Origin of the sequence: Streptomyces sp. NPDC002055 (genome assembly GCF_040296705.1) — a bacterium.
Lineage (GTDB): Bacteria > Actinomycetota > Actinomycetes > Streptomycetales > Streptomycetaceae > Streptomyces.
This window is the reverse complement of the sequence record NZ_JBEOXS010000025.1, coordinates 1-82,754: the sequence shown is the minus strand read 5'-3', so window position 1 is coordinate 82,754 and position 82,754 is coordinate 1. Positions and strand designations below refer to the sequence as shown.

The 82,754-nt window shown below is 70.6% G+C and carries 65 protein-coding genes and 5 pseudogenes; 42 read left to right on the top strand and 28 right to left on the bottom strand.

Annotated features, from left to right (window positions below; translation table 11 throughout):
* The 3 genes from ABT112_RS17730 to ABT112_RS17720 form a co-directional block, all read left to right on the top strand.
* The coding region (locus ABT112_RS17730) for a hypothetical protein (RefSeq protein ID WP_351510535.1) at positions 1–1,609 on the top strand (1,609 nt) is incomplete at its 5' end.
* A gap of 283 nt (positions 1,610–1,892) precedes the next feature.
* Entirely contained in the window at positions 1,893–2,498 is a 606-nt protein-coding gene (locus tag ABT112_RS17725; RefSeq protein WP_351510533.1) for a TetR/AcrR family transcriptional regulator, read from the top strand.
* Positions 2,495–3,211 (top strand): GAP family protein, encoded by a 717-nt coding sequence (locus ABT112_RS17720; RefSeq protein ID WP_351510531.1) that lies wholly within the window; start codon positions 2,495–2,497, stop codon positions 3,209–3,211. The genes ABT112_RS17725 and ABT112_RS17720 overlap by 4 nt, the downstream gene beginning before the upstream one ends.
* A gap of 282 nt (positions 3,212–3,493) precedes the next feature.
* Here ABT112_RS17720 and ABT112_RS17715 read toward each other — a convergent pair whose 3' ends face one another.
* Positions 3,494–4,609: a UDP-N-acetylmuramate dehydrogenase gene (locus ABT112_RS17715; protein ID WP_351510529.1), complete on the bottom strand. Its 1,116-nt coding sequence runs from the start codon at positions 4,607–4,609 to the stop codon at positions 3,494–3,496.
* Positions 4,610–5,045: 436 nt separating this feature from the next.
* Here ABT112_RS17715 and ABT112_RS17710 point away from each other — a divergent pair, with 436 nt between their 5' ends.
* From ABT112_RS17710 to murJ, 3 genes are all read left to right on the top strand, one after another.
* A complete protein-coding gene (locus ABT112_RS17710) occupies positions 5,046–6,233 on the top strand; it encodes a DUF418 domain-containing protein (RefSeq protein ID WP_351510527.1) in 1,188 nt (395 codons plus the stop codon).
* Positions 6,234–6,656: 423 nt separating this feature from the next.
* Positions 6,657–7,154, top strand: a complete 498-nt coding sequence (locus ABT112_RS17705) for a hypothetical protein (protein ID WP_351510525.1) — start codon at positions 6,657–6,659, stop codon at positions 7,152–7,154.
* A gap of 174 nt (positions 7,155–7,328) precedes the next feature.
* Positions 7,329–9,011 (top strand): murein biosynthesis integral membrane protein MurJ, encoded by a 1,683-nt coding sequence (murJ, locus tag ABT112_RS17700; RefSeq protein ID WP_502975380.1) that lies wholly within the window; start codon positions 7,329–7,331, stop codon positions 9,009–9,011.
* Positions 9,012–9,066: 55 nt separating this feature from the next.
* On the opposite strand, the gene ABT112_RS17695 is transcribed toward murJ, so the two are convergent.
* Positions 9,067–11,166: an FUSC family protein gene (locus ABT112_RS17695; protein WP_351510523.1), complete on the bottom strand. Its 2,100-nt coding sequence runs from the start codon at positions 11,164–11,166 to the stop codon at positions 9,067–9,069.
* A gap of 373 nt (positions 11,167–11,539) precedes the next feature.
* On the opposite strand from ABT112_RS17695, the gene ABT112_RS17690 reads away from it, so the two are divergent.
* The gene (locus ABT112_RS17690; protein WP_351510521.1) at positions 11,540–12,004 is read left to right on the top strand and encodes a hypothetical protein; all 465 of its coding nucleotides are present in this window, start codon (positions 11,540–11,542) and stop codon (positions 12,002–12,004) included.
* Between the two features lie 183 nt (positions 12,005–12,187).
* Positions 12,188–12,466 carry an antibiotic biosynthesis monooxygenase family protein gene (locus ABT112_RS17685; protein ID WP_351510520.1) on the top strand — a complete coding sequence of 93 codons (279 nt, stop codon included), beginning with the start codon at positions 12,188–12,190 and terminating at the stop codon, positions 12,464–12,466.
* Positions 12,467–12,705: 239 nt separating this feature from the next.
* Here the strand turns inward: ABT112_RS17685 and ABT112_RS17680 are convergent, their stop codons facing one another.
* Positions 12,706–13,392: a LysE family transporter gene (locus tag ABT112_RS17680; RefSeq protein WP_351510518.1), complete on the bottom strand. Its 687-nt coding sequence runs from the start codon at positions 13,390–13,392 to the stop codon at positions 12,706–12,708.
* Between the two features lie 144 nt (positions 13,393–13,536).
* Between ABT112_RS17680 and ABT112_RS17675 the strand changes: the two genes are divergently transcribed.
* Positions 13,537–14,484, top strand: coding sequence for a LysR family transcriptional regulator (locus ABT112_RS17675; RefSeq protein ID WP_351510517.1), 948 nt, complete (start codon positions 13,537–13,539; stop codon positions 14,482–14,484).
* Positions 14,485–14,948: 464 nt separating this feature from the next.
* Positions 14,949–16,073: a hypothetical protein gene (locus ABT112_RS17670; protein WP_351510515.1), complete on the top strand. Its 1,125-nt coding sequence runs from the start codon at positions 14,949–14,951 to the stop codon at positions 16,071–16,073.
* A 181-nt stretch (positions 16,074–16,254) separates the two neighbouring features.
* Here the strand turns inward: ABT112_RS17670 and ABT112_RS17665 are convergent, their stop codons facing one another.
* From ABT112_RS17665 to ABT112_RS17630, 8 genes are all read right to left on the bottom strand, one after another.
* Complete coding sequence (locus tag ABT112_RS17665; protein WP_351510513.1) at positions 16,255–16,833, bottom strand: hypothetical protein; 579 nt, start codon at positions 16,831–16,833, stop codon at positions 16,255–16,257.
* Complete coding sequence (locus ABT112_RS17660; RefSeq protein ID WP_351510511.1) at positions 16,830–18,209, bottom strand: hypothetical protein; 1,380 nt, start codon at positions 18,207–18,209, stop codon at positions 16,830–16,832. The genes ABT112_RS17665 and ABT112_RS17660 overlap by 4 nt, the downstream gene beginning before the upstream one ends.
* Positions 18,206–19,015, bottom strand: a complete 810-nt coding sequence (locus ABT112_RS17655; RefSeq protein WP_351510509.1) for an ABC transporter ATP-binding protein — start codon at positions 19,013–19,015, stop codon at positions 18,206–18,208. The genes ABT112_RS17660 and ABT112_RS17655 overlap by 4 nt, the downstream gene beginning before the upstream one ends.
* Before the next feature lie 20 nt (positions 19,016–19,035).
* Positions 19,036–19,854 carry a zf-HC2 domain-containing protein gene (locus ABT112_RS17650; protein WP_351510507.1) on the bottom strand — a complete coding sequence of 273 codons (819 nt, stop codon included), beginning with the start codon at positions 19,852–19,854 and terminating at the stop codon, positions 19,036–19,038.
* Positions 19,851–20,402 (bottom strand): RNA polymerase sigma factor, encoded by a 552-nt coding sequence (locus ABT112_RS17645; RefSeq protein WP_351510505.1) that lies wholly within the window; start codon positions 20,400–20,402, stop codon positions 19,851–19,853. Before ABT112_RS17645 ends, ABT112_RS17650 begins: the two co-directional genes overlap by 4 nt.
* Before the next feature lie 154 nt (positions 20,403–20,556).
* Positions 20,557–21,042 (bottom strand): hypothetical protein, encoded by a 486-nt coding sequence (locus ABT112_RS17640; RefSeq protein WP_351510503.1) that lies wholly within the window; start codon positions 21,040–21,042, stop codon positions 20,557–20,559.
* A gap of 4 nt (positions 21,043–21,046) precedes the next feature.
* The gene (locus ABT112_RS17635; RefSeq protein ID WP_351510501.1) at positions 21,047–21,508 is read right to left on the bottom strand and encodes an HIT family protein; all 462 of its coding nucleotides are present in this window, start codon (positions 21,506–21,508) and stop codon (positions 21,047–21,049) included.
* A 306-nt stretch (positions 21,509–21,814) separates the two neighbouring features.
* The gene (locus tag ABT112_RS17630) at positions 21,815–22,852 is read right to left on the bottom strand and encodes a GlxA family transcriptional regulator (protein ID WP_351510499.1); all 1,038 of its coding nucleotides are present in this window, start codon (positions 22,850–22,852) and stop codon (positions 21,815–21,817) included.
* 53 nt (positions 22,853–22,905) lie between these two features.
* Between ABT112_RS17630 and ABT112_RS17625 the strand changes: the two genes are divergently transcribed.
* The gene (locus tag ABT112_RS17625; RefSeq protein ID WP_351510497.1) at positions 22,906–23,301 is read left to right on the top strand and encodes a cupin domain-containing protein; all 396 of its coding nucleotides are present in this window, start codon (positions 22,906–22,908) and stop codon (positions 23,299–23,301) included.
* 34 nt (positions 23,302–23,335) lie between these two features.
* Here ABT112_RS17625 and ABT112_RS17620 read toward each other — a convergent pair whose 3' ends face one another.
* Entirely contained in the window at positions 23,336–24,334 is a 999-nt protein-coding gene (locus tag ABT112_RS17620; protein ID WP_351510495.1) for an AF_0692 family protein, read from the bottom strand.
* 90 nt (positions 24,335–24,424) lie between these two features.
* On the opposite strand from ABT112_RS17620, the pseudogene ABT112_RS17615 reads away from it, so the two are divergent.
* The 3 genes and pseudogenes from ABT112_RS17615 to ABT112_RS17605 form a co-directional block, all read left to right on the top strand.
* Positions 24,425–24,538, top strand: a pseudogene (locus ABT112_RS17615) (IS21-like element helper ATPase IstB); the annotation flags it as partial.
* A gap of 67 nt (positions 24,539–24,605) precedes the next feature.
* A complete protein-coding gene (locus ABT112_RS17610; protein ID WP_351510493.1) occupies positions 24,606–25,247 on the top strand; it encodes a histidine phosphatase family protein in 642 nt (213 codons plus the stop codon).
* Positions 25,248–25,536: 289 nt separating this feature from the next.
* Positions 25,537–25,791 (top strand): hypothetical protein, encoded by a 255-nt coding sequence (locus tag ABT112_RS17605; RefSeq protein ID WP_351510491.1) that lies wholly within the window; start codon positions 25,537–25,539, stop codon positions 25,789–25,791.
* Between the two features lie 118 nt (positions 25,792–25,909).
* On the opposite strand, the gene ABT112_RS17600 is transcribed toward ABT112_RS17605, so the two are convergent.
* Complete coding sequence (locus ABT112_RS17600) at positions 25,910–26,881, bottom strand: AraC-like ligand-binding domain-containing protein (RefSeq protein WP_351510489.1); 972 nt, start codon at positions 26,879–26,881, stop codon at positions 25,910–25,912.
* Positions 26,882–27,312: 431 nt separating this feature from the next.
* On the opposite strand from ABT112_RS17600, the gene ABT112_RS17595 reads away from it, so the two are divergent.
* Positions 27,313–28,422, top strand: a complete 1,110-nt coding sequence (locus tag ABT112_RS17595) for a M20 family metallopeptidase (RefSeq protein ID WP_351510487.1) — start codon at positions 27,313–27,315, stop codon at positions 28,420–28,422.
* Between the two features lie 189 nt (positions 28,423–28,611).
* Here ABT112_RS17595 and ABT112_RS17590 read toward each other — a convergent pair.
* The 3 genes and pseudogenes from ABT112_RS17590 to ABT112_RS17580 all read right to left on the bottom strand — a co-directional run bounded on the left by ABT112_RS17590 (position 28,612) and on the right by ABT112_RS17580 (position 31,620).
* A pseudogene (locus tag ABT112_RS17590) lies at positions 28,612–29,480 on the bottom strand (heme ABC transporter ATP-binding protein).
* Positions 29,477–30,577, bottom strand: a complete 1,101-nt coding sequence (locus tag ABT112_RS17585; protein WP_502975379.1) for a FecCD family ABC transporter permease — start codon at positions 30,575–30,577, stop codon at positions 29,477–29,479. Before ABT112_RS17585 ends, ABT112_RS17590 begins: the two are co-directional and overlap by 4 nt.
* Positions 30,574–31,620 (bottom strand): heme/hemin ABC transporter substrate-binding protein, encoded by a 1,047-nt coding sequence (locus ABT112_RS17580; RefSeq protein WP_502975378.1) that lies wholly within the window; start codon positions 31,618–31,620, stop codon positions 30,574–30,576. The genes ABT112_RS17585 and ABT112_RS17580 overlap by 4 nt, the downstream gene beginning before the upstream one ends.
* A 90-nt stretch (positions 31,621–31,710) precedes the next feature.
* Between ABT112_RS17580 and ABT112_RS17575 the strand changes: the two genes are divergently transcribed.
* The 8 genes and pseudogenes from ABT112_RS17575 to ABT112_RS17540 all read left to right on the top strand — a co-directional run bounded on the left by ABT112_RS17575 (position 31,711) and on the right by ABT112_RS17540 (position 40,275).
* The gene (locus ABT112_RS17575; protein WP_351510582.1) at positions 31,711–33,135 is read left to right on the top strand and encodes an HtaA domain-containing protein; all 1,425 of its coding nucleotides are present in this window, start codon (positions 31,711–31,713) and stop codon (positions 33,133–33,135) included.
* A gap of 84 nt (positions 33,136–33,219) precedes the next feature.
* Positions 33,220–34,752, top strand: a complete 1,533-nt coding sequence (locus tag ABT112_RS17570; protein WP_351510485.1) for an HtaA domain-containing protein — start codon at positions 33,220–33,222, stop codon at positions 34,750–34,752.
* Positions 34,753–34,922: 170 nt separating this feature from the next.
* A complete protein-coding gene (locus tag ABT112_RS17565; protein WP_351510483.1) occupies positions 34,923–35,390 on the top strand; it encodes a hypothetical protein in 468 nt (155 codons plus the stop codon).
* A 651-nt stretch (positions 35,391–36,041) separates the two neighbouring features.
* Complete coding sequence (locus ABT112_RS17560) at positions 36,042–37,334, top strand: ricin-type beta-trefoil lectin domain protein (RefSeq protein ID WP_351510481.1); 1,293 nt, start codon at positions 36,042–36,044, stop codon at positions 37,332–37,334.
* A gap of 183 nt (positions 37,335–37,517) precedes the next feature.
* The gene (locus tag ABT112_RS17555) at positions 37,518–37,682 is read left to right on the top strand and encodes a putative leader peptide (RefSeq protein WP_351510479.1); all 165 of its coding nucleotides are present in this window, start codon (positions 37,518–37,520) and stop codon (positions 37,680–37,682) included.
* Positions 37,683–37,954: 272 nt separating this feature from the next.
* Positions 37,955–38,356 (top strand): type 2 periplasmic-binding domain-containing protein, encoded by a 402-nt coding sequence (locus ABT112_RS17550; RefSeq protein WP_351510477.1) that lies wholly within the window; start codon positions 37,955–37,957, stop codon positions 38,354–38,356.
* Positions 38,287–39,048: pseudogene (locus ABT112_RS17545) on the top strand (TauD/TfdA dioxygenase family protein); the annotation flags it as partial. The gene ABT112_RS17550 and the pseudogene ABT112_RS17545, both read left to right, overlap by 70 nt.
* Before the next feature lie 240 nt (positions 39,049–39,288).
* Positions 39,289–40,275, top strand: a complete 987-nt coding sequence (locus ABT112_RS17540) for an LLM class flavin-dependent oxidoreductase (protein WP_351510474.1) — start codon at positions 39,289–39,291, stop codon at positions 40,273–40,275.
* An 85-nt stretch (positions 40,276–40,360) separates the two neighbouring features.
* Here ABT112_RS17540 and ABT112_RS17535 read toward each other — a convergent pair.
* Together ABT112_RS17535 and ABT112_RS17530 are read right to left on the bottom strand one after the other, a co-directional pair.
* Positions 40,361–40,495, bottom strand: a pseudogene (locus ABT112_RS17535) (haloacid dehalogenase type II); the annotation flags it as partial.
* 173 nt (positions 40,496–40,668) lie between these two features.
* A complete protein-coding gene (locus tag ABT112_RS17530; protein ID WP_351510472.1) occupies positions 40,669–41,796 on the bottom strand; it encodes a diaminopropionate ammonia-lyase in 1,128 nt (375 codons plus the stop codon).
* A 624-nt stretch (positions 41,797–42,420) separates the two neighbouring features.
* Here ABT112_RS17530 and ABT112_RS17525 point away from each other — a divergent pair.
* The 9 genes and pseudogenes from ABT112_RS17525 to ABT112_RS17480 all read left to right on the top strand — a co-directional run bounded on the left by ABT112_RS17525 (position 42,421) and on the right by ABT112_RS17480 (position 51,908).
* The gene (locus ABT112_RS17525) at positions 42,421–42,837 is read left to right on the top strand and encodes a hypothetical protein (RefSeq protein ID WP_351510470.1); all 417 of its coding nucleotides are present in this window, start codon (positions 42,421–42,423) and stop codon (positions 42,835–42,837) included.
* 335 nt (positions 42,838–43,172) lie between these two features.
* Entirely contained in the window at positions 43,173–44,258 is a 1,086-nt protein-coding gene (locus ABT112_RS17520; RefSeq protein WP_351510468.1) for a serine hydrolase domain-containing protein, read from the top strand.
* A gap of 26 nt (positions 44,259–44,284) precedes the next feature.
* Positions 44,285–44,653, top strand: a complete 369-nt coding sequence (locus ABT112_RS17515; protein WP_351510466.1) for a hypothetical protein — start codon at positions 44,285–44,287, stop codon at positions 44,651–44,653.
* 923 nt (positions 44,654–45,576) lie between these two features.
* Entirely contained in the window at positions 45,577–45,762 is a 186-nt protein-coding gene (locus tag ABT112_RS17510; protein WP_351510463.1) for a hypothetical protein, read from the top strand.
* Between the two features lie 692 nt (positions 45,763–46,454).
* Positions 46,455–46,626, top strand: a pseudogene (locus ABT112_RS17500) (ATP-binding protein); the annotation flags it as partial.
* A gap of 720 nt (positions 46,627–47,346) precedes the next feature.
* Positions 47,347–49,047 carry a KAP family P-loop NTPase fold protein gene (locus ABT112_RS17495; protein ID WP_351510461.1) on the top strand — a complete coding sequence of 567 codons (1,701 nt, stop codon included), beginning with the start codon at positions 47,347–47,349 and terminating at the stop codon, positions 49,045–49,047.
* The gene (locus ABT112_RS17490) at positions 49,047–49,892 is read left to right on the top strand and encodes a hypothetical protein (protein ID WP_351510459.1); all 846 of its coding nucleotides are present in this window, start codon (positions 49,047–49,049) and stop codon (positions 49,890–49,892) included. Before ABT112_RS17495 ends, ABT112_RS17490 begins: the two co-directional genes overlap by 1 nt.
* Positions 49,889–51,160 carry an adenine nucleotide alpha hydrolase family protein gene (locus ABT112_RS17485; RefSeq protein ID WP_351510457.1) on the top strand — a complete coding sequence of 424 codons (1,272 nt, stop codon included), beginning with the start codon at positions 49,889–49,891 and terminating at the stop codon, positions 51,158–51,160. Before ABT112_RS17490 ends, ABT112_RS17485 begins: the two co-directional genes overlap by 4 nt.
* On the top strand, positions 51,144–51,908 hold the full coding sequence (locus tag ABT112_RS17480; protein WP_351510455.1) for a TatD family hydrolase: 765 nt from the start codon (positions 51,144–51,146) through the stop codon (positions 51,906–51,908). The genes ABT112_RS17485 and ABT112_RS17480 overlap by 17 nt, the downstream gene beginning before the upstream one ends.
* A gap of 60 nt (positions 51,909–51,968) precedes the next feature.
* Here the strand turns inward: ABT112_RS17480 and ABT112_RS17475 are convergent, their stop codons facing one another.
* The 5 genes from ABT112_RS17475 to ABT112_RS17455 all read right to left on the bottom strand — a co-directional run bounded on the left by ABT112_RS17475 (position 51,969) and on the right by ABT112_RS17455 (position 58,165).
* A complete protein-coding gene (locus tag ABT112_RS17475) occupies positions 51,969–52,799 on the bottom strand; it encodes a pentapeptide repeat-containing protein (protein ID WP_351510454.1) in 831 nt (276 codons plus the stop codon).
* A 148-nt stretch (positions 52,800–52,947) separates the two neighbouring features.
* Positions 52,948–54,018, bottom strand: coding sequence for an AAA family ATPase (locus tag ABT112_RS17470; RefSeq protein WP_351510451.1), 1,071 nt, complete (start codon positions 54,016–54,018; stop codon positions 52,948–52,950).
* Positions 54,015–56,117 carry a Mu transposase C-terminal domain-containing protein gene (locus tag ABT112_RS35375; RefSeq protein WP_502975383.1) on the bottom strand — a complete coding sequence of 701 codons (2,103 nt, stop codon included), beginning with the start codon at positions 56,115–56,117 and terminating at the stop codon, positions 54,015–54,017. The genes ABT112_RS17470 and ABT112_RS35375 overlap by 4 nt, the downstream gene beginning before the upstream one ends.
* Positions 56,118–56,253: 136 nt before the next feature.
* The gene (locus ABT112_RS17460) at positions 56,254–57,153 is read right to left on the bottom strand and encodes a hypothetical protein (protein ID WP_351510449.1); all 900 of its coding nucleotides are present in this window, start codon (positions 57,151–57,153) and stop codon (positions 56,254–56,256) included.
* A 49-nt stretch (positions 57,154–57,202) separates the two neighbouring features.
* Positions 57,203–58,165, bottom strand: coding sequence for a TniQ family protein (locus ABT112_RS17455; protein WP_351510447.1), 963 nt, complete (start codon positions 58,163–58,165; stop codon positions 57,203–57,205).
* A 194-nt stretch (positions 58,166–58,359) separates the two neighbouring features.
* Between ABT112_RS17455 and ABT112_RS17450 the strand changes: the two genes are divergently transcribed.
* The 5 genes from ABT112_RS17450 (at position 58,360) to ABT112_RS17430 (ending at position 70,970) form a co-directional block, all read left to right on the top strand.
* A complete protein-coding gene (locus ABT112_RS17450) occupies positions 58,360–60,774 on the top strand; it encodes a DEAD/DEAH box helicase (protein ID WP_351510444.1) in 2,415 nt (804 codons plus the stop codon).
* A 735-nt stretch (positions 60,775–61,509) separates the two neighbouring features.
* Positions 61,510–63,021 carry a DUF2397 family protein gene (locus ABT112_RS17445; RefSeq protein ID WP_351510442.1) on the top strand — a complete coding sequence of 504 codons (1,512 nt, stop codon included), beginning with the start codon at positions 61,510–61,512 and terminating at the stop codon, positions 63,019–63,021.
* On the top strand, positions 63,018–64,325 hold the full coding sequence (locus ABT112_RS17440; protein ID WP_351510440.1) for a DUF2398 family protein: 1,308 nt from the start codon (positions 63,018–63,020) through the stop codon (positions 64,323–64,325). Before ABT112_RS17445 ends, ABT112_RS17440 begins: the two co-directional genes overlap by 4 nt.
* Complete coding sequence (locus tag ABT112_RS17435; RefSeq protein WP_351510438.1) at positions 64,318–69,642, top strand: SbcC/MukB-like Walker B domain-containing protein; 5,325 nt, start codon at positions 64,318–64,320, stop codon at positions 69,640–69,642. Before ABT112_RS17440 ends, ABT112_RS17435 begins: the two co-directional genes overlap by 8 nt.
* Positions 69,642–70,970: a DUF2399 domain-containing protein gene (locus ABT112_RS17430; protein WP_351510436.1), complete on the top strand. Its 1,329-nt coding sequence runs from the start codon at positions 69,642–69,644 to the stop codon at positions 70,968–70,970. The genes ABT112_RS17435 and ABT112_RS17430 overlap by 1 nt, the downstream gene beginning before the upstream one ends.
* Positions 70,971–71,015: 45 nt before the next feature.
* Here the strand turns inward: ABT112_RS17430 and ABT112_RS17425 are convergent, their stop codons facing one another.
* A complete protein-coding gene (locus ABT112_RS17425; RefSeq protein WP_351510434.1) occupies positions 71,016–71,246 on the bottom strand; it encodes a hypothetical protein in 231 nt (76 codons plus the stop codon).
* 213 nt (positions 71,247–71,459) lie between these two features.
* Between ABT112_RS17425 and ABT112_RS17420 the strand changes: the two genes are divergently transcribed.
* Positions 71,460–73,871, top strand: a complete 2,412-nt coding sequence (locus ABT112_RS17420) for a DEAD/DEAH box helicase (RefSeq protein WP_351510432.1) — start codon at positions 71,460–71,462, stop codon at positions 73,869–73,871.
* 70 nt (positions 73,872–73,941) lie between these two features.
* On the opposite strand, the gene ABT112_RS17415 is transcribed toward ABT112_RS17420, so the two are convergent.
* On the bottom strand, positions 73,942–74,943 hold the full coding sequence (locus ABT112_RS17415; RefSeq protein WP_351510429.1) for a helix-turn-helix domain-containing protein: 1,002 nt from the start codon (positions 74,941–74,943) through the stop codon (positions 73,942–73,944).
* Positions 74,944–75,080: 137 nt separating this feature from the next.
* On the opposite strand from ABT112_RS17415, the gene ABT112_RS17410 reads away from it, so the two are divergent.
* A complete protein-coding gene (locus tag ABT112_RS17410; protein ID WP_351510427.1) occupies positions 75,081–75,257 on the top strand; it encodes a hypothetical protein in 177 nt (58 codons plus the stop codon).
* Between the two features lie 436 nt (positions 75,258–75,693).
* Positions 75,694–76,692 carry a DnaB-like helicase C-terminal domain-containing protein gene (locus ABT112_RS17405; protein WP_351510424.1) on the top strand — a complete coding sequence of 333 codons (999 nt, stop codon included), beginning with the start codon at positions 75,694–75,696 and terminating at the stop codon, positions 76,690–76,692.
* A gap of 107 nt (positions 76,693–76,799) precedes the next feature.
* On the opposite strand, the gene ABT112_RS17400 is transcribed toward ABT112_RS17405, so the two are convergent.
* Positions 76,800–77,762 carry a hypothetical protein gene (locus ABT112_RS17400; RefSeq protein WP_351510422.1) on the bottom strand — a complete coding sequence of 321 codons (963 nt, stop codon included), beginning with the start codon at positions 77,760–77,762 and terminating at the stop codon, positions 76,800–76,802.
* A gap of 54 nt (positions 77,763–77,816) precedes the next feature.
* Positions 77,817–78,953, bottom strand: a complete 1,137-nt coding sequence (locus tag ABT112_RS17395; protein WP_351510578.1) for a hypothetical protein — start codon at positions 78,951–78,953, stop codon at positions 77,817–77,819.
* 196 nt (positions 78,954–79,149) lie between these two features.
* Between ABT112_RS17395 and ABT112_RS17390 the strand changes: the two genes are divergently transcribed.
* Complete coding sequence (locus tag ABT112_RS17390) at positions 79,150–80,601, top strand: hypothetical protein (RefSeq protein WP_351510420.1); 1,452 nt, start codon at positions 79,150–79,152, stop codon at positions 80,599–80,601.
* A gap of 123 nt (positions 80,602–80,724) precedes the next feature.
* Here the strand turns inward: ABT112_RS17390 and ABT112_RS17385 are convergent, their stop codons facing one another.
* Positions 80,725–81,714 (bottom strand): amino acid adenylation domain-containing protein, encoded by a 990-nt coding sequence (locus ABT112_RS17385; RefSeq protein WP_351510418.1) that lies wholly within the window; start codon positions 81,712–81,714, stop codon positions 80,725–80,727.
* Positions 81,715–81,979: 265 nt separating this feature from the next.
* Here ABT112_RS17385 and ABT112_RS17380 point away from each other — a divergent pair, with 265 nt between their 5' ends.
* Positions 81,980–82,246: a hypothetical protein gene (locus ABT112_RS17380; RefSeq protein WP_030391044.1), complete on the top strand. Its 267-nt coding sequence runs from the start codon at positions 81,980–81,982 to the stop codon at positions 82,244–82,246.
* The last annotated feature ends 508 nt before the right edge of the window (positions 82,247–82,754 follow it).

The following is an 82,754-nucleotide window of genomic DNA, read 5'->3' as shown; positions in this document are numbered from 1 at the left end:
CGACGACGTGTGCCGCGAAGGCACCGGCGGACACCGGGAGCCGCGCGGCCGGACCGAGGGAAGAGCCGACCGGAGCGAGGGCGACGGTCACCGTCCTGACGGGAGCGCCGGGCGGGGCGACGTACCGCATGAAGAGGTGGACGACGAACTGGTCCCCTACTGGAGCCAGGACTGGTTATTGATCAGCCTCGGCATCGGCTGGCAGACCTCGGACGGTCTCTTCCTCTCCTGCCGGCCCGGCAGGGACTTCGGCCGCGTGGGCCAGTACTTCGACGAGACGGGTTCCTCCTTCACGCCGTGGCCCTCGCTGCGGCATCTGCTGGCCGACTACGCCGACGCTCTGGAGTGCGGCCGTCCGTTCGACGGGCGAGTCCCGGTCGCTGCCGGCGGTGTGCTGGTCTGGGAGGAGGAAAGGACCACCCTTCCCGCTCCCGTCTCCCCGCTGGCGCTGGCCGCCGCGGCCGCCGAACCGGACATCGCCGTGGAGACCGTCCAGGACAACGCCGACGGCCCGGACCGGGTACAGGGGCAGGCGCCCGCGGGGCATGTTTTCGGCTGGTACGCCACCATCACCGCCGACAGCTCCGAGCCCGCCGCCGAGGCGCCGTACGCCCACCCGGATACGGTCTTCGTGGCGGGCATCACCCCGGCCGAACTGCTGCGCCGCTTGGGAGCGATACCGGACACGGTCCGCGCCCGTACTCGGCGACAGGCCCGGGAGTCGGGCGCCGCGCTGTGGGCCGCAGCCCGGCCCTTGGTCCGTGCGGGTTCCATCGACGGGTGGGCCTATGCGACACAGGAAGCCGGCGCGGCCCAATTCGGCAGGCCCGAAGTGCTGCGGCGGCTCTCCCAGGGCACCAGGGCGGTCTCCCTGACGACGGAGCCTCCTGACGTCCGGGTCACCGTTCATCAGGACGGCGTGCCGCAGCCGCAGGACTTCCGCCACATCGCTGCGCCGTCGGACGAGGACTGCACGGTCGGGCCGGCGGCCGGCCGGACGCACAGGTTCGGCGCCGAGGTCCGGCCGGGGACGGCAGACGCGTATCTCCGGCTCCTGACCGGGCTGGAGGAGGACTTCGAGATCGTCCACGCCCCCGACCGCGACACGGACGAGGAGCTGACGAGTGCGCTGCTGCTTCCCCTGCTGGAAGGGATCGACGAGGAGAGGTGGCAACCCGCGCACTTCGAGCGGGACTTCGACTTGGCCGAACTCATCGAGCGCACGCCGCCGGACCAGCTGCGCGCGGCGGTCGCAGCCCAACTGGTCCGGCTGGCGGTGGAGTCCCGCATCGACATCCATGACGAGATACGGGACGCACTCGACCGGATCGTCCGGGGCGAGGAAGCGGACCTCACCGTCGACGGCGAACTGGATGTGCGCATACGGACTGTGGAAGCCGAGACGTGGGCTGCCCGGCACCTGTTGGAGACCGCACGGTGGGACTCCGAGGGAGCGGTCACCGAGGCCGACGTCGAGGCCTGGGAGGCGCGGCTGGCGGCCACTGCGCACTGCGTGCCTTCCTCCGGGCGCAGCTGCCCGCCGCGGCCGCGATGGTCCTGGCCGGGCGGATGTCCGCACACTGGCGCACTGAACTCGACGCCGACCTGACGGCGTCGACGGGGCGGAAGTGAGCGGCGTGTGCCGACAGCGCGTTCGCCGGGACGAGCACTCTGCACCCGGAATCCGGCCTCCGTAATCGTGCGGGGGCACTGCTGCCCGTACGGCGACGCCGCATGCCCGATACCGCTCCGCATCACCCCGTGCCAGGAGCTCACCGACGGCCGGGTCACTCCAGGCGGCGGTGTCGAGGTGTCTGCCGACCGGGGCGGGGTGGCCGTCGGTGACGCGGCTGTCAGATGACCCTAGAGAAATAATGTGGCACTATTTTTTCATGACGAGACATGCAGATGCCGACGTCCGCCGGAATCAGGTCGCCGCCGCGCTGGTGCGCGTCGTGGCCGAGCGCGGGCTGGCGAGGGCCACATTGGCGGACGTGGCGGAGGAGGCGGGGGTGTCGGTGGGGCTGGTGCAGCGCTACTTCCGCACCAAGGACGAGTTGTTGAGGTTCGGCGTCGAGTACGTCTACCGGCGTGCCGAGGAGCGGGTGCAGCAGGTCGCCGTCAGCCTCCCGGTGCGGGGGACCGTCGTGCGGCTGATGGAGACCTTCCTCCCGCTGGACCCGGAACGCCGCGATGAACTGCGGGTCTGGCTGAGCCTCATCCAGGCCTCGCTCAGCGATCCGCGGATGGCCGCCGTCCACCAGGGTGCGACACTGGCCATGGTGGACGGCGTCGCCGAAGCGTTGGCGGGCGCGCAACGGGCCGGAGAGCTCACGGACGCCGCCGATACCGCGACCGAAGCCGCCGCGCTGGTCGCGTTCGTGGACGGACTGTGTCTGCACCATGCGGCCACCGGCACGAGGTTCGAACCGACGGCCCTGCGGACAGCGCTGACACAGTACGTCGACCGGCTCTTCGACGGGGGTACGGCCCGATGAGCGGGGCGCTGACCGCGGCGCTGGTGGGCCTCGCCCTGCTGGACAGCGCCAGCTTCGGGACGCTTCTCATACCCGTCTGGTTATTGCTGACGCCCGGCAGGCTGCGCCCGGGCCGCATCGTGGCCTATCTGGCCACCGTGGCCGGGGCGTACTTCTGCATCGGGGTGCTGCTGACGCTCGGTGCCGACGCCGCCCTCGAGGCCGTACGGCGAGTCCTCGACGGGATACCGGCGACCCACCTGCGGCTCGGCCAGCTCGTCTGCGGCGTCCTCGTCATCGCCTGGAGCTACTGGCTGGAGGCCAGAGCCCGGCGCCAGGACGACACCCCGGGCCGGGTGCGCCGCTGGCGGGCCCGGGCCATGTCGGGGGACGGGGGTGTCGGTGGGCTGATGGGCCTGGCCATGACGGCCGTTGGGCTGGAGGCTGCCACGATGCTGCCCTACCTCGCGGCGGTGGGGCTGATCGCCGAAGCGGACATCACCGTGCCCCTCACCGGCGCCGTCCTCGCCGGCTACTGCGTGGTGATGACGCTCCCGGCGATCGTGCTGGCCGTGGCACGTTTCGCCGCCCACCACCGGGCCGATCCGGTGCTGCGCCGGGTCAATGACTGGCTGACGAGGAACAGCGCCCGCGCCCTGGGCTGGACCGTCGGCGGCATCGGCATCGGGGTCACGCTCAACGCCGTCGCCTCGTTGCTGTTCGACCAGTCATGACGCGGTTCGTTCCGCCCGGCGGGCGCCGGAGTCCGCTTCGCCCGCGCGGCTCGTCGGCCCGCTGATCCGTCCGGGGGCATGCCCGGCAGGCTCCCGCCGCCCCGGGTGTTGGAGCCCGTGCCCCCGCTCGCTCGCCGCCGAGGGCGCCGACACCGTCCGCCCGGATCCGGGAGCGCAGCGCGACCGTGGCGGTCGGCTCCTCGACGGAAATCACCGCATTCCGGCCGTTCCCGGGCCCAGCCGCCGAGTGCTCGGCGCCCTTCCGAGGCGCCGGTGTCCCCGTCAGCTCTCACCGGCGGTGGGAGCCGGGCCCCGCTCCCACCGCCGGAGTCGACGGAGCCGGTAAGGGGGCTCCCAGTCCCCGAGATAGTCGATCTCGGGGGAGAGGAGTACTCCGGTGCGCTCCAGGACGCGGCGCCGCACGATGTCGACGGCTCTGGCGAAGTCGGCGGCCGTGGCGCCGTCCCCGGCGACCAGCGTGGGGTGCAGTGCGGAGATCTGCACGCCGCGGACGACCGGACTGCCGAGCCCGAAGCCCGAGTCCCGGATGAGCCGGCTCGCACTCACCCGGGTCGAGCCGTCGGGGAAACGGTTCACCGGGGCGCCGGCCGCGCGTAGTTCGCCGGCCCGGGACGGCGGGATCGCCGGACTGAGGAACACGCTGCCGATCGAACGTTCATCGTGTAGCGACGAGCCCAGCACCATGCCCTTGGTGCGACGCACGGCGAGCACCGCGCGAGCCGCCTCGGCCAGGGGGACGCGGCTGCCCGGCGGAACACCGAGCATGTCGGCCACCTGACGGTACCGGACGGGCGTGCTCAGGGCGGAGCGCCGCAGCGAGAACACCAGGCTCAGCAGGAGCCGGCGCCGGGATCGTTTGAACACGCTGGTGCGGTGGCCGAGTTCGCACGCCGCCGCCGACAGGGTGACGTGCCGGTTCAGCCGCCAGTCCCACGCCCGCACCTCGACGAGGGTGTCGGACACCTCCTGGCCGTAGGCGCCGACGTTCTGGACCGGAGCGGCGCCGACCGTGCCGGGGATGCCGGTGAGCATCTCCATGCCGGTGAGGCCCTCGGCGACCGTGGCGGCGACCAGGTCCGCCAGCGGATGCCCTGCCTGGACCTCGACCTGAACCCGGTCCTCGTCCCGCGCCCCGGGCCGGCGGATGCCCCGGTTGGCCATCCGCAGGACCGGAGCGGAGCATCCGGCGTCGTTCACCAGGACGTTGCTGCCATGTCCGAGGGCGACCGGCGGGCCGTGGCGGTCCATCTCCTGCCGCGCGTACGTCACGATGTCGGGCAGGTCCGCGAGGTCCCGCAGTTCGACGAGGCCGGCGGCCGGGCCGCCGATCCCCAGGGTCGTCAGGGGAGCGAGGTCCGCTCCGTGAACGATGCGCATGGAAACGGCTGCTCCTGTGTCTCCGGCCGGAAGAGGCGGGCCTTCTCGGGAAGAGGGGGGTCTTCGTGCCGTGCGGGTGGCGGGTCCCTTCGCTAACGCCCCGAGAGGCGCATTAAGGGTGTGGTCACGCTAACGGGGCGTGGCGGGTCACGCAATGCGAACTCATCGGCGCTGCAAGGGGGGAGCGGCGCGGCAAGGCTTTCGGGCGGGCGGACAGAGCTCGGCAGCCCTGCCGCCGTGCTCCGCTGAGTCCCGAGTGCCCTGTGAACCGCAGAGGTCCGGAAGCGACGGACAGGCCTGCTGCCCGATGGCCGCGCGAAGCCCGTCCCTCCGACCGCAGAAGGAAGCCCCTCTCCCGCCGGATGCATCTTTCGATGTAGTGCGGTTCGTCTGTGCTCACGAGGAATGCCGGTCGGGGCGCGTCGACGATGAAGGCATGACCCAGACCCTGCGCCCACCGACTCATTCCCCCGGCACCGGTGGTGGCCGGCTTCCCCTGCTCGATGTCCTGCGCGGGACCGCGATTCTCGGCACGCTGATGACCAATGTATGGATCTTCGCCGGTCCCGGCGCCGAGTGGGGGATCCTGCAGAACGGCGCCGGGAACGCCGGCTACGGGTCCGTAGCGGCGGTGGCCGAGAGCCTGTTCCAGCTCGTGGCGAACGGGAAGTTCCTCTCGATGCTGACGATCCTGTTCGGCGTCGGCCTCGCGATCCAGTTCGACTCCGCCGCCCGGCGCGGACAACCCTGGCCGGGCCGCTACAAGTGGCGGGCGCTGTTCCTGTTCGCCGAGGGCACCGTGCACTTCGTGCTCGTCTTCGCCTGGGACGTCCTGATGGGGTACGCGGTCACCGCACTCCTCGTCGCCCGGCTGCTGGCCCGGTCGGAACGCACACGACGCCGCGTCATGTGGTGGGCGGGAGGGCTGCACCTGGCCTTGATGGGAGCGTTCACCGCGCTGCTGGTGGGGGCCGGTCAGGAGGAAGACGGCGGCGGAGGCGGCGTGTCCCAGCGGGTCGTCGACCTGTACGCGCACGGGAGCTACCCCGACCAGATCGCCTTCCGGCTGGAGAACGCCCTCGCGCTGCGCCTGGAGCCGGTGCTCTCCTTCGGGCTCCTGGTCCTGCTGTTCCTGCTCGGCGTACGGCTGTTCCGGGCGGGTGCGTTCGGGATGGACGAGACGGGCCGGCGGATCCGCGCCCGGATGCTCGGCTGGGGCCTGGGCCTCGGGGCACCGCTCACCGTGGCAACCGCCGTGGGCGGCCAGGACTTCTTCCTGCTGGGCCGGTACTGCGCCGCTCCACTGATGGCGGTCGGCTACATCGGTGTGATCGGTGCGCTGGTGAGCCGGGTGCGGCGCCCGGGCCCGCTCACCACGGGGCTCACCTCCGTCGGCCGGACGGCCCTCTCCTCCTACGTGCTGCAGAACCTGCTGTGCATGCTGCTCTGCTACGGCATCGGACTCGGCCTCGCCGACCGCTGGGGAGACGCCGGCCGCCCCTGGTGGGTGATGGGGCTGTGGGCCGGGGTGTGCGCCTTCCTCATGATCGGCTCCACACTGTGGCTGCGCCGGTTCTCCACCGGTCCGCTGGAGTCCGTGCAGAAGTGGGCACTACGGCGCTGAGTCGCCCCGCGCCCTGGCCGGAGGCCCTCCGCCCCGGAAGCCCTCCGGCTGCGGGGCGGTCCGCGGTGACGCGACACCGCGGTGACAGGGGATGGGGCGGGACGGTCACGGGGCTCGACGATCGCGGGGCAAGAAAGACATGTGGCGGGCCAGGCATGGGGCGGGCCGGTCACAGGTGCGGCGGTCACGGGGCGCGCCGACGGAACCCGCCGACGGAGCCCGCTGCGCCCGAGGGCCTGCGACGAGCGGACACCCTCGAACCCCTCCGCCTCGCCCGCGAACCGTTGTTCCCCACCTGTGGGGCGTGTGCGAGGCCGAGGCAGTGGGGAGGTCCGGTGCGTTCGGTGTGTCGGTGGGTACCGGGATACCGGCGCCCCCGGGTGGCGTACGCTCACCGCATCCACAGCACTCTGGGGGACACCCATGCGTTCTACCGCAGCAGCCCTGCTGCTCCTGCTCGCCGCCACGACCGTCACTGCATGCGGCGGCGGATCCGGCGACAACGGGGACGGCGGCTCGCACGCCGAGCCCGCCATCGGCAAGGAGGCGGCCGTACCCACGCCGAAGGCCGGCCACATGGCCGACGCCTGGGGCGAGAAGATCCGCAGCCTGAGCGGCACGCTGGACTGGAAGACCTGCAGCACCCCCACCACACAGGCGTGTGCCCGGACGATCGACACCACCATGGGCGTCGTCGGAAAGCTCTCCGGCCAGCTCCAGACGCTCGGCGGGGCCGAGGTCTACCCGACCGCCACGGCGAAGACCGAGGCCATGGACGGCGCACGCGTCACCTACCGGGTCGCCAAGTGCGCCAAGAACGGCGAGCCGAGCACCGAGTGCTCCCAGTCGGCCAAGGACGTCCGGACCAACCTCGCGGGACTGGCGGCGGCCCTGAAGGTCGACGAGGGCAAGGCCGGCTGAGGTCTGACTTCCTGAACGGTGCGCCCGCTCGTCCCGCAGCAAGGCAGGGGGCAAGTGCGGCAGACGCCTCGGCCGGGGTCCCGGAAAGGGCTCCGGCCGAGGCGTCGTTGCACGACCGCGGAGAACCGCAGGGTGCATGACGGCCGGGGGACCGCGGGGACGTAGGTTGGCGGCATGGTCGAGGGGGCGAACACCGCAGCGCAGACTGCTCCGTTGGAGCACCGGGAAAAGGGGCGGGACGCCGCCCCGGGGAACAAGGGCAACGGAGGGCCGGCGCGCGCGTCCCTCCTGATGGCCCTGGGCACGGTGGTGTCACGGGCGACGGGGCTGATCCGCCAGGTACTGCAGGCCGCGGCCCTGGGCACAGGACTGCTCGCCAGCACGTACAACACGGCGAACACGGTGCCCACGAGCCTGTACACGCTGCTGATCGGTGGCGCGCTCAACGCCGTGCTGGTGCCGCAGCTGGTGCGTGCCCGGGCGACGCAGCCCGATGGCGGGCGGGCGTACGAGCAGCGACTGGTGACGCTCGTGGTGTGTGTCCTGGCGGCGGGGACGGCCCTTGCCGTCTGGGCGGCGCCGGAGATCGTGGGCCTGTACATGCGGGACAGCCCGGAGCAGCACGAGGCCTTCGAACTGACGGTGACCTTCGCCCGGTTCCTGCTGCCGCAGATCTTCTTCTACGGCCTGTTCAGTATCTACGGACAGATCCTGAACGCCCGCGAGAGGTTCGGCGCGATGATGTGGACTCCGGTGCTGAACAATGTCGTGCTGGTCGGCATGTTCGCCGCCTATCTGGGGCTGATGACGGTCCCCGACCGGGTGGACGACATCACCGGTGCCCACGTGCGGCTGCTCGGGATCGGGACGACCGCGGGCATCGCCGTGCAGTCCCTCGCGCTCATCCCGTTCGCGCGGGCGGCGGGATTCCGGTTCCGGCCACGGTTCGACTGGCGCGGCACCGGCCTGGGGAAGAGCGTCCACGCGGCCAAGTGGACTCTGCTGTTCGTCCTGGCCAATCAGGTCGCCCTGACCGTGGTCACGAACTATGCCAACGCCGCCGACCAGGAGCTGCCCCGGGCCGGCGCGGGCTACACGGCCTACACCTACGCGCAGACCATTTGGATGCTGCCGCAGTCGATCGTGACCGTGTCCCTGGTGACGGCGCTGCTGCCCCGTATGAGCCGGGCCGCCGCCGAAGGACGCATACCGGATCTGCGCGCCGACCTGTCCCGGGCCCTGCGGATCAGCGGCGTCGTCATCGTGCCCGCCGCCTTCCTCTTCCTCGCCCTGGGGCCACTGATATCGGCGCTGCTGTTCGCCCATGGGGCGGCGGATGCCGCATCGGCCCGTCCGCTGGGCCAGATGCTCCAGGCGTTCGGGCTCGGTCTCATCCCGTTCTCCGCCCAGTATCTGATGCTGCGCGGCTTCTACGCCTTCGAGGACACACGCACGCCCTTCCTCATGGCCGCCTGGATCGCCGTGGTCAACATCGTGCTGGCCACGGCATGCCACCTCCTGCTGCCGGCACGCTGGGCCGTGGTCGGGATGGCCGGCGCCTATGCGCTCTCCCACCTCGCCGGACTCGTCCTCACCGCCCGCCTGCTGCGGAGGAGACTCGGCGGTCGCATCGACGACGGAGCGCTGCGGCGCACCTACGGGAAGCTGCTGTGCGCCGCCGGACCGGCCGCGGTGCTGGGCTGGGCCGCGGCCCGTGGGTGCACCGGGCTGGGAACCGGCACGGGGCCGACCATGGCCGCGTTGGCCGCCGGAGTGCTCACCACGGCGGCGGCGTACCTTCTTCTCGCTCGGCTGATGAAGGTCGGCGAACTGCGTCACCTGCCGGGGATGCGCTGACCACTTTGCCCAGGGCCCCGCCGGGCCCCGGCCCGCCTGCCCGGATGTTCCCCGCTCACTGCTCCCGGGACGACTCGACATCCCGTTCCAGCGGCGTTCTGGCGACCGCGGCCGCCAGCTCCTCCAGGGCGCCCAGCAGGAGTTCCGCCCCGCGCCGCACCACCGGATCGCCGCCGTCGCCGGTGCCTTCCCAGGCGTCGAGTGCGTCCTCGACCCGGCGCCAGTCGGGGTTGCGGCGCTCCCGAACGGCCCGCGCCGCCTGGGCGGTGTCCGCCTCCAGGGCATCGGCGAAGCGCGCGGCCTCGCGGACCGGGCGCGCCCCGTGTTCCGGCAGATGGGTCTCCAGCAGCATCGCGGCCCGCCCCATCGATTCGAGCGCCGCCTGGGCCTCCTCCGCCTCCCTGCGGTTCAGGCCCCGGTGCCGGACCGGTTCCTGCTTGGCCCGGCGCAGCGACTCGTCCCAGGTGGCGTTGGCCTCGCGGCTCGCCAGCAGTGTATGGCGCACGTCCGCGAGGCGCCGCTCGTCGGGCTCGGCGAAGCTGCGGACGACGGCCGCCGCATAGCGGCCGTTCGCGGTGAGATAGTCCGCCAGCCGGTCCAGCAACTGCGGTGTCTCCCAGGCCGGCAGCAGCACATACGCCAGCATCGCCAGCACCCCGCCGAGCAGGGTCAGCAGCAGCCGGTCCCGCACCGTCTGCTGCAACGCCTCGCCCGCCATGCCGAGCAGCAGGACCACATACGCCGCGGCGAAGGACTGCGAGGCCACGTATCCGGTGCGCATCAGCAGGTACATCAACGCGGCCGACACCACGGCCAGTCCGCCGGACACATAGGCGCCCGGGTGGGCCACCTGCACCACGGCCGTGGCCAGCCCGACACCCACCAGGGTCCCGGTGAACCGGGCCACGGCACGGGCGTACGTCTGGTGGAAGTCCGGCCGCATGACCATCACCGAAGTGACCGGTACCCAGTAGCCGTGACCCAGCGGAAGCGCCGTGCCGAGCAGATAGCCGAGCGTGGCCACCGCCGCGAGACGCACCGCGTGCCGCAGGACCCGCGAGTCACGGTGCAGTTCCCGGCGCACCGCGCCGAGCACGACCGGCACCAGACGGAACATGGTCGGCCGGATCAGCTGCGCTTCCCCGGCGAAGGCGGATTCGTGGTGGGACATGCCGCTGTCGGCGGTGTCCAGGACCTCGATGAGCAGGTCCGCCAGCGTGATCGCGGCCTGCCGCGCCGGCCCCGTCAGCACTTCGTCGCCCTCGTCGATCAGCAGCGCCGCCATGGCCTCGGCCGGTGCCTCGACCGGGGTGCCGTGCCGGATGGAACGGGCGGCGGCGTCCAGGACGTCCGCGGCGGCGTTCAGCAGCTCCCGCGCCCGGTCCCGTTCCGGGCCCTCCGCGGCGGCCCCGACGCGTGGGTCGGCGACGGCGGCGACCGCCGGACGAATGTGTTCCGCCAGGCCGCGGGGCCCGTGCAGAACGGACGGCCGGGTGCGTGCCTGGGACGGGGTGACGGCGGCCGCGCTGCGCGCCGTCATCATCGGTTCCGGACCGAAGGCGGCCGTGGGGTCGTGGCGCAGCCGCCGGGCGTAGTCCGACATCGCGGCGAGCGCGTCGGCGAGCGCGTCACGGTGCGCGCCCCACCGGCGGATGGGGAACAGCAGAATCAGCGTCGCCTGCACCAGGCCGCCGAAGGCGATGACCGCGGCGTGCTCCAGTGCCCCCTGAACGCTGGTGGGCAGGGTGACGGTCACCATCATGATGCCGACCGTCGTGGTGGCGACGATCCCGGCGGTCGAGCCGACCGCCCAGGCCATCCCGGCGAGAAACGCCCAGGCGGCGAGCAGCAGCAGAAACGTCGCGGTGTGCCCCGACGCGACGTAGCCGACGAACGTGCTGATCCCCAGACCGGCGCCCGCGGCCAGCGCGATCACTTTGCGCGGCCGCCAGCTGCGCTGGAATGTCGAGGAGCCCGCGGAGAACGCGCCGAACGCGGCCGACGCGGCGTACGCCGGAGAGTCGAGCCACAGCGCGAGCCCGATCACGATCGCCACGCCCGCCGCCGCACGCAGGGCGATCAGCGGCTCCAGCCGCGTCCGCTCGACCGTGAGCCCGGAACGCACGACCTCCCGCAGCGCTCGCAACCACGTCACGGAGCAGAGACTAGGCGGAGGACCGCACCGGTCGGCGGCAGCCGCACCGCGGACCCGGAGCCCGGGGCGATCGACGACGGCGGGTGCGGTGGCGGGTGGGCCCGCGGCGCCCGGGGCGTCGGACCGGGGAACGCCCTCCGGGGGCGTCGCACCGGGCGGCCGCCCCCGGATTCCAGCAGGAGCGCCTCGCCCATTTGGCGGAGCGGCAGGGCCCGGCTCCGCCCGAGGGCGGATTCTCCTACCGGAGCCGGGCGCCATCATCGTTCGGGAGGGGATGCACATCTTCCTCCGGGAGATGGTGCGGGCGACCGGCCGGTTCCACCGCGGCGCCGCCGCGCGGCCGTCTCCGGAGGGTGAACGGGAGGAATCGGCAATGCAGATCACCACGAGGGCCGTCCGGCTGGTGGCCGTCGCCGCCGCGGGGACAGCCGTCCTGGCAGGAGTTCCCGCGCAGGCCGCGACACCGCACGACGGAAGGACCGCGGCGCGCGCCGCGGTCGATCCGGAACCCGAGTACCGGGGCTGCTCGACACCGGAGAGTCCGTCGGGCGCGTCGGGTGGCGCGGTCATCCACAACTGGAGCGATCCCGGCCAGACCCTTTCCGTCCGCCTGGACGTGGCGGACATCCAGGCGGACGGGCGCCACGCGAGGGTCCGGTTCGTGATCGAGGACGTCAACGGGCGACGCACCTACGGCCGCTGGCGCAAGGCCGTCGGCGACGGGGTCTACAAGTCGTGGTGGACGAGCGCCACGTCCGATCGCGGCATCTTCGAGGCGGGAGTCCAGGCCGCCACCTTCAAGGGCAATCGCCTGAAGACCATCTGCACCGACATGTGACCGGATGCCGGAGCCCGACCCACGGGGGGCCGGGCTCCGTGCTCCACGGCAGGTCCGTGCGGCAGCGCAACGAGCTGCAGCAACGGCTGACCGAGCCGACCGCCGGTCCGTACAACGGCGGCGCATCGGCCCGGCGAGAAACGCACCAAGGGAAACACCATCGGGAAACACCAGGAGAAACAGATGAAGGTCGGCATGGTGGCGAGCCACTACCCGCACGCCGCTCACCGCGAGGAGTTCATCGCCCGCGTTCACCGGGTCGCCGAGGAATTCCGCCGGACACCGGGATGCCTGTCGGCGGACTGCTGGGTGTCCGAGGAAGCGGTGATCTCGATCGTGCAGTGGGAGTCCGAGGAGGACTGCGCCGCGTCGTTCGCCGCTGTGGTGGCCGCGGGGCTCGACATCGACTTCGACGAGCGCGAAGCCCGCCCCCGGGAGATCGCGCGGCTCGCGGCAGCCTGACCGGGGCTCTTTCACCGGCCGCGGCTGCGTCCGTTCCCACCCTCGTGGCCCTGGCCGGAGCCCGCTCATCCGAAGAGCCATGAGATCCCGGCGACTTCGGACGAACGGGCTCCGGCGTCCGCGCTCCCGTGGGGGCAGGCGGTGCGACTCACCGCACCGGGGGCGGTGGGATGCACCGCACCGGGAGGCAGGCGCCCGGCCCGAGAGGGCTGATCGCCGACGCCTCATCCACCGGGGCCTCATCCGCTGAACGCGACGCTCACGGACAGCCCTACGATCAGCAGCCCGGACACCATGGCCGTGACGAAGCGGCCACGGTCGTCCGTCAGGACCCCGCCCAGCAGTCTGCCGCTTCCTGCGAGGAGCAACTGCCAGCCGGCGGAGGCGAGGACCACACCGGTCAGATAGACGGCGGTCCGCCCGGGGTCCCCGACGCCCGGGGTCTGCCGGCCGAGCACCAGGGCGACGAAATAGACGGCCGGCCACGGATTGAGCGCGGTCAGGCCGAGGAAGAGGAGGCCGGCACGCCAGGGCGTCAGAGCTCTGGCGCGCTCCGGCGTCCGGTGGTTCGCTGCCGCACCCTGCCGTCGCGCTGCCAGGGCCCGCAGCACGATCCGTGCCGCGATGCAGACGAGGACGGCCGAGGCGAGCAGGCGCAACGGAGCGGCGACCGGGGCCACCGCCGACGCGAGCCCACGGCCGCCGAGCACCGCGGCCAGCGCGTAGCAGGCGTCGGCGGCGGCCGCGCCCATCGCCGCGGCGGCGCCGTGACGGAAGGAGGTCCGGGCCGTCATGGAGACCATCAGCACCGCGACGGCGCCCACCGGAACAGCGAGTCCGAAGCCCGCCCAGAGGCCCGCGAGCAGCGACCCCGTCATGCCGATGCCCGGGACGTGCGCATGGCCCTCCGGCGGTGAGCCGTGCACCCGCGTGGGTCCACACCGCGGGCGACGGCCTCCGTGTCGACGGCTCCGGCGAAGCGAGGGACGGCAAACGTCTGGTCGACGTGGCGAGAGATCGTCATGCTGCCAGTGTCAGCAGCCACATTGTTCTCAGTCCATCGAAGCTTTTTGCACGACATTGTTCGGGGGTCCCACATGATCGACGGCCGGTTGAAGACCTTGCGCGCCCTCAGCGCGACGGGCACCGTCACTGCCGCGGCAGAGACGCTGCACCTGACTCCGTCCACGGTCTCGCAGCAACTCCGCCAGTTGCAGGCCGACCTCGGAGTGACGCTGCTGGAGCCCGACGGGCGCAGGGTGCGACTCACCGCCGCCGCACACACCCTGCTCCGCCACAGCGATGTCCTCTTCGCCCACTGGGAACAGGCGGAAGCCGACCTGGAGGCGCACCGCGAGGAGCGGGCCGGAAGCATCAGGATCTCGGCTGTGGCCAGCGCGTTGTCCAGGCTCGTGGCGCCGGCCGCCGCGCTGCTGGGGCAGCAGTACCCGGCCCTCACCGTGGAGATCGGGGAGGACCCGGAGGAGGACCGGATCCGGCTGCTGCTCACCGGACGCGCGGACATCGTCGTCACCATTCCGGCCGCCGACGCGCCGTCCCCCGACGACGAAGCCGTCGAACAGCACGCCCTGCTCGAGGAACCGCAGGACCTGCTGGTTCCGGCCAAGCACCCCGCCGCCGGAGAGGAAGCCGTCGAGCTGGGCGCGTTCGCCGAAGAAAGCTGGCTGCGGGCGGGCGACCCCCGGGACCAGCACCAGCTGCTGCTCTCGGCGTGTTCCGCCGCCGGATTCGTGCCCCGGATCACGCACAACGCGGTCGACTGGTTCGCGGTGTCGGCCCTCGTCTCCCACGGCCTCGGAATCTGCCTGATTCCCCGTCTGGTGCCGGTCCCGGCCGGCCATGACGTCGTCCGCGTACCGCTGACCGGAGACGTCCGGCCCACCCGCCGGGTCGTCGCCTTCATCCGGCGCGGCAGCCATGAGCGCCGGACGGTGAACCGCTGCCTCACCGCACTGCGCTCGGCGGCCGGAGCCTGGTCCGCCGGGCACGAGGGCTGACCCGGCCTCTGCCCCGGCGGCCGTTCCGTCCCGGACGGGGGCCTCATCAGGTGGTGATCGGCAGTTCCGCCGGCTCGTCGGAGGAGCCGTAGCCGGAGCGCCGGCAGAGCGGGCTGCTCCGCTCCGACGGCCGGACGATGAGCGTGCTGACAGACGGACGACGAGCGTGCTGAATCCGGAGCTGCGGGAGCGCTGTTCGAGGGCATCCAGGGCATCCAGGGCATCGAGGAGAGCCTCGTCGATTCCCCTGTTCCGCTGCGGCGGCGTGACGATGAGGTTTTCACTACCGGCCGGAGCGCAGCGCACCAACTCATCGAGTAATTCCGGCCGATGTGACCGAATGCGGCCCGTCTATCGACGCGTACACCGGGGAATGTGTGGTTCCTGTGTCCTTCCGGTGTGTTCGCGAGGAGCATGCCTGCGGACGGAGCGCCCCTTCGGTGCTCCGCAGGAAGGAGACCACCATGCGAAGACCTGTCCGAGCCTGGGGCGCGGCCGCCGTGACGGCACTTCTCGCCCCGCTGCTGACGGCCGTTCCGGCGCAGGCGCGGGAGACGGAACGCGCCGCCGGGACATGCCGGCCCGCCATCCAGGTCCTGGGCACCCTGCCCGGTACCGCGAGCAGCGAGGCCGACCGGGTCAAGGGACTCGGGCCCGGCGGTACCGCCGTCGGCACCTCGCGCGGCCTCCCGGTGTACTGGACCGGCACCCGCGTGCACCGGGTGCCGCTTCCCGCCGGGTACACCGGTGGTGAGGTCGAGGCGGTCAACAGCGGGGGCCTGATGGTCGGCAGCCTCCGGAAGCCCGGCGGGTCCGCCGCGTTCAGCTACCGGGCCGGGGCACGGTCGGTCGCCCTGCTGCCCGGCGGCTCCCGGGCCGCGGACGTCAACGACCGTGGCCTCATCGTCGGCGAGGGCCCGAAGGGCGGCGCGCTCACCGGTGTCGTATGGACCGGCACCCGCGTACTGCGCAGGCCGGCCCTGCCGGCCGGCTACAGGCTGATCGAGGTCACCGGCATCAACGAGGCCGGCCGCATCGTCGGGTCCGGCGAAGCCTTCGCGAACGACGAGTCCTGGACGGCCGGGCTCCTCTGGCCCGCCCGCGGCAACGCCCCGGCCGTGCCGCTCAAACCCTACTGGCCGGCCGGAGTCCCGTACGACTTCTGGTCGCCCGAGGACATCGACGACAGCGGACGGATCGTGGGAACCCACGACTACTCACGGCTGGACATCCAGAGCCCCGTCCACTGGCTGCCGCCCTACGAGAGCGAGACCCGGCCGGGGCTCCTCGCGGGCCGGACCAGCGGCACGTTCGAGGCCGTCAGCCCCACCACGAACGTCAGTGTGGGCACGGCCCAGGACAGCAGTTTCGACGGGCCTTTCCCGCCGGAGTCGGCCCCGCCCGTGCAGGCCCAGATCTGGCCGGGCTCCGGTCCGCTGCTGGCGCTGCCGAGGCTCGCGCGCGACGGCGCCTCCGAGGCGTACGCCGTCAGCGACGACGGCCGTGTCGGCGGCTGGGCGGCCGACGCCCGCGGGGCATCCCGGCCCGTGATCTGGACGTGTGCCCTCGCGCAGGCGTACCAGCCCTGAGCCCGTCCGGCCCGGCGGCCGACGAAGCGAGGCGCGCCGGGGGAGGCCGCACCCCATGACACCTGCCGCACCGACCGGACGTGAGCGTCGGTCGGTGCGGCAGGCGCATCATTCTCCGGGGTGCGGTGTCCGGCCGCCGCGAGGCGCGGCGGAACTCACCGGCGTGGCGCGGCCGGCCGGGCTACCGCTTCGGTCCCGCGACGGCGTAGACCACCGTGCCGACGACGGCGAGGACCAGGGCCGTCCAGGTGCCCGCCGCCGTGCCGGGCGGCAGCACCGTCCAGGCCATCACCTGGAGCGGCACACTCGTCGGGGACGGGGCGAAGAAGGAGAACGACAGCCACGCGATCGGCAGCGTCCACGCGTACTGCGCCCCGCACACCGTCGCCCCGAGCGCGGCCAGCCCCATCAGCCCCGCACTGTCGCGGACGACGAACGCGGTGGTGGCCAGGTCGCCCCCGCCCACGGCCTGCACCGCCGACAGCACCGCGCCGACGACCGTGCCGATCAGCAGCACATGCACCGCCCTCCGGGGCACCCAGCGGACCGCGGCCGTCCGGTCCAGCGCGACATCCTGCCCGCCCAGTCCGACCGACGCCGCCGTCACCCCCGCCACGAGGACGAGGACGGGCACCTGCGGGTCACCGGGCACTCCGCCGCCGTCCCGGGCGAGCGTCCACACCGTCACCGCGCTGAGCACCACCACGGCGAGCGACGCGGGCACCTGCCGCGAACGCGCGTACAGCGTCAGCCACCTCACCGGGAACCGCCCTCGGCCAGCACCTGGAGCGGGTGGTCCTCGCAGGTCACCGCGGCGGCGTGCATCGCAGTGATCCGCGACTGCTGTTCGGCCCGCGGCAGCGCCCGGAGTTCCTTCCACACCGGACGGGCCAACGCGAGCTGGTCCCGCACCCGGTGCTCGGTTCCGCGGAGGGGCTCGAGGCCGCCGAGGACCCAGCCCGCCGCGACACCCTGCGCGGCGATCTCGTCGGGCATGCCGCCCTCGCGATCGCTGCGGGGGGCGCACGTCGGCGCCATGCCCAGGGCGACCAGGGCCCGGGTCAGTCGCTCGCCCTCGGCGTCGGCGACGATCCCGTCGTCGAAGTCGACGAGCACAGCCGTGCGGGACCGCTCCGGCGTCGCGCCCTGCGCCCGCAGGGCGGTGCTCTCCCGGATGGAGACCGGAGCCCGGTCGCCCAGGGCGTCGCGCAGCAGACGCAGCGCCTTCTTGCCGGGGCCCGCGATATCGGCGAGCCGCGCCTGGTGCGTCTTCGCCACGCACACCGGGCCGTCGCACACCATCGCCGCTGCGGCCTTGTCCACGACGTACGTCCGGCGCGCGTCGGCGGGGAGGACGAGCAGGGCGATCGCCGCACCCGCCAGCACGGGGGTGAGGGCGAGCAGCCGGGTGCGCGGGGTCGCGGCGACCAGCAGAGCGAAGCCCGTGGCGGCCATCCCGAGCAGCCAGACCGTCTGCCCGAGGTGCACCGGGACGGAGAGCGTGAGGAGCGTCTCCCGCACCTGCGCCACGGCCGGTGACAGCAGCGAGACCGGGTTCGGCACCCCCGCCTCCGGTACCGCCGGGCTGTCCGACACCCGCAGGAGGTTGGTGAACACGAAGGCCGCCACGGCCAGCGCGGGCGGAGTGAGGGGCGACGGCAGAGCCCGCCCGACGCCCATGCCCAGCAGCGCCCCCGCGACCAGGGACAGGGCCCCCACCAGCGAGACCGGCAGCCAGCCGAGGTGCGTGTACGCGGTGCCGGCGAGCACCTGGACCCCGCCCACGAGGACGAGGAGCGCGAACGCCGAGGCCAGCGTGAGCGCGGTCGCGCCCGCCGGCATGGCAGCGCGGTGCCGGGCGGGCCGCGGTGTGGTCGTCAGCAGTTCGGTCATCCCCGAACGGCTGTCGCGCAGCCCCTGGAGCGCCCCGAACCCCACGGCGAGCGGCCACAGGAGGATCAGCAGGGAGCGGGTCCACATGGCCAGGGACGTCCACTGGGCCGTCCACCGCGCGGTGCCGTTCCACCAGAGTCCGGGAATCAGATACAGGAACGCCAGCGCGGCCGCCAGGACGACGCCACCGGCCCACGGGGCGGCGGACCGCTTCAGTTCGATGCGCAGGACACGGGCGTTCACCAGGCATTCCTTCCCTGCTCGGGGCTGAGCAGCAGCGCCGAGTACCCGCGCTCCAGCGGGCTGTCGCCCACGTGCTCGGGGCCGCCCGCCGCGGCCAGCTCGTCCGGGGTGCCCTGGAAGACCAGCCGGCCCTCGGCGAAGAGCACCACGTCGGTGCAGGCGGCGGCGACGTCCTCCACCAGATGGGTGGAGACGACCACACAGGTGTCCCTGCCCAGCTCCTGCAACAGCTCGCGGAAGCGCAGCCGCTGTGCCGGATCCAGGCCGACGGTCGGTTCGTCCAGCAGCAGGACCGCCGGCTCGTTGACGATGGCCTGGGCGATGCCGACGCGCCGCACCATCCCGCCCGACAGGGCCTTCATCCGGTCGTCGGCGCGGTCCGCCAGGCCCACCCGCTCCACGGCGCGCTGCACCGCCGCGGGGATGTCCGCCGGGGGCACCTCCTTCAGCCAGGCCATGTACTCGACGAACTCGCGCACCGTGAAGCGCTTGTAGTAGCCGAACTCCTGCGGCAGATAGCCGATCCGGCGCCGCAGCGCACGGTGCTCGCCCGTGCCGGTCGCGGACTCGCCGAGCAGCTCCAGGGTGCCCTCGGCAGGGCGCAGCACCGTGGCCAGCGCCCGGATGAGGGTGGTCTTGCCCGCCCCGTTGGGGCCGAGGAGACCGTGCACACCGGTGCCCAGCGACAGGTCGAGCCCGTCGACGGCCATCCGTCTCCGGCCGGCTCTGACCTTCAGACCGATGGCCTGGATCTCCCGCGTATAGGTCGTCGGTGCGATGTCGGCCGCGCTGACCGTGCGCATCATGAGGTGTTCCTTCCCGATGGTCAACGATGGGCTCCCAGCACGGAGTACGCGCCCCTGCGGGCGATCACGACACCGGTACCGAGAGCGAGGATCAGCGCCCACACGGGCAGTCCGCCCGACTGCAGGGCGAACGTCGTACGGCTGGTGGCCAGGGTCGGCGCCACGATCACGGCGGCCCACACGGCCACCAGCGCGACAGCGGCACGGGTCACGCCGATGACCCCGCCGAGCGCCAGGGTCGCCGAGGTGAAGGCCAGGGAGGGCAGCAGCCACTGTCCCGCCGTCACCCCCGTCACCAGGCCGGCCACCAGCAGCGCGGGGACGACCACGGCCAGCACGGACACGGTGCGCCGCAGTACCAGATAGAGCCCGGCCCGGGGTGCCGACGCCGTCAGCTCGTATGCCGGGTCGAGGCCGTGCGACCAGGACGCCGCGACACCGAGCACCGGCAGGACCGGGGCGAGCAGCAGCATCAGCGACACCTCGCCGGGTCCGGTGCCGGCCAGGTCGAGCAGCAGCGCGGCCAGCGTCACGCTCACGACCATGGCCAGCCACGGCACCATCGTGGGCGTCAGCCACCTCGACAGCCGTGCCGGCCGGAGCCGTTGCCGCGGCATCGAGGGGGTGGTGTCCAGCTGCGGTTCGAGGCCGGACCACACGGTGCCGACCAGCGCCGCCACATCGGGCGCCTGTTCCGAGACGGCCGCCGACAGCCGGTCCCGGCACACCCGGCACGCCTCCAAGTGGGCTTCCAGGGCCCACACCTCGTCGGCGGCGATGTCCGTGTCGCCGCGCGCGTAACCGTCGATGATCCGCATCGACGCGTGTTCCCCGCTCATGTCAGCGCCCTCCGCATCGCGATCCGGGCCCGGCGGGCACGGGTCTTGACCGTGCCTTCGGGCAGTCCGAGCAGGACCGCGGTCTCCCGGACGGACAGCCCGTCGAGAACCATGGCCTGCAGTACCTGTCTGAGCTCCGGCGCGAGGCGCCGCAGCGCGTCCCCGACATCGCCGCCGACGGTGGCCGCGAGCGCCTCCTCCTCGGCGGCGGGCGCCATGGGCCGCGCGGCAGCCGCGGGCGGCGGCTCCGCGTGGTGGGCCCGGCGCCGGAACGCGTCGACGAGGCGGCGCGCCGCGATCGTCCACAGCCAGCCCACGGCCGTCCCCCCGGCCACGCTCCCGGCGAACGCGCCCGCGGCGCGCCACACCGCCAGATACGTCTCCTGCATGACCTCGGCGACGATCTGCTCGTCCGCGCACCGGCGGCGCAGCCGCACCGCCATCCACGGCGACGTCCGCCGGTACAGCTCCTCGAATGCGGCGCGGTCGCCCTTGGCCACCAGCCGGACGAGGCGCTCCTCGTCCTGCTCGTGCAGCGCTGCCCTCACTGTTTTCACACCTGCTAGACGCCCGGCCCGCACGGCGGGTTTTCCCTTTGATGTGACCCCTGTCACAAGACGTCTCCGGGTTCAAGGGCCGGCCGTACTGCGTCAGGCGCTGGAGGGTTGGGGGAGCGCAGAGGGGCGGGCCGCACGTGGACTGTCACGGACGGACGCAGAGCAGGCACCCGTCCCAGTGGGGAAGGCCGCTCAGGAGCCGGTGCCGCACGCAGGAGGCCACCAGCGCTTCCTCCGGGCCGGGGAACTCCCCCTGGTCCCGCGGCTCATCGGGAGCCCGGAAGGCCGCCACCAGGTCCCGGAAATCGCGCAGGTAGTGATCGACGTGCGGCGGGTCGTAGCCCAGCTCGTCCCGGCGGTGCCCGGTCAGGGCGAGGTCGATGGCCCGCAGCACGAACTCCCTCGCCTGCTCCGGCGACGGGCTCCAGTCGATGTCCTCCAGGGAGAACCCCACCGTCCCACGGCCCATCATGTTCTGGTCCTGGAGCGTCACCAGCGAGGCGAACCGGAAGTGCCAGGGCGTGGCGGCAAGGTCCGACACGGCGAGCATGAGCACGTCGACGAAGACCTCGGTGCCACCGTTGGACAGGTACAGGGACCGGCCGTCGCCCCCGTCGAACACATTGCCCACCCCGTCACCCCACCGCGCGCCGGCGGGCTCGGCGATCGCCCTGTGCGGCGAGGCCGGCGCGGACCGCGGCGGCGCTCTCGTCGAGCTCGCCCCGCTCCCGTACCCTCCAGTCCGCGTCGATCCGGAAGCTGTCGCCGGCGAAGCGGGGAAAGACGTGCAGGTGCACGTGGAAGACCTCCTGAAAGGCGGCCTCCCCGTCGGCCAGGAAGAGGTTGATGCCCTCACAGCGCAGGTCCGAGCTGCGGAGCGCACCGGCGAGCCGGTGGGCCACAGTCCACACGTGGGCACCGAGCGGCTCCTCCAGGTCCTGCAGGCCCACTGCGTGTGCCCTGGGAACGACCAGCAGATGGCCCGGCGTGACGGGCCGGAGGTCCATGAAGGCCACCACCGCGTCGTCCTCGTGGACGACGCTCGCCTCGGCCCGACCCTGCACAATGGCACAGAACTCGCATCCGTCGGCGGTCATGCTCTCTCCCCGCGTCGGGGAGCAGCCCCGTGTTGGGGGAACTGCTCCGTGGTGGCGAACAGCTCCAGAACAGCAGAGCCCGGCGTCGGTGTGCGAACCGTTTTGTCGTCAGGTGCTCCGCACCGGGGACGTGACCTGCGGCCTGCGGCCGGGGTCCTGCACGCCCGGCCCCGTCGACCGGGCCGACGCGTGCGGCTCTCACCAGGGGCGGAGAGGTCCCGGCTGCCCGCGCCTGTCAGTTCCGGCCGGTGCTCATCGGGGCCGTCGGGCTCCACACGACCGCCGAACCGTCCGGCGCGCCCGGAATCACGCCGATGGCGACGGCCGGGCTCCGGCGCGGGGCACCCGCCTCCCCCAGCCCGCCACCGGGCCGAATCGCTGCCGGTACACCGAAGGGGCGAGTCCGGTCTCACGGCGCATCAGCGCGCGCAGATTCGCCGCGGTGCCCAGCCCACTGCGCCGGGCCACCACCTCGAACCGCGCCTCACCCCGCTCGATCAACCGGCAGGCCAGGGCCAGACGTTCCCCCGTGAGCCACGCCAGCGGCGTCGTCCCCACCTGCGCCCGGAAGCGCCGGTGCAGCGTCGCCGGGCTGACCGCGGCACGGGCGGCGAGGTCGGACACCGTCAGCGGTGCGTCCAGCCGTTCCTGCGCCCAGGCCAGGACCGGCGCCAGGGATTCGTCCGGCAGATCGGGCACCGGGCGCTCGATGAACTGCCGCTGTCCGCCGTCCCGGTGTGCCGCGAAGACCAGGCGACGGCTCACGGAGTTGGCGATCTCCGCGCCGTGGTCGCGGCGGACGATGTGCAGCCCGAGGTCGAGGGCGGCGGCACTGCCCGCGGCGGTGAGGATGTCGCCGTCGTCCACGAACAGCACGTCCTCCTCGAGCCGGACCGAGGGGAAGCGGTCCCGGAAATCCCCCGCCCACTGCCAGTGCGCGGTGGCCCGGCGCCCGTCGAGGACTCCGGCCTCGGCGAGGGTGAAGGCCCCGCTGCAGAAGCCGACCAGACGTGCGCCGCGCTCGTGGGCACGCCGTACGGCGTCGAGGACGGCCGGACGGCGGGGCACTTCGGTGTCGGGCCGGTTGGGGACGATCAGAGTCTCCGCCGTATCGGCCGCTTCCAGGCCGGCGACGCCCGTGAGCGCGAAGAACCCGTCGCGCATCCGGGTGAGCGGCTCGGGCGAACAGAGGCGGAAGTCGTAGAGGTCGCGGCCGATCTCGGGTCTGTGCAGGCCGAACACCTCAGTGGCGCAGCCGAGTTCGAACGGGTTCGAGTTCTCGTCCACGACCACGACGACCCGGTGCGGGGCCCGGGAGCCGTCCTGCGAGGAATCTTGCGGCATATGCGATTCCTAGCACTCACGGCCGCCGTGCTCAACCCGCGAGGATTCCCTCCATGCGCAACGAACCGACCATCCTCAGCGACGCCTTCGCCTCCTTCGACGCTCTCTGGAGCCCCCGCATCGTCACCCGCGTCAACGACTACGACGTGCGCCTCGCCAAGGTCGAGGGCGAACACCTCTGGCACGTCCACGACGACACCGACGAGTTCTTCCTGGTGCTCGACGGGGAACTCCACATCTCCCTCCGCGAGGCCGCCGGCGAGCGCACGGTCCGGCTCCCCCGAGGGGCGGTCTTCACCGTCCCCCGGGGCATCGAGCACAAGCCGTACGCACCCGCCCGCGCCGACCTCCTCCTCTTCGAGCCCACCGGGACACCTACGGTCGGTGACCGCCACGACGAGATCCCGGACCATGTCGACGCGACGACAGGGCACGCCCTCGATCTCTGAGACGGCAGGCACCGGTGGGCCGACAACACTCCCTTCACGGCTCACCGGGTCCAGGCCGGCCACCGTCGGCCGTCGCACGCCGGGCCGCCCACACCAGCAGCAGGCAGGCGAGCGACCCGAACACGGCGTTGCCCACCAGATCCGCCCGTGCGGAGCCGCCGGACTCGGGCCGGACCGGAAAGGCCACCCACACATAGGTGAGCACGGCACCGGCGGCGGCCGCGAACCGATGACGGGCATCCCAGCCCGCCCGGCGGGACCACCGGCTCAGCCACCACCCGCCCGCGGCAACCGCCAGGCACCAGACGACGACCCCGATCCACTCGTACCAGTCGGCGGTTACGACGTTGAGCGGACCCCAATAGGCACTCGTCACGGCCAGCCCCGCCAGGCCCACCCGCCACGGAGCCGGCGCGCGCCCCGGCAACGTCCGGAGCCGCACCGTACGGATGCGGAAGGCCACGGCGATCAGCACCCCGATGACCAGTGCCGTGCCACCGAGCTGGGCCGGTGAAGCGACGAAGTGCTCCACCGCGTAGTTGCCCCGGAAGACCAGCACCGCACCCGCCGCGTACACGCCGGCCACCACACCGAGACCGGCGCGCCCCAGCCATGGGTCGCTGCGCCGCGTCCGGGTCAGCGTCTCCACCAGCGCGATCGGTACGCAGATGCTCCACACCGTGTGCAGCGCGAGCGACGCCTGAGTCAGCTCGACACTCATGCCCGGAAGCGGCAGATAGGAATCGCCGTGCAACAGGTCGGCACCCGCGTAGGAGTCGTTCCACAGCAACTGGTCGACAGGCCCCTCCTCGATCAGTGCGTACGCCGCCGCGAGGAGCACCATCGTCGGCCAGCCGCCGCCACTGCGCCGCCCGATTTCCCGCACGAGCAGGGCCCCACAGCCGTACATCGGCGCCAGCATCACGCCGAGCGGAAGTTCCGCGAGGGTGAGATTGCCCAGCAGGAACTCACCGACGAACGGAGCCAGGAGGAACAAGGCGAACGGGGGCGCGAGGCGGCGTAATAACGGCATGGCGCCAACCGTACGGACCGGCGGCAGCACCGCACGTCCGCCGATGGTCTTCGGGTACGGAACGAAAGTCGCGGCACCGGTGTCTGCACACTCGCCGCGAAACGGGTGAACGAACCGGTCGAGGCCGCCGACGAGAAGCAGCTCAGCAAGACCATCGCCCGCTACGGCCGCGTCGATCATTCGTGCAACGATGAGCTCGGGTTCTGAACCGGCCTTCCGTAGTTGCGGACTGCAATCCGGCAAGAAGCCACCTACAGGAGGGCACACGCTCATGCGCACTCTCTACGTCGTCACCCATCCCGAGGCGACGCACCACGTCGAGGGAATCGTCGGTGGATGGCATGACTCGCAGCTGACACCCGTCGGCGTCCGCGCGGCGACCTCCATCGCCCAGGCTCTGCGGGCCCGGATCCCGGACGGCGCCGAGGTGGAGCTGTTCACTTCGGATCTGCAGCGCACCCTGCGGACGGCGGATGAGGTGGCCGAACTGTTCGGCGTGAAGCCGATTCCGGATCACCGGCTGCGGGAGAAGTCCTACGGCCGGGCGGGAGGAAAGCCGCAGGAGTGGCTGGACCGGCGCTTCGTCCCGCCGCCGGCTGTCGGGGAGCGCATGGACCACGACGAAGGCGTGGAGGGTTCCGAGACCAAGGCCGAGTGGGCGCGGCGCATCTACGCGGCCACGGACGAGATCCTGCGGAACCCTTGCGAGCATCAGATCATCGTGACGCACGGCGGCTCCCTGACGTTCGTCGTGGCGTCCTGGATCAAGATGCCGATCGAGTCGGCCGGCTATGCCAGTTTCCGGGCCCCCTCCGGCAGCATCACCACCCTGCGCGAAGACGACTTCTTCCACAACCGCAACGTCATCAGTCTCGGTGACACCCGCCATCTCGACTCCGCCCGGACCGGCTGACCTCAACCTGGCCCGCTTCGACGGCCCGCCGCCCTCACGGGCGGCGGCCCTCACGGGCGGCGGGCCGTCCCATGCCATGGCGTCATTTCTCGTGAACTTCCCGAGCCTGTCGACCTGCATCTGCTGCCCGAAGTGCCGGACAAACGCTGCTGCCGAAAGTGAACGAAGCCAGGGGTCCGTCGGGGGCCGGGGGCGGGGGCGTCCTTCAGCGATCGTTCGCCGCACCCCTCCCGGACACATCGGTGGCGCCGACGGGCTGCCGGACTGCCGGGCGGCTATGTTCTGGACTGTGGAGACCTCACCGATAACGATCCGGCTCACCCCTGACGAGGCATTGGTCCTCTCGGACTGGCTGGAGCGTGTGCAGATGACCGACCTGGACCGCATGGTCGATGACCCGGCGGTGTGGGCCCCGATCCATAAGATCGCGGGAACGCTGGACAAGGCCCTCCCGTGCATCTTTGCCTCCGACTACGCGGAGTGGCTGGAGGCCGCGCGTCAGCGTCTCCGGCCGGCGGCCGAGGAGGAGGCCGACGCCTCCTGATCATGGTTGTTCCTCCGCCGTCCCCCGCCCGGCTGATGGCTCTGGGGCACGGACGCCTCCGTCCGGCCCCGGGCACCCGGGACGACGCCGCCCGACCCGTAGCGGCCATGATGCCTGCTCATGAGGTGCAACCGGCCTGCTTACGGTGGTCCCGGGGCGTGGAACCGTAGGCGGTGCGGAAGGCGCGGCTGAAGTCCGTCGCGCGGGGAAACCCCCACCGAGCGGCTATGGCGTGAATCGGTGTGGTGCGCAGTGCCGGGTCGGTGAGATCGAGCCGGGCGGCTTCCAGGCGTTGGTGACGTATGCGGGCCCCGACCGTGGTGTCTTCGTTCCGGAACAAATGGTGAAGATACCTGACGGATATGTGGTGCGCCGCGGCTATCCCGGCAGGGGTCAGATCGGGGTCGTGCAGGTTCTGCCGGATGAAGTCCTGAATGCGCAGCAGGAGGGTCCGCTGACGGGTCTCCGGGTCCAGGCAGTTCTCGTCCTCGAGGACATGGGCGAAGAGCGCCGCCACCAGATCCGTCACCACCATTCCCAGCCGGGGCGCGTCGCTGGGCCGATAGGCACTGGTGTCAGCGGTCAGTTGGGTGAGGAATTGCGCCAGCAGTGCGCCCACCCCCGTCCGCCCGTTCATCCGGTGCCCGACCACCTGGCCGGTCCTTCCGTGCGGCAAGGGCACCAGTGCCTTGGGAATCTCGAGGCCCACGCTCCTGATGACCTCGCCGCCCGTAAGGATTTCGTAGGGCACGGAGGAGTCGTTGCAGTGCAGGTCGTGAGGGAGGTAGTGAGCCTCTCGCTTTCCCCAGGTCGCATAGCCCTCGCCCTGCAGCAGGAGGGAGAGGTGGAACACCTCGGGATCGGACTGGCGGATCTGACGGGGCGTGCGCCGGAACGTGAGGGGATGGTAGGAGGCGGGCCACATCGACACCGATCCCAGATCGATCAGGCGTTGGGTGGCCCGGTAGTCATCGGCGTAGTCGCTGCTGAGATGCATGGGCGCATGGGTCTTTCCCATGCGCTCCTGCCAGTAGTCGAACCGGTCGGCCGGCGCCACGGTCTCGCTCCGGAAAAGCACTTCGTTCAACATGTTCTTCTCCCTGTTCCGGTGAGTTTAGGTCAGTCCGCCGCCGGACCCTCCTCCGGGCGGAATGCTGGGCCATTCGCGGCATTAACAGCAGCCGGCGGTCCCGCCGGATCGTGTCGTACGGACCGGTCCTGTTGCCGGCCGTGGGTGCGCCCTCGCCGCTCATGTGGCTTTCCTTCGCTGCTTCCGGAGTATCCAGTGTGGTCATCGACGCTCGCCGACGCCGTCGGGGCCTGCGCCGGCCGCCGCTGCGCAACGGCCGTGAACTGCGCCCACCGGCAGTCCGGTCGGCACTCGTGACGGCCGCCGTCACCGTCGGATTCCGGGCCCCGTGGTCGGGCGGCATCAGCACGCCGGTGCCGCCCGACGCGGCGACCGAGCGTCGGCACGCCGCGCCGATCCGGGACCATCGCATCCTCGGTACCCTGTGCGACGTGACGACGCACAGGACCGTCGGCGTGAGTGTCGACGCGATGATCGAGGACCTCAGGACGCTCGTCGAAGTGGAGTCCCCCTCGCGCGATCTCGACGCCTTGAGGGCTTCGGCCGAAGCCGTCGCCGCTGTCATCGAGAGCCGCCTCGGCGGGCGGGCGGTTCTGGTGGAGAGCGAAGCCGGCCCGCACGTCCACTGGTCGGCCGGCGGCGATCCCACCGTGCTGATCCTCGGTCACCACGACACGGTGTTCCCGCTCGGCACCCTCGAACGCCGCCCGTTCACGGTCCGGGACGGCCGGGCGACCGGCCCCGGAGTCTTCGACATGCTCGGCGGCCTGGTGCAGGGCGTTCACGGCCTGGCGACGCTGGAGGACCGGTCGGGCGTCGAGATCCTGGTGACCGCCGACGAAGAGGTCGGCTCCCGCTCCTCCCGGCCCCTCATCGAGGAACGGGCCCTGGCCTGCGGCGCGGTACTCGTGCTCGAAGGCGCCGCGGACGGCGGACCCCTGAAGACCGGCCGCAAGGGCTGCGGAACCTTCCAGGTCTCCATCACGGGCCGGGCCTCGCACGCGGGCCTCGAACCCGCGGCCGGGGTCAATGCCCTGGTCGAGGCAGCACACCAGGTCCTGGACATCGCGGCGCTCGGCCGGCCCGGCATCGGCACGACGGTCACCCCGACCGTCGCGTCGGCGGGAACCCTGGACAACGTCGTTCCGGCCGAGGCGACCGTCATCGTCGACGTCCGGGTCGAGACGGCCGGCGAGAAGGACCGGATCGAGGCGGCGTTCGCGGCGCTGGCACCACACCTCGACGGGGCCCGGATCGTGGTTCAGGGAGCCATCGGCCGGCATCCGATGCCCGAGTCGGCGTCGGCCGGGCTCTTCGCGGTCGCCGAGCGGTTGCTCCCCGGCATCGAAGGCACGGCAGTGGGCGGCGGAAGCGACGGCAACTTCACCGCCGCGCTGGGAGTGCCCACACTCGACGGCCTGGGGGCGGTCGGGGGCGGTGCCCACGCCGACCACGAGTACCTGCTGATCGACGCCATGGCCGAACGGGCGGGACTCGTCGCCGGACTGGTGAACGCTGTGCGGAACGGCACCCGGAAGTGAACGCGGCCCTGCCCGGCCTGTGAGCGGTCACGCGAGCCCCCGCATCGGCGATCGGAGGCTCCCGGGCGTCCCTCCGGCAGAGCCCGGACACCACCACCCGCAGCCGACTCCCCGCCGATCAGGCACACCAGGTCCCGCTGAGGCCCGGCTTGGGGCGGAGCCGCGCCCCGTCACACGGCGACAACCGCCTCACGAGCTCCGGGCCTGATCCGGCCGGGACGGCGGGGCCCCACTCTCGCGCCGGGGCAGCACGAGCAACTCCGAGGTGCGGGGATGCGGCAGAACCTCCACCGGCTGCCGGTAGACGCGGGTGAGCAGTGCCGCGTCGAACACCTCGCCCGGGGTGCCCTCCGCCACCACTCGCCCGTCGTGCAGCACCGCCGTCCGGTCCGCATGGGCGGCGGCGAGGCCCAGGTCGTGCAGGACCACGACGACCGCGTCCCCGGCGGCAGCCCGCTCCCGGCCCAGCCGCAGGACCAGTTCCTGATGGCGCAGATCGAGGGCGGCGGTGGGTTCGTCGAGCAGCAGGAGCGGGGCCCGCTGGGCAAGGACGCGGGCGAGCGCGGCCCGGGCCCGCTCACCTCCGGAGAGCGCGGAGAACGGGCGGGCGGCAAGCTCGGTGATCTCGGTCGCGGCCAACGCCTCCGCCACGGCCGGTTCGTCCTCGTCCTCGGCCGTGGTGCCTGCCCAGGGGCCCGGCCCATGCGCACGACCTCCGCCACCGTGAAGGGGAAGGAGAGCGTGGCGGACTGGGGGAGCACGGCGCGGCGCAGCGCCAGCTCGGCCGCTGCCCACCGGCCCGCAAGCCGGCCCGCGATGCGCACCGCGCCGGACTCGACGGGCAGATCGGCGGCCAGGGCCGACAGCAGCGTGGACTTGCCGGCGCCGTTGGGCCCCACGAGCGCGAGCACCTCCCCGGCCCGTACGGCCAGGTCGACGTCGTCCAGCACGGTACGGCCGGCGAGCCGCACGCGGGCCCCGCACGCCTCGGCCGCGGTGGCGCCGCGGGGCAGCGGCTCGGGCACCTGCCGGGGCCGCGCCCGGAGCAGCCGTCTCACGCCCAGCCTCCCTGCCCGCGGCGGGTCCTGCGCAGCAGCCAGAAGAAGAACGGACTGCCGAACAGTGCGGTGAGTACACCCAGCGGCAGTTCCGCGGGCTGGGCCGCCGTCCGTGCCGTCAGATCCGCCGCCACCAGCACCAGCGCTCCGCCGAGCGCGCTGCCGGGGATCAGGAAGCGGTGTCCGGGACCGGCCGCCATCCGCAGCAGATGCGGCACCAGCAGTCCGACGAAGGTGATGATGCCCGCGACGGCGACCGCGGCCGCCGTGAGCAGGGCGACGACCAGGATCAGCATCATCCGCAGCCGTTCGACATCCACGCCGAGGTGGCGCGCCGGGCGCTCGCCGAGCGCGAGCAGGTCCAGCTTGCGTGCGTACAGCGGGGCCACGGCCAGGCCGGCGAGCGCACACGGCAGGACCGCCAGCACTCTCGGCCAGGTGGCGTGCGCGAGGGACCCGAGCTGCCAGAACGTGATCTGGGTGAGCTGGGCGTTGTCCGCGCAGAAGACGGCGAGTCCGATGAGCGCCCCGGCGAAGGCGTTGACCGCGATCCCGGTGAGGATGAGGGTGACGACCTCCGTCCGGCCCTCCGAGCGGGACAGCGCGTAGACGAGGAGAACGGTGAGCAGCCCGGCGGCGAACGCGCAGGCGGTGACCGTCCAGGTGCCGAGGACGTCCAGGCCGAGCGCGATCGCTCCGACCGCGCCCACGGCGGCACCGGAGGAGATGCCGATGACGCCCGGCTCGGCGAGCGGATTGCCGAACATGCCCTGCATCAGGGCCCCCGCGCAGCCCAGCGACGCCCCGACCAGCAGGGCGAGCACCACCCGTGGCAGCCGCACGTTCCACAGCACGCTCTCGCCGACCCGGTCGAGCGGGGCCCCGCCCAGGCCGGCGCGGTGGAGGAGCGAGTCCAGCAGACCACCCAGCGGTATCCCGTACGCGCCGAGCGCCGCGGACAGCAGGGCGAACAGCGCCAGGGCGGCGGCGAGGACGGCGGTGAGCACAGCGGTCCGGGTCCCGCGGGTGGTGCGGGCCACGGGGGACTTCGCCTCGGGCGCCGTCGCCCGTGGGGCGTCGCGGGCCGGCGCGCTCACCGGCGGTCCGCGCTGTGCAACTGCCGCACGAGGCTCTTCAGCACCTGGTCGGTACGGGGGCCGTAGTTGAGGAGCACGCCGTCGTCGACGGTGACGACGCGGCGGTCCAGGCCCGCGGGGGTCTCGGCGACGCCCGGCACCTTCAGCAGCCCGTCGACCCCGCCGACGGAGTCGAGTCCCTCGGTCATGACGAGGATCGCGTCGGGCGCCGCCTCGGCGAGTGCCTCGCTGGTGATCGGGGTGAAGTCCTTGGCGAGTCCGGAGGCCTTGCCCGCGTCGACCGCACCCGCGGTCTCCAGGAGCGAACTCGCGCCCGAGCCACGTCCGCCGAGCAGGTACACGGAGGCGGAGCCGCGGACGTAGAGAAACGCGACGCGGGGCTTGCGGCTGGTGGCGGGGATGGCGTGGCGCACCGCCTCGACCCGTCGTTCGGTGCGCTCGCGCAGTTCGGAACCCGCCCGTCGCACCCCCAGCGCCGCGGCCACCGCGTCGATCCGGCGGCCGATGTCGGACATCCGGCGCGGTGGATCGAACACGACGAGCGGGATGTCGGCGTCCCGTATCTGGTCGATGGCCTCGGCCGGTCCGGTGGTGGTGTCGGCGAGGACGACGCCGGGCCTGAGGGAGAGCACACTCTCCGCGGAGACATCGTGGGCACGGGTGACGACGGGCAACTCGGCGGCCTGTTCGAAGGTGGCGGTGATGTCCCGGGCCACGACGCGCCCGCCGAGGCCCAGCGTGAAGACGATCTCGGACAGCGAGCCGCTGAGAGGAACGATCCGGTCGATGTCGTGCACGGTCACCCGGCGTCCGTCGGCGGACCGCACCGTGGCCGGAAGCGTGGGCCGCGGGGTGCTCCGCAGGGGCTCCACCCGGTCGGCGGGACCGGCGGGGGCAGCCTTGCTCTCCGGGCCGGTGCCGCTTCCCCCGCAGCCGGTCAGCGCGAGGAGCGCCAGCAGGACGAACAGGACGGGGAACGGTCCGGCGAGCCGCGGCCGGTGACCCAAGACCCCGGCCGATAAGGGCAGTTGATCCACGGGCAAGCCTCTCCGCGCTGATGCGCTGTTCCGACCTGACGGGATGTAGCTTAGGTTAGCCTTACCAAGCTTCTCCAGGTGTGGGAGGGGCTCGTGATGCTGTCGTTCAGGCCAGTCCGTACGCTCGTCGTGGGCTCCGCACTCGTGCTCTGCGCCGCCTTGCCGAGCGGGATGCTGCCCGGTTTGGCGCCGACCGCCGCCCGAGCGGCGGAGCGCACCGTCGAGGGCGGGCGGCTGGACTGGGGCATCAAGTCCTCGTTCCAGAGCTACGTCACCGGGCCGGTCGCCCGGGGCAGTTGGAGCCTGCGGGGCGGGGCGGCGACGGTCGGCGGCAGCCGGTTCCGCTTCCACTCCGCCCACGGCTCGTACGACCCGGACAGCGGAGCCTTCGACGCGGCCTTCACCGGCGGGGTGCGCTTCGTCGGCCACCGCACACGCGACGGCGCGCACGAACTGGACCTCACCATCAGCCACCCCACCGTGCGCCTGCGCGGCGGAGCCGGCGGCGCGACCCTGTACGCCGACATGACGAGCAAGGCCCGGGGCACGGGGGAGGTCACCACGGCCACCCGGGTCCCCCTGGCCTCGCTCGACCTCAGCGGGGTGACCATGCGCGGCGGCGGCGCCACCGTGACCCTGAACAACCTTCCGGCGAAGCTCACTTCGCGCGGCGCGAAGGCGTTCGCGGGCTACTACACCGCAGGCACGGCCCTCGACCCGGTGAGCCTGTCGGCCGACGTCACGACGGCCGTGCAGAAGCCGGGCGCCGGTCCCGGCCCGAGCAGCGGGCGGGAGAATTCCCCAGCGCGTGGCACCTTCGCGGACGCGGCCGTCGACTGGGGCGTGCGCCGCACCTTCCGCGAGTACGTCAGCGGGCCGATCGCCCGGGGCGAGTGGCGGCTGTCCGAGGGGGCCCAGGACGGTGGCGCGCTGTTCCGCTTCTCCCGCGGCAAGGGGACGTACGACGAGTGCCGGGGCACCCTCCACGCCGCCTTCCAGGGCCGGTTGCGCTTGCGGGGCAAGGGTCTGGACCTCGCGCTGAGCGGGGTGTCCGTACGGGTCGCGGACGGCCGGGGCACGCTGTCGGCGGATGTCACCCACAGCGGCTCGAAGAACCGGGACGTGCCGCTGGCCACCTTCGTGGCCGAGCGGATCCGCCCCGAGAACGGCCTGATCACGGTGGCCGAGGCGCCGGCCGTGCTCACCGCACGCGGCGCCATAGCCTTCGGCGGCCTCTACCGCACGGGCGCCGCCATGGATCCGGTCTCGCTCGCGGTCGCCGTCGACGACCGGGCCGTACTCCCGCCGCTGCCGGACCTCGGCAGCTCCGCGTCCGCCACCCCACGGCCGTCCGCCACGGCCCGGACCGGGCACACCGCCGCATCACCGAAGGCGTCCGACACGTCGTCCCCGTCCGCCGGTCCGTGGGTGGCCGCCGGGAGCGGTGCGCTGCTCCTGGCCGCGGCGGCCACCCTCGTACTCCTGCGCAGGCGCCGCACCACGGCCGCGCCGCGGGACTGACGCCGCCCCACCTCGGCCACGCGACTCCCACCTCTCCTTCTCCGCCGACCGCTCTCATCCGACTCCGCCCAGGAGGCACCGACCATGACCGCCCCTTCGACCACGCCCCGCAGACGCGCGCGGCGCGGTGCGCTGGCACTCGCCGCGGCCGTCGTCGCCGCGACCGCCTTCGGCGCCACCGCCGCGGTGCTGCCCGCCCACGCTGCCGAGGAGGCGCCGAAGCTGGAACTCAAGGACGGCACCCTGGAGTGGGGGGTGAAGGAAGGGTTCCGTAAGTACGTCACCGGGCCGATAGCCCACGGAAGGATCGAGGTGGCCGACGGAGCCCGTCAGGCACCCGGCAACGGCCCGTTCACCTTCACCGCCGGCACCGGCACGTACGACACGTCCACCCACGCCGTGACCACCACCTTCAAGGGCAGCGTCCGCTTCACCGGCCACGCCGGCGCCCTCGACCTCAAGCTCACCGACCTCCATGTGCGGACGAAGGGCACCTCGGGCGCGATCACCGCCGATGTCACCTCGTCCGGCCGGACCAGCAATGATGTCGCACTCGCCGCTCTCGATCTGTCGCAGGTGCGGCCGAGCACCGGGGAGGGCGGCAGGATGACGTTCGCGAACATCCCGGCGAAGCTGACCGCCGACGGGGCCAAGGCGTTCAACGGCATGTACCAGGCAGGGCAGGCGCTGGACCCGGCCACCCTGGCGGTGACCCCGGGCGGCCCGGTCGGGCCGGCTCCCTCGGCCACGCCCCCCACCTCCACGGCACCCGCGCCGACCGCGGCTCCCACCCCGTCGGCCCCCCGGACGGTGCCCGGTCCGGCCGAGGCGCCGGGCAATCGGCCCACGGTCTCCTCCGGCGGGACGCCCGGGATCGCCGACGGCCGTCTCGACTGGGGAGTGAAGAAGTCCTTCCGCACCTACGTCACCGGCCCCGTCGCCAAGGGGAAGATCCGCCTCAGCGGCGGAGCCGTCCGGCACGCGAGCGGCTACCGCTTCCCCGACGGCAAGGGCTCCTACGACGCCGACCAGGGATCACTCGACGCGAAGTTCGCCGGTGCCGTCCGCTTCACCGGCCACCACGGCTCCCTGGATCTGAAGTTCAGCGATCTGAGCATCCAGGTGAAGGGCGCCAAGGGCGCACTCGTCGCCGATGTCTCCTCCAAGGACCGGGAGACGGGCAAGGTGACCCACAGCAGCGACGTCCGGGTGGGCGCCCTGACGGTGGGCTCCGGCTCCCTCGAAGCGGAGGGCGACCTCATCACCCTCGAGAAGATCCCGGCCACCCTGACCGCCGACGGAGCGAAAGCGTTCGGCGGCTTCTACGCGGCGGGCGACGCCCTCGATCCGGTCACCGTGGCCGTCTCCCTCGACGAGGCCGCCCGGCTGCCCGGCGGCACCGGCAGCGGCTCCGGGACGGTCGGATCGACCGAGGGTACCGGGGGAGCCGTGACCGGAGGCGATGTCACCGGCGGAACCGGATCCCTCGCCTCCACCGGCGCGGGCGTCCCCGGCGAGGCGCTGGGCTGGGCCGCCACCCTGGTGGCGGCCGGCGCCGCGGCCGTCCTCCTCGCAGCCCGCCGGAGCACCGGATGCGCCGCCTCCACCGAATCCTGACGGCACGTCACAGTCGCCTGCTGCCCCGGGCGGCCGTGACACCGAAGGGCTGCGCGCGCCGCCCACGCCCCGAGGTGGCTGCGCGCCGCCTCAGGAACACCAACCGCATCAGCAGACGCTCCCTCCGCGAAGCATCCCCGCCGGGACGGGGCCGTTCCTATGCTGAGGGGATGGAGTGGACGGCCTTGGCCGCAGTGGTGCTGGGCGGTGCGATCGGCGTGGGCAGCACCCTGGCCACGGACCGGGCCCGCTGGCGCAGGGACAGCATGACGCAGGACCGCGAAACGCTGCGGTCGGTGTACGTGCAATACCTGGAGGCGCTGGCCCAGGCGCGCGACGTCGTCTCCCATGCGAGCCGCGAGGTGAACCGGCCCGAAGAGGAACGCCGGCACATGGTCTGGACGGTCTTCCAGGACCACGAGGTGTACGCCAAGCAGTACGCGCTCGAACTGATAGCGCCCCTCGACGTCGTGGAGCAGGCCCAAGAGGTCGCCGCCGGGCTCCTGGCCTACCGCGAAACGGTCGTGCGCGGCGAGACGTGGAGCGATGCCGACTGCACAGCGGCACGGCGCGCCTTACGGGAGTCCAGACGCGCCTTGATGACGGCCATGCGCACATCCCTGGCCCGCCCGCAGTAGGCGCACCGCTCGCGGGGAGCGTCGGCCGTCGGTGATGGGGGAGGACGTCCTGCTCGAAAGTCCGCTCCACGGCTTCGAGCGGGCGTGTTCGACGGGGTTGACGCCACGACCGGATGGTCTTGACGCCCCGACCGGCAGGAATACGTCTGCGACCGCCAACCGCTGCTCACCGGTCGCACGGACCGGACCGTCTCTCGTTCGTGTGTTCGCGTGTGCACTAAGGTGTTCATCCTGGCGCACCGAGCGCCCGCGCCGTACTGAACTCCCTACGCGCGGGCCGCGGTTCGTCGTGCGAACGGGGACGCACGAACACCTGCCGAGGAGCCACACATGTCCGAGAAGCCCAGCGAGGCCGCCCTGACCGCAGGTGTCCGCCCCCCACTCCCCGGCAGCCCGCTGTGAGACAGGCGGACCAGCCGCGGCCGCTCAACCGGGCGACGCCGTCCGAACGCGGGGATCGGGGACAGGAAGTGCGTCCTCGGCGTTCCGACTGTTCCCGGTGACGGCTCCGGGGCGGGAGACAGGTGTTGGCATGCGCCTTGCGCCTGCCGCTTGTCCTGCCCGCCCGTGCCCGGTTCCGTGCGGACGGCGCTGCCCGGGATCAGTGGTGTTGACCAGCGAATGTTCTTCTGCGAAAGGAAAAACGGGGACGTGCGCTTCACAGGAAAGCGTCGCATATCCATCGCCGTGTGCGCGGCGGCAGCGATCGTGGGGAGCCTGCAGCTCTCACCCAGCGCCTTCGGCACCGACGACGAGGAGCCGGGGGCCGCACACCGGGCCGCGGCACCGTCGAGCACCATGGCAGCCCACTCGGACTCGGTGGACTCAGGGAGCTCCGACACCGACGGGACGACCTTCGAGCAGGGCGTCATGGCTCTGCGGGAGGCGCCCACGCCCCGCGCGGCCGCGGCCGCGCCGCCCCATGGCGAAGGGTGGAAGCTGACCGGCGCGACCAAAATGCTGCCGGGCGGCTACACCATCAAGTTCTACGACCAGAAGGCCGTGGACTGGCTGGCCCGCTATGTGAAGGCGACCGCTGCCGACCTGCAGCACGTCACCAACCTCCCCTTCACCGTGGATACCCGGCCGGTGGGGTGGGACTACCGCAGGCCCAAGGGTGAAGTCGTCATCGGAGTCCTGAAGCGTCCGTGCGTGCCGCCCAAGGACGGCGGTACCGGATGGAAGGTCGTGCACGACGGCTCGGGGAGCCCGAACCTCAGTTGCGGTTTCTCCGCAGCGTCGCTCCCGTCCACGGTGACCAGCGGACATGCCTACATCGACAGCGAGTTCTTCACGGCGGACGGCAAGCCGACGCCCTCCATGGGCGAGACGTACATGCGCAACCACATCAGCCACGAACTGGGGCACACACTGGGGCTGACGCACGCGAATCGCAGCTCGACGCGCGGCGATTGCGTCAAGGGCAGCGACTCCGGAGAGAAGCCCGTCATGTGTACGCCTGCCATGGCCTACCAGGACAAGCGGGCCGGCTCCTACGTCCAGCAGTTCGATGTGCAGGGACTGCGCTTTCTGGCCCGCGGCGCCGGAGCGACGCCACCCCCGCAGGGCAAGGTGACCGGCCTCGGCGGCAAGTGCCTCGACGTCAAGGGCGGCAAGGCGGCCAACGGCACGCAGATCCAGCTCTTCACGTGCAATGCCGGCGTGGCGCAGTCCTGGATCGTGGGGAAGGACGGCACGTTCCGTGCGCTCGGCAAGTGTCTCGACAACGCACGCAACGCGAGCACCGACGGCAACAAGATCGGCCTCTCCGACTGCCACGGCGGGGCGGCGCAGCGCTGGTCGGTCAACGCCAAGGGCCAGATCGTGCACGTCGCGTCGGGCAAGGTCCTCGACGTGACCGGCGGCAGGACCACCAACGGCACCAAGGTCCAGCTCCACGCACCGAACACCAACAAGCGTCAGATCTGGGCCGCTCCGAAGTAGCCGGCCGAGGACACCCCCGACCGACGTGAGGGGCCGAGCCGGGCATCAGCCCGGCTCGGCCCCTTTCGCGTGCGCGCGCACTGCGGCGCGGCCGGAACTCGGGCGACGTGACGGCGGGAGCCGTCCGGCCGGAGAGATCCGCGGCATCACGTCGGCACCTGCGCGGACGGCGAAACCAGCCTGATGGAGGGTAAGGAATCCGCCATGCGAGATGGAATCCGGCAAGCGTTGACGAGGGCTGAACGCGCTGCCATCCTGCTGTACGTGAGCCAATCCGAGAATTTCGTCGTGCGTCTGCACGTCGATCTGCGACGCCAAGCCAGCGCCATCTGTGCCGTTGGCCGCTGAGTCGGTCGCGCTCGACTCTCTCACTCTTTTTCCCGCTCGGCATCCGAGGGTTTCCGCTGCCCCTGCAGCGCGGTGAGACCTGCCTTCGCCATCCGTTCCTCAGCCTTCCTCGAATCTCCCTCATGAGGTGACGGGAAAGGCCGCACGGTGATGCATTCGCTCACCCGTGCGCGGATTCATCGGACCATGCCGTGCGGTGATTCGGCCTGCCCTTCACGTCGCCTTCCGCAAGGGATCCCTTCATGCCTGCAGCTCGTTCCAGACGACAATTCATGACGCTACTCGGCGCCTCGGCCGCAGCGGTGAGCTGCGGCAGGTCCGCGGGCGGCTCATCCGGGAAGCAGGCCCGAACACTCCGGTACCAGGGCTGGGCGGGCCAGGTCATCGTGCCGGAGCTCGCCGAGGACCTGGGGTATCTGGGTGATGTGAGGCTGGACTGGGTCGGCAACACGATCAGCGGCCCCCAGGACATCCAGTCCGCCGCCACGGGGCAGATCGACTTCGGAGGAGCCTTCAACGGCGCGGTCGTCAAACTGGCCGCGAACGGCGCCCCCATCACGTCCGTCATCAGCTACTACGGCTCCGACCAGCACGCGTACAACGGCTCATCTTCCGCGACCAGCACCTGGACGACGCCGCCCAGCTCCGCTTCGCCTCCCTCTTCGGAGAGCTGACCACCGCGCACCCCACGGTGCCGTCCGTCGAGGAACAGCCCAGCATCCTGCCGGTCGACGCCGAGGAGGGCATCCGTGCCAACCACTGGCACACCGACGTCACCTTCGTCCGCACACCGCCGAAGGTGTCCACCCTGCGCGGCATCGTGGTCCCGCCCTACGGCGGCAACACGCTCATCGCCAACTCGGGCGCCGCCTACCGGGACCTGCCCCAGCCGCTGCGCGAACTGGCCGACAAGCTGTGGGCCGTCCACACCAACGACTACGACTACGCCGCCCCCAAGAGCGACAAGGCGGCCGAGCACCGCAAGCGCTTCGTCTCCCGCAAGTACCGCACCGCCCACCCCGTCGTCCGCGTGCACCCCGAGACCGGTGAACGCGGCCTGTTCATCGGTGGGTTCGCCCAGAGCCTCATCGGCCTCGGCCCGTCCGAGTCCCGCGATCTGCTGCGGATCCTCCAGGCCTATGTCATCCGCCCGGAGAACATCGTGCGGGTCGCCTGGTCCCCGGGCGACGTGGTGCTCTTCGACAACCGCATCACCCAGCACTACGCCCCCGACGACTACGGCGACCTGCCGCGTCTGCTGCACCGGGTGACGGTCGCGGGCGACGTCCCGGTCGGTGCGGACGGCGAGCGCAGCTACGTCCTCGAGGGGGACGAGGCCGGCCACTACACCCCGGCAGTCGCCTGACGACCTGTCACCTACTCGGCTTCATGAGGGCGCCCGCCCGGTGTGCACCTGCCGCACACCGGGCGGGCCGCCCACATGCGCGCCGCATCAGCCACCCCGCACCCGGTCGACGACCTCGCGCCGACATTCGCCGGTCGCCTGCCCGTCACGCCGGACGGCGGATCGGGCGCATCCCGCGTTCCGGGTGGCGTTGCCGGATGTCATGCCCTTCGCCGGACGAATGATCTCTATGCTGACGGCATGTTCGACATACCTCTTTCGGCACTGGAAGTCGCGATGGTCCGGACGGGCACCCGGGCCCTGGACACCCTGCGCGACACCGCGCCCTTCGCCCAGGAGCTGGAACGGCTGGGCTATCACCGGATCTGGTACGCCGAGCACCACCACTCGCCCGCGATCGGCGCGTTCCCTCCCGTGGTGCTGGCCGCGCACGCTGCCGCCACGACCTCGGTGATCCGCCTGGGCTCAGGCGGTGTGCTGGCCCCCAACCACGCCCCCATCACACTGGCCGAGCAGTTCGGAACGCTGGCGGCCCTGCACCAGGACCGTATCGACGTGGGCATCGGCCGCGGCCCCGGCACCTTCGACGAGGCCACCGCACGGGCACTTCGCCGCGGAGCGGGACCGGCGACGGACGCCGAGTACCGGGACGACGTGGCCGCCGTCCTGTCGTACCTGGTCGACGAAGTCGCGCTCGGCCCGTTGCCCGAACCGTGGCTGCTGGCCTCCAGCCCCGCGGACGCCGCACTCGCCGCGGAACTCGGCCTCCCGGTCGCCGTCGCACACCACATCCGGCCGGAGAACACCCACGCGGTCCTGGACCGCTACCGGTCGGCGTTCACCCCGTCCCGCTGGTGCGCCCAACCGCGGGTGCTGGTGTGCGTGGAAGCGGTGTGCGCCGAAACGGAGGAGGAGGCCGCGTGGCGCGTCGGACCCATGGACGTCGTCAAAGCCGGGCTGCTCAAAGGACTGAGCGAGACACCCTTTCCCACGCCCGCGGCCGCGGCCGCCCACCCGTTCACGGCGGGGGAGCGACAGGCGCTGGCGGACTTCCGCGCGCAGCAGGCCGTCGGGACACCCGAGACCGTCGTCCACCGGCTCTCCCGACTGGCCGCCGAGACCGGAGCGGACGAGCTGATGCTGACCACCCCCGTCCACGACCTCCGTGACCGTATCCGCTCCTACGCACTCATCAAGGAGTACGCCGGGACGACGACAGCACCGTAGGAACCATGGCGAAATGCCGAGACCTGTGGGCAAGCGTGTCACCGGGCCTCGTCATGCCGGCGCGGAGGAACGCGGACCGGCCTGGCTACCTCGCCGTCAGCGCGGTGACCAGTTCGCCCAGTCCGTTGAACTCCCAGTCGAAGTCATCGGAGCTCGTCGGCGGATCGCCGACCGGTCGCTGAACGTAGGCGGTCCGCATGCCCCTCGCCTTCGCTCCGCGCGGGGTGCGTTCACGGCCCGCCACCGCTGCGTCGCCGCGCTGCACGGTCTGAGCGGACTCGACGAGCTGAAGACCATCGCCAGGGCGGCGGCGCGGGAGCCGGCCCCGCGGGTGACCTCGGTCCGCAGGCGGACGGTGGCGAACTCTCCTCTCTCGTCGCGAGCGGGCCGGAGTCAGGTGCCGGTGACGCGGACCGGATTGGCCTCACTGCCCTCGGTGCTCAACAGCACCACCGTGGAGTCCGGGCCGAGGCCCAGGGTGGCGCGTCGCCCATCGGCGCCCTCGCCCCCGAGCGCGGCACGGACACCGGCCAGCGAGGCGGCGCCGCACGGGCCGGGGGAGAGGCCGAGAGCGGTCAGATCAGCCGCGGCGCGGTCGCTGTCGGCATCGGTGACGGCGACAGCGGCATCCAGCCCGTCGCGCAGGTGCGGCCAGGCGAGGCTGGAGGGAGTGCCGCAGTTCAGCCCGGCCATGGTGGTCTCGCCGGTGGTCACGCTGACCGGTTCGCCGTGCAGGAGGCTGTCGAGCACGCACGAGGCGGCCCTCGGCTCGACCGACAGCAGGGCCGAGGCCGACGGCCCCGCGGCGCGGCTGCGGCAGTGGGTGACGACGGCCTGGGCCAGGGATCCCACCCCCACCGGGACGGCGACCAGACCGGGCGGGCCCGCGTCGGCCGCCGCGAGTTGCTCGTCGATCTCGGCGCAGAGAGTGGAGTAGCCTTCGACGATCCGGCCCGGGATCCGCTCGTAGCCCGGCCAGGCGGTGTCCTGGACCAGCACCACCCCCGGCGCGGCGGCAGCTTCGGCCGCGCGCCGCACGGCCATGTCGTAGGACCCCGCGACCAGTGTGACCTCGGCCCGCTCGGCGGCGATCGCCGCCGAGGCCCGGGGATGCACCCCCTCCGCGACGAACACGTGAGCGCGCAGACCGAGCCGGCGTGCCGTCCGGGCCACGGCCCGCCCATGATTGCCGTCGGTCGCGGTCACCAGCGTCACCGGCCCGGGCGCGGCACCGTCGCCGGACTCCGGCCGCTCGGCGAGAACGCGGTGCACCGCCCACGACACCCCCAGTGCCTTGAACGCGGGCAGTCCCAGCCGGGAGGACTCGTCCTTGACGAAGAGCCGTCCGACACCCAACTCATCGGCGATTACGGGCAGTTCGATCAGTGGGGTGGGAGCGTAGTCGGGCAACGAAGCGTGGAAGTCCCGCACCGCGGCAGGGGCGGGCGGACAACGCCAGGTCCGGGCGGCGGGGCGTGCGAACCACGGCAAGGTGCGGTTGTCAGAAGTCTCCGGCGTCATACGGACAGCGTGCGCCCCACCCGTCCCTTCGGGCCAGCACATGTGTCCAAGGACATTGCGCAGGTATCGCTCAGCTCTTCCCGTCGTGTCGATCGGGGGCCGGGGAATCACCGGAAGGCCCGTACGAGGGGGCGGATCGGTGAATCACCGAGCCCTGCTCGCTGTCGCGGAACGGCCGGGAGTCTCCGTATCTCCGGCGCATCCGAGCCGACAGGCCGAGCGGGGGAGTCCCATTCCCGGCACAGTGTCAGAAAGCCCATGAACGGCCATGGATGAACCGTCGGGCCAGCCAACGGCCGCGAGGCCGACGGCAGGTGGCGCAGCGCCGGATTCGTGCTGAATGCAGCCTGCGAACCGGCAGTTGGACGTGAATTCCGCTTCCGATCGACAGTGTGATGATCGACACGTTCGGTCCGCGTTGACCAGTGTCCACCGCCTGGTAATGATCTAGTGAGAGGGCCGGACCATTGATGATCCCGCTCCACTTGTAAGCCTGGACGGGGGGAAGTTCGGTGAGCAAGACACCCAGGATGCGACATGCTCCGCCACCGTGTGGGGATTTCCTACCCCTCTGACGGGCGAGGCGTGAAAACGGGGGATTTCGCTGCCGAGTCCGTGTTTGCTGTGGCCCAGGATGCCTTCCGGCGGCAGCAGGGCAGGACCGCTCCCGAGGTCCACACGGCCAGGACCATGCGCCTGGGGCGGGCGTCGGACACCATCGACGAACTGACCGAGCAGATCCGTTCCGTCGCCGCCGGGTACGAGGAACTGGAGGGCGCCGCGAGCGACGCCGTGGTGCGCCGGTCCAACGCGCTACGTCTGACGGCGGCCGAACGGGCGAACGAGAGCGTGCTGGACTCCTTCCAGGTCATCGGGGTGGACGCCTATCGGGAGCCGTCGACGAGCAAGTGGAGCCTGAGCCGTCAGATCCGTGACGTACTGTCCGCCCGGGTCATGATCAGTGAGGACCGGATCCGGCTGGGCAGCGGCGTGCTCGCCCAGCTTCCCCGGAAGAGCAGCCTGCTGGACGCGCTCGGATGACCGGCGGACAGCGGGGGCCGTGGAACTCACCCGCGCCGGGGGCGGACAGCCGTCCCCGTCGGCAGGTGCTCCGGAGCCCGGCGGCACACCACCGGCTGTCCGCAGCACAACGCGCTGCTCGGCGCACACCGTCCACGGCCCCTGCACGCGCCCCTTCGAACATCCCGCCCGGCCGGACCGGAAGGACACCACACCCCCTGGCGGAGAACATCGGGCCGCGGCCACGGGAGAGGGGAACCGGCCGGGGGACGGCATCTGAAAGAACGGGCGGTCACCGGGCCGTCACGCAAGCACCAGTGGCCGGAGGGCCCACAGTCGGAGGAAGAGGCGCAGGCATGGCAGGCATGACGGACCGCATGGGCGATGGCATGGTTCCCGGCGACCCGTGGGCGGGGGTGGACGCCGGCCGGCTCGCGGAAGCAGCGGCACAGCAGGGCGAGCGCCCGGTGCCGGGCGTGCAGGACATGGCCACCTACCTGGCCGCCCAGGTCTCCGACACCGCTCACCGGGAGGTGATGGGCCCCCTCCTGGACGGCCGGGGAGCCTCCGGGCTCATCGTGCGACGCGGCACGGTGCTGGCCTCCTGGGGAGATCCGGAACGCGCGGAGATGGCCTACAGCGCCACCAAGAGTGTCCTGTCGCTGGTGGCGGGTCTGGCTTTCGACGACGGGCTGCTGCGCCTGGAGGAGCCGGTCTGCCGGGCGGTGTCCCTGCCCCAGTTCGCCGACACGCACGGGCAGAAGATCACCTGGCGTCATTTGTTGGATCAGACGAGTCAGTGGGAGGGGGAGCTGTGGTCCAAGCCTACGTGGGTCGATGCCCAGAGCACGCGTGAGGGCACGGAGTCGGCTGGTGGCCTGCCGGGAGAGGGCTGGGCCTACAACGACGTGCGGGTGAACCTGACCGCCCTCGCTCTGACCGTTCTGCTGCGCAGGCCGTTGGCCGAGGTGCTCGGTGAGCGGATCATGGAACCGATCGGTGCCTCTGCCACTTGGTCCTGGCACGGCTATGCCGACTCCGTCGTCGAGCTGGACGGCCGGACGGTTCCCGTTGTCTCCGGCGGCGCGCACTGGGGCGGGGGCCTGTGGATCAGCGCGGGCGACCTGGCCCGGATCGGACAGCTGTGTCTGCGGGGCGGGCAGTGGAGGGAGCGCCGGCTGCTCTCCGCCTGCTGGATCGATGCGATGTGGCAGCCGTGCCCGGTCAAGCCCGGCTACGGTCTGTCGTGGTGGCTCAACGACGACCGCACCATCTGGCCCCAGGCCCCCGCAACCGGTCGTTGTGCGCGGGGTAACGGTGGTAACCACTTGTTGTGGGTCGACCCCGCCCGGGATCTGGTTGTGAGCTCGCGCTGGGGTGCGGGGGTGGGGTCACTTCTCGCTGAGGTGTCCCAGGCGATCGAGCCGGCACCGGCGGCCTGAGACTGGGGCAGCTGACCATCGCCCTCATGGCAATGGTCGGGTTCCTCCTCGCGGCATCGTTGGCCGGCGGGCACCATGCCCTGGAGGAGCGGGGACGCTGGGCGCAGGCGGCCGTCGTTGAGAAGCGGCCCGGCAAGACCGGCCGGTGCGCACTACTTCACGAGGACTCACGCCCCATCAGCCCCGAGCTGGAAGGCCGCGGCTGCTCCGGCGTGGCCGAGGGGGAGGTCCTGCGGGTCTTCTACGACCCGCAGGGCGGAGCGGACCCTGTGGTGTCGAGGGAGCCCGGACCGCCCCTGGCTGTGTTCCCTGTCCTGGCCGTTGTGGTCGTCGGGTTCGGGACGTGGGGAAGCGCCCGTATCAGTCGGTTCGGGCGGCGTTACTGGACGGAATGACTTCCCCACAGGCCTTCAATCGGTGGGCGGGAGGCCGCCGCGGTGCGGCGGTGGTCGGCCGGCCCGGGGGCTGGTTGTCCGCCGCCCGCGTCGATCCCCCACGCGACCGGCCCGGCAGCCCTGCGCGGCATCCACCGCCGTAGATATTCGGCCGTCACACCACTCCGGCGATCATTTCCGGCCAGAACGGCCAGGCCTTCTTCCAGGCCGCGCCATTATGGATTCCCAATGGAGTTGTCGACCCGGCTCGGTGATCTCGGGGAGTGAGTCAGACAGGCGTGATACGGCTATGCGACGGCGTGAGCTCGAAGGGTCGGCCGTCGCGAATCCACAGGGCAGAGGAGCGTCTGCCCCTCGGACACGCGCCCAGTCCCGCCGTCCCCATTCTCCTCCTTGCGCAAATGCAGCCTGTCGCCCCAACCGATTGTCCCCGTCCGCTGGGCCTGGTTCCCGAGCGGAGCAGATATGCCCCGTCCCGTGCCCGTGACGTGACCCAGCCGAAGGAGGCCGTATGGCCGAGATGGCCCCAAGAGCACAGCAGCTCATCGACAAGGCCTATGGCCGCATCCGCCGAGGGGAGCTGTCGCTTGAACGAGACTCCTGGGCAGAGTGCTTAGGGCATCGTCAGTCTGCCAATGCCGTCCTGTCGACACGGCTCCGCCCAAGTGCTAATAGGCCTGGTGGTATGAGACGAATCCTGCCTGCGCTAGCGGTTGTTACCGCGGTCCTCCTGTCGGGATGCGGTTTCGACGGGGGGGGGGGGGGGGGGCTCCGTGGCAGCGAGACCAGCCGGAAGCCGGCCCCCCGACCGCCACTGCGTCTCCTGCCCGGCCCGACTCCGTACTGGCCGCCCGCTACCGCAAGGCCGGGGGAGACCCCGGAGTTCAAGGCATCCACTACAGACGAGCAAGGAGGACGAAGTCGTGCTGACTGTGTGGACCCGCAAGAAGACCGGCTACGAGTCCTTTGACGACTTCGCCGCCAAGCTGGCGTCGTTCCTGGACAGTGAAGGCTTCCGCCTGGACCAGGGATACGTGCTCAATGTGTACGGCCCTGACGGGAAACGGCTACACAACTACGACACCACCACTCTGGAGAAGAGCTCGTAGGTGTCCTCTGCGCCGCCCGATACCGCGACACGCCCGCCCAGCTGCGCGCCGACCACCGCGGCCCCACCAACGGCTACTACCTGGATGTTCGCTCGGCGAAACCGTCACCCGGCACGCCGCCAAACCGATCGCCGAGCACGTCAGCGAGAGGCAGCTGCGCGACTGGTACCGGGCACGCGATCTCCTGCCCGGCGGTACCGAGACCGTCATCAACGCCGACAGCGCCCTGCACGAGACCCTCGACCGCATCATGCATGACACTGGCCTGGCCCCCACCTGCCCGCCGTGGAGCGCTGACCGGCATACCGTTGCGGCGCGCCGGCCCCGCCCCGACCATGAGGCCGCCCACGGGTACGGCCATGCCGTGTCCAGGCCGACCGACCAGCGCCAACCTCTCAAACTCGAGAGCCTGGTGGACCTTCCTCGACCCCAAGGGACCAGTGCATGGCGGCTGGGTCAGCAACGTCCACGTTCGCGGCGGCGGTGTACCGAAGTGCGCCTGATAGACGGGCCATTTTTGCCAACACGCGTTCGAAAGTTTCGCACTGACGGTTTCTCAGCTGATCATTTGCAGATTCCGTTGAGGACGAGGGCTTTGCTTGGGCGATGTCGCGGATCCGGCTGGGACTGAGAGTGACGCGTTGCCGTGCGTGCCGTCGTTGCTCGAGTTCGGCGCCGCGTTCGCCGAGGGCGCGTCGCCAACGCACGAGTCCTTCTCGGGCTGGACCAAGACCTTCACAGCCCCCCCGCCTCTGCGCAGCCATCGTCGACCGCCTCACCTTTGGCGGCAGCATCATCGAAACCGGCACCGACTCCTACCGCCTCGCCACCACCCGCGCCCAAGCGGAACGGGCAGCCGTCTGAGCGCAGTCCGCCTGCTCTATCGAACTGGCCCGCACTCATCGACGATCAAGGTCGGCTATGTCGTCTCAATATGTTTGCAGCACGTGACTATGCTTCAAGCTTCTGACCTGCACACCTTCACATGCTGAGAAGGTGATCTTCCGGGCGATTGGCTGCTGAAATCTCGCGGACTGGTCGTACGTCGGAGCTGTGAACTGCTCTTGTGCAGATCATGAGACGCGGCGTCACTTCCACTGAGACGACCTTAGGCGCGGCAAGGTTTTGTGGCGGGATGCTGAGCGTGCCCCCGGCGTGGGCTGCCGTAGTTGTGCTGATGGGGGAGCGGCCGTGATATCACGGCTGGCCAGCGCGGCCAGCAGCGGACACCTCTGCGCGTAGGCGCCTCCGGCCCCGGGGCCTCGCTCCCTGGCTCCCCGCCGGAAGTGGTCTCAGCGGGTCGAACAGGCTGCAGTGGCCGGTCACGTTCGATCTTGATGTGGTTGCCGCCGGCGTGCTTGCTGGCGTGTCGCTTTCCGAGCTCGCGTCGGCGCCGTGGTATGTATGGTTTTGATTGGAGGGTGATGCTGCTGGTTTGGCATGGGACTCTTCGATGTGTGCCTGATCACCTGTGCTCGCTGCTGCTGTAGCGCCGTTTCGTCCGCTGGTAAGCGGTGTGGAGACGGGAATCCGTCGGTGGGGTGAAACGGCGAGCGTGTGGATCGGCCTGCCGGGGGGCACCTGATGAGTGAACTGCAGCTGTGGGATGACAACCCGACGACGGTGGATCTTCTGGGATTCGCTTCGATCGTCGACACTGTCGTGGCCGCCTTGCGGTCGCCGTCTCTGGACCCCGTGACGATCGGTATCAACGCCCCCTGGGGTGGAGGGAAATCCACCGTCCTCGGCCTCTTGCATCAGGTTTTGGACCAGGAACCCGGATATCGCGTCATCCGTCTCGATCCGTGGGAGTTCGACGACCAGTTCGACGTGCGTGGCGCTGTCATCGGTGAAGTCCTGCAGGACCTGCTGACGGCCTACCCGGACGCGGGTCTCGAGGATGCTGCGAAGGGTCTCCTGGAACGGATCAGCTGGTCACGTGTTGCGGCCAGTATGGCTCGCGGTCAGCTCGTGGCGCAGACCGAAGACCTCGTCAAAGCCTTCACGCCGCAGCCGAGGCATGACGCCAAGAGCCTGGCGGGATTCCGCAGCGAGTTCGCCAAGCTGCTTCAGGACGTGGAACCTCTCCAGCGCCTCGTTGTCTTGGTGGACGATCTAGACCGGTGCCTGCCGGACGCCGTGATGGCCACGTTGGAGGCCATCAAGCTGTTCCTGTCCGTCAAGAAGGTGGCGTTCGTCCTAGCGGCCGATCAGGAGATGGTGCGCGAGTCCATTGCTGTCAGTCTTGACGCTACGGGCCGCGGCGAGCAGTTCGCACTCCGCTACGTGGAGAAGATTGTTCAACTGCCGCTGTCTTTGCCGCGTATCAGTACGGACGAGGCGGGCGCCTTCATCGCTCTCCTGCTTTCACAGCGCCGGTGCGAACAGGAGGGGGACTATGAGCGGCTGGTTACGCACGCCCAGCAGCGTCGCGCGCAGGGACGCTCACCAGTTCTGGCCGACATGCAGGACCTGCCGTGGGTGCCCGACGCCGACACTCTGGCACTGGCCAGCCGCTTTGCCGCAGGCCTGGCCGCGCACCGTACGGGAAGCCCTCGCAGTATCAAGCGGTTTTTGAACGCATTCGCGCTGCGCACCCGCATCGCTGAGCGGCACGGCATCAACATCGACGCCTCGGTGATCGCCAAGCTCATGCTGCTGGAGGACAGCCACGGCAAGGACTTCGAGACACTCGTCCGTCTACAGGAAGCCCAGCGGGCCGAGCTGTTGGAACGCTGGCAGGCCTGGGGTCGGGACGAGGAGAAGGACAAGCCCGCTGAGGTCACCGAGGACAGCAGAGAATGGGCCGCATCGGATCCCGATCTCACCACCGCGCCGATCGGCCCGTACCTGAGTCTGGCCGCATCGCTGGTCAGTCTCACCGCCGCCGCGTCCCTGACACAGCAGCAGCTCACCTGGGTCAGTGACTTGGCGAGCGCCTCTGAACCACACCGGCGTGACGCCCAGGCCGAGATCGTGACCGCGCTGGTCACCGACCAGCAGGCTGTCGTCGACGCCCTGGTTCAGCGCGCCCGCCGCGAGTCGGACACCGATCCGCTGGCCGAGTCACTGGTGCATATCGCAATCCACACCCCCGAACTGCGGTCAGCCGTCGCGCAGGGGCTGTGGGAGATCCGCAAATACCTCATGCCCGGAGCCGTCGTCGACATGGACAGCAGCGGCGTCGAGGAACTGCAGGCGCTGATTCCGCAGCTGGCCGAGGCCACCGACATCGAGCCGGCGACGCAGGAAAATGCACGGATCACGACCGCAGGCAGTAACTGATGGGCACTTCCGGTTCCTACGGAGGGAGCGGCAACGCGGACTGGAAGCACGCCCACGAAGCGTTCGACGCCCTGCCCGCCTCTGTGTCCTCCGGCAGTGGCTCCCAAGCTCCGCCCGACCTCCCGGACGGTCAGGAGCAGCTCCTCGACAGCGTGCTCAGCGCGCTGTCCACCGCTCTACAGAAAGACGACGCCGACCGCGGGAGGCCACCGGCCAACCCGTACGCGCTCTCCGGGCTGTTGGCCTCTCCCCGACGCGGCGGCAACGGGGGCGGCGGCGGAGGGGGAGGCACCCGCAACCTCGTCGGAAGAGCTGGTGCCGGTTCAAGACGCCAGGTCATCAAGGGATCTTCCCGCGGCGCCGCTGCTCTGGCCGGCGCCTACGCATTGCGAAACGGGGACGCGGCCCGACTGCGAGAACTCGGCCTGGACCTCGCCGAACTGCGCAGCCTGCGCCCGCTCGCGCAGGTCTCGCGCATCCTGCAGACGGTGCTCGGTGACGCGGGCCACCCCGATGAGGCGGCCCTGCGCAAGGCCGCTACCAGGTACGTTAAGGCCGTGCTCGTCGATCCTGATCCACCCGCGCAACAAGACGGTCTGCGCGGACTCGTCACTGAATGGATCTACGAACTCTCGCTGGTCGAACTCGGATCACAAAAGGCACAAGGAGACCTGACGGCGCAGGAAGCGATCAGCAAACAACGATGGGTCCGCTCCTGGCTTGAGCGCCGCCTCAAGAACATCGATGTCCCCGACACGCGCCGCATGACCGTACAAGAGTTCACCGCAACAGCGGCCAAGGTGACCGGGGAGGCACTGCGCATGCTCCGCGCACGACGCTCATGACAACTGCTCTCGAAGTGTTGCCCCACGACGCCCAGCAGCACGAACCCTCCGCCACGGCCCTGCGTTGGGCCCGCACCGCTGCCCACAGTCCCACGCCGGAAGTGGCCGGCGATCTTGGATGGGACCTCGACCTGATCGGCGCCGTCCCCGTGGAGGCCTCCGACCTGGTGCGCATCGCTGCTGCGGCCTACCTCGCCGATCGCAGAACCCCCCGCCCCACCACGTTCGTAAGGACATTCGAACTCGCCGTCCACACCGTCAATCCCGAACCCTGGAACAGTGCACCCGGTGAGCTGACCGAAGAGCTCCTGCACTGGCTGACCGGTGACGTATGGCACCTGCGCGCCGTGCCCGCCACCGTGACTGCCCGTACGCGCGCCCCCCTCGTGCCCGCCGATGACGTCATGCTCCTCAGCGGCGGGCTTGACTCGCTGTGCGGAGCTGCCGATCACTTGCAGGACGGCACCGAGCGGATCTATCTCAGCCACTACGACGGCAGTACCGCAGTACGGAGCGCGCAGAACATGGCCAACTCCTGGCTGCAAGGCCGCGTCTCCTCCCCCCTGCGCCACCACAGCATCAAGATCCGCCCCAACGGTACTCCCGCTGAATCCACCTCACGGAGCCGCAGCTTGCTGTTTGCCGCGCTTGCAACTGCCACGGCGGCCACCGCGTCGAGCCCGCAGGTGACCGTGCCCGAGAACGGATTCACCAGCATTAACCCGCCACTGGCCACCGCACGTGGCGGTGCCCTGACCACCCGGTCCACCCACCCAGGCACCTTCAGCCGCCTCAATGCCCTTCTGGCCGCCACAGCTATCCCCGTCACCATCGGCAACCCCTATCTCCACTGCACCAAGGGAGAGCTCCTGGAACGGGCCCACAACCGCGCCGGAGACGCGCTCCTTGCCGCTGCCGCCGCGACTGTCTCGTGCGGAAAACTCGACGGAGGCCGCTACAAGGGCGGCAACGCCAACCTCAACTGTGGGCTGTGCGTGGCCTGCTTTGTGCGTCGCGGATCCTTTACCGTCGGCCCCCGCCACGACCCCACCGTCTACCTCGTCGACCATCTGGCGGGCCCCTCACGGGAATTGCTGCTCAAGCGCCGCCGGAGAGACGTCCTGGATGTCCAGCAGGCCTACCTCAACGGCATCGACGAAATCGATATCCTCGCCGTAGGCAATCTGCCTCCCGAAGCCGACATTGATGCCATCGTGGATTTGTGCCAGCGAGGCATTCAGGAACTGAGCCGTGTCCCTCTTCCCTAACGAACTGCCCGCGCTGGACTGTCACGCCCACATCGCCCCTGACGTGACTGACTCCCAGATCAGCGCCTTGAACGGAGCCGTTGTCTTTGCGGTGTCGCGCACCCCGGCCGAGACCGACCACGCCCTGCGACGCCGCGACCCCACCCTGGTCTGGGGCACTGGCGTGCACCCGGCGGTGCCCGCCGCCCTCAAAGACTTCAACCCACACCAGTTCCGCACCACACTGCAGCGGACCTGCTTCATCGGAGAAGTCGGGCTCGATCGCCGCGGCAGCCTCGAACTGCAGCGGTCCGTCCTCACCCAGATCTTTACCGCCGCCCGCGATGAACCGGTCCTCCTCTCGCTGCACAGCAGCGGACGTACCGCTGCTTTGATGGACCTGCTCACCAGCCACCCGCATCCGGGGATCATCCTGCACTGGTTCCTCGGTACTCCCGAAGAGCGGCAGCATGCCATCAGCCTGGGTGCCTACTTCTCCGTCAACGCCGCCATGCCGGACGAGACACTCGCGGCCTTCCCTCTGCAACGCCTTTTGCCCGAGACCGACTTTCCCGCCAGCAGACGTGCCACCGGCGCGGCCCGTCCAGGAGTTGTTGCCCCGCTCGAACAGCGGCTGGCCGTGCTCCACGGCACGACACCCCAGATGATCAGGCGCCGTTTCTGGCAGAACCTGCGCGAATTGACGACCCGTACCCAAGTACTGGACCGCCTGCCGGAGCCCATCGCGGACTGGGCCCTGGAAGCCTGACCGCTTCCCTGCGGCGCACGCCCCGCCACCACAGCACGAACCCCGCGGCCCAAGGGCCCGTCACTCACTCGGAGAGAGGCGTGCGGCGACTGCACTGTTCGCGGCAACTGCATCCGGCAGCACGCAGCCGATCAAGCTGCCGGCCTGAAGCACCTGAGCGGCCGTCAGGCCCAACGCGGAGGACAGGTCGGCACAAGTGAGGTCGGCGCCTTTCAGATCGGCGTCGGTGAGATCGGTTTTCGTGAGATCAGCCCCTTTGAGGTTGGCGTCTCTGAACCTCGCACCGCGCAGGTTCGCTTCACTGAGCCTGACCCCCTCCAGCCGGGCCCCGTTCAGGTACGCGCCGGCCAGTTGCACCTTCCGCAGATGCAGGCCGGCCAGGTCCACCCGCACACCACTGCCACCACGTCGTGGGCGCGCCGCGGTGAGCGCGCGCAGCGCTTCTTGGACCTGCGCGTCCGGCTTCTTCGCCAACTGCGCTGTCGCCAGTGTCGTCGTCGCGGCAGGCGGTGCCTCCTTGCGGACGAATGCGTTGAGTACCCGTGCCGCAGCGTCGCCCTGATCTGGCGCATCCTGCACGATCTGCTCCATCGCCAGGACACCTCCAAGACGCACATAGGGCTCGCCGGAACTCAACCGTTCCAAGGCTTTCGTGAAGCGGTCGGTGACCTGGCCCCGCCGAGACAGCCGGAACGTACGAGCGGTATAGGTCAGGGCGATCCCGGCCCCAACCGCGGCGACCACCTGGACGACGGCGAGACGAAACTGGCCCACAGCCGCCGCCCGGCCGGGACCATCGAGCAAAGACCAGTCGTCGCTCGTCACCCATCGCGCCAGACGCACCGTCAGCGGAGTGAAAACAAGAGCCACCACTCCACCGAGCACCACCACACCGGATACTGCTAGGACGGCCGACCGCGTCCGCTTCCACCACATGCCATGTTTCTATCGGACGCAGCGCCCAGCGCGCACACCGTCGGGGTCAGCTGATCGCGAAGCCCCTTCGTACCGCTGGCTTCCCTCGTGGCCTGCCGGTTGCTCAGCGGTTGTCGCCGCGGCCGATGCGGATGTCGTCGAGGAGATCGCGGGTGATCGCTTCTGTGCCGGTCAGGTGCGCGGTTTCGATGGCTTCCTGGGCGGCCTGGCAGATGAGGTCGTTGAGGGAGTCGATGTAGCCGCCGGTGCGCTTGTGGAGGTAGCGGGAGAGCTTGACCAGGGTTCCGGGCTGGTGGTCGTGGAGGCGCAGGTCTTCTTCGAAGCCCTGGACGCAGCTGTGCCAGTCGTCGCCGTAGGGGATGGCGCCGGCCCACAGCACCGGAAGGTCGCTGAGGTAGGTCTTGCCCTTGATTCCCGGGGGCAGGGTTTTGCGCCGCTTGCCGTTGCGGGCGTCGTGCACGATCTCGCGGGCGCCGGTGCCGCAGAAGACGAACGTCGCGCGGGTGCGGTCCTGCAGGGCTTCGAAGTAGTCGAAGGCGCCGGTGATCTCGTTGTCCTGGATGCGGTCCACGCCGTCGACGAGGACCAGCTGGGTGCGGGCGTGGGCCATGACGTGGGCGACGGGCTCGGTCATGTCGGCCGGCCGGCGGGTGCGATCGGTGGGGTTGAGGGTGTGGTTGAGGCCGAGGAACTCGGCGAAGGGCAGCGACCAGTGCAGGTTGGTCTCCCGTTCGGGCGGGACGCTGAGGTAGATGACCGGGATGCGGTTGGCGTCCGAGCCCAGGTCGGCCTCGATCAGTCCCTGGAAGCCGCGGCCGATCTGGACGAGCAGGGTGGTCTTGCCGGTGCCGCGGTCCCCGTCGATGATCATGTTGGTGCTGCGGCCGACGCTGCTGAAGCGGTTCTTGCGCAGCTGGCGCCGAGCGTCGAGCAGACCGCGGCGCAGCGCCGGGGTGATGACCGGCAGCATCTCGCCGTGGTACATCAGCCGCGGGTCGCGGGGCCCGACCCGGGTGCCCTTGGGAGCGCAGTCCGCGAGGTCGGGCGCTTGGAGCGTGCGTGAGGCAGCGGCGTCCCAGCCCTCCCGAGTGGTCAGCAGTGGGGCCTCGATGGGCCGGGTCACGGCATGGGCGACCTCCGGGCTGAAAGTCCGGATCAGTTCTTCTCGGCTCACAGGCCTTCTCCGTTTGCTGCGTCGTCGTCGGACGCGCTGCCGTGGGGTATGGGGTCGTTGGGTAGGGGCGGGGTGGCAGGTCGGTCGTAGCCGAAGGCGAAGATGTCGGCCGCGTTGCCGCGCAGGCTGAGCGAGTCCGCGCCGGACGGACGGGACCAGGAGATCTGCTCATCCTCATGACCGTCGTCGTCGATGCTCTCGGGGGCGTCCGGTACAGCCGGCAGCGACTGATCCGGGGCAGCCGTGCGCGGTGGGGGAGTGGTGTCTCCGGCCGCCAGGATGTGTTCGGCGTCCATGGCCAGCGACGGTGCCCGCACGACTGTTGCCGGGTCGGGGTCGGGCACCCCTTCGTAGGGATCGGGGACGTCGACATCCAGGTCCAGCACGGGGCCGGTGAACAGCTGCGGCACCTGCTTGGCCTGCGGGTCGGGGCCGCGCCGGGCGCGCTCGCGCAGCGCGGACACCTCGCGTGCGATGCGCCGTTGGTCGTCCCTGTGGCCGCCGTCCTCCAGCACCCGCAGTGTGGCCTGTTCCCAGGTCCACTGGGTCCAGGCGTCGCTGATCAGGCGCTGGTGGATGAACTCGGCTTCCACCCAGTCGTCGGTGGTGTGGTCGTAGAGCCACACGAACCTGGGGGCGTAGGGGCTGTAGCGGATCTGCCACCGCATGCCCTGCCCGGGGATCTGGCTGTGCCGGTTCCTGTACTCCTGCAGGGCTTCGCTGTTGTAGGTGCGGTTGTCGATGGTGACGCCCTTGTCGGTCACCTTCAGCCGCTTGAACGGCAGCAGCTTGCGGTTCTCACGGGCAGTGAGCGGCAGCGGCACGTGGCCCTCGGCGGCCACCAGCGTCGCGTACATCCGGTTCGGGCTGACCGTGATCCCAGGCAGGAAGGGGCTGCGCAGTCCGTCGTGCGCAGTCTGCTGCCAGTCCAGGGCGATCCACTCATCGAGCAGGTCCTGCAGCTCGTTCAGACTCCACAGCGAACCCTCGGCGACGTGCTTGCCGCGCCGGGCGAGATCCGAACCGGTGTATCCGGCGACGTACTGCGAGAAACGCTTCTTCACCGCGCCGAAGGTGCTCTCGATGACGGCCTTGTCGGTGGCGGTACGCGTCCGGGCCGGGCGCACGTTGATGCCGAGCATGCGGCACACGTCGTCGAAGTGCTCACTGTTGAAGATCTTGCCGTGGTCGACGACGATCATCCGGGGCCGGATCACCGGCCGGGCCGCGGCGCCGGCCATGCGCGGATCGCAGGCCACCAGGTCCGCATAGGGCATCTCGGACCGCTCCGCCAGGGCCGACGGCGACCAGCCGGGCCGGCCGGGCATCGGCGCCAGAGCCTGCGCCAGCATCAGCACCGCGTCGAAGGACCGGGTGCCGCGCCCGCCCAGCCGACGGCCCCGCGGGCCGCGGCCGGGAACCTTCGGCACGATCATCGCGCCGATGATCGACCGCGACGCCACATCGATCGCCGCGGTCAGCTCGACCTGCACCGGCCGGCCGTCGTCACCGACCGCGATGATGTCCAGACCGGTGGAGTCGATCTGGACCTGCTCGCCCAGCCGGAGCGCCCACGTCGGCGTGTACGGGGCAGTGGCCCCGTTGGCCGCGTCCATCCGCCGCTGGGTCGGCCACCGCAGAGAGTCCACCGCAATGCCCAGCCGCTCCAGCAGCCGGTAGAAGGTGGCGCGAGAGATCATCAGCCGGTCGTACTCGTCGGGATGCTCCCGCTCCACAGCGGCCTGCAGCCGCTCGTACAGGCGAGTGCCGTGCCCGTCGGACTCGTCCCGCCCCGCTTCCACTTCCGCCAGCAGCAGCCGTACCACCCGCTCGTCCGTGCGCCCCCACGGCGAGCCGGTCCCGACTTCGCGGACCAGGCCGAACACGCCCCGTGCCTGATAGGCGCGTCGGCGGCGCTCGATCGTGCTGACCGAGGAGCTCTTGAACCCCAGTGCTTTCAGTTCGGCGGCCTTGGCGGCGATGCGCTGGCGGACCGTGAACCGTGCCGGATCGTAGTTGGGGCGCGGCACCGTACCCTCCGCGGCATCCGGTGGCACGCCCTCGTCGATCTCCCGCAGATGCCGTTCCCAGTCCCGCACCGCCGCTCGCTCGGCCTGCGACAGCAACGACAGGCCGCTGGTGTCCGCCACCCTCACCGCATCCTGCACCTGGCCGTCATCGTCCAGGAGGGCGTAGTCCTCAGCGCCGACCACCGCCGCCACCAGGGCGCGGACGTCATGCCCCTGCTCGTCCAGACAGCCCAGCTGCACCTCGGCGCCCTGCAGTGCCACCACACGGTACGTTCCGCCCTGCCACCGCACCCGGGCACCCAGCGGCAGCCCGCTCTGCTGCGCCGCCGCGGCCAGCGGTCCAACCGGCGTCATCCGTTGTCCTCCCAGGAGTGGTCGTTACCGGGACTGCCCATATTCGTGAGGTCGGGAGCAACGGCAGCGTCCGGTCGAAGTCCAGCGTGCCCGTCCACAGCAGATGCCAGATGTGACCGGCTGCCGGCAGCCCCAGGCCCGAGACGGCGGCACCCTTCTGCAGCGGGCGCGGCACGGCGAAGACGTCCAGCAGCACCTGCCGGGCTTGCGTCCCCGGGGCGAACTCGGCACCGCGGAAGTGCGCCATGCTCCGAAGCGAGGAGTGCAGTACGCCTTCAGGTACCTGAAGGGGACGGATCTGCCATCCGGCCGCGGCCGCCGCATGACGCAGCACCCGTTCCTCCAGTTCGGCCGCCCGGGCCGCCAGGCGGTGCGGGATGACGAACCGCCGGCCGTCGTGCGTGCGCGCGAAGAACGCTGGCCGTACCGTCCCCTGCCGTCCTTCGTGCTGCCAGTGCAGTTCGGCGACTCCGGACTGGAAGCAGGCGATGTCCGCATCGAAGTCGAGAAGCATCGCCGCGTCCATCTGGACCGTGCTGGAACACCACACGGTCACCCCGTTCGTCGCACAGAACCAGTCGGTCAGGATGGACCGCCGCCCCCGGTAGGCATGCGGCTCGGACAGCGGTGCACGCTCCTCCAGCGGTATATCGCGCAGCAGACCGGGCTCGTGCACCAGCGTGCGGCCTGCCGCACTGCGGTAGTGCACCCGCACGTCGATGTCTGTGGGCAGGCATTCCTGCTCGTTCAACGTGAGGCTGCAGTGCTTCCCCGGTCTGTGGGCACCGGGACCCCTCTTGCTATCCATAGGGACGTTCCACATCAGCCAGGACCTTCCAGGGCACGCAGGAGAGCTCGTCGACCGACTGCATGCCGCCGACCTGCTCGTGCGGTGCGGCCAGGGGCAGATAGGTGCCACGCTGAGGACGTGGAACCGGTGCGCCGAGAGCGGGGTGCTGCGCCCTCCAAGCCCTCAGGCCCCAACCGGAGCCATGACCGAGCCCGGATGCCGCCTGCTGCAGCCACTGCTCAAACTCCGGGGACGACAGTCGCCCCGCCAGCCGCCGGCGTTCGGCCGAGACCATCACGGAGGCGATCCTCATCACGGACGGCAGCAGCTCCAGCGGCGTCGTACGGGACGTGCCCAGCCGCGGTGCTCGTCGGAACTCGTGCGCGAGAACACCGAACGCGTCCGCCACCAGAGCCCGCCCCGCCGGCCCGAGGGTCCGGACGAGATCCACGCGGCGGCGCTCCGCCTCCAGCACGTGCGGTCCGCGAGACAGGTCGATGAACAGCTCCCGGTCGTCGCGCGAATTATCCGTAAAGCGACCGTGGTGAATGCATATCTGCCATGTGTCCGGACTGATCAGCCACACGGAATCACCGGCATCCCGCGCGGCAGCACACAGCGCGCACCCCCGCACCAGATACCCGCCACGCGGCTCCCACGGCCACCTCCACAACGGCTGCCCCGACTTCCCGTCGGACAGCAGATACTCCTCGCCGAGGCTGGGAAGCGCCCGGACCAGCTCCTCGACAGGACGTCCGGCCAGCGCGGCCAGACGCTCCCGGGCCGCCCGGTTCACATACAGCTCCGTGTACCGCGGATCGACCTCCGCCGCCGACAGTCCTTCACCGACACTGTCCAGCAACCGGCCGACCGTCAGCCCGTTGCGCGAGGCGAGCCGGGTCACGTAGGAACCGGTCGACTCCCCGGCCACGAAGCGCGACCGCAGCGGCAGAGCCCGCACGTGCTCCCGCACCGCACCCCTCCAAGCCCGCGCTCCCGACCCTTTCGCCCCCGCGTACCGGACTGTGATCTCGGCAACGACGAGGCGCGATGACTTGGAACAGACTACTTAGCTGACGCAAAGTCGATGGTGCCAGGGCAGTGCTCTGCACCACACCCCCGGTGCACTGCCCCGCACAGCCGCCCCGACCGAAGGCCCGCAGCCCCATGACACACCCTGCCATCCAGCTGCGGGACCACCAGCGCGACGCGTTCAGAGCCGCTGCCCGCAGCCTCGCCCACATGTCCCGCGTCACCGTCATCTCGGCCACCGGCAGCGGCAAGACACTCACCGCCATGCGCGTAGGCGAACACTTCGCAAACGACGGCAACATTCTCGTGGTCGTCCCCTCGCTGAACCTGATCAGCCAGACCGCAGCTCACTGGGCCCGGGACAGCGTGGTCGAGAACATGCTCGGCGTCTGCTCCCTCACCCCCGCACAGGCCGGCACCGTCCGCCTCCCCCTGACGACCGCGCCCCGCCGCATCGCCGAGCTCATCGCCCAAAACTGCGGACCCACCGTCGTCTTCGCCACCTACTCCTCCCTGCCCGCGCTCACACGCGCCCACAAGAAGCACCGCCTGCCGCGCTGGTCCATCGTGATCATCGACGAAGCCCACCGCAGCAGCGGCAACAGCGGCAAACAATGGGCCGCCGTCCACGACAACGCCGCCATCCCCGCCCGGCGGCGCCTCTACATGACCGCCACCCCCCGCACCTGGGCGCTCCCCGACCCCACGAAGAGCCGCCGGAAGACCACCGGCCCGCAAAAGGCACCCGAGCCCCTCGCATCCATGGACGACCCCACCATCTACGGACCCGTCGTCTACCGCCTGGGCCTGGCCGACGCCATCGACCGCGGCATCCTCGCCGACTACCGCATCGTCGTCCCCGTCATCAACGACGAGGAACTACGCGCAGTACTCCAGACCCCAGGGGTCACACGGCACATCGACGGACTGCGCCTGTCCGCACTCCAGGTCAGCCTCCTGCGCGCCATGGCCACCCACAAAGCGCGCCGCGTCATAACCTTCCACAGCCGCATCGTCAACGCCCACCAGTTCAGCCGGACCCTCCCCGACACCGTCGCCGCGACCACCCGCAGCACCGGAATCCGGAAACTGTGGACCTACCCCCTCCACAGCAGCCAGCCCACCAGCGAACGCGCCCACCGCCTGGCCGAGTTCGAAAACATCCCCCTGCTCACCAACAGCACCAGAATCCCCGGCGCCGTCGATGGCGCCGTCCTGTCCAACGTCCGGGTCCTGGGAGAAGGCGTCGACGTACCCGACGCCGACGCCATCCTGTTCGCCGACCCCAAACGCAGCCCCTCCGACATCATCCAGGCCCTCGGCCGCGCCCTGCGCCAGCCCCCAGGCGCCGGCAAGGTCGCCCTCCTGATCATCCCCATCTACGTCGGCCGCCGCCAGACCACCGAGAAGGCCCTCGAATCGTCCGCGTACAGAATCCTCTGGGAGGTCCTCAACGGACTGCGCGAACACGACTCCCAACTCTGGCGCCGATTCGGCGACCCCGACCGCGACACAGCCGCAGACCCCCTCCCCCCGGCACCCGAGCGCGCCGCCGAGATCGCACCGCTCACCGGCCTGCGCGCCCACGAGGTCGACACCCGCGTATGGGCAACCGGCTGGGCAGCCGCCGTCGGCTACTACGAGCGCCACCACCACCTCAACGTTCCCAGCGAATACACAGACCCCTTCAACTACCCCCTCGGCCTGTGGATCGGACAGCAGCGCTCCCTCTACGCCAAAGGCGACCTCGCCCCCGACCGGGCCCTCGCCCTGGAAACCCTGCACATATCCTGGCCCCACCCCCCGCGCAGCTTCGAAAGCCGCCTCACCCAGGCCATCGCCTTCGCCGACACCCACGGCACCCTCACCGTCACCACCGCCCCCAGCACCAGCGACGGTCCCATGTACCGCTGGCTCCACCGCCAGCGCGCCCTCGCCGACAGCGGCCGCATGCACTCCGCGCGCAGTGAAGCCCTCAAAGCCGTCGACCCCTGGTGGAACCCGCCCTGGGGCACCGAATGGCAGCACGACTACACCTACGTCTGCCTCCAAGCCGCTCACCAGACAGCCACGCCCACACCCGTATCCGGCCAAACCCCGGCCACCTGGCTGGACCACCAGATCGCACGCCAACACGACCTGCACCCCCAGCAGCTCCGACTCCTGAGCGACCTCGCAGCCCAGCACCCCAGCACACACCCCCACAGCATGCTGCTCCTGCCGGCCTCCCACCCCAGGACCCGTGCCTTCCACCGCGGGCTGAAAGCCGCCCGCCAGTTCCACAGACGCGAAGGCCACCTCCAGGTCCCTGCCGGACACCGGGAGAACCTCCACGGCGACGAGGTCCTCCTCAACCGCTGGATCACCAAGCACCGCAGCGGCGCCGCACAGTTGACCTCGCTGCAGATCACCGCACTGACCGCCCTGGGCATCGAACCGGAGCAACTCCGGGGAGCAGCGCTCCCAGCCGGCGCCTCTGAAGAAGCGGGCGCGTGGTGGGCGGCGCCGGAACCTTCCTGGGCCGCGCCCATTCGGCGGTTCGCGGGCTGACCGCCGGACCGCCCCGCCCGCAAGTGCGGGGTGGGCAGGGCCGGTATCCGGCCGTCCGGCCTCTACCGCCCACGGCACGGTGCGGGAGCCGTTGTCCACGAGCGGCTTCCGCACCGTGCCGTGGGGCAGAGCGAAGGCGCCGGTACTGCCTGCTCGGAGGAGCGTTGCCTGGGCACGCATCCTGGTCGAGGGAGGATCTTCTGACGGCCGGTGCCAGCGGGCATGGCATCCCCGCGGGCCGGGGCCGCCTTCCTTCTCTGTCGGCAGGGGGGCCAACTAGCCGAGACCCACTACCGGTTGCGCTGCAAGGTGGGCCAGCGGGAGGGGGGGCGGAGCCGGCCACGGCGGTCGTCGACACGCGGTCGGTGAGGCTGGCCGGCTTCGGTCCCCGCCGTCTTGCGCGACTGCGACAGCGGTCAGCAGCCAACAGTCGCAAGCGGCATATCGCGATGGACCGCGCCTGGGGTTGCTCCTGGTCGTTGCACTGGCCCCGCTGTGAACGTCGCAGACCGGCCTTGGCCTTGGCCGGTAAGGCCGGCCTGTCCCTGCGTCCGCACGCATGTGCTAAATGTCGCTTATATATTCTATTAAGTTGGATTGTCAGACCCTTCCTCTACCGTCGTTGAAGTCGTCGCGTCCGGACCGCCGGACGGGGCTGCTCGCCCCTGTCCAGGGCGCGGGCCGCGCTGAACGGCACTCGCAGCAGGGCGTGTTGAAAGGGGAGGGCCAGCGCACGTGGCTGAGGACTGGTGGAGCGTTGTGGAGACCGGCCTGTTCGACGTCTTCACCGACGACAGACAGGCTGGGAAGCAGCGACTGACCGGCGCCGTACTCGCCGCTCTGCTGGTGGCGAGCAGCCGCGGCCCGATGTGGACGCTGTCCGACATCAGGAAGCTGCTGGTTGAGGTGGGCTACGAGAACGCGGCCGGCAACGAAGACCTCGTCGAAGTCCTCGAGGTCCTCAAGGCCCACGGATACGTCACGCCGAGCGTCGACCATACCGCGGCCGTCGAGAGCCTCAGTGACGGACGCCGGCGCCGTGAGGCGTGGGCGCTCACGCGGCAGGGCCGGGTGGTCGTGGCCGGCATCCGGGACATCGCCCGCCGTCTGCACCGGTCCTTGCGGCTTCCACCGCGTCTGCTCGACGCCGTCGAGCAGACCCTTCAGATCCTGCTGCAGCAGTACCACGAAGACGCCGAAATGCTAGACCCCACCCTGGACCAGGTCCGCGCACACCTGGAGCAGCTCCAGGAGGCAGGCGGAGACTTCTACAGCGCGGTCGGCTCCCTCGCACAAGGGGACGTCACCGACGACGCGGTGTTCATCACCAGCCGCCGCCACATTCTCCTGGCCCTGCAGCACTTCGCACGCCGCACCGAACAGTCCCTCCACCAGGTCAGGGCGGCCTTCGGCGCACTGGCCGAGGTCGGCACCAAGAACGTCGTCCACCGCGCGATCGCCGGTGCCGGCATCCTCGACCCGGCCGAACGACAAGCGTGGACGGCCGACCGGGAACGGGACCTGGCCGACCTCGAGGCATGGTTCGTACCCCACGGCTCGATCGAGCGCCTGGTCAACGCGGCGGCGGACGCCATCCACGCCCTGCTGGGAGCCATCGACCGACGCTTCTACGCCAGTGCCCGGGGCAGCGACGTCGGCGAGGACTTCCGCCAGATCGCCCGGATGCTGCACGCCCAGCCCACCGAGGCCCGCACCCAGCAGGTGTTCGCCGCGGCCTTCGGGATCTGGCCCGCCCGCCATCCCGTGGAGACCGTCGAAGAGTCCCTCGCCCCACTGCACACCACCCGCAGCGCAGGCAGCCGCACCATCAAGCTGGTCCTGCGGCCCCATGACCGCGGTGCGCGTTCCACCGGCGCACCCCGCAAGGTCGCCGACCTCACCGAGCAGCGGCGAGCGGCAGAAGCCGCCAACGAAGCCGAGATCGCCCGCACGGAATCGATTGCCAGAGCGCTGGCCACGCCCGGAGTGGTCCCGCTGACCCACTTCACCGGACTGGACACCGCGCACGCCGAAGTCCTCGTGGACCTGATCGAGGAAGCCCTCAACAGCTTCGACGACACAACAGGCACGGGGACAGCCGCCACGGTCGGGGCCGAACTGACCCTGTGGATCGGCACGCCAGGTCACGCGGTGAGCGTCGTGCTGCAAGAAGGAGAGCTGATCGCCCCCGACTTCCTCATCCGCATTCGATGCACCCCGCCGCGAGAAGGAGAGGAAGCGGCATGACCACCACACCCCCCGCCCCAACCGGCGACCAGCCACCGCTCAGCCCCGAAGCAGAGCCGGTCGTGGCAAGACTGCTGGGCCACCAGATCCTGGCAGAGGAGGACGACCCCGAACAGTTCCGCCTGGCCTGCCACCACCGACACGAGATCACCCGCTGGTTCAGCGAAAACCCCGGCTGGCGCTTCCACATCGAACGCCCGGCAGGCATCGGCCGCCTCTACAAACGCCACTACGACCCACCCGCCGGCCGCGTCCCCCTCCTGCACCGCAGCAAGCCGTCCGCCCGCACCCCCGTCTCTCCTCTCGTACAGATCCTGACCGCGCTGATCTGCGAGCAGATGTGGCGCGCCACCCAGACCACCTTCAACCACCTCCAGCGCGCCGTCATCCAGGCATGCGGCACCGAAGCCTCAACAGGCCGACTTCCCCGATTCCAGCCGGTCGCCACCGCAGGACAGAAGCAGGCCACCGCCGCCGCACACCGCATGGCATTCATCGACGCCCTGCGCCTCCTGGAGTCCTGGCACTTCCTCACCTCCGACCAGCCCCTGAACGTCCTCGAACAGGACATCGACGCAGACCTGACCATCACCGCACGCCGCGAACGCCTCGCCCTGCTGATCGCCTGCCCAGCACCCTCACTCCTCCCGATCGACCTGGACGCCCCCGACAGCCACATCGCCGCCCTCTGCCCAGACCAGGCACCCCCGCCCGAGGACGCACTCCCCGTCGACACGGCACGCCACCACCGCCACACGGCACTGCGCGCCGTCCTGGACAACCCCGGGATCGCGCCCGACCCCGCCACCGGGCCAGGCGCCTACCTCTCCTCGTGGAGCGGCCGCGAGCAGGCCCTGAACGTCGCCGCAGCCGCCGGCCTGGCCTGCACGGTCCGCCAGGACTGGTGGATGATCACCGACCCGGCCGGACACACCACGGACCTCACCTTCCCCCGCAGCCGCACCGTCGAGCAGCAAGCAGCCCTGCTCCTGCTCGAGGCCCTGACAGGCCGGGACGACCCCATGGCCTGGTTCGGCCTCCACTGGACCACCGACGTACTCGCCGAGCACCTCAGACAGCGACCGTGGTGGGCCCGCAACTACCAAGGCACAGGCAAGGCCAGAACCCTCGCCACCGCCGCGGTACACCACCTGCTCTCCATCGGCGCGTGCACCGCCGACCCGCCGCCCGGCACCGGCTGGCAGCCCACCCCCGCCATCCACCTCTGGCGACTCAGCATCACCGACGCGCCCCGCCCGCACCCGGCTACCGAAGCTCACGAGGGATCCAGCCGAGATGAATGACACCCCCCGCCACCGCCTCCTCGCCGACGCGGCCGGAGCCTTCACCGATGTACCGACCCTCGACCCGCACCCCACCGCACGCGGGCGCTGGCAGCCCACCCGGGCCGGAGCGGTCAACTCCTGGCTCTGGACCAACGAGCAGTTCGCCTACGCAGGCGGCAGCCTCGCCATGGTCGGCATGAACGGCTCCGGGAAGTCCCTGACCAGCGCCGTCCTGTTCCCGACCTTCATCGATGGCAACGTCACCGCCAAGAACCTCTCGGCCGCGGCAGAGGCCGCCGGAACGCTGACCGCCATCCACACGCTAGGCAGGCCAGGACCGCCCAAGAGCGGCACCTGGTGGCAGGAGTACGGACGAACCGACCCCGACGGCCCGCACTCCCGTACGCGGTGGCTCACCGCCGGTCTGTGGCTGCACAGCGGCGGAGGCCAGCGCAACACCCTGGACCGGGCGTGGTTCCTTGTCCCCGCCCGCGTCCACGCCCAGCTCATCCTCGAACGGGACGGCATGCCCGTCACCATCACCGACCTCGCCGCCCAGCTGGAGGCATTCGACGGCCTGCTGTTCACCTCGTCCCCCCGCCTGGAACAGCAATGCCGGGACCACACCTCTGTGCTGCGCAAGGAAGAGGACTATCCGGAGACAGTCCGCGAGCTGATGTACCAGCCGCTGGACGGCACCCAGACCGACGCCCTCGCCACCGTCCTGCGCGCCCTGCGCAGCGTCCAGGCCGGAGACAAGATCAGCCCCCGGATCATGGAGGAGACCCTTACCTCCGCACTGCCCGCCCTCGAAACCCGCCGCGTCCAAAACCTTGCCGACGCTCTGAGCAAGGCCGAACAGCTCCAGGGCCACCTGCAAGCGGCACACACCGAGCGCGGCATCCTGTCCGAGGTCCGAACCGCCTACCGCCGCTACGTCGCCGCTGCCGCCACCACGACCGCTACGACCTACGCAAACCTCCACACCCTGCACGCCGACGCCGTCACCGCCCGCGACCAGGCACTCCACGCAGAGACCCTCGCAGAACAGCGACAGAAAGAGGCCGCCGCAGCCCTCCAGGAGGACGAAGACCGAGCAGAGCAACTACGCGGCACAATCCGCACCCTCGAGAACCGGCTCAACGAGCATCCCGGAACGAGCCTCGCAGACCTCAGCCGCCACGCCCAGGACTGCGAGAAGCGCGCCTCCGACAGCCTGCAGCACGCCGACGAAGCACAAGCCATCCACCAAGAGCGCCAGGCACAGAGCGCAGCCGACCAGCAGACAGCCGACCAAGCCCTGGCGGCCTGGGCCAAGACGACACACGACCTCGGCAGACTCGCCGGGGACCTGGGCGCCGCGGCGTTTCACGAGCCGCTGGCCAGCGTCCTCAGCGAAACCCAGCAGCACCAGAAGCCTGCCGACAACGGCGCCACCGTAGCCGCCCGCGAACAGGCAGCAGCATGGGGCCAGGCACAGTCCCAGGCGGCCGAACGTGTTCAGGCAGCGCTGGAGCACTTCACCAACGAGCAGAACGAGCAGAGCGCCGCTCAAGACACCTACGAGAACAAGCGGCAGCACGCCGAAACAGCAGAAGCACACTCACAGGATGCGACCGACGCGCTGGAACAGGCCGAGGAGGCCACCCGCACCGCACTGTCGCGCTACAGCACCCACCTCAAGCGACTCCCGGCGCTCCCGGACGACCTGGGCGACGCGACCCCGCTCGACCCGACTGCCATCCGCGCCTGGGTCAACGACCAGACCGCCGACGCCCTCGCGAAGCTCGACGTCAGAGCCTGCGAGGAACGCGCGGATGCCCGATCCCAGGCTGCGGACGAAGCGTCCGCGCGTGCCACCACAGCCAGTGAACTCGCGGCCGGAGCAGTCAGGCAAGCCACGTCCATCGCAGACGCGCTGAGCAACAAAGCCGATGCGTTGACCGACACCCCCTGCTCCCTGCTCGACCTCGTACACGCCGCCCGCGAGGTCACCCGCCCCGCACCCCCACGCCCGAAGTCCACCACTCACACGGAGCCCAGTGACCAGGAGGAATGTCTCCTCGACACCCTGGAGGAGACCGCCCACAGCGACCTCGGCCGCCGCCGGCTCCTGATTCGGCAAGCCGCCCGCGACCTCACCGACGCCGCACGCGCCCAGGATCGGGCTACCGCCACATACGCCCAGGCCCAGAAGACACAAGCCCTCGCAGACGCCGCGGAGGAGACATCCCGCGACGCACGATGCACCGCGGACCAGGAAGCACACACCTGGGCACGCCATGTTCACGCATGGGCCCACGACCTGAAGATCCTCGACCCGGCCGGCCTGCGCCTGCCGGACTTTACCGATGGCCCCCTTGACCTCAACGCGGCGCACCACCTCGCCCAGGACACCGCGACAGCGCACCGCAGCGCCGTGGAGGCCCTCTCCGGCCGACTTGCCGAAGCAGAACTGCGCCTGGACGCAGACCGCGCATCCCTGGAAGACCTCGAGGCGAAGATCCGCCACGCCCGTCAGGTCGGCACCCCTCCCACCCCACCGGACTGGAGGGCCTCGCGGCACGGCCGGGCCGGGACGCCCCTGTGGGAGGCCGTCGAGTTCGCCCAGCACCTCCAGCCCGACGAAGCCAGCCGGCTGGAAGGAGCCCTGCTCGCGGCCGGACTCCTGGACGCCTGGATCTCGCCCACAGGCGAAATGGCAGTCGGTGACATCACCCTCACCCTCACCCCCGAGCACCAAGGACCGTCCCTGGCCGACGTTTTGGTGCCCGACTCCCACACCCCCCTCGACCCGGCACTGGTCCGACGGATCCTGGCAGGAATCCGCCTCCTGCAGCCCGGTGAACAACCGCTGCCCGGGCAGGCAGCCGTCGGACTGGACGGCACCGCATACATCGGCCCCCTGGCCGCCGCGTCCCCTGCCACCTGGGACGCCTGCCACATCGGTGCCGCAGCCCGCGAACGCGCTCGCCAGCAGCTCCTCGCCGACCTCAACGAGAAACGTCACCACGCGACAACGGCACTCGCCGCAACCCGTACGCTTGTCGACACCCTCAAGCGCGACCTGACCACCGCCGATCGCGAGCAGGCCACCCCCGACCCGGTACCGTGGCGCAGCGCTGAAGAAGCCGCCGCCACCACCGCCTTCGAAGCCGAGGTCAAGAACGCCGCCGCCGGCGACGCGGCACACGCCGCCGCCGTCGTGGAGGAGCACCGGCAGTCCACCTCTCGCACCGCACAGCAGGCCTGCACCAACGCGAGCCTCACCATGAACCAGCAGGCCGCGGAAGCCGCCCTGGCGCTGTGCACCGAGCTGGCCGGGCACCTCACCACCACGACCGTCGCCACAAAGTCCGCGATCGCAGCCACTCGCACCCTGCACGCCGCCAACGAGTACGCCGACAGGACTCGGGTTGAGGCTGCCCAAGCACACCACGCACTCAGCCGTGCACGACAAGCCGCACACGAAACCGAACAGGACCGCAGGAACCTCCCGGGCGAACTCGACCTCCTGGCCCCAGCCCAGGAAGCGGCCGGCCGGGCCCACCGGTGCGCCCAGGAGGCGGCGAAGGAAGCGACCGCAGCCGAGGAAGCACTCGGCCGCCGCACACGCCTGCTCAGTACAGCCGTATCCCGCCTGCACTCCACAGCGCGCGATGGCGTCGCCGAGCTCCCGGTAGAAGCCGAAGCCCTGGGGCGCTACCGCAGCCGCCTGCAGACGCTCATTGCTTCCCTCTCCGGCTGGGGCGACGCCGCCATGCGCGCGCAGTTCACCGCGCAGACCGCTGCGGGCAGCCTCAGCAATGCCGCCGCCGCCAAAGAGCAGGCGGAACGACTTCGCCGACGTGCCAGCGACGATCAACGCGCCGCCGACCATGCGCGCCACCGCCATGACGAGGAGGTCCGCCAGCATGAGCGTCCGTACCAGCAGCTCTCCGCCGAACTCGAACAACGCCTGAAAGAACAGAACGACCTTGGCACCCGCCTTGCCGAACGCCGGAACGCCGATCAGCAGGCCCGCCTTGACCATTCGCGCAGAGGCGACGAGACCGTGGCCTGTACCGCGCGCGTCGCGGCCGCGGCAGAAGGACGAGCAGCGGCCCTGACTCAACTGCAGGCGCTGTTCGACCACGGGCTGGTCGCCGAACTCGCAGACAGCGAGAGCCTTCACCGGCCCGAACATCCCGGCGAGGCACTCGACATCGCCCGGGCCGTCATGGAACAACGAGGCCTCGGCCTCGCGCCGACCCGCGAACAGGCAGCTACAGCCGAGAGCGAAGCCAGAACACAACTCGACCGCCGCATTCGCCACAACCTCAGCCGACTCCTGGAAATCAACCGGCACGTCGTCTCCGAGGACATCCCCGGCACCACCTGGCGGCGGATCACCGTCACCCACCTCGGCCACGCAAGCGAAGCCGGCGCCACGCAACCCCACATGCAGCCGCTCAGCGCCATCCTGGCCGGCCTCACCCACACCATCACCACGCTGGAAAACGACTTCAGCGAACAGGTGCAGAACGAAGTCAAGGGCGTTGTCTTCTCCGAACTCCGCAGAGACATCAACACCCGCATCGACACGGCCCAGAGCATCGTCGACGACATCACCAAAACCCTCGACGGCGTCCGGACAGGCGTAGCCAAAGTCGGAATCCGCCTCCAGTGGCAGCCCAAGAACGACCCGATCGCCACCGAAGCACTCCAGCTCATCCAGGCAGTCGACCTCACAGGCAACTTCGACCGCATGTACGACTTCTTCATCGAGCAGCTGAAGAACGAAGAAGCCAACCACCCCACATGGGCCAAACGCGTAGAGCACGTCTTCAACTACCGCAACTGGTTTACCTGGGAGATCGCACTCACCCACAACGATTTCCGTGACGACCCCACCAGCGACGCCGAGGTCTTTCGCACGCTGACCACCCGCAACAACCCCCTCGCGAGCCTTTCCGGAGGAGAGAAGCGACTGGTCACCATGCTGCCGCTACTCGCGGCAGCACACGCCTTCTACTCCACCGAGGGCTACCAGGGGCCGCACATGGTCTTCATCGACGAACTCGATGCCGCCCTCGACTCACGCAACCTGCGCAAACTCCTCGAACTCCTGCGGATCTGGGACTTCGACGCCGTTGTCACTCTGCCCTCCATGCGCCCGCTCCTCGTCGCCGAGACCCAGTCCATCGGTATCCACCGCATCCACAAGACCCGCACCGCCCGCTACACCATCCCGAGCATCTGGACCGGCGTAGGCACACCACACACCACCCGCATCCACGCCAGCATCCCCGCACCGCGACCACACGAGCAGCCCGAGACTGAAGGGAGCGCCTGATGCCCTCAGACCTCCATGATCCCGACATCCGGCCCCTTTGGCAGTCCCTGGCCGACCGCCTGGCCCAAGGAGACGCCCCCGAGACCATCAAGACCGTCACCGTCCCCCTCACCCGGCCCGCCCGGGCACGCATCGCCGGCTGGCTCGCCCACACCACGCCTCAAGGACGCCGCCGTCCTCTACGGACCGGCGACAGCGGCACGACGATCCCCGTACCCCGACTCCTGACCGCCCTCGGACACACACACCACGACCTGCGCAACCTCATCGAGGCCGCAGGCCTCCAGATCCCAGACACCGCCAGCACGCGCACAGCAGCCCGCCGCCTGCGCACAGAAATCGACTCACATGCCGCGCACGCCCTGCCCGATGCCCCACTCCTCAACGAGCGCCTGCGCTCCTACGGCATCAGCGAAGACACCCTCGAGAAACGGCGCTTCCTCATCGACGCCCTGGCGCGCGCCCACGCGGTCCTGCCCCTGCCCAGACGGCTCTCACTGGCCCGCCTCGCCCATCACTGCGCCGCCGACCCCCATTACTTCGACCTCAACGACAACGGCCGCGGCGCACTACTCGTCCTTCTGGCCCGCGACCTCCTGAACGCAGAACAGCCCGACACGCCGGCGGGCGACCGCGGGCTCCTGGCCCGCCTCGGCATCGTCGCCGACCGCCTGTCCCAGACGGTCCTGCTGTTCAACGTCCAGGCCACCGGCGACGGTCCCAGCGACCGAGCGCTCAACCTCGCCTACAAGGACCGGCGCCCCGTCCACCTCACCCTGCACGACCTCACCGCATACCCCCCGACTCTCCAGGCCGGCCAAAGACTGCTCGTCGTCGAGAACGTCTCCCTCATCGACGAAGCACTCGAACGCGGCGTCACCAGACCACTCGCCTGCACGAGGGGAACCCTCAGCGCCGTCGACCACACCCTGCTCGCTCTCGCCCGCGACGCTGGCCTGGCGCTCGAATACGCCGGGGACCACGACCCATGGGGTCACGCCATCGCCGCGACGGTCCATGATCGCTACCGCGCCACACTCGTCGCCATGGACGATGCCGCACACCGCAGCGCTGCTGATTCCGAGCCCGACTGGAGCCGACTTCCACGAGCCGGCAGGGAGACGAACGACCATGAACCTCCCCGCGACCGCAGTGGCGTCGAGGGCAGGATCTACCAAGAGAACAGCGCCATTATCGACATGCTGCTCGGCGCCAGCAGATCCGATCCCCTGCGACCTGACACCAGCCCCGCAGCATCATCCGCACAGGGCCACACCGGACCGTGGCCTCCATCCCCGCATGACTCCGTACACATGCCGAGTCGATGAGCCACGTGAACCCCGCGGTGCGGCCTGGCACCCGGCGCGGGTCGGCTACAGGCGGCTTTTTGTACCTGCCGGGGATCGCTGCGAGCCGGTGATCCAAGTGAGGTCGTCCGTGTACGGGTCGAGATTCCACGAGCCGAGAGCCTGACGGGCGACGAGCAGCTCCACAGCGTCCATCAGATCGAGGCGCGCGAGCCTGCTCATGCGCGCCAGGTGACCGGCCTCTGCGACGCCGGTCGTGCTGCCGGGAGAGGTGTGAGCGGCGAGGGTCACGGCCACGAGCCGATGGGATGCGCTGGGCTGAGGAAAGACGGGGGATCGTGCACGAGGCATCCGTGCTGCACCGCCATGATTGCGGCCTTCGGACTGCCGAGCTGATGATCCAGCTGACGGCAGACCGCGCACGACTTTGGGCCCCAGGCCGTCCGCCGGGCGGGGAGCTTCTGGATCACCCACCGGTCCGCTCCGATTCGATACGGGATGATGGCGGGCATGGTCACATCGGTCGAGCCCACCGTCTGGCGTCCCGCCGACCGTCCCGTGCTGCGTCCGGACCAGGAGGGCGGCCTGCGGGCGGTGGTCCGACATTTGCGCCGCCCGCATACCCGGGCCTTGTACGTGGCAGCGACAGGGACAGGCAAGACGCTGGCGTCGATCCGGGCCGCGGACGAGCTCGGCGCCCGCCTGGTCCTGGTTGTCGTGCCCACGCTGGACCTGGCCGCGCAGACCGCGCTCGCGTGGCGCCGTGACGGTCACCTGGAGCACATGGTGATCGTGTCCTCGATGGACACCACGGCACACGACGCGCTCGCTGCCCGCCGAGTCGGTTCCACCAGCAGCCCGCATGCCCTTGCGGCGCTGATGTCGGTCGTGGGGGAGAGGGACGACCAGCTCCCCGCCCTGACAGTGATCTCCACCTACGACTCACTCGACAAGATCGAGGCGACACAGCACACCCGCTACACCGTGCCACCCTTCGATCTCGCGATCATGGACGAGGCTCACCGCATCGCCGGCCGGGCGGACAAGAAGTGGGCCGTCATCAACGACGCGACCCGGATCCATACCGACCGCCGCCTCTACATGACCGCCACCCCACGCAGCTTCGCCGCTCCCAACCTCACCGAGTCCGCAAGTACCGCCCGCCGCCAACCTCGCACCACACCCGTGCCGGACACGGACGCGGCGGCGAACAGCATGGACAACGAGACCGTCTACGGAAAGAAAGTCTTCGAGTACCCCCTCGCACAGGCCATCGCCGACGGGGTCGCCGCGGACTACCGCATCGTGGTCCCCACCGTCACCGACACCGACCTCCGCGCCCGCCTCAACCTCCCCGCCCCCGGCACAACCACCCCCGGCACAGGCCCCGAGGACGCCCTGCGCACCACCGCACTCCACCTCGCCGTCCTGAACGCCATGACCAAGCACTCCATGCGCCGGGTCCTGGTCTTCTTCCACCTCGTCGAAGACTCCATCCGCTTCACCCGCGAACTGCCCCACACCCTGCGCCGCCTCCGCACAGCCGACCCCGACTGCTTCCCCGGCCTTGACCCCGACGTCTTCCACGTCCACGGCGACCACACCGCCGACCAGCGCACCGACATCTTCGCCCGCTTCGCCGCCTCACCCCGCGCGATCCTCACCAACGCCAAAGTGATCGCCGAAGGCATCGACATCCCCAGCGTCGACGCCGTCGTCTTCGCCGACCCCACCAGCAGCATCACCCGCTGCGTCCAAGGCCTCGGTCGCGCCCTACGCCTGGACGTATCCGGCAAGACCGCCAGCCTCATCGTCCCCGTCTACATTCCGCCAGCCGACGACCCCGAGAACATCCTCGGCACTCCCTACGAACCCGTCTGGGCCATCACCACCGCCCTGGCCAGCCACGACCACCGCATCCTCGAACGCCTCCCCAACAAGGCCAACCGCCTCACCACCGAGACCAGCCGCCTCATCCAGCACCGCTGGCACTTCGACTACACGATCCACCCCGAACGCATCGCCCAAGCGATGGACCTCATCGCGTTCAACCCCCGCGGCGCCCTCACTCGCACCCGCCGTGAAGGCCTCGCCTCCGCCCAGGCTTTCCACGACGCCTACGGCCACCTCGACGTTCCCACCGACCACACCGATCCGGCCGGCTTCGAACTCGGCCGCTTCATCACCACCATGCGCGACGCCGCGACCGCCGGCCGCCTCGAACCCGACTGGACTGCCGAGCTCGACGCGCTCGGCATGATCTGGGACAAGCACGCCGCCGCGTGGCGCGCCCGCCTGACGGCCGCCGCGGACTACCACCGCGCGCACGGCCACCTTGCTGCCCCCGCCACCACCGCTCTCGGTGGCTGGCTCGCCGAACAACGCTCCCTCGCCACACGCGGCCGCCTCGACACCGCCCGCGCCGCCGACCTGGCGGCCGTCGACCCCGACTGGCAGCTCCCACACGGCCCGGACTGGCACCGCAAATACCACCTGGCGCGCCGCCACATCGAGACCGGCCAGCCCCTTACCCCTGACACCCATGTCGGCACCATCAACCTCGGCAGCTGGGCCGCCCGCCAGCTCACCGCCTGGACCACCCTCGACTCCGGCCAGCACCGCCTCCTGGCCGCCCTGAACCTCACACCCGCCACCAGCGATCTCACACCCCGCCCCACAACGCGGCGCACCTTCGCCCAGACCGTTCAGATCCTCGAACTCTTCCTCCACCGCGAACGTCGCGCCCCCACTGCCCGCGAGACGATCACCGTCGACGGCGACACCGTCAAGATCGGCCCCTGGTTCGCCAAGACCCGCACCAAGATGCGGACCGGTCAGATCAAAGCCGAGCAGGCGCAGCTCGTCGCCGCCCTCTTCGACGGCGACTGGACGGATGAGAACCCCGTCCCCGCCTTCGGCTGACCCCTGGGGCGATTGCTGAGACCGCGGGCCGACCGGCAGCTCGTCCGGGATCGTGCCGTACGCGCCGCAGCTACTCCGAGTCCGCTAGGTACGGTGCGAACAGGCGGCGGCTGACCAGGGAACGGAACTCCCGCAACGCTACGTCCGCCGCTGCGATCGCCCTCTGGTACCGCGGCCGCATGGCCTCAAGGAGCTCCCCCTCCCGCAGGTGCACCCAGAGGAAGCCGCCCCCCATACGGTCAACCTTCGTCATCGCCTCCCGGGCCCGCTCCTCCGCAGCGTGTACATGCGCGTTGATAGCCCCGTCAGCCCATCGGACCGCGATCGCGACCTGGTCGAGGGCTGCTCGATCTTCGGCGTCGAGCATATGGATCGCAGCGCAGCAGGCCGCAGACTGCGGTAGCAAGATGAGAAGGAGACGGACCTCCCGGGCGGCCTTCACCACGTCGGCCATCACGTCCTGCGGCCCGGTGCGGCAAAGCGCGTTGAGCGCGTCCTCGACGTCCGGCCAGGACTCCGGCAACCCCACCCAGGCTTCATAGGCTTCCCGGGCGTCACTCAAGACACCGGTGGCGGCCCTGTCGAAGGTGTCCACGACCTCCTGCTGTGCCTGAAAGCGCTCAGCCGCTACGGCAGCGCGTTCGGCGACCTCGGCTGCCGGGACCTCTGCGCGCACGGCTGGTCGGCCAGCAGTTCCAGACGCATCGAGTGGCAAATCCGATCGTTCCATCTGCCGCCCAGGACGAGGCTCCCGCCGAGTTGCGTCCTCCCACAGGCCTTGGATTCTTTGCCGGAGCTTCTGTTGCTCCTCCTTCTCCTCCTGACGCAAGTGTCTGCCGGGTGCCTGTGCCGTCGGGGGCGGGCAGAGAGCGTCCAGGATCGCGTTGAAGCTCGCGCTGTTACCGGCAGAGGCACCTTTGAGGATCGAGGAGAGAGTGGGTGCCACCACGCCCGACTCCCGGGAAAGGTCCGCCGCCCGCCACCCCCGCTCGGCCATAGCCGAGCGCAGCGCGACGCCCAACTCCTGCTTGGCGGTCTCCTGGGGCGAAGCCCCGCCCCTCGCCTCCGCCATCGAGACCCCCTTCGACTTCGTTCCTTCAGGTTTCTTCCGGTTTCTTCAGCCCTGAACCTACTGCGCCCTGCGCCGTGGCCTGATGGAGGTGCCCGGGCGGCGACCGACCCGGACTCAACCCTGGAGGCACCTCAACCATGTCCACGCTGCCGACCCTGCTCACCGAGACCGCCCTCTTCGCTGCTCTTACCGGCGCCCTCTACACCGCCAGCGTGGCCTCGGTCGCGGCTGTCTCGGTTGTCTCGCGGAGCCCCGAGCGGCGCAGGGACGCCCGCGAGACGCTCAAGATCCTCCTGCGCCGACGGACGCGATGACCGCAGACGCGGGCCCGGGGCGGCGACGCGTCTACCGGCGGACCCGGTCCACGCTCAGATGGTCGAACACGTAGGACGGCAGAACCCGGTGAGCCCCGCAGCGTCCTGGACGACGGCTCGCAACTCCTCGCCTTCTACACCGGCGAGTGCCGCGCCCCTTCGTCCCCAGCGAGCTGAACACCACCCCGGTCACAGGCCCCGACAACGGGCCCGCCGGTGGCGTGAACCGGCCCTTCCGGCCACCTCGGGCAACTGGTTATCCTCTACGGCACGTGCTTCGTCTGCGCGTGCCACGGCCCAGACCCACCTCTGACCGAAGGCGAACCTGAGCGGCCGCTCGGAAGGCGTGAACAGCGGTGCCCGCAGACATGACCGTGACGTCCCGCGCACCTGGCACGCCGGGGTGGGACGGCACAGCCAGCGCGCAGGAGCTGTCATGACCCGGAACATCACCCACCAGCAGCGCATCGCCCAGGATCTGAACGCCGCCGTGGGATGCGGCTACCAGGAAGCACTGCGCCGCGTCAGGCAAGCCGCAGCCGCCGGCCGCCTGCCCACCCCCCTCGACGCCCAGGGACGAGCAGCGGCCGTCGACCTCCTGACCCGCGAAGTCACCACTGCGAGCGCCATCCGGACAACACCCGCCACCAGCCCTCTGCCCACGACACAGCCCCCCGTGCCGCCGCGGTGCCTCTGGCCGTGGGGCGCGGACGCCGCCGCGCTTGCATCCCTTGCCCCGGGGACGGTGACGGCACTGGTGTCACTGCCGACGGCCGGCCGCTCCACCCTGGCGCTGAACGTCGCCCTGCACAACGCACAGCAGCGCATCGGCGCCCTGTTCACCTCCGGGGAGATCACCAGCAAGGCCCTGGCCCAGAAGGTCATCGCCGCCAGATACGGATTCGACGTACGTTCGCAGGTGCCTCCCGGCGGCTGGGAGACGTTCAAGGCCACCGCGGTGCCCGAACTCGACGCCACCCCTCTGCTCCGGCACGGCGCGCATGTGGGTACCAGCGCGCCCGACAGCCTTCGAGCCGGCCTGCTGGCCGCAGCCCGCAGAGGCTTTACGCTCAGGCTGTGGGTCGTCGACTCCCTCTGGCACTTCAGCGACTTCACCGACGAGGGGCGTGACACCGCCGCGACCATGGCAGAACTCCGTTCCCTGGCCCGCGAATATAACTTGGCCGTCCTGGTCACTTCGCAGGTCGTCACCGAAGACCCGGACGACCCTGACGTCCCGGTCACCGCCGCGCACCTGCCGGCCGGCATGGCCGACTACAGCGACCGGGTCCTCGTCCTGGACCGGCCAGGCGCCCAGGGCAGCTGGGGCACCACCACCTACCCTTCCAGCGCGATTTTGCGCCGGGTGGCTGGCCCGGGGCCCGCGATCGAACTCGAGCTGGAGCCGGAACACTGCCGTTTCGTCTCCCTCTGACGGCCTTCCCGCTGCCGGCCTGGCCCTGACCATCTCCTCAGAGCCAGGCCCACGCGACCAGGACCGATACCAGCGGGGCGGCGAAGACGGTACGGAACACGAGGGGATCACGTGCCGCTTTCGCCGAGTAGGAGGCGTGCATCGTCCTGCGCTTGCTGCCGCCACTTCCGCTGACGGTCGAGGACCGCCACGGTGCGCCGGCGGACGGTCAGCAGCGCTTGGTGCGGGTCCTTGCCGTAGTAGTCGCCCAGCGTCTGCACCAAGTCCTCGAACGCTCCCAGAACGGCCAGCACCGCCGCGGTGACGATCTCCGGATCGGCTCGCATGACCGGCTGGTCGTCCTCGTCGGAAGCGAAGGCCTGGGCGACCATCCACACGGTGCTGTGGGAGGCCGCGGAGGATATGCGGTACCAAGCAGGAAGATGCGTGGGCCGCTTCGCGGCGATGTTGGTGAGGTCCACCTTGAACGGCGCCTTGACCGCCCCCAGCACGGCCGAGCTCGGGTGACCCCGCTTGTCCAGGCCGATGCTCATTCCGGCGCGCTGGACGGTCCGCTCGGCCAACTGCCAGATCTTCTCCGCTTCCGGGACCGCCTGCACGCCGACGTCCTTGGCCGCGACCTGATGCTGCCGAGCCCCATTGAGCCACGCGGCCGCGATGCGCACCGCACGCTGCTCGGGGCTGAGACCGGGCTCGTAGAGATGGCACACCCGGATGGCGCCCTCCTGCACGACGCGGGAGAGCGAGACGAGCGACCATATGGCCACGGGCTCGCCCACCAGCGTCCGCTCGATCGCCTGGACGTGATCGACGATGTTCCCGAGGGTGAGCTGAGTGCTCCAGCCCGCCCACGCCCACAACCGGGAACGTGCTGTGCGGTGCCGGTGATGTGAGGAACTGACCCAGCCCGCATCGGCGGGCGACATCCCCTCGACCGCGGTGCCTTCGGTGAGACTCCCGACGAAGGCGTCCAGTGACTCGACGGCATGGCGCAGCGTACGCGCGCCCTCGTCCACGACTTCCCTGGGCACGCCGAGCCGACGCGGATCGGAGGCTGCATCTCGATTCATCTTGGCGACCGTACACGTCCCCTCGAAGGGCAGCTTCGCTGCGGCGGGCCCCCATCACAGCGCCGGCTTCTGGTGCCGCGCGAGGAGACTGGTGAAGAAGGACTCCAACAGCTGCCTGCCGCCCGGGGCGGTGAGTTCCCAGCCGCCGAAGCGGTAGATCTCATATCCGGCGAGCCTCAGCCGACGGTCCTCGGCGACCATCTCCGCGTACAGCCGCGGAACCGCGGTATGCGTGATGCGCCCTTGCTCGTCGGGCGGGTTGGGCCGACCGTAGTGCTGCACTCCGTCGACCTCGATGACGATGCGGGAGCGGTCCGGGGCCAGGAGCAGGAAGTCCATTCGCTGCCGGTACAGCGCGCCGGACTGCTTGCCGCTCTTGCGCGTGTAGGGGTCGTAGTGCAGGTAGACCTGGGGGATCAGCGCGGGCAGGTCGAAACCTCCTTCCTCGGCATACCGGGCACAGTAGGTGATCATGAGGAGCTGCTCGGGCTTCGAGTCCAGCGACCGGTACAGACGCCGGTACAGCCCCTCGGCGGCAGTCTTCTCATCGGCGCCAGGCTGGTGGTACTTCTGCCACCAGGCGACCATCTGCCGCCAGGTGAGCCCGTGAGGTGGCAGCGGGTCGGTGAACACCAAGCACGTGTCGGCGTGACGGACGATCTCGACCTCGTTGTTCACCGCGTCCCGCAGCACGATCTCCGGCTTGACCCCGTCGGCGGCGAAGATCAGGTTCTTGAAGCTGCCCGACGGCCCCCTGGTGAACCGCCGTTCATACTCCAGCTCCTGCAGGTCCTCCAGCGCGTCCCGCGTAGGGCCGAGAATCTGCTCGATGCAGTCCCGCCGCGCCTTCCAACTGCCGCTCATATCGTTGGCGCGCCAGTAGCTGCCGAACCCGCGCGGCCCGTCGAAGGTACGAAACGGCCAGGCGGGCGGCTCGAGGGCCAGGCGCTCGAGGACGGCGCGGTGCGCCTTAATGACCAGGGGCACGCTCTCGTCGTCCAGATGCCGGCCCTGGCCGTCGGTGCCATAGGAGACGAAATCGTGGTGCAGCAGCCGGGTCAGCGCGATCGCCACGTCCAGGTCGGTATGCCCGGCCGGCGGACCGAACCGCAAGGATTCGACCAGTTCGATGTCGAGCACCCAGGGCTGCGCCCATCCGTCACCGCTGCTGAAGAACGCCGTCAGCTCCATACCCACCCCCGTAGTGATCCTCCAGGACATCGTCGGCCGCCGACAACGCGGCCGCCAGAGACTAGGCCCCTTCCCCTGCCGCTGGACGTGCTGGCAGGTCCCCACTCGACCAACGGCTACCGGTCTCGTACCCCCGGCGCGAGCATGGCTGTGCTCTGTCGGCGGCGCTGTCACACCGGCCCGCTACGGTTCGGCTATGGCCGCGCATACCTCGTCTCCGAACGGACTCGTCCCCGTACACATCGCTGTCCACGACCCCGCCCCGATGGAGGAGCCCGGTCCACAGACCAACGACTACGTACGCGACCGCTTCACGGCTTCGGCCAAGTACGCGGGAATCTCCTGGACCAAGCACGGGGCCGAGCCGCGCTGGCTCGGCATGGACACCAGCACCTGCGCCGCCGCCATCAACCCGAGCTACTTCTCCGGCAACGGCGCCGACGAATACGACAGGTTCCTGTCCGGGGCGGCCTCGCGCGGCGAACCCGCGCTCATCATCGCGACGATGGGCACGGCGGACGATGACGAGGACCGCGTGTGGTCGGTCTTCGGCCGGCCCCGTGGCCGCGTGGACTTCCGCCACTTCACCGGCGCGATCGTCGGCGAGCGCCTGCTCGCGGGGGCGGAAGTCTCCCTGGCGCCCGGTCTGGACGCGGCCGACCGCGACCTCGGCCTGAGACTGCTCAACCGCCCTCCCAGCGCCCCCTGGTGGGCGATGACCGTACAGGCGACCACCATGGAGGGCTCGCGCGGAACAACGGTTCACGAGGCCGAAGGCGAGCTGGTGCCGATCCTCGTCGACAGCCTGGGTGAGCCCGTCGTCGCTCGCTGGACGTCCGGCGACGGCCAGCAGATCTGGTACGTGATCCCTGACGGGATCGACTGGAATCAGGTGGTCGACTGGCTCGTCCAACGTGCCCTTCCCGAGCACGTCCCGGCCGCACTGCGCCGCGTCCGCTCACACCACCATGTCGACCCCGCCCTGGAGACCCCCGCAGAGACACAAGCACGCACCTCCCTCGAAGAGCTGGAGCGCCGCTACCTGGAGGACAAGACCCGCCTGAAAGACGACCTGAAGCAGGCGAGGCAGAAGGCCGAACCCGTACGGAACGGCCTGCTCTACGGCACCGGCAGCGAGCTGGAAGACGCGGTGGCCGTCGTACTGCGTGCCGCCGGCTTCACCGTCACCGACCTGGACGAGGAACTGGGAGACACCCTGTCAGCAGACCTGCTCGCCATGCTGAACGGAGCCACATGCCTGGTTGAGGTGAAGGCCGCCGCAGGGGCACCCGGGGAGAAACTGATCTCGCAGCTTCAACGCCATCTGGACAAATGGCCACACCTGCGACCCGGTCAGCCTGTCACCTGCGCTGCCTTGATCGTCAACCACCAGCACCGCCTCGACCCCGCCGAGCGCCCTGCCGAGGTGTACCAGCGCAGGGTCGTCGACGCGCTCCCCTTCCCCGTGATCGCCTCCGTCGACCTGTTCCGCTGGTGGTGCACGCAGGACTGGCCGGCCGTGCAGGCCGCCGTGCTCGGCCAGGCCCACGTAGCAGGAGAACGGGAGGAGCCCCCTGTCGAAGGGTGCGAGACCCCGGCGGTCGGTCGCAGGCAGTGGCGTCCCTGGAACAAAGGCGGGCTCGCGTAGCGGGCGCGGCCGCCACACCAGCGACGCGAATGAACTCGCCAGAGGGACAGGCGACCGCCTCGCCGGGATGAGCGTCCCCAGCCCTAAAAGCAGAGATCCCGCATCCACAGCTCCTAAGGCTCCTCACCGCTCATATCCACCCGCTCCCGGGCTCTTGCCGTCTGCCCGTGCAGAGTGCGGATCCAGGTTTCCATGAAGCCAGCTGCGCCGGTCTCGTCGCCGGGGACCTGGAAGAGGCCTGGCTCTGCCGCGAGCTGCTCCATGAGCGTCTCGTAGAGCCCGTCGAACAGCGGCTCGAGGCCGATGGCCAGGCCCTGGGCGAAGTGCGTGGGGGAGGGGCTCAGGGCGATGACGTGGTCCAGGAGGGGGGAACACACCCAGCTCGTCGATCTTCGCCCGCAGCGCGGCCAGTGCCGGGGTGTCCGGCATGAACAGGGCATGCATCACGTGCAGCCCATAGAACATTCGCAGCCCGAGCAGCACCGTCCGGGCCCGCAGCAACTGCTCATCGCTGGCCTGCTGAATCAGCCCCAGCACGTCCGCGTGCTGCTGAAGCAGTCCCCAGTCCACCGGCGGACTCTCACCGCGCTCAACCGCCCCCAGCATCTGCGCCCAGTCCTCGGCCGTCAGCCCGAACAAGGCAAAGGCGCCGAACGCCTCGGCCAGCACATCCCCGCCCACCTCCTGCGCCCCCAGACCGATCGCCGCGACCAGGTGCACCATCCCCCTGAAGTCCGGCCCGTCCGGCACGTCCGCATCGGCCTCAAGCGCCGCGCGCACCAGAGCGGGATCTGCAGACCCGCGATACGGCCGTGTCGCCAGCAGCCGGTCAGCAACCTCATACAGCGCATCGGCGGCCTCTTCACCCGCCCCCGCCGCGCCACGTGCGAGCTCCAGCAGCCGATGAGACACGGTGCCCCGCAGCACCCAGACCACAGCCTCCCGCACCGCCGTCAGCGGCGGCTCCGGCACCCGCACCGCTCCCGGCAACGCAGGCGCGCCCGCCTCGGCGAACCACTCCAGTACCGTCAGCCGACGATCCCGCCCCTGGCGAAGATGCCGCGCCAGCACCGCCGCACTCTCCACCACCACCGGATCGACCACATCCACCACCGACCCCCGACCCCGCCCGAGCCCTCGCCGCCGATGCCGCGGCAGCAGCCCCGCCCGCCGCCAGCTCTCCAACTGGCTTACCGTCACCCCCGATCCACGCGCAGCCAGTTCACGGACCACCTGCAGATCAGCCGGACTCGGCGCCCCTCGTGCCATGCCCACCATTACAACCCCGAGAGGTGCAATTTTCTGCGAACCCACGGTTCTGGCTCACTGGTCTCGGCACTACCCAGACATCCGCCAACTCCAGACAGCAGGCCCGTCCATGACCCCAGAGCACCGAAACCGCATCCGAACCAAGGCCGCCGCCGGACTCGCCACCGTCCTCCTCACCTTCCTCATCGCCAGCGCCCTCCAGCACCCCAGCCACCTGACGAACGTCCTACTCATCCTCACGGCCGCGCTCGGCGCTACCACCACTACCCTCGCCCTCGCCGCGGCCTTCGCCCCCACCACGGCCACCCGCGCAGCTGCCCGTCACACCCTCGACCTCCTGCTGCGCCTCGTACCCTGGTACACGCCCCGAGGCTGACAACACGGGTGACAGCACCACCTGGATATCTGTGCAGCGAAGCGGAACTGACATCACCACACCCGCCGAGCACTCCGCTGCGCAACCACCGTGATTTCCATGCCGGGAGGCACCAACCCCAAACCCGGATCCACCGAAAGTTTTCACCGAAGGAAACGACCGACCCCTCCCCAATCTGTAGCCAGCGGCCCGCGAACGCGGGCCAGGTCCGGGAGCGCAGCGAACGGACTCTTAAGGCTCCCTCCAGGAGCGCAGCGACGAGGGAGCCGCTGGCTCAAAGCGAAGCGGAGAGCCGGAAAGGCACTGACTCAACCTACGGATATAGCAAAATTCCTGACGGAAGGAAACACAAGGCTCGGAGCGCAGCGCAGAGCCCACTCCTCGCAACGCGAGGAGTCTCACTCCGTTACCCCGCGCGCAGCGCGGGGGTTCGCTTCCCCTCTGCGCGCAGAGCAGAGGTTCCCTGGAAGCCTGCGCAGCAGGCTTTTACCCGCGGAGCGGGTAAAAG

What these genes read in the sequence shown, in the direction of transcription:
- ABT112_RS17725 (WP_351510533.1), top strand. Translation starts at nt 1,893, where the DNA reads ATGACGAGACATGCAGATGCCGACGTCCGCCGGAATCAGGTCGCCGCC.
- ABT112_RS17720 (WP_351510531.1), top strand. Translation starts at nt 2,495, where the DNA reads ATGAGCGGGGCGCTGACCGCGGCGCTGGTGGGCCTCGCCCTGCTGGAC.
- ABT112_RS17715 (WP_351510529.1), bottom strand. Translation starts at nt 4,609, where the DNA reads ATGCGCATCGTTCACGGAGCGGACCTCGCTCCCCTGACGACCCTGGGG.
- ABT112_RS17710 (WP_351510527.1), top strand. Translation starts at nt 5,046, where the DNA reads ATGACCCAGACCCTGCGCCCACCGACTCATTCCCCCGGCACCGGTGGT.
- ABT112_RS17705 (WP_351510525.1), top strand. Translation starts at nt 6,657, where the DNA reads ATGCGTTCTACCGCAGCAGCCCTGCTGCTCCTGCTCGCCGCCACGACC.
- murJ (WP_502975380.1), top strand. Translation starts at nt 7,329, where the DNA reads ATGGTCGAGGGGGCGAACACCGCAGCGCAGACTGCTCCGTTGGAGCAC.
- ABT112_RS17690 (WP_351510521.1), top strand. Translation starts at nt 11,540, where the DNA reads ATGCAGATCACCACGAGGGCCGTCCGGCTGGTGGCCGTCGCCGCCGCG.
- ABT112_RS17685 (WP_351510520.1), top strand. Translation starts at nt 12,188, where the DNA reads ATGAAGGTCGGCATGGTGGCGAGCCACTACCCGCACGCCGCTCACCGC.
- ABT112_RS17670 (WP_351510515.1), top strand. Translation starts at nt 14,949, where the DNA reads ATGCGAAGACCTGTCCGAGCCTGGGGCGCGGCCGCCGTGACGGCACTT.
- ABT112_RS17655 (WP_351510509.1), bottom strand. Translation starts at nt 19,015, where the DNA reads ATGATGCGCACGGTCAGCGCGGCCGACATCGCACCGACGACCTATACG.
- ABT112_RS17650 (WP_351510507.1), bottom strand. Translation starts at nt 19,854, where the DNA reads ATGAGCGGGGAACACGCGTCGATGCGGATCATCGACGGTTACGCGCGC.
- ABT112_RS17635 (WP_351510501.1), bottom strand. Translation starts at nt 21,508, where the DNA reads ATGACCGCCGACGGATGCGAGTTCTGTGCCATTGTGCAGGGTCGGGCC.
- ABT112_RS17630 (WP_351510499.1), bottom strand. Translation starts at nt 22,852, where the DNA reads ATGCCGCAAGATTCCTCGCAGGACGGCTCCCGGGCCCCGCACCGGGTC.
- ABT112_RS17625 (WP_351510497.1), top strand. Translation starts at nt 22,906, where the DNA reads ATGCGCAACGAACCGACCATCCTCAGCGACGCCTTCGCCTCCTTCGAC.
- ABT112_RS17620 (WP_351510495.1), bottom strand. Translation starts at nt 24,334, where the DNA reads ATGCCGTTATTACGCCGCCTCGCGCCCCCGTTCGCCTTGTTCCTCCTG.
- ABT112_RS17610 (WP_351510493.1), top strand. Translation starts at nt 24,606, where the DNA reads ATGCGCACTCTCTACGTCGTCACCCATCCCGAGGCGACGCACCACGTC.
- ABT112_RS17600 (WP_351510489.1), bottom strand. Translation starts at nt 26,881, where the DNA reads ATGTTGAACGAAGTGCTTTTCCGGAGCGAGACCGTGGCGCCGGCCGAC.
- ABT112_RS17575 (WP_351510582.1), top strand. Translation starts at nt 31,711, where the DNA reads ATGCTGTCGTTCAGGCCAGTCCGTACGCTCGTCGTGGGCTCCGCACTC.
- ABT112_RS17570 (WP_351510485.1), top strand. Translation starts at nt 33,220, where the DNA reads ATGACCGCCCCTTCGACCACGCCCCGCAGACGCGCGCGGCGCGGTGCG.
- ABT112_RS17565 (WP_351510483.1), top strand. Translation starts at nt 34,923, where the DNA reads ATGGAGTGGACGGCCTTGGCCGCAGTGGTGCTGGGCGGTGCGATCGGC.
- ABT112_RS17555 (WP_351510479.1), top strand. Translation starts at nt 37,518, where the DNA reads ATGGAGGGTAAGGAATCCGCCATGCGAGATGGAATCCGGCAAGCGTTG.
- ABT112_RS17550 (WP_351510477.1), top strand. Translation starts at nt 37,955, where the DNA reads ATGACGCTACTCGGCGCCTCGGCCGCAGCGGTGAGCTGCGGCAGGTCC.
- ABT112_RS17540 (WP_351510474.1), top strand. Translation starts at nt 39,289, where the DNA reads ATGTTCGACATACCTCTTTCGGCACTGGAAGTCGCGATGGTCCGGACG.
- ABT112_RS17530 (WP_351510472.1), bottom strand. Translation starts at nt 41,796, where the DNA reads ATGACGCCGGAGACTTCTGACAACCGCACCTTGCCGTGGTTCGCACGC.
- ABT112_RS17520 (WP_351510468.1), top strand. Translation starts at nt 43,173, where the DNA reads ATGGCAGGCATGACGGACCGCATGGGCGATGGCATGGTTCCCGGCGAC.
- ABT112_RS17515 (WP_351510466.1), top strand. Translation starts at nt 44,285, where the DNA reads ATGGCAATGGTCGGGTTCCTCCTCGCGGCATCGTTGGCCGGCGGGCAC.
- ABT112_RS17495 (WP_351510461.1), top strand. Translation starts at nt 47,347, where the DNA reads ATGAGTGAACTGCAGCTGTGGGATGACAACCCGACGACGGTGGATCTT.
- ABT112_RS17490 (WP_351510459.1), top strand. Translation starts at nt 49,047, where the DNA reads ATGGGCACTTCCGGTTCCTACGGAGGGAGCGGCAACGCGGACTGGAAG.
- ABT112_RS17485 (WP_351510457.1), top strand. Translation starts at nt 49,889, where the DNA reads ATGACAACTGCTCTCGAAGTGTTGCCCCACGACGCCCAGCAGCACGAA.
- ABT112_RS17450 (WP_351510444.1), top strand. Translation starts at nt 58,360, where the DNA reads ATGACACACCCTGCCATCCAGCTGCGGGACCACCAGCGCGACGCGTTC.
- ABT112_RS17440 (WP_351510440.1), top strand. Translation starts at nt 63,018, where the DNA reads ATGACCACCACACCCCCCGCCCCAACCGGCGACCAGCCACCGCTCAGC.
- ABT112_RS17435 (WP_351510438.1), top strand. Translation starts at nt 64,318, where the DNA reads ATGAATGACACCCCCCGCCACCGCCTCCTCGCCGACGCGGCCGGAGCC.
- ABT112_RS17430 (WP_351510436.1), top strand. Translation starts at nt 69,642, where the DNA reads ATGCCCTCAGACCTCCATGATCCCGACATCCGGCCCCTTTGGCAGTCC.
- ABT112_RS17420 (WP_351510432.1), top strand. Translation starts at nt 71,460, where the DNA reads ATGGTCACATCGGTCGAGCCCACCGTCTGGCGTCCCGCCGACCGTCCC.
- ABT112_RS17415 (WP_351510429.1), bottom strand. Translation starts at nt 74,943, where the DNA reads ATGGCGGAGGCGAGGGGCGGGGCTTCGCCCCAGGAGACCGCCAAGCAG.
- ABT112_RS17410 (WP_351510427.1), top strand. Translation starts at nt 75,081, where the DNA reads ATGTCCACGCTGCCGACCCTGCTCACCGAGACCGCCCTCTTCGCTGCT.
- ABT112_RS17405 (WP_351510424.1), top strand. Translation starts at nt 75,694, where the DNA reads ATGACCCGGAACATCACCCACCAGCAGCGCATCGCCCAGGATCTGAAC.
- ABT112_RS17400 (WP_351510422.1), bottom strand. Translation starts at nt 77,762, where the DNA reads ATGAATCGAGATGCAGCCTCCGATCCGCGTCGGCTCGGCGTGCCCAGG.
- ABT112_RS17395 (WP_351510578.1), bottom strand. Translation starts at nt 78,953, where the DNA reads ATGGAGCTGACGGCGTTCTTCAGCAGCGGTGACGGATGGGCGCAGCCC.
- ABT112_RS17390 (WP_351510420.1), top strand. Translation starts at nt 79,150, where the DNA reads ATGGCCGCGCATACCTCGTCTCCGAACGGACTCGTCCCCGTACACATC.
- ABT112_RS17380 (WP_030391044.1), top strand. Translation starts at nt 81,980, where the DNA reads ATGACCCCAGAGCACCGAAACCGCATCCGAACCAAGGCCGCCGCCGGA.